Source organism: Luteimonas sp. Soil_C_5, assembly GCF_057656615.1.
The window spans coordinates 731,378-844,552 of the sequence record NZ_JBDGKA010000002.1 but is presented as its reverse complement, the minus strand read 5'-3'; the positions used below and the strand labels follow the sequence as shown (position 1 = coordinate 844,552).

105 protein-coding genes and 1 pseudogene (2 of these 106 only partly in view) are annotated in these 113,175 nt (G+C 68.8%); 64 read left to right on the top strand and 42 right to left on the bottom strand.

The window, feature by feature from the left end; all coding sequences use genetic code 11:
• Positions 1-1,233: the 3' portion of a DNA helicase II gene (uvrD, locus tag AC3A5K_RS08355; protein ID WP_487617024.1), read on the top strand. It extends 948 nt beyond the left edge of the window; only the last 1,233 of its 2,181 coding nucleotides appear in the window; its start codon lies off the left edge, out of view; the stop codon is at positions 1,231-1,233.
• 194 nt (positions 1,234-1,427) lie between these two features.
• Here the strand turns inward: uvrD and AC3A5K_RS08350 are convergent, their stop codons facing one another.
• On the bottom strand, positions 1,428-1,673 hold the full coding sequence (locus AC3A5K_RS08350; protein ID WP_487617023.1) for a hypothetical protein: 246 nt from the start codon (positions 1,671-1,673) through the stop codon (positions 1,428-1,430).
• Positions 1,674-1,860: 187 nt separating this feature from the next.
• Between AC3A5K_RS08350 and AC3A5K_RS08345 the strand changes: the two genes are divergently transcribed.
• On the top strand, positions 1,861-3,927 hold the full coding sequence (locus AC3A5K_RS08345) for a S46 family peptidase (protein ID WP_487617022.1): 2,067 nt from the start codon (positions 1,861-1,863) through the stop codon (positions 3,925-3,927).
• 66 nt (positions 3,928-3,993) lie between these two features.
• Here the strand turns inward: AC3A5K_RS08345 and AC3A5K_RS08340 are convergent, their stop codons facing one another.
• Together AC3A5K_RS08340 and AC3A5K_RS08335 are read right to left on the bottom strand one after the other, a co-directional pair.
• Positions 3,994-5,040, bottom strand: a complete 1,047-nt coding sequence (locus AC3A5K_RS08340) for an oxidoreductase (protein WP_487617021.1) — start codon at positions 5,038-5,040, stop codon at positions 3,994-3,996.
• Positions 5,041-5,044: 4 nt separating this feature from the next.
• Positions 5,045-5,341 carry a DUF2782 domain-containing protein gene (locus AC3A5K_RS08335; protein ID WP_487617020.1) on the bottom strand — a complete coding sequence of 99 codons (297 nt, stop codon included), beginning with the start codon at positions 5,339-5,341 and terminating at the stop codon, positions 5,045-5,047.
• Positions 5,342-5,447: 106 nt separating this feature from the next.
• Between AC3A5K_RS08335 and polA the strand changes: the two genes are divergently transcribed.
• Positions 5,448-8,189, top strand: coding sequence for a DNA polymerase I (polA, locus tag AC3A5K_RS08330; RefSeq protein ID WP_487617019.1), 2,742 nt, complete (start codon positions 5,448-5,450; stop codon positions 8,187-8,189).
• A gap of 554 nt (positions 8,190-8,743) precedes the next feature.
• On the opposite strand, the gene AC3A5K_RS08325 is transcribed toward polA, so the two are convergent.
• The 4 genes from AC3A5K_RS08325 to AC3A5K_RS08310 all read right to left on the bottom strand — a co-directional run bounded on the left by AC3A5K_RS08325 (position 8,744) and on the right by AC3A5K_RS08310 (position 13,391).
• Positions 8,744-9,403: an RluA family pseudouridine synthase gene (locus AC3A5K_RS08325; protein ID WP_487617018.1), complete on the bottom strand. Its 660-nt coding sequence runs from the start codon at positions 9,401-9,403 to the stop codon at positions 8,744-8,746.
• Between the two features lie 14 nt (positions 9,404-9,417).
• Complete coding sequence (gene hemF / locus AC3A5K_RS08320) at positions 9,418-10,329, bottom strand: oxygen-dependent coproporphyrinogen oxidase (protein WP_487617017.1); 912 nt, start codon at positions 10,327-10,329, stop codon at positions 9,418-9,420.
• A gap of 219 nt (positions 10,330-10,548) precedes the next feature.
• On the bottom strand, positions 10,549-11,025 hold the full coding sequence (locus AC3A5K_RS08315; protein ID WP_487617016.1) for a PH domain-containing protein: 477 nt from the start codon (positions 11,023-11,025) through the stop codon (positions 10,549-10,551).
• Entirely contained in the window at positions 11,022-13,391 is a 2,370-nt protein-coding gene (locus AC3A5K_RS08310; RefSeq protein WP_487617015.1) for a S9 family peptidase, read from the bottom strand. The genes AC3A5K_RS08315 and AC3A5K_RS08310 overlap by 4 nt, the downstream gene beginning before the upstream one ends.
• A gap of 352 nt (positions 13,392-13,743) precedes the next feature.
• Between AC3A5K_RS08310 and AC3A5K_RS08305 the strand changes: the two genes are divergently transcribed.
• The 3 genes from AC3A5K_RS08305 to AC3A5K_RS08295 all read left to right on the top strand — a co-directional run bounded on the left by AC3A5K_RS08305 (position 13,744) and on the right by AC3A5K_RS08295 (position 18,312).
• A complete protein-coding gene (locus AC3A5K_RS08305; protein ID WP_487617014.1) occupies positions 13,744-14,016 on the top strand; it encodes a YcgL domain-containing protein in 273 nt (90 codons plus the stop codon).
• Complete coding sequence (locus tag AC3A5K_RS08300) at positions 14,009-17,311, top strand: ankyrin repeat domain-containing protein (RefSeq protein WP_487617013.1); 3,303 nt, start codon at positions 14,009-14,011, stop codon at positions 17,309-17,311. Before AC3A5K_RS08305 ends, AC3A5K_RS08300 begins: the two co-directional genes overlap by 8 nt.
• A gap of 137 nt (positions 17,312-17,448) precedes the next feature.
• The gene (locus tag AC3A5K_RS08295) at positions 17,449-18,312 is read left to right on the top strand and encodes an energy transducer TonB (protein ID WP_487617012.1); all 864 of its coding nucleotides are present in this window, start codon (positions 17,449-17,451) and stop codon (positions 18,310-18,312) included.
• Between the two features lie 117 nt (positions 18,313-18,429).
• Here the strand turns inward: AC3A5K_RS08295 and rho are convergent, their stop codons facing one another.
• Positions 18,430-20,187: a transcription termination factor Rho gene (rho, locus tag AC3A5K_RS08290; RefSeq protein ID WP_487617011.1), complete on the bottom strand. Its 1,758-nt coding sequence runs from the start codon at positions 20,185-20,187 to the stop codon at positions 18,430-18,432.
• Between the two features lie 308 nt (positions 20,188-20,495).
• Positions 20,496-20,822 (bottom strand): thioredoxin, encoded by a 327-nt coding sequence (gene trxA / locus AC3A5K_RS08285; protein WP_487617010.1) that lies wholly within the window; start codon positions 20,820-20,822, stop codon positions 20,496-20,498.
• Between the two features lie 204 nt (positions 20,823-21,026).
• On the opposite strand from trxA, the gene rhlB reads away from it, so the two are divergent.
• From rhlB to AC3A5K_RS08250, 7 genes are all read left to right on the top strand, one after another.
• A complete protein-coding gene (rhlB, locus tag AC3A5K_RS08280; protein ID WP_487617009.1) occupies positions 21,027-22,805 on the top strand; it encodes an ATP-dependent RNA helicase RhlB in 1,779 nt (592 codons plus the stop codon).
• Between the two features lie 191 nt (positions 22,806-22,996).
• Positions 22,997-23,686: a cell division ATP-binding protein FtsE gene (gene ftsE / locus AC3A5K_RS08275; RefSeq protein WP_487617008.1), complete on the top strand. Its 690-nt coding sequence runs from the start codon at positions 22,997-22,999 to the stop codon at positions 23,684-23,686.
• Positions 23,679-24,629 carry a permease-like cell division protein FtsX gene (ftsX, locus tag AC3A5K_RS08270; protein ID WP_487617007.1) on the top strand — a complete coding sequence of 317 codons (951 nt, stop codon included), beginning with the start codon at positions 23,679-23,681 and terminating at the stop codon, positions 24,627-24,629. The genes ftsE and ftsX overlap by 8 nt, the downstream gene beginning before the upstream one ends.
• A gap of 13 nt (positions 24,630-24,642) precedes the next feature.
• A complete protein-coding gene (locus AC3A5K_RS08265) occupies positions 24,643-25,476 on the top strand; it encodes a response regulator (protein ID WP_487617006.1) in 834 nt (277 codons plus the stop codon).
• Between the two features lie 70 nt (positions 25,477-25,546).
• A complete protein-coding gene (ung, locus tag AC3A5K_RS08260) occupies positions 25,547-26,245 on the top strand; it encodes a uracil-DNA glycosylase (RefSeq protein ID WP_487617005.1) in 699 nt (232 codons plus the stop codon).
• On the top strand, positions 26,245-27,021 hold the full coding sequence (locus AC3A5K_RS08255) for a HipA family kinase (protein WP_487617085.1): 777 nt from the start codon (positions 26,245-26,247) through the stop codon (positions 27,019-27,021). Before ung ends, AC3A5K_RS08255 begins: the two co-directional genes overlap by 1 nt.
• Positions 26,999-27,406, top strand: a complete 408-nt coding sequence (locus AC3A5K_RS08250; RefSeq protein WP_487617004.1) for a DUF3037 domain-containing protein — start codon at positions 26,999-27,001, stop codon at positions 27,404-27,406. Before AC3A5K_RS08255 ends, AC3A5K_RS08250 begins: the two co-directional genes overlap by 23 nt.
• Before the next feature lie 94 nt (positions 27,407-27,500).
• Here the strand turns inward: AC3A5K_RS08250 and AC3A5K_RS08245 are convergent, their stop codons facing one another.
• Together AC3A5K_RS08245 and queD are read right to left on the bottom strand one after the other, a co-directional pair.
• The gene (locus AC3A5K_RS08245) at positions 27,501-27,902 is read right to left on the bottom strand and encodes a phasin family protein (RefSeq protein WP_487617003.1); all 402 of its coding nucleotides are present in this window, start codon (positions 27,900-27,902) and stop codon (positions 27,501-27,503) included.
• A gap of 140 nt (positions 27,903-28,042) precedes the next feature.
• A complete protein-coding gene (queD, locus tag AC3A5K_RS08240) occupies positions 28,043-28,411 on the bottom strand; it encodes a 6-carboxytetrahydropterin synthase QueD (protein WP_487617002.1) in 369 nt (122 codons plus the stop codon).
• Between the two features lie 105 nt (positions 28,412-28,516).
• On the opposite strand from queD, the pseudogene AC3A5K_RS08235 reads away from it, so the two are divergent.
• The 11 genes and pseudogenes from AC3A5K_RS08235 (at position 28,517) to AC3A5K_RS08185 (ending at position 38,652) form a co-directional block, all read left to right on the top strand.
• Positions 28,517-29,607: pseudogene (locus tag AC3A5K_RS08235) on the top strand (glycerophosphodiester phosphodiesterase family protein).
• Between the two features lie 347 nt (positions 29,608-29,954).
• Entirely contained in the window at positions 29,955-30,524 is a 570-nt protein-coding gene (locus tag AC3A5K_RS08230) for a sigma-70 family RNA polymerase sigma factor (protein ID WP_487617001.1), read from the top strand.
• The gene (locus AC3A5K_RS08225; protein ID WP_487617000.1) at positions 30,521-31,312 is read left to right on the top strand and encodes an anti-sigma factor; all 792 of its coding nucleotides are present in this window, start codon (positions 30,521-30,523) and stop codon (positions 31,310-31,312) included. The genes AC3A5K_RS08230 and AC3A5K_RS08225 overlap by 4 nt, the downstream gene beginning before the upstream one ends.
• 76 nt (positions 31,313-31,388) lie before the next feature.
• Complete coding sequence (locus tag AC3A5K_RS08220; RefSeq protein ID WP_487616999.1) at positions 31,389-32,342, top strand: acyl-CoA desaturase; 954 nt, start codon at positions 31,389-31,391, stop codon at positions 32,340-32,342.
• Positions 32,343-32,344: 2 nt separating this feature from the next.
• Complete coding sequence (locus tag AC3A5K_RS08215) at positions 32,345-33,664, top strand: NAD(P)/FAD-dependent oxidoreductase (protein WP_487617084.1); 1,320 nt, start codon at positions 32,345-32,347, stop codon at positions 33,662-33,664.
• Positions 33,649-34,458, top strand: coding sequence for a DUF1365 domain-containing protein (locus AC3A5K_RS08210; protein WP_487616998.1), 810 nt, complete (start codon positions 33,649-33,651; stop codon positions 34,456-34,458). The genes AC3A5K_RS08215 and AC3A5K_RS08210 overlap by 16 nt, the downstream gene beginning before the upstream one ends.
• Positions 34,455-35,708 carry a class I SAM-dependent methyltransferase gene (locus AC3A5K_RS08205; protein ID WP_487616997.1) on the top strand — a complete coding sequence of 418 codons (1,254 nt, stop codon included), beginning with the start codon at positions 34,455-34,457 and terminating at the stop codon, positions 35,706-35,708. The genes AC3A5K_RS08210 and AC3A5K_RS08205 overlap by 4 nt, the downstream gene beginning before the upstream one ends.
• A gap of 50 nt (positions 35,709-35,758) precedes the next feature.
• A complete protein-coding gene (locus AC3A5K_RS08200; protein ID WP_487617083.1) occupies positions 35,759-36,496 on the top strand; it encodes a DUF1295 domain-containing protein in 738 nt (245 codons plus the stop codon).
• Positions 36,493-37,572: an SAM-dependent methyltransferase gene (locus tag AC3A5K_RS08195; RefSeq protein WP_487616996.1), complete on the top strand. Its 1,080-nt coding sequence runs from the start codon at positions 36,493-36,495 to the stop codon at positions 37,570-37,572. The genes AC3A5K_RS08200 and AC3A5K_RS08195 overlap by 4 nt, the downstream gene beginning before the upstream one ends.
• Positions 37,573-37,610: 38 nt before the next feature.
• Positions 37,611-38,201, top strand: coding sequence for a lipocalin family protein (locus AC3A5K_RS08190; protein ID WP_487616995.1), 591 nt, complete (start codon positions 37,611-37,613; stop codon positions 38,199-38,201).
• Positions 38,202-38,256: 55 nt separating this feature from the next.
• Positions 38,257-38,652, top strand: coding sequence for a YbaN family protein (locus AC3A5K_RS08185; RefSeq protein ID WP_487616994.1), 396 nt, complete (start codon positions 38,257-38,259; stop codon positions 38,650-38,652).
• 76 nt (positions 38,653-38,728) lie between these two features.
• Here AC3A5K_RS08185 and AC3A5K_RS08180 read toward each other — a convergent pair whose 3' ends face one another.
• Together AC3A5K_RS08180 and AC3A5K_RS08175 are read right to left on the bottom strand one after the other, a co-directional pair.
• Positions 38,729-39,163, bottom strand: a complete 435-nt coding sequence (locus AC3A5K_RS08180; RefSeq protein ID WP_487616993.1) for a hypothetical protein — start codon at positions 39,161-39,163, stop codon at positions 38,729-38,731.
• A 12-nt stretch (positions 39,164-39,175) separates the two neighbouring features.
• Complete coding sequence (locus AC3A5K_RS08175) at positions 39,176-40,276, bottom strand: DNA/RNA non-specific endonuclease (protein WP_487616992.1); 1,101 nt, start codon at positions 40,274-40,276, stop codon at positions 39,176-39,178.
• A 141-nt stretch (positions 40,277-40,417) separates the two neighbouring features.
• Here AC3A5K_RS08175 and AC3A5K_RS08170 point away from each other — a divergent pair, with 141 nt between their 5' ends.
• The 11 genes from AC3A5K_RS08170 (at position 40,418) to AC3A5K_RS08120 (ending at position 48,612) form a co-directional block, all read left to right on the top strand.
• A complete protein-coding gene (locus AC3A5K_RS08170; protein ID WP_487616991.1) occupies positions 40,418-40,741 on the top strand; it encodes a hypothetical protein in 324 nt (107 codons plus the stop codon).
• Positions 40,742-40,784: 43 nt separating this feature from the next.
• Positions 40,785-41,630: a diaminopimelate epimerase gene (dapF, locus tag AC3A5K_RS08165; protein WP_487616990.1), complete on the top strand. Its 846-nt coding sequence runs from the start codon at positions 40,785-40,787 to the stop codon at positions 41,628-41,630.
• On the top strand, positions 41,627-42,301 hold the full coding sequence (locus AC3A5K_RS08160) for a DUF484 family protein (RefSeq protein WP_487616989.1): 675 nt from the start codon (positions 41,627-41,629) through the stop codon (positions 42,299-42,301). The genes dapF and AC3A5K_RS08160 overlap by 4 nt, the downstream gene beginning before the upstream one ends.
• A gap of 8 nt (positions 42,302-42,309) precedes the next feature.
• A complete protein-coding gene (gene xerC, locus AC3A5K_RS08155) occupies positions 42,310-43,191 on the top strand; it encodes a tyrosine recombinase XerC (protein WP_487616988.1) in 882 nt (293 codons plus the stop codon).
• Between the two features lie 19 nt (positions 43,192-43,210).
• Entirely contained in the window at positions 43,211-43,609 is a 399-nt protein-coding gene (locus AC3A5K_RS08150) for a hypothetical protein (RefSeq protein WP_487616987.1), read from the top strand.
• Between the two features lie 89 nt (positions 43,610-43,698).
• Positions 43,699-44,253, top strand: a complete 555-nt coding sequence (gene hslV / locus AC3A5K_RS08145) for an ATP-dependent protease subunit HslV (protein WP_159680638.1) — start codon at positions 43,699-43,701, stop codon at positions 44,251-44,253.
• Positions 44,254-44,364: 111 nt separating this feature from the next.
• The gene (gene hslU, locus AC3A5K_RS08140; protein ID WP_487616986.1) at positions 44,365-45,750 is read left to right on the top strand and encodes an ATP-dependent protease ATPase subunit HslU; all 1,386 of its coding nucleotides are present in this window, start codon (positions 44,365-44,367) and stop codon (positions 45,748-45,750) included.
• Between the two features lie 103 nt (positions 45,751-45,853).
• Complete coding sequence (locus AC3A5K_RS08135) at positions 45,854-47,038, top strand: DUF1176 domain-containing protein (protein ID WP_487616985.1); 1,185 nt, start codon at positions 45,854-45,856, stop codon at positions 47,036-47,038.
• 51 nt (positions 47,039-47,089) lie between these two features.
• Positions 47,090-47,533, top strand: coding sequence for a hypothetical protein (locus tag AC3A5K_RS08130; protein WP_487616984.1), 444 nt, complete (start codon positions 47,090-47,092; stop codon positions 47,531-47,533).
• Between the two features lie 87 nt (positions 47,534-47,620).
• Positions 47,621-47,977 (top strand): type II toxin-antitoxin system prevent-host-death family antitoxin, encoded by a 357-nt coding sequence (locus AC3A5K_RS08125; protein ID WP_487616983.1) that lies wholly within the window; start codon positions 47,621-47,623, stop codon positions 47,975-47,977.
• A 2-nt stretch (positions 47,978-47,979) separates the two neighbouring features.
• Positions 47,980-48,612: an ATPase gene (locus AC3A5K_RS08120; protein WP_487616982.1), complete on the top strand. Its 633-nt coding sequence runs from the start codon at positions 47,980-47,982 to the stop codon at positions 48,610-48,612.
• 230 nt (positions 48,613-48,842) lie between these two features.
• On the opposite strand, the gene AC3A5K_RS08115 is transcribed toward AC3A5K_RS08120, so the two are convergent.
• The 5 genes from AC3A5K_RS08115 to AC3A5K_RS08095 form a co-directional block, all read right to left on the bottom strand.
• Positions 48,843-49,970, bottom strand: coding sequence for an HlyD family secretion protein (locus AC3A5K_RS08115; RefSeq protein ID WP_487616981.1), 1,128 nt, complete (start codon positions 49,968-49,970; stop codon positions 48,843-48,845).
• Entirely contained in the window at positions 49,967-51,667 is a 1,701-nt protein-coding gene (locus tag AC3A5K_RS08110; RefSeq protein ID WP_487616980.1) for an MFS transporter, read from the bottom strand. Before AC3A5K_RS08110 ends, AC3A5K_RS08115 begins: the two co-directional genes overlap by 4 nt.
• A gap of 91 nt (positions 51,668-51,758) precedes the next feature.
• Positions 51,759-53,237, bottom strand: coding sequence for a SulP family inorganic anion transporter (locus AC3A5K_RS08105; RefSeq protein WP_487616979.1), 1,479 nt, complete (start codon positions 53,235-53,237; stop codon positions 51,759-51,761).
• A 219-nt stretch (positions 53,238-53,456) separates the two neighbouring features.
• Positions 53,457-54,080: a hypothetical protein gene (locus AC3A5K_RS08100; protein ID WP_487616978.1), complete on the bottom strand. Its 624-nt coding sequence runs from the start codon at positions 54,078-54,080 to the stop codon at positions 53,457-53,459.
• 104 nt (positions 54,081-54,184) lie between these two features.
• The gene (locus AC3A5K_RS08095; protein WP_487616977.1) at positions 54,185-54,640 is read right to left on the bottom strand and encodes a nucleoside deaminase; all 456 of its coding nucleotides are present in this window, start codon (positions 54,638-54,640) and stop codon (positions 54,185-54,187) included.
• A 137-nt stretch (positions 54,641-54,777) separates the two neighbouring features.
• Between AC3A5K_RS08095 and AC3A5K_RS08090 the strand changes: the two genes are divergently transcribed.
• The 4 genes from AC3A5K_RS08090 to AC3A5K_RS08075 all read left to right on the top strand — a co-directional run bounded on the left by AC3A5K_RS08090 (position 54,778) and on the right by AC3A5K_RS08075 (position 60,815).
• Positions 54,778-56,322 carry a TerC family protein gene (locus AC3A5K_RS08090; RefSeq protein WP_487616976.1) on the top strand — a complete coding sequence of 515 codons (1,545 nt, stop codon included), beginning with the start codon at positions 54,778-54,780 and terminating at the stop codon, positions 56,320-56,322.
• Positions 56,323-56,329: 7 nt separating this feature from the next.
• A complete protein-coding gene (gene ubiE / locus AC3A5K_RS08085) occupies positions 56,330-57,091 on the top strand; it encodes a bifunctional demethylmenaquinone methyltransferase/2-methoxy-6-polyprenyl-1,4-benzoquinol methylase UbiE (protein ID WP_487616975.1) in 762 nt (253 codons plus the stop codon).
• Positions 57,092-57,203: 112 nt separating this feature from the next.
• Positions 57,204-59,189, top strand: a complete 1,986-nt coding sequence (locus AC3A5K_RS08080) for a M1 family metallopeptidase (protein WP_487616974.1) — start codon at positions 57,204-57,206, stop codon at positions 59,187-59,189.
• Between the two features lie 894 nt (positions 59,190-60,083).
• Complete coding sequence (locus tag AC3A5K_RS08075; RefSeq protein WP_487616973.1) at positions 60,084-60,815, top strand: hypothetical protein; 732 nt, start codon at positions 60,084-60,086, stop codon at positions 60,813-60,815.
• 603 nt (positions 60,816-61,418) lie between these two features.
• Here the strand turns inward: AC3A5K_RS08075 and AC3A5K_RS08070 are convergent.
• On the bottom strand, positions 61,419-61,826 hold the full coding sequence (locus AC3A5K_RS08070) for a hypothetical protein (protein WP_487616972.1): 408 nt from the start codon (positions 61,824-61,826) through the stop codon (positions 61,419-61,421).
• A 135-nt stretch (positions 61,827-61,961) separates the two neighbouring features.
• Positions 61,962-63,479: an MATE family efflux transporter gene (locus AC3A5K_RS08065; protein ID WP_487616971.1), complete on the bottom strand. Its 1,518-nt coding sequence runs from the start codon at positions 63,477-63,479 to the stop codon at positions 61,962-61,964.
• Between the two features lie 501 nt (positions 63,480-63,980).
• On the opposite strand from AC3A5K_RS08065, the gene AC3A5K_RS08060 reads away from it, so the two are divergent.
• Together AC3A5K_RS08060 and AC3A5K_RS08055 are read left to right on the top strand one after the other, a co-directional pair.
• Positions 63,981-66,203: a TonB-dependent receptor domain-containing protein gene (locus AC3A5K_RS08060; protein WP_487616970.1), complete on the top strand. Its 2,223-nt coding sequence runs from the start codon at positions 63,981-63,983 to the stop codon at positions 66,201-66,203.
• Between the two features lie 323 nt (positions 66,204-66,526).
• On the top strand, positions 66,527-67,354 hold the full coding sequence (locus AC3A5K_RS08055; RefSeq protein WP_487616969.1) for a hypothetical protein: 828 nt from the start codon (positions 66,527-66,529) through the stop codon (positions 67,352-67,354).
• Here the strand turns inward: AC3A5K_RS08055 and AC3A5K_RS08050 are convergent.
• The 9 genes from AC3A5K_RS08050 to AC3A5K_RS08010 form a co-directional block, all read right to left on the bottom strand.
• Positions 67,351-67,608 carry a hypothetical protein gene (locus AC3A5K_RS08050; RefSeq protein WP_487616968.1) on the bottom strand — a complete coding sequence of 86 codons (258 nt, stop codon included), beginning with the start codon at positions 67,606-67,608 and terminating at the stop codon, positions 67,351-67,353. The two genes, AC3A5K_RS08055 and AC3A5K_RS08050, sit on opposite strands and share 4 nt — an antisense overlap.
• Positions 67,609-67,720: 112 nt before the next feature.
• Complete coding sequence (locus AC3A5K_RS08045) at positions 67,721-68,104, bottom strand: lysozyme inhibitor LprI family protein (RefSeq protein ID WP_487616967.1); 384 nt, start codon at positions 68,102-68,104, stop codon at positions 67,721-67,723.
• Between the two features lie 287 nt (positions 68,105-68,391).
• On the bottom strand, positions 68,392-68,811 hold the full coding sequence (locus AC3A5K_RS08040; RefSeq protein WP_487616966.1) for a hypothetical protein: 420 nt from the start codon (positions 68,809-68,811) through the stop codon (positions 68,392-68,394).
• Positions 68,812-69,387: 576 nt separating this feature from the next.
• On the bottom strand, positions 69,388-69,738 hold the full coding sequence (locus tag AC3A5K_RS08035) for a hypothetical protein (RefSeq protein ID WP_487616965.1): 351 nt from the start codon (positions 69,736-69,738) through the stop codon (positions 69,388-69,390).
• Positions 69,739-69,972: 234 nt separating this feature from the next.
• Positions 69,973-71,070: a peptidoglycan-binding protein gene (locus AC3A5K_RS08030; RefSeq protein ID WP_487616964.1), complete on the bottom strand. Its 1,098-nt coding sequence runs from the start codon at positions 71,068-71,070 to the stop codon at positions 69,973-69,975.
• 61 nt (positions 71,071-71,131) lie between these two features.
• Positions 71,132-71,632 (bottom strand): hypothetical protein, encoded by a 501-nt coding sequence (locus AC3A5K_RS08025; protein ID WP_487616963.1) that lies wholly within the window; start codon positions 71,630-71,632, stop codon positions 71,132-71,134.
• Between the two features lie 312 nt (positions 71,633-71,944).
• Positions 71,945-72,358, bottom strand: coding sequence for a DUF6228 family protein (locus tag AC3A5K_RS08020; RefSeq protein WP_487616962.1), 414 nt, complete (start codon positions 72,356-72,358; stop codon positions 71,945-71,947).
• A 112-nt stretch (positions 72,359-72,470) separates the two neighbouring features.
• Positions 72,471-72,857 (bottom strand): hypothetical protein, encoded by a 387-nt coding sequence (locus AC3A5K_RS08015; RefSeq protein ID WP_487616961.1) that lies wholly within the window; start codon positions 72,855-72,857, stop codon positions 72,471-72,473.
• 380 nt (positions 72,858-73,237) lie between these two features.
• Positions 73,238-74,185, bottom strand: coding sequence for a carbohydrate kinase family protein (locus tag AC3A5K_RS08010; protein ID WP_487616960.1), 948 nt, complete (start codon positions 74,183-74,185; stop codon positions 73,238-73,240).
• 206 nt (positions 74,186-74,391) lie between these two features.
• Between AC3A5K_RS08010 and AC3A5K_RS08005 the strand changes: the two genes are divergently transcribed.
• From AC3A5K_RS08005 to AC3A5K_RS07925, 17 genes are all read left to right on the top strand, one after another.
• On the top strand, positions 74,392-75,435 hold the full coding sequence (locus AC3A5K_RS08005) for a rod shape-determining protein (protein ID WP_487616959.1): 1,044 nt from the start codon (positions 74,392-74,394) through the stop codon (positions 75,433-75,435).
• 152 nt (positions 75,436-75,587) lie between these two features.
• Positions 75,588-76,637, top strand: a complete 1,050-nt coding sequence (mreC, locus tag AC3A5K_RS08000) for a rod shape-determining protein MreC (RefSeq protein WP_487616958.1) — start codon at positions 75,588-75,590, stop codon at positions 76,635-76,637.
• Entirely contained in the window at positions 76,634-77,113 is a 480-nt protein-coding gene (gene mreD / locus AC3A5K_RS07995) for a rod shape-determining protein MreD (RefSeq protein WP_487616957.1), read from the top strand. Before mreC ends, mreD begins: the two co-directional genes overlap by 4 nt.
• Positions 77,114-77,126: 13 nt before the next feature.
• A complete protein-coding gene (gene mrdA, locus AC3A5K_RS07990; protein ID WP_487616956.1) occupies positions 77,127-79,133 on the top strand; it encodes a penicillin-binding protein 2 in 2,007 nt (668 codons plus the stop codon).
• On the top strand, positions 79,130-80,239 hold the full coding sequence (rodA, locus tag AC3A5K_RS07985) for a rod shape-determining protein RodA (protein ID WP_487616955.1): 1,110 nt from the start codon (positions 79,130-79,132) through the stop codon (positions 80,237-80,239). The genes mrdA and rodA overlap by 4 nt, the downstream gene beginning before the upstream one ends.
• A gap of 67 nt (positions 80,240-80,306) precedes the next feature.
• Positions 80,307-81,437 carry a lytic murein transglycosylase B gene (gene mltB, locus AC3A5K_RS07980; RefSeq protein ID WP_487616954.1) on the top strand — a complete coding sequence of 377 codons (1,131 nt, stop codon included), beginning with the start codon at positions 80,307-80,309 and terminating at the stop codon, positions 81,435-81,437.
• Positions 81,434-82,753 carry a septal ring lytic transglycosylase RlpA family protein gene (locus AC3A5K_RS07975; protein WP_487616953.1) on the top strand — a complete coding sequence of 440 codons (1,320 nt, stop codon included), beginning with the start codon at positions 81,434-81,436 and terminating at the stop codon, positions 82,751-82,753. The genes mltB and AC3A5K_RS07975 overlap by 4 nt, the downstream gene beginning before the upstream one ends.
• 57 nt (positions 82,754-82,810) lie before the next feature.
• On the top strand, positions 82,811-84,055 hold the full coding sequence (locus tag AC3A5K_RS07970; protein WP_487616952.1) for a D-alanyl-D-alanine carboxypeptidase family protein: 1,245 nt from the start codon (positions 82,811-82,813) through the stop codon (positions 84,053-84,055).
• Between the two features lie 105 nt (positions 84,056-84,160).
• The gene (locus tag AC3A5K_RS07965) at positions 84,161-84,439 is read left to right on the top strand and encodes a DUF493 family protein (RefSeq protein ID WP_487616951.1); all 279 of its coding nucleotides are present in this window, start codon (positions 84,161-84,163) and stop codon (positions 84,437-84,439) included.
• 4 nt (positions 84,440-84,443) lie between these two features.
• A complete protein-coding gene (locus AC3A5K_RS07960; protein WP_487616950.1) occupies positions 84,444-84,908 on the top strand; it encodes a BLUF domain-containing protein in 465 nt (154 codons plus the stop codon).
• On the top strand, positions 84,905-85,576 hold the full coding sequence (gene lipB, locus AC3A5K_RS07955; RefSeq protein ID WP_487616949.1) for a lipoyl(octanoyl) transferase LipB: 672 nt from the start codon (positions 84,905-84,907) through the stop codon (positions 85,574-85,576). The genes AC3A5K_RS07960 and lipB overlap by 4 nt, the downstream gene beginning before the upstream one ends.
• Before the next feature lie 80 nt (positions 85,577-85,656).
• A complete protein-coding gene (gene lipA, locus AC3A5K_RS07950) occupies positions 85,657-86,661 on the top strand; it encodes a lipoyl synthase (RefSeq protein WP_487616948.1) in 1,005 nt (334 codons plus the stop codon).
• 178 nt (positions 86,662-86,839) lie between these two features.
• Positions 86,840-89,032 (top strand): carboxy terminal-processing peptidase, encoded by a 2,193-nt coding sequence (locus tag AC3A5K_RS07945; RefSeq protein WP_487616947.1) that lies wholly within the window; start codon positions 86,840-86,842, stop codon positions 89,030-89,032.
• A 315-nt stretch (positions 89,033-89,347) separates the two neighbouring features.
• The gene (yedA, locus tag AC3A5K_RS07940; protein ID WP_487616946.1) at positions 89,348-90,286 is read left to right on the top strand and encodes a drug/metabolite exporter YedA; all 939 of its coding nucleotides are present in this window, start codon (positions 89,348-89,350) and stop codon (positions 90,284-90,286) included.
• Entirely contained in the window at positions 90,283-91,194 is a 912-nt protein-coding gene (gene rarD, locus AC3A5K_RS07935; protein WP_487616945.1) for an EamA family transporter RarD, read from the top strand. The genes yedA and rarD overlap by 4 nt, the downstream gene beginning before the upstream one ends.
• A gap of 64 nt (positions 91,195-91,258) precedes the next feature.
• Positions 91,259-92,266 carry an XdhC family protein gene (locus AC3A5K_RS07930; RefSeq protein WP_487616944.1) on the top strand — a complete coding sequence of 336 codons (1,008 nt, stop codon included), beginning with the start codon at positions 91,259-91,261 and terminating at the stop codon, positions 92,264-92,266.
• The gene (locus tag AC3A5K_RS07925) at positions 92,263-92,880 is read left to right on the top strand and encodes a nucleotidyltransferase family protein (RefSeq protein WP_487616943.1); all 618 of its coding nucleotides are present in this window, start codon (positions 92,263-92,265) and stop codon (positions 92,878-92,880) included. The genes AC3A5K_RS07930 and AC3A5K_RS07925 overlap by 4 nt, the downstream gene beginning before the upstream one ends.
• A gap of 690 nt (positions 92,881-93,570) precedes the next feature.
• On the opposite strand, the gene AC3A5K_RS07920 is transcribed toward AC3A5K_RS07925, so the two are convergent.
• The 5 genes from AC3A5K_RS07920 to AC3A5K_RS07900 are packed head-to-tail and all read right to left on the bottom strand — an operon-like array spanning position 93,571 to position 98,408.
• On the bottom strand, positions 93,571-93,879 hold the full coding sequence (locus AC3A5K_RS07920; RefSeq protein ID WP_487616942.1) for a hypothetical protein: 309 nt from the start codon (positions 93,877-93,879) through the stop codon (positions 93,571-93,573).
• The gene (locus AC3A5K_RS07915) at positions 93,876-95,186 is read right to left on the bottom strand and encodes an ABC transporter permease (protein WP_487616941.1); all 1,311 of its coding nucleotides are present in this window, start codon (positions 95,184-95,186) and stop codon (positions 93,876-93,878) included. The genes AC3A5K_RS07920 and AC3A5K_RS07915 overlap by 4 nt, the downstream gene beginning before the upstream one ends.
• Positions 95,187-95,240: 54 nt before the next feature.
• Positions 95,241-96,398 carry an ABC transporter permease gene (locus tag AC3A5K_RS07910; protein WP_332079341.1) on the bottom strand — a complete coding sequence of 386 codons (1,158 nt, stop codon included), beginning with the start codon at positions 96,396-96,398 and terminating at the stop codon, positions 95,241-95,243.
• Positions 96,399-96,423: 25 nt separating this feature from the next.
• Entirely contained in the window at positions 96,424-97,116 is a 693-nt protein-coding gene (locus tag AC3A5K_RS07905; protein WP_487616940.1) for an ABC transporter ATP-binding protein, read from the bottom strand.
• 44 nt (positions 97,117-97,160) lie between these two features.
• Positions 97,161-98,408, bottom strand: coding sequence for an efflux RND transporter periplasmic adaptor subunit (locus AC3A5K_RS07900; protein ID WP_487616939.1), 1,248 nt, complete (start codon positions 98,406-98,408; stop codon positions 97,161-97,163).
• A 245-nt stretch (positions 98,409-98,653) separates the two neighbouring features.
• On the opposite strand from AC3A5K_RS07900, the gene AC3A5K_RS07895 reads away from it, so the two are divergent.
• The 4 genes from AC3A5K_RS07895 to AC3A5K_RS07880 all read left to right on the top strand — a co-directional run bounded on the left by AC3A5K_RS07895 (position 98,654) and on the right by AC3A5K_RS07880 (position 102,522).
• Entirely contained in the window at positions 98,654-99,601 is a 948-nt protein-coding gene (locus tag AC3A5K_RS07895) for an ABC transporter ATP-binding protein (RefSeq protein ID WP_487616938.1), read from the top strand.
• Complete coding sequence (locus tag AC3A5K_RS07890; protein WP_487616937.1) at positions 99,601-100,371, top strand: ABC transporter permease; 771 nt, start codon at positions 99,601-99,603, stop codon at positions 100,369-100,371. The genes AC3A5K_RS07895 and AC3A5K_RS07890 overlap by 1 nt, the downstream gene beginning before the upstream one ends.
• Before the next feature lie 284 nt (positions 100,372-100,655).
• Positions 100,656-101,855 carry a sensor histidine kinase gene (locus AC3A5K_RS07885; protein WP_487616936.1) on the top strand — a complete coding sequence of 400 codons (1,200 nt, stop codon included), beginning with the start codon at positions 100,656-100,658 and terminating at the stop codon, positions 101,853-101,855.
• Positions 101,856-101,901: 46 nt separating this feature from the next.
• The gene (locus tag AC3A5K_RS07880; protein ID WP_487617082.1) at positions 101,902-102,522 is read left to right on the top strand and encodes a response regulator transcription factor; all 621 of its coding nucleotides are present in this window, start codon (positions 101,902-101,904) and stop codon (positions 102,520-102,522) included.
• Between the two features lie 351 nt (positions 102,523-102,873).
• Here the strand turns inward: AC3A5K_RS07880 and hglS are convergent, their stop codons facing one another.
• Positions 102,874-104,241 (bottom strand): 2-oxoadipate dioxygenase/decarboxylase HglS, encoded by a 1,368-nt coding sequence (hglS, locus tag AC3A5K_RS07875; protein WP_487616935.1) that lies wholly within the window; start codon positions 104,239-104,241, stop codon positions 102,874-102,876.
• A gap of 208 nt (positions 104,242-104,449) precedes the next feature.
• Between hglS and AC3A5K_RS07870 the strand changes: the two genes are divergently transcribed.
• Complete coding sequence (locus AC3A5K_RS07870) at positions 104,450-104,869, top strand: hypothetical protein (RefSeq protein ID WP_487616934.1); 420 nt, start codon at positions 104,450-104,452, stop codon at positions 104,867-104,869.
• Between the two features lie 36 nt (positions 104,870-104,905).
• Here the strand turns inward: AC3A5K_RS07870 and AC3A5K_RS07865 are convergent, their stop codons facing one another.
• From AC3A5K_RS07865 to AC3A5K_RS07835, 7 genes are all read right to left on the bottom strand, one after another.
• Entirely contained in the window at positions 104,906-106,270 is a 1,365-nt protein-coding gene (locus tag AC3A5K_RS07865; RefSeq protein WP_487616933.1) for a leucyl aminopeptidase family protein, read from the bottom strand.
• A 14-nt stretch (positions 106,271-106,284) separates the two neighbouring features.
• Positions 106,285-106,995 carry an HAD family hydrolase gene (locus AC3A5K_RS07860; protein WP_487616932.1) on the bottom strand — a complete coding sequence of 237 codons (711 nt, stop codon included), beginning with the start codon at positions 106,993-106,995 and terminating at the stop codon, positions 106,285-106,287.
• Positions 106,996-107,086: 91 nt separating this feature from the next.
• Entirely contained in the window at positions 107,087-108,208 is a 1,122-nt protein-coding gene (locus AC3A5K_RS07855; RefSeq protein ID WP_487616931.1) for an AI-2E family transporter, read from the bottom strand.
• A 33-nt stretch (positions 108,209-108,241) separates the two neighbouring features.
• Entirely contained in the window at positions 108,242-108,781 is a 540-nt protein-coding gene (locus AC3A5K_RS07850) for a hypothetical protein (protein WP_487616930.1), read from the bottom strand.
• The gene (locus AC3A5K_RS07845) at positions 108,778-109,323 is read right to left on the bottom strand and encodes a phage holin family protein (protein WP_487616929.1); all 546 of its coding nucleotides are present in this window, start codon (positions 109,321-109,323) and stop codon (positions 108,778-108,780) included. The genes AC3A5K_RS07850 and AC3A5K_RS07845 overlap by 4 nt, the downstream gene beginning before the upstream one ends.
• Positions 109,324-109,332: 9 nt before the next feature.
• On the bottom strand, positions 109,333-109,689 hold the full coding sequence (locus AC3A5K_RS07840) for a hypothetical protein (RefSeq protein ID WP_487616928.1): 357 nt from the start codon (positions 109,687-109,689) through the stop codon (positions 109,333-109,335).
• A gap of 54 nt (positions 109,690-109,743) precedes the next feature.
• Positions 109,744-111,168: a Do family serine endopeptidase gene (locus tag AC3A5K_RS07835; protein ID WP_487616927.1), complete on the bottom strand. Its 1,425-nt coding sequence runs from the start codon at positions 111,166-111,168 to the stop codon at positions 109,744-109,746.
• Between the two features lie 583 nt (positions 111,169-111,751).
• Between AC3A5K_RS07835 and AC3A5K_RS07830 the strand changes: the two genes are divergently transcribed.
• A protein-coding gene (locus AC3A5K_RS07830; RefSeq protein ID WP_487616926.1) for an adenosylcobalamin-dependent ribonucleoside-diphosphate reductase crosses the window boundary here: on the top strand, positions 111,752-113,175 show its 5' portion. 727 nt of this gene lie beyond the right edge of the window; the window shows 1,424 of its 2,151 coding nt (coding positions 1-1,424); it begins with the start codon at positions 111,752-111,754; its stop codon lies off the right edge, out of view.

Sequence of the window (113,175 nt, the reverse complement as noted above, 5' to 3'; positions counted from 1 at the left end):
CCGATCGATCTCTACGCCGCGTACAACGAGATCGACGAAGCACGCTACGTCGTCGAGCGCATCGCGCAGTGGATCCGCGAGGGCGGCAACCATGGCGACGCGGCGATCCTCTATCGCAGCAACGCGCAGTCGCGGGCGATGGAAGAGCAGCTGGTGTCGGAGCAGGTGCCGTACCGCGTGTATGGCGGCGTGCGCTTCTTCGAACGCGCCGAAATCAAGGACACGCTGGCCTACCTGCGCCTGGTCAGCAACCGCGACGACGATGCCGCGTTCGAACGTGCGGTCAATACACCGACCCGCGGCATCGGCGACCGCACGCTCGACGAGGTGCGCCGCCATGCGCGCGAGCACGCGATGTCCCTGTGGCAGGCCTCGCAGCAGGTCGCACTGGGCAATGGCCTCGCGGCGCGCGCGCGCAATGCGATCGCCGGCTTCCACCAGCTGGTCGACGCCCTGGCGGACGAGGTTGCCGAGCTGCCGCTCAAGGACAAGATCGACCATGTGCTGGCCCGATCGGGTCTGCGCGTGCATTACACCAACGAGTCCAAGGGCACCGCGGATTCGCGCGTGGAGAATCTCGACGAACTCGTGTCCGTCGCCTCGCGTTTCGTGCGCGGCGACGACGAGGACACGGCCCAGCTCAGCGAACTGGTCGCCTTCCTCGCCTATGCCGCGCTCGAAGCCGGCGAGGGCCAGGCGCAGGCCGGCGAGGACGGCGTGCAGCTGATGACGCTGCACAGCGCCAAGGGTCTGGAATTTCCGCTGGTGTTCCTGGTCGGTCTGGAAGAAGGCCTGTTCCCCAATGCGCGCTCGGTCGACGAGAGCGGGCGGCTGGAAGAGGAGCGCCGGCTGGCCTACGTGGGCATCACCCGCGCACGGCAGAAGCTGGTGATCAGCTACGCCGAGGCGCGGCGCCTGCACGGTCAGGACATGCTCGGCATTCCGTCGCGGTTCCTGCGCGAGATTCCGCCGGTGCTGCTCAACGAGGTGCGCCCGAAACCGCAGGTCATGCGCGCGGCGTTTCCGCAGCGGCAACGTCCGAGCTACGGCCACGCCAGCCTTGCGCCTTCGGTCGGGGTGCGCCTGGGCCAGAACGTGACCCATGCGAAGTTCGGTGCCGGCACGGTGACCGACATCGAAGGCGACGGCCCGCATGCGCGTGTGCAGGTGAACTTCGACGATGCCGGCAGCAAGTGGCTGGTGATGGCCTACGCGAACCTGCAGCCGGCCTGATCGGGGTGCGTCGCGGCGTGCGCGCCGTGACGCTGCGGGGATGCTGCGCACCGTACCCTGTCGGCGCGGGCGCAATCGCCCCGCACGCTTTGCGGAGCGGCGAGCCGGAGGCCGGCTGCGTATACATGTCGTATCGGCAGTTCTCCGCTGCCCGTCTGGTCGGGCGTGCGCGTAGCCGCGCGCGCCAGGATCGCCTACTCGCGGATCGCGAAACCCGGGTTCTCGTCCAGCTGACCGTCGCCGTCCACGGCGATCCAGCGTTCGCCGCCCTTCTGGAACAGCACCGGCACCGGATCGCGGAACAGCGGACGGCGCACGAACTGCAGCGACCAGCCCAGCTGTTCCAGCGTGGCGATGGCCGCGGTCTGCTCGCGGGTCAGCCCGGCGCGGAGGCTGGCGGTATCCGGCGGCTCCGGGCGGCGGCGGTCTGGTGTGGTCATGCGGTCCTCGATTCCGGCAGTGCAGACGGGCGGGCGGCCGCACTGATCGGCCGCATGCTACGTGAATGCGCCTCGACGGGCCAACCGGCGCGCGATGCATGACCTTCCGCCCACGCGCGCTGCACACGACGAGACTAGGCTGCCGGATCCCGCGCCGACCCGGCCGGTCCCGATCCGAGGTGGTGGCATGGAGTTTCCGTTTCCGACGCGTCGTGCGCGCGCGTCCGTTCTGGTGGTCGCCCTAGGTGGCCTGGTCGGCGGCACTGCCGCGCAGGCGGCCGAAGGCATGTGGACGCTCGACAATCTGCCCAAGGCCCAACTGCAGTCGCAGTACCAGTTCGCGCCCGACCAGGCGTGGGTGGACCACGCGATGCAGTCCTCGGTGCGCCTCGCCGGTGGCTGCTCGGGCTCGTTCGTCTCGCCCGATGGACTGGTGCTGACCAATGCGCATTGCGTCGTCGGCTGCGTGCAGGGCCTGTCCTCGCCGCAGCGCGATCTGCAGAACGACGGTTTCGTCGCCGATGCGCGCGGTGAGGAACTGCAGTGTCCGGCCGAGGAACTCAACGTGCTGCGGGAGATCACCGACGTCAGCACGCGTCTGGCCAGCGCGGCCGACGGCAAGCAGGGCCAGGCTTACGTGGATGCGCGCAATGCCGAAAAGAGCCGCATCGAATCGGAATGCGTCGGCGACGACGAAGCGAAGACGCGCTGCGACGTCGTCGAGCTCTACAACGGCGGCCAGCAGCATCTCTACCGCTACCACCGCTATTCCGACGTGCGTCTGGTGTTCACGCCCGAGTATTCGGTCGGCTTCTTCGGCGGCGATCCCGACAATTTCAATTTCCCGCGCTACAACCTCGACGCCGCGCTGCTGCGCGCCTACGAGGACGGCAAGCCGGCGAACGTCGAACACCACTTCACGCTCAAGCCCGAAGGCGCCGAGCCGGGCGAACTGGTCATGGTCACCGGACATCCGGGTCGTACCCAGCGCCAGCTCACCGTCGCGCAGCTGGAAACCGTGCGTGACGTCAGCCTGATCAACAACCTGCTGTGGCTGGCCGAACGCCGCGCGATGCTGGGCCAGTACGGCCGCGTCAACGAGGAAGCCACGCGTCAGGCGCAGTCAGATCTCACGTTCACCGACAACAGCTACAAGGTGTTTCGCGGCCAGCTGCAGGCGCTGCTCGACCCGCAGGTGTTCGCCGGCAAGCGTGCCGAGGAAGCGCGTCTACGCGACGGTGTGGACGCCGCGCCATGGAACGAGGTCGAAGCGGCGCAGGTCGTCGCGCGTCAGCTCGCCGTGCCCTACATGCTGCTCGAGCAGGGTCGTGGTTTCGATTCGCGCCTGTTCGGCATCGCCCGCACGCTGGTGCGCGGCGGCGCCGAGCGCGCGAAGGCCAACGACGCCCGTCTGCCGGAGTTCCAGGAGGCCGGCCAGGCCCGTCTGCGCCAGACGCTGCTGAGCAAGGCGCCGGTGTATCCGGAGTTCGAGATCGCCAAGCTGACCTGGTCGCTGACGAAGTTCCGCGAACTGCTGGGCACCGACGATCCGCTGGTGAAGTCCGTGCTCGGCACGCAATCGCCCGCGCAGGTCGCCAAGGCACTCGTCGAAGGCTCGAAGCTCGCCGACGTCGCCGAGCGCGAGCGTCTGTGGAATGGCGGCGCCGCGGCGATCGAAGCCTCGGACGATCCCTTCATCCGCCTCGCCCGCGCCGTGGATGCGCCGGCGCGCGCGCTGCGTCAGCGCCAGGAGTCGGAGGTGGCGTCGATCGAATCGCGCGCGGCCACTCAGATCGCCAAGGTGCGCTTCGAGAAGCTCGGCACCACGGTGTATCCGGATGCGACCTTCACCCTGCGCCTGTCCTACGGCGACGTCGCCGGCTGGGAAGAAAACGGCAAGGCGATCGAACCGTTCACGACGATGGGCGGCGTGTTCGCGCGCAACACTGGCGCCGAGCCGTACGCATTGCCGAAGCGCTGGCTGGACGCGGAAGGCCGCATCGCCCAGGACACGCGTTTCAACTTCGTCAGCACCAACGACATCATCGGCGGCAACTCCGGCAGCCCGGTGATCAACCGCGACGCGCAGGTCATCGGCCTCGCGTTCGACGGCAACATCCACTCGCTGGGCGGAAGCTTCTGGTACGACCCCAAGCTCAACCGCACGGTGTCGGTGCACAGCGCGGCGATCATCGAATCGCTGAAGTCGGTCTACGGCGCCGATGCGCTGGTGGGTGAGCTGCTGCGGAACTGATCGCGTTCCGCGCGTGCGTCACACGGACGGCGTCCCGGATTCGGGGCGCCGTTCGCATATATGTGTCTACGTCAGTGCCACGACGTGCCCGTTCGCCGCGCTGTCGAGGCCCGCCTGCAATACGCGCATGACATCGAGTGCTTGGTCGAGCGTGACCGGCGGCGGCACGCCGTCGCGGATCGCATCGCGGATACCGGCATAGAACATGCGGTAATCGCCCGCAGGTGCCGGCGATGGTGCGTCGCGCAGCGCGCCGTCGGCGTCCACGCGCAGCAGTCGACCGGGTGCTGGATCGACGCCCCAGTTCTCCCCGCCCGGCACGCCGCCTGCGCGCAACGCGGCTTCCTGCGGATCGAGCCCGTGCTTGAACCAGCTGCCGCCCGTGCCGTGCACGGCGAAGCGCATGCCCGCGCCTGGCACCAGGGCGCCGGCATGCAGGATCACCCGCAGCCGCGGATAGCGCAGCACCACATGGACGTAGTCATCGACCTCCGCGCCAGTGCGCTGGATCGCGATATCGGCCTGCACCGCATCCGGCACGCCGAACAGTTGCAGGGCCTGATCGACCAGATGCGGACCGAGATCCAGCCACAGTCCGGCGCCCGGACCCGCGCGTTCGCGCCAGCGGTCGGGCACGGTGGGGCGGAAGCGGTCGAAATGCGAATGCACCTCGGCGATCTCGCCGAGCGTGCCGGCCTCGACAAGCGCGCGCAGCGCGAGGAAATCGGCATCCCAGCGACGGTTGTGGAACACGGCGAGCAGCCGGCCGCTCGCCCTGGCCGCTGCGGCGACCGTCCGCGCCTGCGCCAGATCGATCGCGAACGGCTTGTCGACGACCACAGGCTTGCCGGCCTGCAGCGCTGCGATCGCCAGGGGTGCATGTGTGGCGTTCGGTGAGGCGATGACGACCAGATCGATCGCTGGATCGTCCAGCGCGGCCTGCACATCATCGACAACGCGGACATCGGGCAGGTCCGCATGGACCTTGCCCGCATCGCTGGACACCACGGTGTGCAGCGCCAACCCCGGCGTGGCCTGGATCAGCGGCGCATGGAACACGCGTCCGGCCAGGCCGTAGCCGACCAGCGCGATCCGGATGACGTCACCGGCCACGGACTTACCAGCCGAACAGCCTGAAATAGGTCTGCGGCACGTCGTCGCGGTCACCGTCGATGCTGCCGTCGCCGTCGCGGTCGTAGAGGAAGTACGCCGGACCGCGCGAAGGCACGACCTGCACCGCGCGCAGCTGGCCGGCGATGCGGTACTCGGTGATCTGGTCGCCGTTGGACTCGGTGCGGGTCACCTGCTCGGCATCGGCGGGCACGCCTTCGGGCAGGCCGGAACCGCCACCGGTCGCGCAGGCGGACAGGCCCAGCAGGGCGGTGGCGAGCAGGGCGGTGCGGAACCTGTGCATGGCGAACTCCGGCGCGGACGAAGGGCGGCCAGTATGCGGGGCGGGGGATCGCCACGGGGTGATGCGTCTCACGGGCTGCGCGGGGCGCAGCGGTAGAATCGACGGCATGAAACGCCTCATCCTGATCGACGGGTCCTCGTACCTGTATCGCGCGTTCCACGCGCTGCCGCCGCTGACCAATGCCGACGGTGAACCCACCGGCGCGCTGTTCGGCATCGTCAACATGTTGCGCGCGACGTTGAAGGAAGCGCCCGACTTCGCGGCGTTCGTCGTCGATGCGCCCGGCAGGACCTTCCGCGACGATCTCTACGACCAGTACAAGGCCAACCGCCCGCCGATGCCCGACGAATTGCGGGCGCAGGTCGAACCGATGTGCACGATCGTCGAGGCGCTGGGCTTTCCGATCCTGCGCGTTGCGGGCGTCGAGGCGGACGACGTGATCGGCACGCTGGCGCTGCAGGCGGCCGACGCCGGCATCGAGGTGACGATCTCCACCGGCGACAAGGATTTCGCCCAGCTGGTGCGCCCGCGCGTGACCCTGGTCAACACGATGAGCGGCAGCCGCATGGACAGCGACGCGGCCGTGGTCGAGAAGTTCGGCGTCCGCGCCGACCAGATCGTCGACCTGCTCGCGCTGATGGGCGACAGCATCGACAACATTCCCGGCGTGCCGAAGTGCGGGCCCAAGACCGCGGCGAAGTGGCTGACCGAGTACGAATCGCTGGATGGCGTGATCGCGAACGCCGGCAACATCAAGGGCAAGATCGGCGAGAACCTGCGCGAGGCGCTGCACCAGCTGCCGCTGAGCCGCGAGCTGGCGACGATCAAGACCGATGTCGCGCTCGACGGCGGGCCCGAGACCCTGATCCTGCGCCCGCGCGCGGTGGATGCGCTGCGCGTGCTGTACGCGCGATACGGCTTCGGCCAGGCGCTGAAGGATCTCGACGCCGCCGCTGGCGGTGCGGACGCCGCACCGGCAGGCGCCGCCGCGATTGCGATGCCCGCGCCGCCGTCGACGCTCGACCCGGCGCTGTCGGTGCCGGGCGTCTACGAGACGGTGACGACGCGCGAGCAGCTCGATGCCTGGGTCACGCAGCTGCAGGCCGCCGACGAGTTCGCGTTCGACACCGAGACCGACGCGCTGGACGCGATGCGCTCGGGCCTGGTCGGTCTGAGCTTTGCGATCGAGCCCGGCCGCGCCGCCTACATACCCGTCGGCCACGACTATCCGGGCGCACCGGCGCAGCTGGATCGCGCGCTGGTGCTCGACGCATTGCGCGGCGTGCTCGACGACCCTGCCAAGCGCAAGCTCGGCCAGCACGGCAAGTACGACATCCACGTGCTGCGCCGGCACGGCGTCGAGGTGCGCGGCTACGCCGACGACACGCTGCTCGAAAGTTTCGTGCTCGACGCCGGCATCGCCCGGCACGATCTCGACTCGCTGGCCAAGCGTCACTTGGGCATGGAGACGATCAAGTTCGAGGATGTCGCCGGCAAGGGCGCCAAGCAGATCTCGTTCTCGCAGGTCGCCATCGACGATGCGTCGAAATACGCCGCCGAGGATGCCGACATCACCCTGCGGCTGCATCGGGTCATGAAGCCGCGGATCGACGCCGATGCGGGCCTGGCGCGCGTGTACGCCGACATCGAGATGCCGCTGGTGCCCGTGCTCGCGCGCATCGAAGCCAACGGCGTGCGCGTCGATGCCGACGAACTGCGCCGGCAGAGCGCGGACCTGTCCAAGCGCATGCTCGCCGCGCAGCAGAAGGCGACCGAACTCGCCGGCCGCACCTTCAATCTCGATTCGCCCAAGCAGCTGGGCGCGCTGCTGTTCGACGAGCTGAAGCTGCCGGCGGTCGTCAAGACGCCCAAGGGCCAGCCGAGCACCAACGAGGAAGCGCTGGAGGCGATCGCCGACCAGCACGAACTGCCGCGGGTGATCCTGGAATACCGCGGTCTCGCCAAGCTGCGCAGCACCTACACCGACAAGCTGCCGGAGATGATCAATCCCGACACCGGTCGCGTGCACACCAGCTATCACCAGGCGGGCGCGGCGACGGGGCGGTTGTCGTCGTCGGATCCGAACCTGCAGAACATTCCGATCCGCACCGACGACGGGCGCCGCATCCGCCGCGCCTTCGTCGCGCCGCCGGGCCGCAAGCTGATCGCCTGCGACTACTCGCAGATCGAACTGCGGATCATGGCCCACCTGTCCGAGGATCCGGGCCTGGTCCGCGCGTTCGAATCCGGTGTCGACATCCACCGCGCGACGGCTGCCGAAGTCTTCGCCCGTCCGCTGGACGAGGTCACCGGCAACGAGCGCCGCGCGGCCAAGGCGATCAACTTCGGCCTGATGTACGGCATGAGTGCCTTCGGCCTGGCGCGCAATCTCGGCATCGGCCGCGGCGAGGCGCAGGATTACATCGCGCTGTACTTCTCGCGGTATCCGGGCGTGCGCGACTTCATGGACCGCACCCGGCTGCAGGCGCGCGAGACCGGTTATGTCGAGACCGTGTTCGGCCGGCGGCTGACGCTGGACTTCATCCAGAAAGGCAATCCCTCGCAGCGCGCCGGTGCCGAGCGCGCCGCGATCAACGCGCCGATGCAGGGCACCGCGGCCGACATCATCAAGCGGGCGATGATCACGATCGACAGCTGGATCGCCGATCACGCGGACCGCGCGAAGATGATCCTGCAGGTGCACGATGAACTGGTGTTCGAAGCGGATCTGGATTTCGTCGACACGCTGCTGGCAGAGGTCGTGACCCGGATGACCCGCGCGGGCGAACTGCGGGTGCCACTGGTCGTCGACAGCGGCATCGGCGACAACTGGGACGAGGCGCACTGAGGCCTGTCCCGCGTGGCCCAGAGACCGGGCTGGGCAGGCGCGAAGGTGTGCCGCCGTGTGCTGGGCTGGGATCGGTCCGACGATCCGTGCGAACAGCAGAAAAATGGTGAGTCTTCCGGAGGCTGGGAAGGCCCCTTGTTTGCCGTTTCGGTCGGTTCGCCACGCCGGACACCGTGCTGGATCAGGCGGGGTAAATGCGGCCTGAATCCAACAGAAAATTAACCGTTATCTTCACGATTCGTCCATCCACCGGGTGCTTATATGTCCCTCGACAGATGCAAGGTCTGTCGCGGATCTCTCCCTTCCCCTGGAGTGATCTACCGGAACCATCAGGCGTCTCCCCGCGCCCGGTTCCCGAGCCCCGTAGGCCCCCCCTGCCTGCGGGGCTTTTTTACGTCCGCGATTCGGGAAAGGCATCTGGACCTTCAGGATCTGGCGGGCACTCCGCTGGCTGTCGGCAGATCGGCTTGATCGCGCCGGCTGAGCCGGGATCCAAGGTCGGGCGGGGTGCGCAGGTTCGCGTCATGCCAAGCCCGATTGCCTTGCCGGCGAGATCAGAACGGCGCGGGCGAATTCAGTGACAGCGGCGCCCCGGTGAGCGGGTGGACCAGCGTGAGCGTATGGGCGTGCAGCAGCAAACGTGGCGCCCGATTCTGCTGCGCCGGCGCGGCATACAAGGCGTCGGCCAGGATGGGATGTCCGATGGCCTGCAGGTGGACACGCAGCTGGTGGGTCCGGCCGGTGACCGGTGTCAGCGCCAGGCGGGTGGACGGCAGGCCGTCGCTGTCCGTATGGCGCGACAGTACCTGCCAGCGGGTCTGTGACGGCTTGCCGGCGATGGGGTCGATCCGCTGCCGTGGCCGGTTGGGCCAGTCGGCGGCCAGCGGCAGGTCGATTTCGCCGGCATCTTCCGCCAGCCAGCCGTCGACCACGGCCACATAACGCTTCTCGACCAGGCGGTCGGCGAAGGCCGTGCTCAGCGCCCGCTGCATCTCCAGCCCACGGGCCAGCACCATCACGCCGGATGTCGCCATGTCGAGGCGATGCACCACCCGGGCATCCGGCCAGTGCGCCAGCGCCCGGGTGGCCAGGCTGTCCTGCTTGTCGGCGCCACGCCCGGGCACGGCCAGCAGCCCCGCGGGTTTGTCGAACGCCAGCAGCTGCGCATCGGCATGCAGCAGGTGCAGGCAATCGGGGACGATATCCGGATGCACGGCAGAGGCCGGGATCAGGCGGGCGCGTCCAGCCAGTCGCGCGGTCGCAGGTAGTCCAGCAGTCGCGCCTCGTCGCTGCCCGCATCCGGCGCGTAGCCGTATTCCCAGCGCACGCGCGGCGGCAGGCTCATCAGGATCGATTCCGCGCGGCCGCCCGATTGCAGACCGAACAGCGTGCCGCGGTCGTAGACCAGGTTGAACTCGACGTAGCGACCGCGGCGGTAGAGCTGGAACTCGCGCTCGCGCTCGCCGTGCGTGGTGTCCTTGCGACGCTCGACGATCGGCAGGTAGGCGTCGAGGAATCCATCGCCGACCGCACGCATGTAGGCGAAGTCGGTGTCGAAATCGCCGTGCAGGTCGTCGAAGAACAGGCCGCCGACACCGCGCGTCTCATTGCGGTGGCGCAGGAAGAAATACTCGTCGCACCAGCGCTTGTGCGCGTCGTAGCGCGCGTCGCCGCCGAAGGGCGCACACAGATCGCGCGCAGTGCGGTGCCAGTGCTGCACGTCCTCGTCGAAGGGATAGAACGGCGTCAGGTCGAAGCCGCCGCCGAACCACCAGGCCACGGTTTCGCCATCGCGCACGGCGCGGAAATGGCGCACGTTGGCGTGGGTGGTCGGCAGGTAGGGATTGCGCGGGTGGAACACCAGCGACACGCCGCAGGCCCGCCAGGACGCGCCGGCGAGTTCGGGCCGGTTGGCGCTGGCCGAGGGCGGCAACGCGGTGCCGGAGACATCGGAGAAGCCGATGCCGGCCTGTTCGAACACCGCGCCGTCGCGCAGCACGCGGGTGCGGCCACCGCCGCCTTCGGCGCGCTGCCACAGGTCCTCGACGAACCGGGCCTGGCCATCGGCGTGTTCGATGCGGCTGCAGATGCGGTCCTGCAGGCCGGTCAGATAGTCACGGACGGTGTCGAAATCGTTCATGCGACGCATTGTAGGCGGCGCCCGTGCGGCGGCATTGATCCTGGTCAATGCCCGGCGCGGCGCGTTGCCGACGTTCGCTGTCTGAAAACCGCGGGCGGGCGGATGCGTGACACCTGCCTGGGGATGTCAGTCGCGCCGTCGGATGCGCGGCGGCTGCCACACGGCGTCAACAACGGTCGAATGGTGCCGACGAAGACGCCGGGGCGCCGCGTCGCGGCCTCAGCCGTAAGCCTGCCGCCAGGTCTCGAGCCGTGCGGCCAGCGCATCGGCGCGTCGACCGTAGGTGTCGGGCAGGGCGCCATCGAAGCCGGTCAGGCCGCGGTTGACGTGGCGCATGCGCGCCGCGGCCTCGACGTGGTCGGCGAAGTCGATGCCGACCATCGTGTGCAGGCCGACACGTGTGGTGCCGAAACGCACCACGTCGCGCCAGCCCCAGCGCTGGACCCGGAACAGCGAGCGCAACTCGATGCCGGTGGCATCGAGCCGCAGATGGTTCGCGCCGGGCAGCAGCGCCACCAGGGCGACCAGACCGCACAGCCCGAAGAAGCCGCCGCACAGCCATGCAATCGACGGATTGCGATCGCCGATGTCGACCGCAATCCACACGAACCCGGCCGAGATCGCCACCAGCGCGAGCATTTTCCACGGCGATGGCCGCAGCAGCTCTACCGCCGGCAGCGGGCCGGGCACGGTCACTTCAGCGTGCGCTCGAACAGCTCGTAGATGCGGCGGTACTGGTCGTACCACGAGGCCGGATGCTGGTAGGCGTGACGCTCGAGCGGGTAGCTCGCCAGTTCCCACTTGTCCTTGCGCAGCTCGATCAGGCGCTGCGCCATCATCACCGAGTCCTTGTAGAACACGTTGTCGTCGATCATGCCGTGCGCGATCAGCAGGTTGTCCTGCAGGCGGTCGGCATATTCCATCGGCGAGGACTTGGCGTAGGCCTCGGGATCGATGTCGGGCGTGTTGAGGATGTTGGCGGTGTAGGCGTGGTTGTACTGCGACCAGTCGGTGACCGGGCGCAGGGCGGCGCCGGCCTTGAATACGCCGGGCTCGCGGAACAGCGCCATGAAGGTCATGAAGCCGCCGTAGCTGCCGCCATAGATGCCGACGCGGTCGCGATCGGCCTGGTGGTTGTCGACCAGCCAGTCGATGCCGTCGAGGTAGTCCTCGAGTTCCGGGTGGCCCATCTGCCGGTAGATCGCCGTGCGCCAGTCGCGGCCGTAACCGCTGGACGCGCGGAAATCGAGGTCCAGCACGATGTAGCCCTGCTGCACCAGCAGGTTGTGGAACATCTGTTCGCGGAAGTAGTTGGGATACCGGTCGTGGACGTTCTGCAGGTAGCCGGCGCCGTGCACGAACAGCACGACGGGATACTTGCGGCCCGGCTCGTAATTCTCCGGTGCGTAGAACTTGCCCCAGACCGTGCCGGCGCCGTGCTTGGACGGAATCTGCACGTACTCGGGCTGCACCCACTCGTGCGCCTTGAAGGTCTCGCTGCGGGTGTCGGTGAGCACGCGCAGCGCGCCGCCGTTGACGTCGGCCACCGCCACCTGCGGCGGCGTGTAGCTCGACGAGTGGCGCACCAGCAGGCGGCTCTCGTCGGGCGACAGCACGAAGTCCTCGATGCCGCCGCTCGTGGTGATTTCGGCGACGTCGCCGCCGGACGCGCTGCAGACCTGGTAACGGCCCGGCCATTCGCGGTTGCACATGAAGAAGAAGCGGCTGCCGTCGCGCGACATCACCGGCGAAGACACTTCCCAGCGCCCCGAGGTCAGCGCGCGCGAGCGGCCGCCGTCGTTGAGGTAGAGATGCGAGTAGCCCGATTCCTCGGACAGGAACCACAGCGTGCGGTTGTCCGGCAGCCAGCCGAACTCGTTGAAATCCCAGTTGATCCAGGCCGGATCGGTCAAGCGGTGACGCGGCTGCAGGGCCGCGCCGGCCAGGTCGACGGTCGCCAGCCAGCGGTCCTTGTTGTCGACCGAGTGGATCGACACGGCCACCGAGCGGCCATCGTCGCTCCAGCGGATCGCGCCGCCGCCACCGCCGCGGCCGTCGATCTCCAGGCGCACCGGGCGGTTGCCGCTCAGCGCGTCCTTGCCGGCGGCGCGGCGCAGGCTGGCCAGCGGATCGGTGCCGATGCCGGGCAGGGCGTCGGTCTTCAGCTCGCGGACCTGGCCCGTGGCCAAGTCCACCAGCCACAGCGTGTGCGGCAGGGGATCGTTGCGGCCGACGCGCGTGCGCACGTCCTCGAATTCCTCGTAGCCGGATTCGGTGACGTAGCGCGGCATCTTGCCGGCCTGGCCTTCGTTGCCGCCCTTCGGCGCGGTGACGACGATCAGGCGGTCGCCGGCCGGCGACAGCGCGCTGCCGGCGATGGTGACGTTCTTGCCGAAATAGGCCGGCGCGGCGGCGCGAGTCGGGTCGACGCGGCGCCACTGCTCGGCCTGCACGCGCTGCGCGTCACGCCGGTCGCGCTCGGTGCGCAGCGTTTCGATCATGTGGAACTGGCGCTCGCGCAGGTCGTCGGCCGCCGGCGGCTTGGCCGGATCGTCCTCGGCCTTGAGGCTGGTCAGCTGCGCGGTGCCGCGCTGCGGATCCCAGCCGTACCAGTCGCTGCCGGTGCGCCACACCAGGCCGCCGGACGCGCTCCACTGCGGCTGCGCCTCGGGGGCTTCCGTGCGGGTGATCTGGGTCAGCTGGCCGGTGCGCAGGTCGCGCACGAACAGGTCGCCATTGCGCACGAAGGCCATCCGCGTGCGGGTGGGGTCGAAGATCGGGTTCTGCGCGTCGAGGTCGGCGCGCGCAGCGTCGTCGAGGCGCGTGGCGGCGCCGCCGGCGATCGGCTGCACCCAGGTGTCGCGGATCGTCGCGCCTTCGCGCTTGAGCGTGAAGTACGCCCGGCTGCCGTCCCAGCTCCACCATGTCGACTCGACCGGCGGACCGATCCAGTCGGGATCGTCCATGATCCGCTCCATCGTCAGCGGCTGCGCGGGTTGCGCAAGGGCAAGGGGCGAAACAAGGGCGCAGGCCAGCACCCAGGGCAGCGACAGTCGACGCATCGGCAGATCCGTGGAGCGAAAAGGAGGGCGCAGTGTACCGGCGCTGCCGACGGTCGTTGCCGCGTCCGGGTGTGCGGCACGTGGCGATCGCGGCCATCGCGGCGCCCGATCGGCGGGTCACATGCACTGTGCGATGCGCTTGCGTGGCGCAGATGACTTCGCTGCTGCATTGCGTATCGGCCGGTACGGATCGACCCCGGTCGGCGCCGCGTTCGCGTTGCCGTCTGGCGACCGCCCCGTGGGGCATCACTGAACCAGGCGTCGCCCTCGCGCCCGCGTGACGCGCGCCTGCGATACCCAAGGCGGGACTTTTGCCGCACAATCGCCGGTGTTTCCGCGGTGTTCCGGGCCAATGCACGCCTACGTCTACAAAAGCCAGCGCAAGGCGGACACCTATGTCTATCTCGCCGCGCGCGATGCCTTCGATGTGATGCCCGAACCGGTGCGTGCCCAGCTGGGTACGTTGACGTTCGTGCTCGACGTGGACCTGGTGCCCGGTCGCCGACTGGCGCGCGAGAATCCCGAGCAGGTGCGCGAACACCTGCGCAGCCGTGGCTTCCATCTGCAGATGCCGCCGACCCTCGCCGCCGACCCGCTGACCTCCGACTGGGGCACCGATGCCTGAGGCCCCGCGTCGAGAGGGTGCGCGTACCGCGCGCGTGCACCGGCCCGCCACTGTCGCGCTTGTCGCCGCCGCACTGCTGACCCTGGTCACGCTGGCAGGCGGCGTCGTGGCCGCGGTGGCCGGCGCGCTGGCGCAGCCCGCGTTCGCGCTCGCGATCCGTGCCCGGCGCGCGCGCGCCGGACTGGACGTGGCGACGCTGCGGACCGACGGCATCTCGCTGCTCGTCGCCTGGGGCGCCGCGATCGGCATCGCCGCGCTGGGCGTGGCCTGGCCGCTGCAGTCACTGCGCCAGGGTGGTGAACTCGGCGCGGCGCTGGCGACCAGCGTCGTCGTCGGCCTTGCGGTGATCGGGTTCTGGCGGACCTGGCCGATGTGGCATGCGATCGAACGCGACGGGGGCGACCTGCGCCAGCACTGGCATGCACTGGCCGATCACGACACCGGCAGCTGGCGCGGGGTTGCCGCGGCGGCCTGTGTGGCGGCGGTCGTTGCGACGGTGCTGCTGCTGGCCTGGCTGCCGCCCGTGGGCCTGGGCGTTCGGGCCGCGCTCGTCGTCGGCGCCGCGCTGGCCTGGGCCGCGCTGCATCACACGCTGCAGGGGCTTGCACCGCCAGCCCCGCTGGCGATGCAGGTCGTCGAAATGCAGGGCGATCCTGCAGCAGCGCTGTTCGACGAGCCTGCCGACGCCGCGCCCGAACTCGCGCTGTACGCCGCCGCGCGCGGTGGCCGCGTGGACCGCGCGCTCGCACTGATCGAAGCCGGCGCCGACGTGCGTGCGCTGCCAGCCGATGACGAGCGCGACCAGCGCAGCCTGTCGGTGCTCGCGGCGGTGCTGCCGGACCTGCGCCTGCTGCGCGACCTGATCGCACGCGGCGTCGACGTCAACGCCGCGCACGCCGGCATGACCCCGTTGCTCGCCGCCACGCGCGACAGCTGGCACGGCCGCCCCGATGCGGTGATGACCCTGCTGGCGAACGGCGCCGATCCGCGCATCACCGACCACGAAGGCAATACGCCGCTGCACCTGGCCGCGCGCAGTTCCGACCCCGGTGTCGCCGCGCTGCTGCGCGATGCGGCCGCGGAACTCGAAGCCCGCAACCACGACGGCCTGACCCCGCTCGGCGTCGCCTGCGCGGCGGGCAACTGGCGGCTGGCGAAGTTCCTGCTCGAGCGCGGCGCCAAGCCCGATGTCGAGGGCGGCACGCCGGCGCTGCTCGGTGCCGCCGGCGGCGACGAGGACGATGCGGCGGGTGTGCAGCTGTTGATCCGGCACAAGGCACGGGTGGACGCGCGCGATGCCGAGCGCCGCGGCGCGCTGCATGTCGCGGCCTTCAACGGCCATGTCGAAATCCTGGCCGCGCTGCTCGCGGCCGGCGCCGACGTACGCGCCCGCGACAACGACGGCCGGACGCCGCTGCTCGACGCGGCGCGCGGCGGTCGCCTCGCGGCCCTGGACGCGCTGGCCGCTGCCGGCGCCGACGTCCTGGCCGCCGACATCACCGGTCGCAATGCGGTGGTGCTGGCCTGCGCCGCGGACGTGCCCTCGGTCGCGCTGGTGCAGCGGCTGCTGGCACTGGGCGTGCCGGCCGACACGGTGGATCCGGACGGCAAGCGTCCTGCGGACCGCGCCGCCGAATCCGGACGCTGGGCCCTGGTGCGCGCGCTCGATCCTGCGTATGCATTGCCCGGGAATGTCGGCCACGACGACGCCATCGAATCCGATGCGCGCACGCCGTTCGTGCTGCTGCGCGATAGCCTGCGCGACGGGCGCCACGACGGACTCGCGCCGGTGCTGCGCCTGCTCACGCCCGGCGATCTCGGTCGCCTGCTGCTCGATGCCGAGGCGCCGCCCGCACTGGAGCGGGTGGAGTGGCTGCTCGCGCAGGGCGCCGACGTCGAGGTGCGTGACGCAGCCGGACAGACGCCCTTGTTCGCGCTGTTGCCCGCAGCGCCGGACGCGCTGCCGGTGCTGCAGGCACTGCTGCGCCACGGCGCTTCGCCCGGTGGCGCTGGCGGTCTGGCCGCATCGCTGGCCGCGTTCGCGGATGGCGATCACGCCGCGCGCGTGTTCGAGACGTTCGCGCTCGATCTGCTCGCACGCGGCGCCGATCCGTTCGCCGCGTCGCCGCACGGGGATCCGCCCCTGTCGCTGGCCGTCCGGCTGGGCTGGCCGCGCCTGCTCGAACGTCTGGTCGGCGCCGGCGTGGATCTCGACGCGCGCGATTCGCGTGGCATGACGGCGTTGCATCTCGCCGCTGCGCTGGGCCGTGAGGCGGCGTTGAAGACGCTGGTCCGGCACGGCGCATCCGCGTCCGCGCGTGCCGCCGACGGGCAGACGCCGCTGGGCGTCGCGTTGTCGGCGGGGCGACGCGATCTGGCCGACTGGCTGGACTGGCGCGGCTGGTCGCCGCCGCGCCGCGCGCTGGAATCGACCGACCTGCCGGCCGCGGCGATGGTCGGCGACGCCGACGCCGTGCGCCGTCTGCTCGATCTCGGGTTCGCCATCGACACGCCCGACGCCCAGGGCTGCACCGCACTGTTGCGAGCATCCGGTGGCGGCCATCTTCCGGTGGTCGACCTGTTGCTGACGCGCGGTGCGAATCCGGCCTGCGCCGCGCAATCGGGTGCCACGCCGCTATCGGCGGCGGTGAGCATGCGGCATGGCGCGGTGGTCGAGCGCCTGCTCGCAGCCGGCGCCGCGCTCGACCAGCGCCTGCCCGGCGAGGTCAGCGTGCTGATGCTCGCCGCGGCGCTTGGCCTGCCGGATCTGGCGGCGCGCCTGCTGACCGCCGGCGCCGACATCCACGCGACCGACGCGCAGGGGCTCACGCCGCTGCACTGCGCCGCGCTCTACGGCTTCACCTCGCGCGACCGTCCGCGTCTGCTCGCGCTGTTCGACACGCTGCTGCTCGCCGGCGCGGAGGTCGATGCGCCAGCGGCCGGTGGCGTGACGCCGCTGCTGTTGCTGCTCGGCGCGCGCGCCGAACCCGGCACGGCCTGCGACGAGGACGTGGTGCTTGCGGCGCTGGAACATCTGCTCGACGAAGGCGTCTCGCTCGACGCCCAGGAGCCGCGCGGATTCGGTCCGCTGCACCTGACCGGCCTGCACGGCCAGCTGCGTCTCGCCCGTCGTCTGTTGCGCGCCGGAGCAGACCCGGACCTGCGCGACACCCTCAACCGCACCCCGCGCGAGATCGCGGTGATGCGCGGCTTCATCGACGTCGCCGCCGAGTTCGCGCCGGCCAATGGCGATGGCGTGTCGATGGCGCGGTTCCTGCGGGATACACGGCACTGATCCGAGCGACGCAACGTCGGTCAGGTGTGCGGTCAGCGTCACGGGCACCGTGCGGCACGAGGCGTCGGGGGTTATCCGTTTGCCCGAGCACGGCAGACGCGGCAGAGTAGGCCCCCGGTCCATTGCAGGATGCATCCATGCACCGATTGCTTTACGCCGCCCTTTGCGTGGTTTTTCTCTTCGCCGCTGCGCCGGCTGCCGACGCCCAGAGCGTCCGGCAGATGCGCCAGGAAGTCGAGGCCAGCATGCTCGTCACTGGTCACGTCGACATCGACTACGGCGGCCGGGTGACTGCGTCGGAGCTCGATCATCGCGACAAGCTGCCGACCTATGTCGTCAACCTGATCGAAGCCTCGCTGCCTTCGCTGCGCTTCGAGCCGATCCTCGTAGACGGTGCGCCCGTCTTGGCGCGCGCGCAGATGAGTGCGCGGCTGGTCATGGTGTCCGGGACCGGTGATGAAATGCATCTTCGGATCGCCAGCGCGCATTTCGGGGAGTTGCAATCGGATAACGACACGGGTGCTCCCAGGGCTGCCCGAATGCCGCCGCCGCGTTTCCCATCCGAGGTCGCCGAGATGGCCGGACAAGGCGATGTCTATTTGCTCGTCAAGGTGGGGCGTGACGGGCGCACGGAAGATGTGCATGTAGAGCAGGTCAATCTGACGGCACTCGGCAGCGCGCTTCAGATGGCGAGAATTCGTCAGGGGCTCTCCAGGGCTGCGGTCAATCAGGCGCGCAGACAGTGGGCGTGGACGCCTCCGACAACGGGTCGCGATGTCGATCGCGATTACTGGGTCGTTCGGGTGCCCATTTCCTTCAGATTCTTCGGCCAGCTCGAAACGCCCTACGGACAATGGGCGGCCTATCATCCCGGCGAGATGAGTCATCCCCGGTGGGCCGCACCTGTACAGCCGGGCTTTCGTCCCGATGCGCTGGCAGCAGACCAGTCCGCGACACCTGAAACCTCCCGATTCAAGCTTCTGACGCCTTTCGGAGGCTGAGCGCTCGAGGAGAGCCGCGTCGCGCCTGATGGTCTTCCCACGAGTATGCGATTGCAGCGCAGAAAAAAGCCCCGCATTTGCGGGGCTTTTTTTTTTGGCGCATTGCGATCGCGGGGATCAGCGCTTCATCGACGAGAAGAACTCGTCGTTGGACTTCGTGGTCTTCATCTTGTCGAGCAGGAATTCCATCGCGGCGATCTCGTCCATCGGGTGGAGGAGCTTGCGCAGGATCCAGATGCGCTGCAGCAGGTCCGGCTCGATGAGGTAGTCCTCGCGGCGCGTGCCCGACTGGTTGACGTTGATCGCCGGGTAGACGCGCTTCTCGGTGATGCGACGGTCGAGGTGCACTTCCGAGTTGCCAGTGCCCTTGAACTCTTCGTAGATCACCTTGTCCATCGCGCTGCCGGTGTCGACGAGTGCGGTGGCAATGATGGTCAGCGAACCGCCTTCCTCGACGTTGCGCGCGGCGCCGAAGAAGCGCTTCGGGCGATGCATCGCATTGGCGTCGACACCACCGGTCAGGACCTTGCCCGAGCTCGGCACGACGTTGTTGTAGGCGCGGGCGAGGCGGGTGATCGAGTCGAGCAGGATGACGACATCTTTCTTGTGCTCGACCAGGCGCTTGGCGCGCTCGATCACCATTTCGGCGACTTGCACGTGGCGCGCGGCCGGCTCGTCGAACGTGGACGAAATGACTTCGCCGCGCACGGTGCGCTGCATTTCCGTCACTTCTTCCGGACGCTCGTCGATCAGCAGCACGATCATGTGCACGTCTGGGTGGTTGTAGGTGATGGCGCTGGCCACCTGCTGCATCATCATCGTCTTGCCCGCCTTCGGCGGCGAGACGATCAGGGCGCGCTGGCCCTTGCCCTGCGGGGCCATCAGGTCGAGGATGCGGCCGGCGATGTCCTCGCTGGACCCGTCGCCACGCTCGAGCTTGAAGCGCTTGCGCGGGAACAGCGGGGTCAGGTTCTCGAACAGCACCTTGCCCTTGCTGGCTTCCGGCGGCTCGCCGTTGATCGTGTCGACGACCGACAGCGCGAAGTAGCGTTCGCCATCCTTCGGCCAGCGGATGCGACCGAGCAGATGGTCGCCGGTGCGCAGGTTGAAGCGGCGGATCTGGCTGGGCGAGATGTAGACATCGTCCGGGCCGGCGAGATAGCTCGCCTCGGCCGCGCGCAGGAAGCCGTAGCCGTCGGGCAGGATCTCGAGCACGCCGTCGGCGACGACGCCCTCGGCGTGGCGGGTCAGCACCTTCAGCAGCCCGAAGATCACGTCCTGCTTGCGCGCGCGCGCCACGCCTTCGATCGACAGCTGGTCGGCGATGTCGAGCAGCTTGTGCGCCGGCATCCGCTTGAGGTCGCTCAGCGAATACTGCGGGAAGCCTTCCGGCACGTTCGGCGGCGGCAGGCGCTGCGCCTGGTCGTTGCCACCGTCCTGCGGCAGGCCGTCGTCGCGGCCACCGCGCGGGCGGTCACGCCGGTTCTTGAACCGGTCGCGGCGGTTGCCGCCCTGGTCCTGGCGGTTCTGCTCGTGACGGTTCTGGTTGTTCTGGTTGTTGTGGTGGTTCTGCTGCTGCGGCTGCTGCGACTGGCCGCCCTGCTGGGGGCCGCGCTGCTCGCCGCCATTGCGCTGGCCGCCATCCTGCGCAGGCGCATCGCCTGCAGGCTTGGCACCGGCATCGCGCGGGGCATCGGATGCCGTCGGCGCCGGCCTGGGCGCGGATGCGTCCTGGGCAGGCAGCGGAAGCTGGGACTGGGGCGCGGAATCGGAACCGGCCTCGGGGGCCTTCTTCGCCACGCGGGGCTTGCGGACGCGTTTCACGGCGGTGTCGCCGGTGGGCGCGCCGGAGTCGTCAGGGGTGTTGTCGGACAAGAGAAGAATCCTCGCTCGGTGCGAGCGCCCGTGACCGGGCGGAAGGTTGGAAGAGGCAGAGCCGGCAAACAGCGCCCGGCAGGTGCGATCAGATGGGTGCGGCATGCAGAGCGCAGGCCGGAGTCGGCAAACCTAGCATCGCCGGGTCGGCGGCGGCAAGCGCTGCGGCCGGCCACGATTCAGGCGCGGACGCGGCGCGGACGCGGCGCGGGGCCGACGCAGGGAAGCAGAACAGTGTCTGGAACGCCTGGAACCAGCTCAATCGGCGCGGACCGCGCGCGGGCACGCTGTCCGGCAGCGCGTCTGGATCAGAGCGACTTGTCGATCAGCTGGGCCAGCTGGGGCTTGCCCACCGCGCCGATCTGGGTGGCCTGGATCTGGCCGTCCTTGAACAGCAGCAGCATCGGAATCGAGCGCACGTGGTACTTCAGCGCCGTCGCCTGGTTCTGGTCGACATCGATCTTCACGATCTTGGCCCGGCCCGCATAGTCACCGGCCAGCTCGTCGAGGGCGGGGGCGATCATCTTGCAGGGCCCGCACCACGGCGCCCAGAAATCGACCAGAACCGGCACGTCGGACTGCAGGACGGTGGTCTCGAAGTCGGAATCGGTGGCATGGATGACAGCGTCGGTCACGGGGCTCTCCGGGTGGGGATGGCGCCGGCATCGGCCGCGGCGCCGGGATGGGTGGTAAAATGGGGGATCGTCCGCCGGAATCAAGGCGGCGCATCGCGGGATGACCCACGCGTCCCGCCCAAGGCAGTCTGCGTCGCGGATGCCGCCCACGCAAGCACGCGGCGCCCGCATCCGGCGACGCCCGGACACGGTTCAATATCCCGCATGAGCGAAAAGCCCTTAACCGACATCACCTTCTCGTCCTTCGATCTGCATCCGGCGTTGCTCGCCGGGCTGGAAGAGGCCGGGTTCACCCGCTGCACGCCGATCCAGGCGCTGACGCTGCCGCTGGCCCTCTACGGCCGCGACGTCGCCGGCCAGGCCCAGACCGGCACCGGCAAGACCCTGGCCTTCCTGGTTGCGGTGATCAACCGCCTGCTGTCGAAGCCGGCGCTGGCCGACCGCAAGCCGGAAGACCCGCGCGCGCTGATTCTCGCGCCGACCCGCGAACTCGCCATCCAGATCCACAAGGATGCGGTGAAGTTCGGCAGCCACCTCGGCCTGAAGTTCGCCCTGGTCTACGGCGGCGTCGACTACGACAAGCAGCGCCAGATCCTCACCGAAGGCGCCGACGTCATCATCGCGACCCCCGGTCGCCTGATCGACTACGTCAAGCAGCACAAGGTCGTCAGTCTGCACGCCTGCGAGATGTGCGTGCTCGACGAAGCCGACCGCATGTTCGACCTCGGCTTCATCAAGGACATCCGCTTCCTGCTGCGTCGCATGCCGATCCGCACCGAGCGCCAGACGCTGCTGTTCTCGGCGACGCTGAGCCATCGCGTGCTCGAGCTCGCCTACGAGCACATGAACGAGCCGGAGAAGCTGGTCGTCGAAAGCGAGTTCATCACCAACGCCAAGGTTCGGCAGGTGATGTATTTCCCCGCCGACGACGAGAAGCTGCAGCTGTTGCTGGGCCTGCTGTCGCGCAGTGAAGGCGCGCGCACGATGGTCTTCGTCAACACCAAGGCGTTCATCGAGCGGGTGGCGCGTGCGCTGGAGAAGGCCGGCTACCGCGTCGGCGTGCTCTCGGGCGACGTGCCGCAGAAGAAGCGCGAGAGCCTGCTGAAGAAGTTCCAGGCCGGCCAGCTCGAACTGCTGGTGGCGACCGACGTCGCCGCGCGCGGTCTGCACATCGACGGCGTCAGCCACGTCTTCAACTACGACCTGCCGTTCGATGCCGAGGACTACGTCCACCGCATCGGCCGCACCGCGCGTCTGGGCGCCGAGGGTGACGCGATCAGCTTCGCCTGCGAGCGCTACGCGCAGAGCCTGCCGGAGATCGAGGCTTACATCGAGCAGAAGATCCCGGTCGAGCCGGTCACGTCCGAGCTGCTGACCGCGCTGCCGCGTGCGCCCCGCGAAGGCGTGGAGCTGGATGCAGAAGAGGGCGAGAGCATCGGCGAGATCTTCAAGGAAGTGCGCGAAGCGCGTGCGGCCGAAGACGCCAAGCGCGGCGGTGGTCGTGGCGGTCCGGGTGGCGGTCGCGGCGCGCCCGGCGCACGTGCACCGCGTTCGGCCGGCGGTGGTGAAGGCCGCAGCGAGCGTGGTCCGCGCAAGCCGCGTCCGAAGCCCGAAGCGGCAACGGCCGAAGGTGCAGTGGCTGCGTCGACCGAACAGGCTGCAGCCGGTGCGGCACCGGTGATCGATGCAGCGGGCGCCGTCGCCGCGGCGATGCCGGACGAGTCGCGTCCGCCGCGCAAGCGTCGTCGCCGTCGCGGCGGCAAGAAGCTGGAAGGCGATGCCGCCGGCGCCCAGACGAGCGGCGCCGCGCAGGCCGATGCCGCTGCCAAGCCGGCACGTACGGGCGACAAGCCGGGGCCGCGCGAAGTGCGTCCGACCCCGAGGGCGGCACCGGGCAAGGCCGCGGCGGAGGCGAGTCCGTCGCTGCTCAGCCGGATCGGCCGCGGTCTGCGTCGACTGGTCTCCGGTGGCGACACGCGCTGAGCCCGGCGCGCGATGCGAGGCCCCGCTCCGGCGGGGCCTTTTCGTATCCGGAGAGGCCTGCGCACTCGCGGCCCGGCGCATGGCGTCCGAGGCGACGCGCAGTCTCCGGCCGGCGCGTCGCGTCCGGAATTCCGGTTTTCGGGGCGGCGCGTGACGCCGTGTCTGCACGATTCCCTGCGATACTGGCGCGCATGAGCGTTCTGCGATTCGACAATGTCAGCAAGCAGTATCCGGGCGGCCATGCCGCGCTGTCGGACGTCAGTTTCGACGTCGCGGCGGGCGAGATGCTGTTCGTCACCGGTCACTCCGGCGCGGGCAAGAGCACGCTGCTGAAGCTGATCCATCTGGCCGAACGGCCGAGCCGCGGCGCGGTGCTGTTCGGCGAGCGCAACCTGCTGAAGGTGCGCGGGCGGAAGATCGCGATGCACCGGCGCGAGGTCGGCGTGGTGTTCCAGGATCATCGCCTGCTGCCCGACCGCAGCGTGTTCGACAACATCGCCTTGCCGCTGATCCTGCGCGGCATGCGCCGGCCCGAGATCGGCAAGCGGGTGCGCGCGATTCTCGAACGTCTGGAACTGGGCGCACGCGAACGCGCGCTGCCCACCCAGCTATCGGCCGGCGAACAGCAGCGTGTCGGCATTGCCCGCGCCATCGTCGGCGAGCCGAGGCTGCTCGTCGCGGACGAACCCACCGGCAATCTGGATCCCACCCTGTCCGCCGAGATCCTGGCCCTGTTCGCGGAACTGCCCGAGCGCGGGACCAGCGTGCTGATCGCCAGTCATGACCTCGGCCTGGTCAAACGCATGAAGAAGCGCACCCTGGTGCTCGACCACGGCACGCTGGCCGACGACATCGCGCCGGAGGATCTCGCCGATGCCTGAGGCGCCCCGCAACACGCCGGCCCGCGCCGGCGCCTCGCCGGTCGGTACCTGGGTCGACCATCACGGCTACAGCATCGTCGCGAGTCTCGGCCGCCTGTTCCGCCGGCCCTGGTCCACCGCGCTGACCATCGGCGTGATGGCGGTGGCGCTGGCGTTGCCGCTGGGCCTGTGGCTGGTGCTGGACAACCTGGGCCGTCTCGGCGGCAGCATCGATGCCTCGCGCGAGATCAGCGTGTTCCTGGACCAGGACGTCGACGCCGCGCGCGCCGAAGCGCTGGCCGGCGAACTGCGCGGCCGCGCCGATGTCGGCAGCGTCGTCCACCGCACGCCCGACGAAGGCCTGGCCGAGCTGCGCGAACGCGGGCAGTTCGGCGATGCCATCGACACCCTCGACAGCAACCCGTTGCCGCACGTGCTGATCCTGACGCCGGGCGGCGACGAGATGCGCCTGGCCGAAGCGCTGCGCGGTCTGCCCGAAGCGGAACTGGTGCAGCACGACGCGCAGTGGCGCGAGCGTCTCGACGGCTGGTTGCGCTTCGGCGGCCGGGTGGTCTGGGTGCTGGCGGCGCTGCTCGGTGTGGGCGCCTTGCTGGTGGTCGGCAATACCGTGCGGCTGGACATCCAGTCGCGACGCGAGGAACTCGGCGTGCTGCAGTTGCTGGGCGCCACCGATGGATTCATCCGTCGGCCGTTCCTGTATCTCGGCGCCTGGTACGGATTGACGGCCGGCGCGGTTGCGCTCGGCCTGCTCGGCGTGGCGGGCATGGCGCTGGAAGCGCCGCTGGCCGAACTGGCGGCCAGTTACGGCGCGGGTTTCTCGCTGCGCGGCTTCGGCCCAGGCGGTCTGCTGGCCGTCCTGGGCGGTGCGACCGCGCTCGGTTGGGTGGGTGCGGGCGTCGTGACCGGCCACTTCCTGCGCCAGACGCGTCCCACCAACGCCTGAGCCCGACGTCCCCATGCCCGTCCATGATTTTCGCCACGTCGTCAGCGCGTCACCGCGGATCATGGTGGTCGATGGCTCCAGACTCGTCCGTCGCCTGATCGGCGACGTGCTGCGCCAGGCGTTGGCCGATGTGGAGATCGTGGAATGCGGCGGCCTCGATGAGGCGCGCGCCGCGCTCGCGCAGGCGCCGGTGGACCTGGTCAGCACCTCGCTGGTGCTGCCCGACGGCGAAGGCCTGCATCTGGCACGCGCAGTGCGCGAGGCGGCGGGCCAGCGCTACGTGCCGGTGATCGTGGTGTCGGGCGATGCCCAGGCGCATCTCGAGGCGCGGCGCTTCACCGAAGACATCACCGACCATTTCGACAAGGCGCTGGGTCATCGCGCGCTGGCCGAGTTCGTCCGCGGCTACGTGCACCCGGCGCCGATTCCCGACGCGCACGTGCTCTACGTCGAGGACAGCCGTACGGTCGCGCTGGCGACCCGGCGCATGCTCGAAACCCAGCAGATGCGGGTGACCCATGTGGTCAGCGCCGAGGACGCGCTGGCCTATCTCGACGCCTATCGCGATTCGCCCGGCGCACCCGGCGCCGACCTGCTGCTGACCGACGTGTATCTGAAGGGCGAACTCAGCGGCCATGATCTGCTGCGCGCCGTGCGCCGCGATTTCGGTTACGGCAAGCGCCGGCTGCCGGTGCTGGTGATGACCGGCGACGGCAACCGCGACAACCAGATCGACCTGCTGCATGCCGGCGCCAACGATCTGGTGGTCAAACCCGCGGACGAACGCGTGCTGGCGAGCAAGGCGCTTTTCCAGCTGCGGCTCTCGGCGATGCCCGACGGCGGCTGAGCGCGCCTCCGGCGCATTGGGCGTCGACCGTGCGGGCGGTACCCTGTGCCGCCCCGTCGCAGGAACCGGCATGTCCGAGATCAGGCTCGAACCCTCGTGGAAGGCGCGCGTCGGCGACTGGCTGCTGCGCGACGACATGCGTGCACTGTCGACGTTCCTGCGCGAACGCAAGGCGGCCGGCGCGCGGATCTTTCCGCCGGGTCCCGAGATCTTCGCCGCCTTCGACGCCACGCCCTTCGATGCGGTCAAGGTGGTGATCCTCGGCCAGGACCCGTATCACGGCGCCGGCCAGGCCCATGGCCTGTGCTTCTCCGTGCGCCCCGATGTGCGCGTGCCGCCCTCGCTGGACAACATGTACAAGGAACTGCAGCGCGATCCGGGCCTGCCCCGGCCTGATCACGGCTGGCTGATGCCCTGGGCGCGGCAGGGCGTGCTGCTGCTGAATTCCGTGCTGACGGTGGAAGAGGGCAAGGCCGGTTCGCACCAGGGCAAGGGCTGGGAAGGCTTCACCGACCACGTGGTCGACGTGCTCAACCGCGAACGCGAGGATCTGGTCTTTCTGCTCTGGGGCAGTTACGCGCAGACCAAGGGTAAGGTCATCGACACCGGCCGGCACTGCGTCCTGAAGACGACGCACCCTTCGCCGTTGTCGGCGCATCGCGGATTTCTCGGCAGCGGCCACTTCGCCAAGGCCAATGCATTCCTGCGCAAGCGCGGCATCGCGCAGGTCGACTGGTCCCTGCCGCGGCGCGCGGACCTGCCGTCGTGATCCGCAGCGTCGAAGCCACGCGCTACGTCACGCCGCTGCGCGAAGGCGGCTCGCTGCCGGCCGTGGTCGAGGCCGACGACGACGGCATGTACGTGATGAAGTTCCGCGGCGCCGGGCAGGGACCGCGCGCGCTGGTCGCCGAACTGGTGGCGGGCGAATTCGCGCGCCTGCTGGGCCTGCCGATCCCCGAGATCGTCTTCATCGGTCTCGATCCGGACCTGGCCGCCACCGAGCCCGATTCCGAGATCCAGCACCTCATCCGCGCCAGTGCCGGCTGCAACATCGCGCTGGACTACCTGCCCGGAGCGATCAATTTCGATCCCGCGGTCGATCCGCCCGACGCGTCGCTCGCATCGCGCATCGTCTGGTTCGATGCGTTCACCTGCAACGTCGACCGCACCGCGCGCAACACCAACCTGCTGGTCTGGCATCGCCGGCTGACGCTGATCGACCACGGCGCGGCGCTGTATTTCCATCACGACTGGGACAGCGCCACGCGCATCGCGGTGTCGCCGTTCGCGCGCATCGCCGACCACGTGCTGCTGCCGTTCGCCACCCAGCTCGACGCCGCCGATACCGCACTGGTGGCGCGCATCACCGAGGCCGACATCCGACGCATCGTTGCCCTGGTGCCGGACGCATGGCTGACGGACGAAGCGCAGTTCGCCGATGCCGATGCGCATCGCGCGGCCTATGTCGATTTCTTCTGCCAGCGGCTTGCGCAGCGCCGCGTGTTCGTCGAGGAGGCGCAACGTGCGCACGCCGGTCGTCTATGACTACGCGGTGATCCGGGTCGTGCCCCGGGTCGAACGCGAGGAATTCATCAATGCCGGCGTGCTGGTCTCGTGCCAGGCGGCGCGTTCGCTGGTCGCTGCGATGGCGCTGGATACGGCGCGTCTGCGCGCGCTCGATCCGCACGTCGACGTCGACACCGTCGAGCGCCATCTCGACGCCATCGTGCGCATCTGCCGCGGCGATGCCGACGGCGGGCCGATCGCCGCGCTGCCCGCGCGTGCGCGCTTCCACTGGCTGACCGCGCGGCGCAGTTCGATCCTGCAGGTCTCGCCCGTGCACACCGGTCGCACCGCCGACCCCGAAGGCCTGTGCGCGCGCCTGCTGGCGCGCATGGTGTTGCCGCCGCTGCCCGTGCGCGGCGCATAAAAAAACCCGGCAGCGTGCGGCTGCCGGGTCAGACCCGGGCGAGGGAGGGATCGCCCAGATGTGCAGTCGGCGGAGTGGCTCCGCCGTGGATGGCTCAGCGCTTGGTGGCCTTGGTCGCAGCCTTGGCGACCTTCTCGGCCTCGGCGCGGACGTTGGCGGTGGTCGACTCGACCTGCGAGCGGGCGAGATCGGCGAACGCTTCCTGGGTCTTCACCGTGTGGCCAATGGTTTCCTGGCCGGCACTGACGAGACGCTCGACGTTCTCGCGGGCGACCTGCGCGCCCTTCGGCCACAGGGCCTTGAAGCCGTCGAGGTCGCGCACTTCGATCGCCTGGCTGGCGAATGCGAAGGTGGCGTTGGCGTTCTCGCTGAAGGTCGACACGTGGAGGCCGAGGATCTTCTCGACGTTTTCCAGCGCGACATGGTTGATGTGGGAAGCGGCATCGGCGAACTGGCGCGACGCGGCGGCGAACTGCTCGTTGAACTGGTAGGACATGGCGGTTACCTGCGTGGGCCGGCGATCTGCCGGGTTTGTGCAGTGCAGCATAATGATCGGATGTTGCAATGCAACAAAAGTCCGACGAACGGTCGATCCCTGTTCAGGGATTCCGGATCAATGCGTTCCGGATCAACGGCTTAGGCGGCAGTGGCCGGTCCCGTGTAGCGACAGCCGGAGGTGCAGGTCTCGCGAATCACGATCGCGCTCAGGCCCGGCAGCGTGGGCAGCAGTCGATCCCAGATCCACATGGCGAGAACCTCGCTGGTCGGATTCTCCAGCCCCGGAATCTCGTTGAGATAGTGGTGGTCGAGCTGCGCGTACAGCGGCGCGAACGCGGCCTTGAGATCGCCGAAATCCATGATCCAGCCGGTCTCGGCCCCGGGCGTGCCCGAGACATGGACTTCCACCTGGAACGAATGTCCGTGCAGCCGGGCGCATTTGTGGCCGGGCGGCACATTGGGCAGCCGGTGCGCGGCCTCGAGGGTGAAAACCTTGAAGATGTCCATGCGTGCATTGTCGAACGTGGCCGGCGGCGCGGCAATCGGCATCGCGTCGCCGGCCTGACATCTGCCGCTGGCAGCATCGGCCGCCCCCCACCTGCCAGCGCCCCGATGCCCCGTCCGTCCGTCCTCATTCCGTTGCTGCTCGCCGCCACTGCCGCCATGTCCATCGATCCAGCCCGGGCCGCAACGCCCACCGATGCGGAGACACGCGTCGCGGTGATCGCGCATCGCGGCGCGAGCGCGCGCATGCCCGAACACACGCTGGCCGCCTACCGGCGCGCGGTCGAGGACGGCGCCGATTTCATCGAGCCCGATCTGGTGATGACCCGCGATGGCGTGCTGGTCGCGCGTCACGAGAACGAGATCGGCGGCACGACCGATGTCGCCCAGCATCCGCAGTTCGCCGGACGCAGCGCATCGACGGCGTCGAGGTCAGCGGCTGGTTCACCGAAGACTTCAGCCTGGCCGAACTGAAGACGCTGCGGGCGCGCGAGCCGCTGCCCGCACTGCGCGGCATCTGGTACGACCGCGCATTCGCCGTGCCCACGTTGCATGAGATCCTGGTGCTGCTCGACGACCTGGTGCGCATCCACGGGCGCGAGGTCGGGCTGATTCCCGAGCTCAAGCATTCCACCCATTTCCGCGCGCTCGGGATGCCGCTCGAGCCGGCGCTGCTGGATGTGCTGGGCAAGCACGACATCGCCGCGCGCGTACCGCTGGTGGTGCAATCGTTCGAACCCGGCAGCCTGCGCACCCTGCGTGCGATGCAGCCTGAGACGTGGCCGCGCCTGCGCCTGCTGCAGCTGGTGGGCGAGCCGCGCCAGCGTCCGGCCGATGTGGTCGCCGGCGGCGGCAAGCTGCGTTACGCCGATATGCTCACGCCGGACGGACTGCACGAGGTCGCGCAATACGCGCAGTTGCTCGGCCCGCACAAATCGCAGATCGGCGAGGTGCGGCGCGACGGCCGTCTCGAAGGCGGCACGCTGATCGCCGATGCGCACGCCGCGGGGCTGCAGGTGATGCCCTATACCTTCCGCCCCGAAAATCCCTATCTGCCGCGTGCGCTGCGCAGCGGCGCCGCGGATGCGCGCAACCCGCGCGGCGCCGTCGTCGAGATGCAGGCCTTCATCGACGCGGGCGTGGACGGACTGTTCGCCGACGATCCGGCGCTGGCGCGGCAGGCGGTGGACGCGCGCTGAGCGGCTGCATCCGACTGCGCCCCGGCGCGCGTATCCCTGCGTGAATCCAGTCCGCAGAGACCCGCATGCCGACCACTGTTCCGCTCGCTGTCCGCCCGCGCACGGGTGTGCACCGCCATCTGCCGCGTTACGCGATCCGGCACGCGTCGTCGCGCAATCGGCGCGGGTCCATCGCCGGTTCGGCACGCGCGCGCAGCGGCGCTGCAGGTGCCTGTCGCGGCGCGGGCAGGCAGGTGCGATCGAGGATGCAGGCTGCGCCACTGCCGGTGGCCCGGGCGCCGCGCTTGCGCAAAGCCGGGCCCGCGGTGAGGATGGCGGACGGTCCACTTCACGGGTGCGCAGCGCGGATGTCCCAACACGAGGCGACCCTGGCGTCGACCGGTCCCGGTCTCGACCACTGGCTGATGCGCGTCGCCGAAGGCGACCGTGACGCGTTCGAAGCGCTGTATCGCGCCAGTGCGTCGCGGCTGCTCGGCATCTGCGTCCGCGTGCTGCACGACCGCGACGAAGCCGAGGACGCCTTGCAGGAAGCCTTCGTGCGCGTGTGGCGCAAGGCCGGCCAGTTCGATGCCGCCCGCGCGGGCGCTGCGACGTGGCTGGCGACCGTCGCACGCAATACCGCGATCGACCGCATCCGCGCGCGGCCCAATGTGCAGCTGGCCCCGGTCGAGCTGGTCGAGGCGATGCCCGACGATGCCGACACGCCGGTGGAAGCCAGCGCCCGCGCCGACGACCGCGCGCGGCTCGACGCCTGCTTCGCGACGCTGGAGCCGCGCCGTCGCGGCCTGATCCGGGCAGCCTTTTACGACGGATCGACCTACGAGGAACTCGCGCAACGCGCCGGGTCTCCGCTGGGCTCGGTGAAGAGCTGGATCCGCCGCGGGCTGCTGCAGCTGCGGGTGTGCCTGGAGCAATGAACGTGCGCGATATCGATTTCGACATCGACGACGCGGGCGGCCCGGAGCCGCCGCGCGCCGACGTGTTCGCCGGCGAGTACGTGCTGGGTGTGCTGGATGCCGCGCAGCGCGCCGATGCCGAAACGCGCATCGCGCGCGATCCGGGCTTCGCGCGTCTGGTCGACGACTGGCAGCGGCGTCTGGCGCCGTGGTTCGAGGCCTATCCCGACGCCGAGGTGCCGGCCCATGTGTGGCCGCGGATCCGCAGCGAACTCGGCTGGGCGCCGGTGGCCCCGGTGCGCAGCGGTCTCTGGCACAGCACCGGCTTCTGGCGTGCGACCGCCGCGCTTGCCGCGGTGCTCGCGGTCGTGGCGATGCTGGCAGGCCGCACGCCGGTCGACGACACCCGCACGACGCCGGTCGCGGTGACCCCGCCGCCTGCGCCGCCGGTCGACACTGCGCCTGCGGTGCCGTTGCCGGTCACCACGCTCGCGCACGAGGACGGCACGCCGGGCTGGCTGGCCTCGGTCGATCCCGCGCATGGCCGCGTGCTGATGGTGCCGGTGCCGACGCCGGCCGATGCGCAGGGACGCGTGGCCGAGCTGTGGCTCATTCCCGAAGGCGGCGCGCCTGCGTCGCTGGGTCTGGTGTCCAACGACAGTTCGCATTCGGTCGACGTGCCCGAAGGCCTGCTCGCCGCGCTGGTGGCCGGCTCCACGCTCGCGATCACGCTGGAACCCGAAGGCGGCGCACCGCAGGGCGCGCCCACCGGTCCGGTCGTCGCCAGCGGCACGCTGCAGCGCATCTGACGCGCGCGCTGCGGGGCCTGCATCCGGATTTCACGCCTGACCGTATCTCCTGCACGCCGTATCCGCAGGAGCCCCCATGTCCAGACCGCACGCCCCCGGCGTGTCGCCGCCGTCGCGCTCGCCCATTGCGACCCTGCGTCGCTGGTTCGATACCGAGGCGGTCGCCACAGGCGACGATGACGGCGATCGCGTCGACTGGATGCGCGCAGTGCCGTTCGTCGCGATGCACATCGCATGCCTGGCGGTGTTCTGGGTCGGCGTGTCGCCTGTCGCGGTGATCGTGGCCGTCACCCTGTATGCCGTGCGCATGTTCGCGATCACCGGCTTCTACCATCGCTATTTCTCGCACCGCACGTTCCGCACCTCGCGCGTCGTCCAGTTCGCAGGCGCCCTGGTCGGCGCGTCCAGCGTGCAGCGCGGTCCGCTGTGGTGGGCGGCGCATCACCGCAACCACCACCGTCACACCGAGACCGCGCTCGATCCGCATTCGCCGCGCGTGCATGGCTTCTGGCGCAGCCACGTCGGCTGGTTTCTGACCCGCGAAGGATTCCGCACCGACTGGTCGCGGATTCCGGATCTGGCGAAGTATCCCGAACTGCGCTGGCTCGACCGCTACGACACCCTCGTGCCGGTGCTGCTGGCCGCGGCGCTGTACGGCCTCGGCGCCGTGCTCGAGCGCGTGGCGCCGGGACTCGGCACCAGTGGCGGGCAGATGCTGGTCTGGGGATTCTTCGTCTCGACTGTCGTGCTGTTCCACGCGACGGTGACGATCAACTCGCTGGCGCATCGCTTCGGCCGGCAGCGCTTCGAGACCGGCGACGACAGTCGCAACAATCTCTGGCTGGCGCTGCTGACGTTCGGCGAGGGCTGGCACAACAACCATCACTTCTTCCCCGGCAGCGTGCGGCAGGGCTTCCGCTGGTGGGAAATCGATCTGACTTTCTACGGCCTCAAGGCGATGTCGTGGCTGGGACTCGTGCGTGACCTCAAGCCCGTGCCGGCCTGGGTGCACGCGAAGGCGCGCGCATGAGCCTGCGCATCGCGGTCGTGGGGTCCGGCATCGCCGGGCTGGCCAGTGCGTGGTGGCTGTCGCAGCGCCATGCGGTGACGCTGTTCGAATCGCAGCCGCGGCTCGGCGGGCACACTCATACCCACGACGTGCACCTGCAGGGGCGCGACTACGCGGTGGATACCGGTTTCATCGTGTTCAACCGGCGCCACTACCCGCTGCTATCGGGACTGTTCGACACGCTGGACGTGGCGTCGAAGCCGACCACGATGAGTTTCTCCGTGCACAGCGAAGCGAGCGGCGTGGAGTACAACGCGACCTCGCTCGATGGCCTGTTCTGCCAGCGCCGCAACCTGCTGTCGCCGCGCTTCCTCGGCATGCTGCGCGACCTGGCGCGGTTCTACCGCGAGGCGCCGGCCCTGCTCGACGGCGACGACGCCGGGCCGACACTGGGCGCCTGGCTCGATGCGGGCGGTTACGGCGCAGCGTTCCGTGATGAGCATCTGGTGCCGATGGCGTCGGCGCTGTGGTCGTCGCCGTCGCAGCGCATCCTCGAGTTTCCGGCGCGCTATCTCGTCCAGTTCATGGCCAACCACCAGATGCTGCAGATCGACGGACGTCCGGAATGGCGGGTGGTGGAGGGCGGCTCGAGCCGCTACATCGACGCCCTGCGCGCGCGCTGGCGTGTGCACGAACGCATCGGCTGCGCGGTGCACGCGATCCGCCGCGACGCGGACGGGGTGACGATCGATTCCGGCGCCGGCAGCGAACGTTTCGACCGCGTGGTACTCGCCTGCCACAGCGATCAGGCCCTCGCGCTGCTGGCCGATGCCGATGCGCCGGAACGCGAGATCCTCGGCGCCATCCGCTACCAGGCCAACGACGTGGTGCTGCACACCGATGCACGCCTGCTGCCGCGCAGCCGCAAAGCCTGGGCGGCCTGGAACGCGCATGTGCCGGCCTCGCCGACGGACGCCTGCACGGTGAGCTACTGCATGAACCTGCTGCAGGGCATCGATGCGCCCGAGCCGCTGGTCGTCACCCTCAACCGCAGCGAGGCGATCGATCCGGACAGAATCCTGCGCCGCATGCAGTACATGCATCCCGTGCACGATGCCGCGGCGGTTGCCGCGCAGCAGCGTGTCGACGAGATCCAGGGCGTGCGCCACACCTGGTACGCCGGCGCCTACTGGGGCTGGGGCTTCCACGAGGACGGCATCCGCAGCGCCGCGCACGTGGCCCGCGCGTTCGACCTCGGGCCCTTGCGTGACGCCGCGCCCGAAACGCGCGCTGCGCACAGCGCGCCCGTCTCCGCCGGTGATGTGGCATGGGCATCGCCATGAACCGGCGCGCCGCGCCGGCCAGCGCAGTCTACGAAGGCGTGGTCCGGCATCGCCGGCACACGCCGCAGGCGCATGCGTTCCGGTACCGCATGGCCCAGCTGTGGCTGGATCTCGACGAAGTGGATCACGTCTTCGACCGGCGCTGGCTGTGGTCGAGCCGGCGCTTCAACGTCGCCCAGTTCCGGCGCGCGGATTACATGGGGCCGGCGAACCTGTCGCTTGCCGACGCCGTGCGTGGACGCGTCCAGACCGCGACCGGTCACACGCCCGACGGCCCGATCCGGCTGCTGACGCATCTGCGCTACTTCGGCCACGTGTTCAATCCGGTGAGCTTCTATTACTGCTACCGGGCCGACGGAGCGACGCTCGACACGATCGTCGCCGAGATCACCAACACGCCCTGGGGCGAGCGCCATGCCTACGTGTTGCCGGTCGGGACGGCCGAGCACCGCGGGCGTGCGCTGGAATGGTCGTTCGACAAGGCCTTCCACGTGTCGCCGTTCATGGCGATGGACCGCGGCTACCGCTGGCGCTTCACGCCGCCGCGCGAAGACCTGCTGGTGCACATGGACGTCATGCAGGGCGAGACGCGCGAGTTCGACGCGACGCTGGCGCTGCGCCGGCGTCCGCTCGACGGCGCGTCGCTGGCGCGCACGCTGTGGCGCTACCCCGCGATGACCGCGCAGGTGGTCGGCGCGATCCACTGGCAGGCGCTGCGGCTGTGGCTCAAGCGCACGCCGATCCACGACCACCCCGCACATGGACGCGCGCCGCGCGAGGACACACCTGCATGAACGATCTCGTCGCCGACGCGGCCCCGCGCACCTATGGCGCGCTCGACCGGATGCTGCGCACGCGTCTGCTGGGCACCTTCGCCCGGCTGCGTCATGGCGCGCTGCGCGTCGAGGACGGCCTAGGCACCGAAATCTATGGCGATGCCCGCAGCACGCGTCCGATCACCGTACGGGTGCATGCACCGGCGTTCTACCGGATGCTCGCCGCGTCCGGCAGCGTCGGCGCCGGCGAGGCCTACATGGACGGTCACTGGCAGTGCGACGATCTCGTGGGCCTGGTCCGGCTGCTGGTACGCAATCGCGATCTGCTCGACGGCATGGAGACCGGACTGGCGCGCGCGGGCGGCCTGGCACTGCGCGGCTGGAACGCGCTGCGCCGGAACACGCGGGACGGCAGTCGCCGCAACATCGCCGCTCACTACGACCTTGGCAACGATTTCTTCTCGCTGTTTCTGTCGCCCGACCTGATGTATTCGTCCGCGCTGTTCGAGCGCGACGGCGACACGCTGGAGACGGCGTCCACGCGCAAGCTCGACCGCATCTGCGAACGGCTGGCGCTGCAGCCCGGCGACCGCGTGATCGAAATCGGCACCGGCTGGGGCGGCTTCGCGCTGCACGCCGCGCAGCACTACGGCTGCCATGTCACCACGACGACGATCTCGCGCGAGCAGCACGCGCTGGCGAGCGCGCGGATCGCCGAAGCCGGTCTGCAGGAACGCGTGACCCTGCTGCTGCAGGACTATCGCGATCTCGAAGGCACCTACGACAAGCTGGTGTCGATCGAGATGATCGAAGCCATCGGCGCGCAGTACCTCGACACCTATTTCGGCAAGCTCGGCAGCCTGCTCGAGCCGGACGGCCTGGGGCTGGTGCAGGCGATCACCATCGAAGACCACCGCTACGTGCAGGCGCGCGATTCGGTGGACTTCATCAAGCGCTTCATTTTCCCCGGCAGCTTCATCCCGTCGGTGTCGGCGATGCTGCAGGCCAAGACCGCGGCCAGCGACCTGCAGCTGCTGCAGCTCGACGATTTCGGACCGTCCTACGCGCGGACGCTGCAGGCCTGGCGCGAACGGTTTCTCGCGCGGCTGCCCGACGTGCGCGCGCAGGGCTTCGACGCACGCTTCGTGCGCATGTGGGAGTTCTACCTGGCGTACTGCGAGGGCGGCTTCCGTGAGCGCTCGATCGGCGTCGCCCATCTGCTGCTCGGCAAACCGGGACACGTGCGCGTCCAGGGCGTGCGCGCATGAGCGCGCCCTGGCTGACGCTGCTGGTGATATGGGTGGCTGCAGCGGCTGCGATGACTGGCGCGTGGCAGTGGCAGCGTCGCCGCAGCAACGCCGGCATCGTCGATGTCGTCTGGGCGACGGGCGTGGGCGTTGCCGCGGTACTGGCGGCAACGCTGGGTACGGGCGCGGCCCTGCCGCGGATCCTGCTCGCGGTGCTCGGCCTGCTGTGGGGCGCGCGACTGGCGGCGCATCTGTGGAAGCGCGTGCGCCACGAAGACGAGGATGGCCGCTACGCCTATCTGCGCACGCACTGGCAGGGCGACCAGCGCAAGTTCTTCCTGTTCTTCCAGGCGCAGGCGGTGCTGATCGTGCTGTTCTCGCTGCCCTTCATCGCGGTGGCCGCCAATCCGTCGGGATCGCCGTGGTTGCTGGTGGCGATCGGCGTCTGGCTGTTCAGTGTCGGCGGCGAAGCGATGGCCGATCGGCAGCTGGCCGACTTCCGCGCCGATCCCGCGAACAAGGGCCGGACCTGCCGCGAAGGCCTGTGGCGCTACTCGCGCCATCCCAACTATTTCTTCGAATGGCTGCACTGGCTGACCTATGTCGTGCTGGCGGCCGGTTCGCCGCTGTGGTGGCTGGCCTGGGCGGGGCCGGTCGTCATGTATCTGTTCCTGCGCTACGTCAGCGGCATTCCGTACACCGAACAGCAGGCGCTGCGCACACGCGGCGACGACTACCGCGATTACCAGCGCACCACACCGATGCTGTTCCCGTGGTTTCCCAAGGACTCGAAAGGACCCTCTGCATGACGACGACGGCCCGCGCCGAACTGGCGCATGACGCGCCTGCACCCGGCCTGCTCGGCCTGGCCGAACGTGGCCTGGTGCCCGATGCGCTGCTGCGCCAGGGCATCCGCCGGCTGTGCGCGCAGCGCCTCGACGAAGAACGCGCCGGCGACATCGAAGCGCAGTCGCAGCGCTACGGCGCCCTGATCGATTCGCTGCGCACCAGCCCGGTCGCCATCCACACCGATGCCGCCAATGCGCAGCATTACGAGCTGCCGCCCGCGTTCTTCCGCCTGTGTCTGGGGCGGCGCTTCAAGTACAGCAGCTGCTACTACGCGACCGGCACCGAAACGCTGGATCAGGCCGAAGACGCGATGCTGGCGCTGTACGGCGAACGCGCGGCGCTGGCCGATGGTCAGGAGATCCTCGAGCTGGGCTGCGGCTGGGGTTCGTTGACGCTGTGGATGGCCGAGCGGTATCCGAATGCGCGCATCACCGCCGTGTCGAACTCCACGCCGCAACGCGAGCACATCGAGGCCCAGTGCCGCGAACGCGGGCTGCGCAACGTGTGGATCCTCACCCGCGACGTGAACCAGCTGGAACTCGAAGCTGGCCGTTTCGACCGCGTGGTGTCGATCGAGATGTTCGAGCACATGCGCAATTACCAGCTGCTGATGCAGCGCATCGGCAGCTGGCTCAAGCCGGGCGGCCAGCTGTTCGTGCACATCTTCGCCCACCGCACGCTGATGTATCCCTTCGAGACCGAAGGCGACGACAACTGGATGGGCCGGCACTTCTTCACCGGTGGCCTGATGCCGGCAGCCGATACCCTGCTGCATTTCCAGCAGGGCCTGTCGCTGCAGCAGCGCTGGCTGCTCGACGGCACGCATTACCAGCGCACGTCCGACCACTGGCTGGCCAACCAGGACCGCAACCGGGATGCGGTGATGCAGGTGCTGGAGCAGGCGTACGGGCACGACGGCGCGAAGCTGTGGTTCCAGCGCTGGCGGATGTTCTGGATGTCGTGCGCGGAACTGTTCGGATACGACCACGGGCGCGAGTGGCTGGTCGCGCATTACCGGTTCGCGCGCGACGCCTGAGGCGTCGGCGGCATCGCACTCACGACAGGAGCGTTCTCATGACCACCTCGATCCGGCGCCACGCCGCCGGCCTGATCCTCGCGGGTGTTGCCGTCGGCATGCTCGCGGCTTGCGGAGGCGCCAACGTGAAAGACCAGATTCCACCCGTCGCACATGTCGACGTGCCGAAGTTCATGGGCGACTGGTACGTGATCGCGCAGATCCCCACGCGCCTGGAGCGCGAGGCCTTCGACTCGGTCGAGACCTACACGCTGCGCGACGACGGCAAGGTCGACACGACCTTCCGCTATCGCGACGGCGGCTTCGACGAGAAGATCAAGACCCTGCATCCGACCGGCACCGTGCGCGAAGGCACCGGCAATGCGGTCTGGGGCATGCAGTTCGTCTGGCCGATCAAGGCCGAGTACGTGATCGTGTACCTCGACGACGACTACCAGCAGACCATCGTCGGCCGCAGCAAGCGGGACTACGTGTGGCTGATGGCGCGCACGCCGTCGATTCCGGAAGCCGACTACACCGCGCACATCGAGCGCATCCGCGCGCTGGGCTACGACATCAGCGAGATCCGACGCGTGCCGCAGTCCGCCGCCGATCCGGCGCGCGTACCGGACGCGACCCGCGTCGAATAGTCCGTTCCGGCCGCGGCGTCCGGTACGCACGGGCGCCGCGCATAGAATGCGCGTCATGCAACGACGCACGCGCTTCCGCTGGGCCTGGTGGCTGCTGGCCTACGCCAGCCTGGGCCTGGGCATCGTGGGTGTCTTCGTGCCAGGCCTGCCGACGACCGTGTTCGTACTGATCGCGGCCTGGGCCGCGTCGCGCGGCTCCGATCGACTGCATCGCTGGCTGCTGGCGCATCCGCGCTTCGGCCCGTCGATCCGCGACTGGCAGGCGCATGGTGCGGTCAGCCGACGCGCGAAGTGGCTCGCCAGCGGCACGATGACCGTCTGCGCCGCGATCCTGCTCGCGCTGATGCTGTGGATTCCCGCGCACCGCTGGTGGATGACCGCGCTGCCGATCCTGTGCATGGCGGCGGTGGCCGCCTGGCTATGGTGCCGGCCGGAGCCGCCGGCGGCCTGACTCCGTAAGGCACGCTCGCGCGCGATTGGCGCTACCGGCAACACCCCGTCGCGCGCGAGCGCGCTTCCACGAGGCGCTAGCGCGCGCCGGTCTCGGCCTTGTAGCGCTCGAGATAGTCGCGATACCGGGTGTCATTGAGCGTGCCCGACAGGCGATAGGGCGGGGTATAGGCGAACTGGAAGTCGTAGTGGCCGTCGCGTTCGACGACCAGCGTGCTGGTGGTCCAGTCCTGGCCCTTCTGCGCATGCATGATCCGGCCGATCTGCGCGAATCCGGCTTTCGCCTCGGGCGAGAGACGGAACGCGACCTTCTCCAGCGGGCCGTCGCCGTCGCGCGCGATCGCGAACGAGATGCTGCTGGTGCGCGGCGCACCGCCGTCCTCGGACAGCGACTCGAAATCGACCACGAGACGCAGCCAGTCGCGCGCGCCCCATTCGCCGTCGTTCACATCGCGCACGCTCGCCGCGACGGCACGCACGGTGTCGGCATAGGCGGCGTTGAGATCATCCATGGCGCGGTCGCATCACTTGTTGGGGAAGGTCTGGTCGATCCAGTCGCCGCCGTCCACGCGATATTCCGCAACGAAGACATCGGGCCTGGAACTGGTGTTCCCCGGATTGTATTGGGGCGATACCCGCATATCCACGTCGTGCCCGGCCTCGGCGAGGCGCGCGAGTTCGTTTTCGAAGCGTTTGTAGTCGCCGTTGTTGAGGTTGGGCAGGCCGTCGCCGATCGGCTTGCCGTTGCCCGGCACCACGTTCAGGCGGTTGGTCGGCCCGGCGAGACGGTCGGCGATGACGTGGAAGCCGACGTCGGTCGCGCGGCCTTCGTTGCCGATCTCGCGCTGCAGGCCGGCGTCGTTGCGACCCACGGGTTCCAGATCCACGCGGCCTTCGGCGCGGATGACGCGCGCCTGGTCGTCGGTGGTCCAGCGGTAGTTGCCGAATTCGTAGACGGTGTCGGGCCGCGCGGCATTGGCGGCGACGTTGAAGTCGTCCATCGAATCGAAGCTGAGCAGCGGACGTCCGCCGACGCTGCGGCCGGTCTCGGCGTCGGCCAGGATGTCGCCCAGATCCGCCTCGTCGGCATTGCGCGCAGCGGTGGTGCGGCCGGCATCGCCCGCGCTGTCGGCGCGATCGGCGACACGCGCGGCATCGGCCGCGGTATCGGCGGCATCGGCCACTTTCGCGCCCTTGGCCGCCTTGTCGACGCCCTTGGTGCCGACCACGGCCAGCACCAGTTCGGTCGCGCCGCGACCGATCGCTTCACCATAGTTGCCGGCCTGCCAGTCGCCCCGGATCGGATCGACAACCGCGTCGACCAGCAGGCCCGGATTGCGGGCGAGGGTGGAGGCGACCTCGGCAGCCGCCTCCATGCGTTCGCCCCCGCGGGCGGCCGAGGGCAGCCATTCGGGCGCATCGAGCGCGTCGCCCGTCGCCTGTTCGTACAGGCCGCTGACGCCGTCGACGGCCCAGCCTGCGGGGCCGAGGTCGTAGCCGGTCTTCAGGGCGTTGCCGCCGAGGCTCACGAGGCCTTCGCCGGTCTCCCAGAGTGTCTCGCCGGCGCCCTTGAAGACGCCACCGACCTGGGACGCGGCGTTGCCCAGCCCATCCAGAATGCCCATGCCTGGTCCTGTCGACGCGGAGGCCGCCAGTGTCGGCAGCCGCCGGAGTGCCCACAATCTGGGGCCGACCCTTGGTGCGGGGGCGCGGCTCGCCGCGGCCGGAGATGTCCCGCATCGCGGCGCCGGGCTACACTCCGCGCCATGCACATCCGTCTCCCGCTGACCCTCGCCGTCGCCGCGCTGCTGCTGTCCGCCTGCGGCAACAAGGCCGATCTCCTGCAGCCCTCCCAGGTGCCGCCCGAGGACCGGGGCCGCTTCATCTTCAAGGGCTCGATCCCGACCCAGGAACAGCTGGACGCGCAGGACGAGGCCGACTGGGACGACGAGACGGACGCGGTCGACGACGCTCCGCCGACGGAGTCCGACACCGACCGCGACGACGGCTCGACCCGCCCGGCCACGACGCCGGCGACGCCGGCCGTTCCGCTGATCCGCGACGTGCCTGCCGCCACCGGAACCCCGTGACCGGCCGGACGCACCGCGTCCCGCGCCCGCAACGACGTCCCTGATGTCCCGTACGCCACCGCCATTGCGCTTCACCAAGATGCACGGGGCCGGCAACGACTTCGTCGTGCTGGACCTGCGCGGCGATGCGCCGCCGCCCGATGCCGACCTGTGCCGCGCGCTGGCCGATCGCCATACCGGCGTCGGCTGCGACCAGATCCTGACCGTCGAGGCGCCGCAGGGCGCGGACGCGGTGGCGCGCTACCGGATCTGGAACGCCGACGGCTCCGCCTCGCAGCAGTGCGGCAACGGCGCGCGCTGCGTGGCCGCGTGGCTGGTCCGCGACGGCGTCGCCACCGATGCATTCGCGCTCGAAAGCCCGGCCGGCCTGCATGCTGTGACCCGCGCGGGCGACGGCTACCGCATCGCGATGGGCGTGCCCGACTTCGTGCCCGCGCGCATCCCGATGGCCGGTGTCGATTCCGCGCAGCCGCTGTATACGCTGCCGGTCGATGGCGTCGGCACGCTCGCGTTCGGCGCGGCGTCGATGGGCAATCCGCACGCGCTGATCGAGGTCGACGACGTCGATGGCGCGCAGGTCGAACGTATCGGCCGCGCGCTGCAGGCCTCGTCGTGGTTTCCAGAATCGGTCAACGTCGGCTTCGCCCAGGTCCTGGCCGACGACCGCATCCGCCTGCGCGTGTTCGAGCGCGGCGTCGGCGAGACGCTGGCCTGCGGCAGTGGCGCCTGCGCGGCGGTCGCGGTGCTGGTGCGTCGCGGCCGCACCGCGCGGTCGGTCGCCGTCTCGCTGCCGGGCGGCACGCTGCACATCGACTGGCCGGCCGACGACGTCACGCTGTCGATGGCCGGTCCGGCCGCATTCGTTTTCGAGGGGGAGTTGTCCAGATGAGCGAGACCACCGAAAAACTCGGCGCCCACGAGGTCGCGGCCTGGCTGCGCCGTCAGCCGAAGTTCCTGCAGCAGTTTCCGGATCTGGCGCTGACCCTGGTCGTGCCGCGCGAGGACGGTCCTGCCGCGTCGCTGGCGAGTTACCAGCTCGACGTGCTGCGCGACAAGAACCGTGAGCTGTCGAAGCGCCTGCGCGATCTCTATGCGATCTCGCAGGAGAACGAACGCCTCGCCGTGCGCACGCACCAGCTGACGCTGGCGCTGATGCGCCAGTCCGATCCCGCCGATACCGTGCGCGCGCTGGTCGCGACACTGGCCGAGGATTTCAACGGCGATCTGGTGCGGGTCGTGCTGTTTTCGCCGGTACCCGGGCTCGACGCCGACTGGCTGCAGGTCATCGCCCGCGACGACCGCCTGCTGCAGCCTTTCGTCGACTGCCTCAAGGACGAGGAGCCGCTGTGCGGCCGCCTCAATCCCGACAAGCAGTCGCTGCTCTACGGCCCGCGCGTGGACGAGGTGCATTCCAGCGCGCTGCTGCCGCTCGAAGGTGTCGGCCTGATCGCCGTGGGCAGCCGCGATGCCAACCGGTTCTACCCGGGCATGGGCACGCTGTTCCTGCGGATGATGGGCGAGGCCTTCGCGGTCGCGATGCGGCGGTTCGCCGCGGACTGAGACCGGCCATGCATGCCGACGTCGAAGCGTTTCTGGCCCACCTCGAGGTGGAGCGGCGCATGTCGGCGCATACGCTGGACGCCTACCGGCGCGATCTGACCGCGCTGACCGCGTGGACCGGCGATGCAGGGCGCGGTGAATTGCGCACGCTGCAGGGTGACGACATCCGCGCCTTCATCGCGGCCGGCCATCGCGGCGGGCTGTCGCCGAAAAGCCTGCAGCGCCGCCTGTCGGCCTGCCGCAGCTTCTACCAGTGGCTGCTCAAGCACGGGCACGTGGTGGCCAATCCGGCTGCCGGCGTGCGCGGACCGAAGGCGCCGCGTGCGCTGCCGCAGGTGCTCGACGTCGACGAGGCCACGCAGCTGGTCGAGGTGCCGGTCGACGCGCCGCTGGGCCTGCGCGACCGCGCGCTGCTGGAGCTGTTCTATTCCTCGGGCCTGCGCCTGTCCGAACTCGTCGGCCTGCGCTGGCGCGATCTCGATCTCGACGGCGGTCTGGTGACCGTGCTCGGCAAGGGCAGCCGGCAGCGCAGCGTGCCGGTGGGCACGCATGCGCGCACCGCGCTGTCGGCCTGGCGGGCCGACAGTGGCGGGACTTCGGACACACCGGTGTTTCCCGGTCGCAGCGGCGGCCCGATCACGGCACGCGCGGTGCAACTGCGCATGCGTGTGCTGGCCCAGCGGCAGGGCCTGTTCAAGCGCGTGCATCCGCATCTGCTGCGGCATTCCTTCGCCAGTCACGTGCTGGAATCGTCCGGCGACCTGCGCGGCGTGCAGGAACTGCTGGGCCACGCCGACATCGCGACCACGCAGATCTACACCCATCTCGATTTCCAGCACCTGGCCAAGGTCTACGACGCCGCGCATCCACGCGCGCGGCGCAAGTCCTGAGCCGTCTTCCGGAGCACGCATGAATCTTCGCATCGTCATCGGCCTGGCCGTGTCCGTCTGTCTGCAGATGCTGCTGGGCCTCGCGGCCGGGGCACTGTTTCCGCCGTCGGCATCGGGCGTGTCGCCGATGGGCGCCGCGCTGCAGGCAGGCGTGATCGCACTCGTCGCCTCGACGGCGGGCGCATTCGCCGCACGGCAACCGTTCATGCGCGCCGCGCTGGTGCTGTGGGCGGTGGGCTGGGTGTCGAGCGTGCTGGTGGTGCAGCGCGCCTCGGGCGGGCAGTTCACCACCGGCGAGATCGCAGCCGCGCATGCGATGGCGATCGCGCTGTCGGGCATCGCCACCGTGCTCGGCGTCCGCGCCGGGCGCCTGCTCGACCTGCGTGTGCGGGGCGGCGCGTCCGATACGGCGGTCTGATCGCGGCGTTCCCGATACCGCGGACATCGCCCGCGACTTGATCCTCCGGGCAGCGGCCCCATCCAGTGGATTCGATCCTTGGAGGCCGCATGGACCCCAGCCAGAATCCCAACGTATTCCACGCCACGACGATCGTGTCGATCCGAAAAGGCGGCAAGGTTGTCGTCGCCGGCGACGGCCAGGTCACGCTCGGCCACACCATCATGAAAGGCAACGCGCGCAAGGTGCGGCGCCTGGGCGAAGGCGGCAAGGTGCTCGCCGGATTCGCCGGCGCTGCCGCCGATGCGTTCACCCTGTTCGAACTGTTCGAAGGCAAGTTGCAGCAGCACGGCGGCCAGCTGGTGCGTGCCGCGGTGGAGCTGGTCAAGGACTGGCGCACTGATCGCCGCTACGGAAAGCTCGAGGCGCTGCTCGCCGTGGCCGATGCCGAGACCTCGCTGATCATCAGTGGCAACGGCGACATCATCGAGCCCGACGACGGCATCATCGCGATCGGTTCCGGCGGCTCCTACGCATTGTCGGCCGCGCGCGCACTGCTCGCGCATACCGAACTCGACGCGCGCACTGTCGCCGTCGAGTCGCTCAACATCGCCGGCGACATCTGTATCTATACCAACCGCAACGTGGTGGTTGAAGAGCTGTGATTCGTGACTCGTGATTGGTGATTCGCAATAGCGGACATCTCTCACAGATCGCGGCACGGCAGCGCTCTTTCGAATCACGAATCACCAACTACGAATTACGGCGTTCATTCAATGACCAATCACGACTCTTCCACCATGACCCCGCGCGAGATCGTGCAGGAACTCGACCGCCACATCGTCGGCCAGAACGCGGCCAAGCGTGCGGTCGCGATCGCACTGCGCAACCGCTGGCGCCGCGCGCAGCTCGACGACGATCTGCGCAACGAGGTCATGCCCAAGAACATCCTGATGATCGGCCCGACCGGCGTCGGTAAGACCGAGATCGCGCGCCGTCTGGCGACGCTCGCCAATGCGCCGTTCGTCAAGGTCGAGGCGACGCGCTTCACCGAGGTCGGCTACGTCGGCAAGGATGTTGAGCAGATCATCCGCGACCTCGCCGACACGGCGGTCAAGCTGTATCGCGAGCAGGCGAAGGTGCGCGTGCGCACGCAGGCCGAGGAGCGCGCCGAAGACCGCATCCTCGATGCACTGCTGCCCAAGCGCGAAGCCGCGCAGCCGGCCTTCGGCTTCGGTGCGCAGACCGCAACCGTCGACATCGGCGCCGAGCCGTCGTCGAAGGAATCCGAGACGCGCCAGAAGCTGCGTCGCCAGCTGCGCGCCGGTGATCTGGACGATCGCGAGATCGAACTCGAGCTCAGCGCCGGGCAGGGCATGGACATCATGACCCCGCCGGGTATGGAGGAAATGGGCCAGCAGCTGCGGCAGATGTTCGCCAATCTCGGCGGCGGCAAGACCCACAAGCGCAAGCTCACGATCCGCGCCGCGCGTCCGCAGCTGGTCGAGGAAGAGGCCGGCAAGCTGGTCAACGAGGACGACGTGCGCGAGGCGGCGATCGAAGCCTGCGAGCAGCACGGCATCGTCTTCATCGACGAGATCGACAAGGTCGCCAAGCGCAGCGAAGGCGGTTCGAGCGGTGCCGACGTGAGTCGCGAAGGCGTGCAGCGCGACCTGCTGCCGCTGGTCGAAGGCAGCACGGTCAGCACCAAGTACGGCTCGGTGAAGACCGACCACATCCTCTTCATCGCATCGGGCGCGTTCCACCTCGCCAAGCCCAGCGATCTGATTCCCGAGATGCAGGGCCGCTTCCCGATCCGCGTCGAGCTGACCGCGCTGACCAAGGACGATTTCGTCCGCATCCTCACCGAGCCGAAGGCGGCGCTGACCACGCAGTACGTGCAACTGCTCAAGACCGAAGGTGTCGGCCTGACGTTCGCACCGGATGCGGTGGAGCGGCTCGCCGAGATCGCCGCGCACGTCAACGAGCGCCAGGAAAACATCGGTGCGCGTCGTCTGCATACGGTGCTCGAACGCCTGCTCGATTCGCTGAGCTTCGAGGCGCCCGACAAGGGCGGCACGGTGCTCATCGATCGTGCGTACGTCGACCAGCAGCTGGGTGATCTGGTGCAGGACCAGGATCTGAGCCGCTACATTCTCTGATCACATCCGGATTCCCCCAACCAGCGTCGGGGCCTGCATCATTGCAGGCCCTTTTCGTTCCGGACCGACGGTGATGCCGACAACGCGTTGCACGACTCTGGCCATGCTCGGCCTGCTGACGCTGGTGACCGCCTGCACGCAGCAGGAGACGGCGTCGGCCGACACGGAGACCACCGCTGTCAATCCGGTTGCGTCCGCCGATGCACGGCACGACGCGACGGCATCGACCGAGTCCGCCACGGCGCCTGTCGTCATCCCCGGCACCGCGGCCGCGCCGGTCTACCGCGAATTCCGCGAGTTCGTGGTGGCCTGCGACAACATCCGCCACTGCGACGTGATCGGCGTCACCGACGCCGCGTCCGGTCTCGTGCTGTCGCTGCACCGGGATGCCGGCGTGGCGGGCGCACACTCCCTCGTTCTGCGCGCGCCATGGCGCACACTCGATGCGCAGGCGCTGCGGCTGGATGGTGCGCGTGCAGGGGACATCACCGCGTTGCCGTGGCGTCACGCGTCCGGAGAGACCGAGGCGCTGCACCTCGACGATCCAGTTGCGATCGCGCGGTTCATCGATCTCGTGCGCGATGGTGCGCGTCTCGACGCGGGCGCCGATCGTGTGCTGTCCCTGTCCGGACTGTCGGCGGCGTTGCTGTTCGTCGATGCGCAGCAACAGCGGCTCGACAGCGCCGGTGCGTGGCTGCGCCGCGGCACGCGCGCCGACAGCGACGTGCCGGCTGCGCCCCCGCTGCCGGATTTGCCCGCACCGCCCGCTGCGCCGCCCGCACTCGATCCGGCCCGCGCCGAGGCGTTGATCCGGCACGTGCGGGCCACCCAGGCCGCGGTGCTCGACACGCAGGACTGCGAACCGGCGGGTGCTGCCTACGACATCGCGCGTTACGACACGGCCGTGGCACTCGACGCCAGCCAAGCCCTCGTGCTGCTGGGGTGCTACTCCGGGGCCTACCAGCACTCGAGCGTGCCGTTCCGCGCGGCGCTCGAAGGCGGCACTGTCGAGGCGCTGACGCTGCCGGGTCCTCCGATGACGCAGGACAGCGTGCAACTCGGCGAGTTCGATCTGCTCACCTCGCCCGTCTACAACGCCAGCAGCGGCCTGTTGACGACGCATGCCAAGGGCCGCGGCATCGGTGATTGCGGCTTCTACGCGGACTGGCGTTTCGATGGGCAGGCATTCGCACTGGCGCGTTTCGGGCAGATGAACCAGTGCGGCGGACTGGCGCCGGAGGACTGGCCGGTGCTGTGGCGCGTGGCCGGCAGCTTCGATCCGCCTTGAGGCGAAGCGGCGACGTTGCCACAATCGCCCACCCTGTCCGGTGCGCCGCCCATGTCCGTGTTGCTTCGACTCGTCGCGATCCTGCAGATCGCCGGTGGCTTCTACGGCCTCGCCAGCACGCTGGTGCGACTGGCCTCCGGTGCGGCGGGCGGCGGCACCGTGCTGGCGCTGGTGATCGGCCTGCTGCTGTCGACGTTCGCGATGATCGCCGGCGTGCTGCTGCTGGAAGGCGACGCGCTCGGCGAACGCCTGTCGCGGATCGCGCTCGCCCTGCAGATTCCCATCATCGCCACCCCCTGGCTCAGCTACGCGTGGCATGCGGGTGCGACGGTGCCGTTGCAGTTCCGCTTCGGGCGCAGCGTCGCGGTGGATCTCGACTGGTCGGTGCCGTCGGAAGCCTTCCGGCTGGCCGTCGGCGGCCCGTCGACCGCCGTGCTGGGCGTGAACCTGCTCGCACTGGTGCTGTGGGTGGTGCTGAAGCTCGCGCGGCGCTGACCCGGGCCCGAATGCCGGACCACGCGTGAGGGTCCAGATGGGCCAATTGGGGTATATTTCCCCAAGCCCGCCGCAGGAGCGACCGCGATGACGATGTCCCTCAAGCTCGACGCCCTCGATGCGCTGCCGCGCACGCCGGCCTCCGACGTCAAGAAACTCGGCTGGCGCGGCGTGATGAAGACCATCGCCCGCGGCGGCAAGGTCGTGGTGACCAACCACAACACGCCCGAGGCGGTGATCCTGTCGGCCGAGGAATACGGCGCCATCCTGCAGGCGCTCGACGCCGCCGGCGCGGCCCAGCGTTCGGCGCTCGACACCCTGCGTACGCGTTTCGACGCGCGCCTGGCCGCGCTGCAGGCCGACGACGCCGGCACGCGCCTGCGTGACGCGATGCGTGGCCCCGCGCGGCTGCGCGGCAAGGTCAAGGCCGGGGCGACCTGCTGAGCGTGGCGCGTCCGGTCCTCTACGTGCTGGCGGGCGTCAACGGCGCCGGCAAGAGTTCGGTCGGCGGTCATCTGCTCGAACGCGCCGGCATGACGTGGTTCAACCCCGACACCTTCGCGCGCGAACTGGCCGCCGCGACCGGCTGCACGACGCCCGAGGCGAATGCGGAGGCCTGGCAGGAAGGCATGCGCCGGCTCGATGTCGCACTGGCGAACGGCCACAGCCACGCATTCGAAACCACGCTGGGCGGCAACACCGTGCCGGCGCGCATCGCCGAGGCCGCGCGCACGCACGACGTGTTGATGTGGTTCTGCGGTCTGTCCTCGGCCGAGCAGCACATCGCGCGCGTGCAGGCGCGCGTCGCGGTCGGCGGTCACGACATTCCCGAAGCCAGCATCCGCGCGCGCTGGACGCGTGCGCGCGAAAACCTGATCGCGTTGATGCCGGTGCTCGCGCAGCTGCAGGTCTACGACAACAGCGTCGAGGTCGCGCGCGGAAAAGCGGTGCCCGATCCGGTGCTGCTGCTGGAAATGATCGACGGCGCGTTGGTGGTGCCGGATGCGGATGATCTGGCGGCGCTGGCGAAGACGCCGGAGTGGGCGAAGCCGGTGCTGGAGGCGGCGTTCGGTTTCTAGGGCGGCTTGGATGCCGCGTCCTCTGGCTACCCGTCACCCTTGGACCCCGTCATTCCGGTGAAAGCCGGGCCTCCAACGGACGAATGTCCGGTCATCCAGTGTCTTACTGGAGCCGAAGCCAATATCGATGGCATGACGCGAGTCGCGCTGAAGTCATTGGATGACCGGCGCATCGCGTTGTTCAGAAGCGCCTCCGGCCCCCGCCGGAATGACGGGCAAGCGCGATAGCCTCAACGCGCGGGAGATATCGGCGCATCGCCAGCGTCCTCCCGCACCGCCGCGCCCGTATCGACACTCACCTCCACCGACATTCCGGGCCGCAGCCGCTCCGCCAACGGCTGGTCGCGATCCACTGCAATCCGCACCGGAATCCGCTGCGCGATTTTGACGAAGTTGCCGGTCGCGTTGTCCGCGGGCAGCACGCTGAACTCCGAACCGGTCGCAGGTGAAATGCGTTCGACGCGGCCGGTCAGTCGCGCGCCGCCGAGGGCGTCGACGGTGAAGCTCGCCGGCTGGCCGACGCGCATGTCGACCATCTGCGTTTCTTTCATGTTCGCCAGCACCCAGACATCGGCCGGCACCACCGCCATCAGCTGCGTGCCGGCGTTGACCAGCGCGCCCTGGCGCACGGTGACCTGGCCGAGCAGGCCGTCGTCGGGCGCGGTGATGCGCGTGTTGTCGAGATCGATCTTCGCCAGCCGTACCGCGGCTTCGGCGCTGGCGACGGCGGCTTCCAGACTGTCGCGGTTGACGTCGACGCTGCGCGCGTCCTGTTCGGAGATGTCGAGCGATGCGCGGGCCTGCGCGGCCGATGCACGCGCCTGCGCATTGCTGGCGCGGGCGAGATCGCGGTCGTGTTCGGAGATCAGTTTCTGCGCGGCGAGCTGTTCGATGCGGCGCAGGTCGATCGCGGCGACATTCGACTGCGCGCGCGTCGCGGCGATGTCGGCGGCGCTGCGGGCGATGCCGGCCTCGGCGCTGCGGCGCGACTGCGTGGCGTTCGCAAGCGCGGCCTGCTGCACGCGCAGGTTGGCCTCGGCCTGTTCGAAGCGCTGGCGGTAGATGCGGTCGTCGATCGTCACCAGCAGCTGGCCGCGCGTCACCGGTTCGAAATCCTGCACCGCGACCTCGGTGACGTAGCCCGAGACCTGCGGCGCGATCAGCGTCACGCGGCCGCGCACGGTGGCGTTCTCGGTGCTCTGCACGCTGCTGCCGAACGGCGGCAGGCGCCAGGCGTAGAGCACCAGCAACACGCCGGCCAGTGCGACCGCGGCGAACGCGGCGATCTGCAGCACGCGTCGACGACGCGACGGTGCGGCCGGCTGTTCGGGGGGCGGTGTCGGGGCGGGTGCGCTCATGCGGAATCCGGGGCGGCGGAAGAGGGTGGCGATGCGGGCGTTGCCGGCGCGGCGCGCAGACGCGCCCAGACCCGCGACGCGATGATCCACACCAGCGTGCAGAACGCGATGAAGGCGATCAGCAGGAAGACATCGTTGTAGGCCAGCACATTGGCCTCGCGTGTGGCCGCGCTGCCGAGTGCGCGCACCGCCAGCGCGTTGCGCTGCGCGGGATCGGCAATGGTCGCGGCGTAGCCGTTCGCGGTGGCCTGCACGCGCGCGGCGACCAGCGGATCGAGCAGGGTCAGGTGCTCGGTCAGCACGCTGGAATGGAACTTCTCGCGCATCGTCTGGAACGTGCTTAGTAACGCCGAACCGAGCAGCCCGCCGAGGTTCTGGGTCATGCCGAACAGCACGACGAAACTGATCAGGTTGCGCGGCTGGCTGATCACCGGGCCGATGCCGGCGATCAGCATCGGCCCGAGGAAGAACGTGCTGCCGAACGCGAGCAGGAACTGGCTCACGTACATCTGCTCGGATCGGGTGACGTTGCTGGCCTGCGCGTCCATCAGCGCGCCGGTCATCATCAGCGCCAGCGAGATCAGCACCGGTTGCCAGGTCCGGGTCGGATCGATCGTCAATGCGCTCGTCGCGAGCCCGGCCACGCTGCCGATCAGCACGATCACGAACAGCGTGCGCATCTGCTCGTTGCCCAGGCCAAGCGCCTGCAGGAAGCCGACCGCGCCGGTCGCCTGTTCCGACAGCACGATGCGGATCAGCACGATCGCCAGCGCCAGCCGCAGCATCGAGCCGGTCGCGAGCCAGCGGGTATTGAGCAGCGGCCGCGCGCGGAAATGTTCGATCGCGATCGCCGCCGTCACCAGCACGAAGGAGCCCGCCAACGCCCAGCCCAGCCACGCGGTCTCCGTCCACCACGCGAGACGGCCCTGCGCGAGCACCGCGGTCAGCAGTGCGATGCCGGGCGCGAACAGACCGAAAGTCACGAAGTCCAGCGGCTCGAAGGCCTTGTGCCGGTCACCGGGCGGCAGCTTCAGCAGCAGCACGCCGCCGAGCGCGACCAGCGCGAGGCCGAGTTCGAACATGTACAGCCCGCGCCATTCGCCGAACTCGAGCAGATCGGTCGAGAACACGCGTGCCAGCGGCAGCGCGAGCTGCGCGATGCCCAGACCGATCACCAGTCCACGCAGGCGATGCTTCTGCGGAAACGCCTGCAGCATGTAGTACAGGCCCAGCGTATTGAGCGCCGCGCCAGCGATACCGTGGCCGGCGCGCACCGCGATCGCCGAGCCCAGATCGTTGACGAACAGATGCGCCAGCGTGATCAGCGCATAGAGGATCAGGAAGGCCTCGGTGAACAGCCGCAGGCCGAACTGTTGGCGGAACTTCACCAGCAGGATGTTCATCGACACGTTGGTCATCACGTAGGCCGCCGGCAGCCACGCGATCTCCGATGCATACGCGCCCAGCGCGCCCTGCAGGTTGACCAGGTTCGCGGTGACCAGCGCGTTGCCGAGACCGCCGGTCATCGCGACGATGAAACCGACGATGCCGAACGCGATGCGACGCCGCGTGGAGTGCAGCGGCGTCGACGGCGAGCCCGGCATCATCGGCCGCTCGTGCGGCGCCCATTCACGGGGCGCGTAGCGATGCGCGCGCACGGTCGCGGACGGCGGGGAGACGGGCGGGACGCGCGACATGACGCCAGTCTGGACCCGGGTCCAGCCAGCGACAAGACGACCGGTGGACCGGTCCGTTACATCGCGCCGCGCGCCATGGATCAGGCCGGATTCAGTGGCCGGCGACGCGCGTCGCCCCCGGCTTGTCGTGCACGCCGAGCCGTTCGACCAGCGTCGCGCTCGCGGCATTGAGGCCGAGTACCTCGACGTCGACGCCGCGCGCGCGCAGTTTCATCACCACGGTATCGAGTGCGCCGATCGCGCTGAGATCCCAGAAGTGCGCGTGTGTCAGGTCGAGCACGACGCGCGGCACCGGCTCCAGCAGATCGAAGGCGTCGCCGAATGCGTTGGCAGAAGCGAAGAACACCTGGCCGCGTACGACGTAACGGCGCGTGCCGTCGGCGTCGATCGAATCCTCGACATCCAGCAGCCGGCCGACGCGCCGGGCGAAGAACAGCGCCGACAGCAGCACGCCGGTCAGCACGCCCTTGGCGAGATCGTGCGTGGCCACGGTGACGACGACCGTCGCTACCATCACCACGCTCGATTCAGGCGGATGTCGACGCAGATCCAGCAGCGATCGCCAGCTGAAGGTGCCGATCGAGACCATGATCATCACCGCGACCAGTGCAGCCATCGGAATCATGCCGACCCACGGGCCGGCGAACACCACCAGCGCCAGCAGCACGGTGCCGGCGACCATCGACGACAACCGCCCGCGACCACCGGATTTCACGTTGATCACCGACTGGCCGATCATCGCGCACCCGGCCATGCCGCCGAGGAAACCGGTGGCGATATTGGCCGCGCCCTGGCCCACGCATTCGCGGTGCTTGTCGCTGGGCGTGTCGGTCATGTCGTCGACGATGCGCGCGGTCAGCAGCGATTCGAGCAGACCAACGATGGCGAGCGTCGCCGATACCGGCAGCACGATGCGCAGCGTTTCCAGCGTCCACGGCACGTCGGGCAGCAGGAACACCGGCAGGCTGTCGGGCAGCGCGCCCATGTCGGACACGGTGCGCACGTCGATCCCCATCGCGGCGACGAGCACGGTCATCGCGACGATCGCCACCAGCGGCGACGGCACCGCGCGGGTGATCCGCGGCAGGCCGTAGATGATCGCCAGCGCCGCCGCGCACAGTGCATACACCGTCCACGGCATGCCGATCAGTTCCGGCAGTTGCGCGGCGAAGATCAGGATCGCCAGCGCGTTGACGAAGCCGGTGATCACCGAGCGCGAGACGAAGCGCATCAGCGATGCGAGTTTCAGCACACCGGCGAGGATCTGGAGCGCGCCTGCGAGCAACGTCGCGATCAGCAGGTATTGCAGGCCGTGGTCGCGCACCAGCGTGACCATCACCAGCGCCATCGCGCCGGTGGCGGCGGAGATCATCGCCGGTCGGCCACCGGCGATCGCGGTGACCACCGCCATCGAGAACGAGGCGTAGAGACCGACGCGCGGCTCGACGCCGGCGATGATCGAGAACGCGATCGCTTCGGGAATCAGCGCGAGCGCGACGACGAGTCCGGCGAGCACGTCGCCGCGGACATTGCCGAACCACTGCTGGCGCAGCGGAATCCTGGGATGCATGGGAAAGCCCTGACGAGGCCGGACACGCAGTGGTGTCCGGCGGAATGACGGTGCATGGCATAGCGGCGTCGCCCCGTGGGCGGCGCTGAAGCGGCGGCTATGGTGGCGTGGTCGTCATCGGATTCAGCAGGGCGGGTGACGCGAGAGCGCGCAGTCTAGCGTAGCGGGCGCGTCGGAACCCGCAGGGTGACGCGGCAGATCTCGCCGCCGCATCGGTCGTCACTGGTCGCTCACCACACCCTCTGCATACCGATACGTGGACTGGCCCGCATGGCCGGGCATCGTCACCACGATGGTCTGGCCATCCATCGAGATGACGGGAAGGTCCGAACAGGTGCCGAAGTCGTCTGACTGTCGAAGCGACCCTGCTGAATCGGCCTCGACGAAGAAGTACGTCGCCGGGCACGCCGTGCCGCCGCTGTACTCGGCGACCAGCACGATCTGTCGATCACCCAGGTTGAACCCCTGGACCAGGTCGTACAGGAATCCCTGTGGCCGGATGGCGCGCGATGCGAAGTGCAGTTCCTGCTCGCGCATCTCGCCCACCACCTCGAGGACGCCAGCATCGAGCGCGGCACGATGCTCGCTGATCTCGAGCGGAGACACCATGGGCGATGCAGGCGGCCCCGATATGCTGTTGTCGATCGTCGTGGCGTCCTGCGTGCGCGGAATGGCAGATTCGACAGGCGCCTGGCATACACCCTGATCGCAGATACGGTCGCCCTTGCAGTCGATGTCCTTCATGCATTGGCCGGCCGATATGGGCGGTGCGGCGTCGCTGCTCCCGGATCCGCAGCCGGTCAGACAGGCGATGACGGCGGACACAAGCAGCGCGTTACGCATGGAAGTTCCTTTTCGATGATGTGGGGATGAATCGCAGCGAAAATGCGCGCGCCGTTATCGCGGGGATGCCGGGCAATGCGCGTGGGCGCATCGTCTGTAACGGCTCAGTCCTCGCCGACGTCCTCGTTCCAGACGTCCGGATGCGCGGCGATGAAGCCGCCGAGCAGGTCGACGCACTCCTGGTTCTGCATGTCGATGACGTCGACGCCGGCCTCGCGCAGCCAGTCGATGCCGCCCTGGAAGGTCTGCGACTCGCCGACGACGACGGTGCCGATGCCGAACTGGCGCACGAGGCCACTGCAGTACCAGCACGGCGCGAGGGTCGTCACCATGATCGTGTCGCGATAGGAGCGCTGGCGCCCGGCCTTGCGGAACGCATCGGTCTCGCCGTGGATCGACGGGTCGCTTTCCTGCACGCGGCGGTTGTGGCCGCAGCCGAGCAGGCGCCCGTCCTGGTGATACAGCGCCGCGCCGATCGGAATGCCGCCCTCGGCAAGGCCCTGACGGGCTTCGGAAATCGCGGTGTCGAGCAGGGCGCGGTAGTCGGGCGTGGCGATCATGCAGGCGGTCTTCGATACATCGGGCCCGCGAGTCTGCCTGCCGCATCCGTCGCGGTCGAGCGTGAGACGCCGCGGCAACTTCTTAACGATCGCGTGGCAGAATCCGTGGCCCCCAAGAGCGCGATGCAAGAACACCTATGGAATGGCTGTCCGACCCCACGATCTGGATGGGGCTGGCGACCCTGGTAGTCCTCGAGATCATTCTCGGCATCGACAACCTGGTGTTCATCGCGATTCTCGCCGACAAGCTGCCACCGGAGCAGCGCGACAAGGCCCGTGTGATCGGCCTGTCGCTGGCACTGCTGATGCGGCTGGTCCTGCTGGCGCTGGTGGCGTGGATCGCGGGCCTGATCACGCCCTTGTTCACGGCCTGGGGCAACGACTTCTCAGGGCGTGATCTGATCCTGCTGGTCGGCGGCGTGTTTCTGCTGTTCAAGGCGACGATGGAGTTGCACGAGCGGCTCGAAGGCCAGCAGAGCCAGACGAGTACCAAGCGCGTCTACGCCTCGTTCGGCGTCGTGCTGACCCAGATCGTCGTGCTCGATGCGGTGTTCTCGCTCGACTCGGTGATCACCGCGGTCGGCATGGTCGACCATCTCGGCGTGATGTACGCGGCGGTCACCATCGCGATGGCGGTGATGCTGCTCGCCAGCAAGCCGCTGACGAACTTCGTCAACAAGCATCCGACGGTCGTGGTGCTGTGTCTGGGCTTCCTGCTGATGATCGGTTTCAGCCTGGTCGCCGAAGGCCTGGGCTTCAAGATTCCGAAGGGCTATCTGTACGCGGCGATCGCGTTCTCGATCCTGGTCGAGGCCTTCAACCAGTGGTCGCGCTTCAACCGCGAGCGCCACGCGCAGCAGCTGCCGTTCCGCCAGCGCACCGCCGATGCGGTGCTGCGTCTGCTCGGCACGCGCCCGACCGCGCACGTCGAGGACGGTGCGATCGACGTGCCGCAGGGCGAGGGCGAGGAACGTCTCGAAGCCGCCGAACACGACATGATCCGCAGCGTACTGACGCTGGCCGAGCGCCCGGTGTCGAGCGTGATGACGGTGCGCAGCGACATCGAGTGGATCGACGCGACACGCGGCATCGAGCACGCGACCGCGCGCCTGATCGAATCGCCGCATACGCGCCTGCTGGTCTGCGACGGCGAACTCGACCAGATGCTGGGCATCGTGCAGAGCGGCGATCTGCTGTCGAGCGTGCTGCAGGGCCGCGCGCTGAATGTCACCGATTTCGTGCGCGAGCCACTGGTCGTCCCCGAGGGCACCTCGACGCTGCGCGTGCTCGAGCAGATCCGCGCGCATCCGATTCCGCTGGCGGTGGTCGTCGACGAGTACGGCAGCCTCGAGGGCATGGTGACCGCGAACGACCTGCTGGCGACGATCGCCGGCGATCTGGTCGACACCCAGGACGCCGACTACGCGGCCAGCCGCGGCGACGACGGCATCTGGCTGGTCGACGGCTCGATGTCGCTGCAGGATCTGGAGCAGACCACCGGCATCGTGCTGCCGCGCGAGGCCACCTACGTCACCCTGTCGGGCCTCGTGCTGCACCTGCTCGACCGCATGCCGGTCGAGGGCGACACGGTGACCGTCGGCGCCTGGCTGCTGCAGGTCGAATCGCTGGAACGGCGCCGCGTCGGCAAGCTGCGGATCGCGCCGGTCCCGGATGAGGGATAATCAGGCCATGAGCGACGAATCCAACAAGCCCGGCACCACCCATTTCGGTTTCCGCGATGTCCCCACCGGGGACAAGCAGAAGCTGGTCGGCGAGGTGTTCTCCTCGGTCGCAGGCAACTACGACCTGATGAACGACCTGATGAGCCTCGGCATCCACCGGGTGTGGAAGCGCTACTTCGCCGCGACCGCGCAGGTGCGCACCGGTGACCGCGTGCTCGATCTGGCCGGCGGCACCGGCGACATCGCCGCGCTGCTGAAATCCCGCGTCGGCGAATCCGGCGAGCTCGTGCTCGGCGACATCAACGCCTCGATGCTGCGCGTCGGCCGCGACCGCATGACCGACCGCGGCAACGTACGCGGCTTCGAGTACGTGCAATGCAATGCCGAAACGCTGCCGTTCCCGGATGCCAGTTTCGATCTGGTGACGATCGCCTTCGGTCTGCGCAACGTCACCGACAAGGACGCCGCGCTGCGCGAGATGCTGCGCGTTCTGAAAGTTGGCGGCCAGGCGCGCGTGCTGGAGTTCTCGGAAGTGAAGGCGGACTGGTTCAAGCCGATCTACGACTTCCATTCCTTCCAGATCATGCCGCGGCTGGGCAAGCTGTTCGCCCGCGACAGCGACAGCTACCAGTACCTGTCGGAGTCGATCCGCAAGCACCCGCCGCAGGATGCGCTCAAGGGGATGATGGAAGCGGCCGGTTTCGCGCGCTGCAAGTACCGCAATCTCAGCGGCGGCATCGTCGCGATCCACGACGGCTTCAAGGCCTGAATCCACGGCCGCGGCCGGCGTCGCCCCCTGCAGGGTGACGGCTGGCCGCTTCAGGTGCCGGACCGGGGGCGCGGTAGAATCGACGCCTTGTTCCCCCGTGTGGATTCCCCCGATGCGCCCACTCCGTACCGCCGGCCTGCTGGCGATGGCCGTCCTCGCGCTTGCCGCCTGCAATCGTGAACAGGCACCCGCCGCTGCGACGGCCAACACGCCGACCGCCAGTGCCGCCGCCAGCGGTGACCGCGACGAACACTCCTATGCCGAGCCGGCCAAGGTGGTCACCGACGACCTGGCGCTGGACATCGCGCTGGACTTCGATGCGAAGACCATTGCCGGCACCGCCACCTACACCCTGGACTGGAAGGACGACAGCGCGACCGAGCTGGTGCTCGACACGCGCGACCTGACCATCCAGAAGGTCGAGGGCGAAGCCGCCGGCGGCCAGTGGCAGCCGCTGCAGTACGCACTCGCCGCGGCCGACCCGACGCTGGGCAGCAAGCTCACCGTCGAAACGCCGGAGCGCAACGCCAAGGTCCGCGTGACCTACGTGACCTCGCCGGATGCCTCGGGACTGCAGTGGCTCACGCCGGAGATGACCGAAGGCAAGCAGCTGCCTTTCATGTTCAGCCAGTCGCAGCAGATCCACGCGCGTTCCTGGGTGCCGCTGCAGGACACGCCGGCGATCCGCTACACCTACACCGCCCGTGTCACCGCGCGCCCGGACGTCATGGTGCTGATGAGCGCCGACAATGACCCGGCGGCCCAGCGCGACGGCGAATACAGCTTCTCGATGCCGCAGAAGATTCCGTCGTATCTGATGGCGATCGCCGCAGGCGACCTGGTGTTCAAGCCGATCTCCGGCCGCGCCGGCGTGTGGGCCGAGCCGGCGATGGTCGATCGTGCGGTCGAGGAATTCGCCGACACCGAGAAGATGATCGAGGTCACCGAGCAGCTCTACGGTCCCTACCGCTGGGAGCGTTACGACCTGCTGATCCTGCCGCCGTCGTTCCCGTATGGCGGCATGGAGAATCCGCGTCTGTCGTTCATCACGCCGACCGTGATCGTCGGCGACAAGTCGCTGGTCTCGCTGATCGCGCACGAGCTCGCGCACAGCTGGTCCGGCAACCTGGTGACGTTCTCCAGTGCCAAGCACGGCTGGCTCAACGAGGGCTTCACCAGCTACGTCGAGAACCGCATCGTCGAGTCGGTGTACGGCAAGGAAGTCAGCGACATGGAGTACGTGATCGCGCGCAACAGCCTGGCCGACAGCATCGCTTCGATGCCGGAAGCCACGCAGGCGCTGGCGGTCAAGCCGGACGTCGAACTCGACGCCGACGACGCGCTGAGCGCGGTGTCCTACGACAAGGGCGCGTGGTTCCTGCAGTTCCTCGAGCAGCGTTTCGGTCGCGAGAATTTCGACGCCTTCCTGCGCGGCTACTTCGACCACTTCGCGTTCCAGAGCATCACCACCGAGCAGTTCCTCGCGTACGCCAAGGAGAACCTCTTCGACAAGTTCCCGGGCACGGTCACCGACGCCGAAATCCAGGAATGGGTCTACGCGCCGGGCATTCCGAACTATGCGCCGCAGGTGATGTCGCGCAACTTCGGCATCGTCGATTCCGCGCGCCTGGCCTGGCTGGGCAGCCCGGAACTGCCGCCGCGCCAGATCACCGATGCGTGGTCCACGCAGGAGTGGCTGCACTTCCTGGAAAGCCTGCCGCAGACGCTGACCGTCGAGCAGCTGGCGCAGCTGGATGCGGCGTATGCGTTCACCGGCACCGAGAACGGCGAGATCGCGATGCGCTGGTATCCGCTGGCGGTGCGCAGCGGTTACACGCAGGCGAACGAGGCGCTGGCCGAGTTCACCGCGCGCGTCGGCCGTCGCAAGCTGATCATGCCGATCTACACCGCGCTGGTGCAGACCGAGCCGGGTCTGGCGCTGGCCAAGGACATCTTCGCCAAGGCGCGTCCGGGCTATCACCCGATCACGACCGCGTCGGTCGAGGCGCTGATCAACGGCGCCAAGCCGGCTCCGGCTCCGGCCGCACCGGCTGACGCCGCACCGGCGCAGGAAGCGGCCCCCGCGCCCGCCAACTGATCGCACGTCGACGCTGTAAGCGAACGGCCGCCGCAGGGCGGCCGTTTGCGTTCGGGGCGGTCGACAGACCGCGTACGCGTGGCGACGTGTGCTCGGCGACCTGCCGGCCTCGCGCGTCACGATTGCGTCCGCGTCCGCCTGCACGTGCGGGCGTGCCGACCGTGTCTGCCATGGCTGCACGCAGCCGGGTGCCGCAAACGTTTGGGCCAACTCGCTGCAGATCCGAGCCGATGCGTGCGCCGCCTCGCGCGATCCCGATACGCGCGGTAGGCACGAGGCGTCAATCACGCCTGGCGGCGATCGAGGTTCCAACGCCGATTGCCGACGTCGATGCCGTGGTGTTCACAACGCGTTTGACCGGATCGGCTCGCAAACGCGCTGCGCTTGATGTGTTGCCGATCCTGCGCAGGCAGGGCAACGCGCTTCGCGACACCCGCTACGATCGTGCGGCGCCACGCGCGACGCCGGCACCTTTCCATTGCCGCGCGGGCTCCACATCCACATCTGAGCCGGTCGCACCGCGTTCGCCAGGACGCTTCGGACGCGCGAGTCGCTACGATCGTGCGGCGCCACGCGCGACGCCGGCACCCTTCCATTGTCGCGCGGGCTCCACATCCACGTCTGAGCCGGTCGCACCGCGTCCGCCAGGACGCTTCGGACGCGCGCGCCGCTTCGATCCTGCGACGCCACGCTGGCATGCCCTCCATTGCCGCGCGGCATGCCCCATCTCCGCGTCCAGCCACTCGCAGCACCGCGTCCGCCAGGACGCGCCGGACGCACGCCGCTTCGATCGCGCGGCGCCACGCGCTACGCTGGCACGCCTTCCATCGCCGCGCGCCAGGCACGCCACCGCGTCCAGACCGCCGGCAGCCCGCTTCCACGAGGACGCTCCGCATGACATCCCGAACCCTGCTCGCCGCTGCGCTGCTCACCGCGCTGCTGCCGCTGACCGCCTGCCAGGACCGCGAAGCCCGGGCCGCCGCGCAGGCCCAGGCCCAGGCCGCGGCCACCGAGGAGCAGGCCGAAGCCAGTGAGCGTGATTTCCAGGCCGCCGTGGAGGCGGAAAACTGGCCGCTGGCCAAGGCCCAGGCCGACGTGCTGCTGGCGCGCTTCCCGGGCACCGAGGCCGCCGATCGCGTGCGGACACAGTTCGATGCGGTCCGCGAGAAGGGCGATGCCGAGCGCGAGAGCGCACGCACCGCGGCGCTGTGGAGCTACGACACGCGTCCGGCCGACGGCGGCCAGCAGGTCTCGGCCACGCTGTACGCGCGCGACGCCGTCGATGTCGACGGTACCGGCGCCAAACGCGTGCGCCTGATCTTCCGCGACCACCCGTCCTGGGGCCGCAGCAGCTACCTCGTACTGGAGGCCGGCGATTTCGACTGCTACCCGAGCTGCCGCGTCCCGGTGCAGGTGGACGACGGCGCACCGCAGCGCATGGCCGCCAACCGTCCGCAGACCGACGAGGCGATCGCGATGTTCATCGACGACGAACGCGCACTGTGGCGCCTGCTCGACGGCGCGAAAACGGTCACGATCGAGTTCCCCGCCAAGGCCGGCGGCACCCGCCGCGCCGTCTTCGAAGTCTCGGGCCTCGACCGCGAGCGGATGCCTGGCTGGAACTGAGCCCCGGCGCGTCGCGTCCGAAGCGACATCGCGATGGCAGGCCTCGAACGCCCGTCATTCCGGCGGCTCGTGACTTCCGAATGACAGGTCATGCCGGACGTGCCCACAACAGCCGAATGGCGGGTCACGCCGGACTTGACCCACGACAGCCGAATGGCGGTCCATGCCGGAAGCGCCTTATGACAGCCGAAGGGCGGGTCATCCAGTGCCTGGGATGACGTCCCCCAAACATCAGGCTCGAACCATCAGGGCACATGACGTCATTCCCGCGAAGGCGGGAATCCAGGGACTTGGCTGTACCGCGAATCATGGACATGCGCTCGGCACGACAAGACACGATCTAATTGTTAGCAATGGTCCGGAGCAGCCGACTCGCAGTCAGCGCTTTGCGTGGCGAGGGACTCGGAGCCCCGGTCTACCAATCCCGTCATTCGAGCGGGTTTTTAACAGCCGGATGGCTGGTCAGGCCATACGTGCATCACAACGGCAGAATGGCCGGTCATCCAGCGCCTTTGGCAACGCTGCCGAACCCCATGCACCCGCGATGAGGCAGCAACGAAAAAGGCGTCAGCGCGCCACCTTCGGACACCCGGCCACCCCCACTCAGCGACAGTTGGCCTGCGCAACCGCCAACCGCTGCGACGCCGCATTGCGCTCCCGCGAGATCGCACGCTGCTGGGCATCCCGCTCCGCGCGCAGGCCCGAACGGTCGGTCAGATCAGTCGCATCCGCCGCAGTCGCCGCGCGGCGGGTTTCGGTCGAGGCCAGACGCCGCTGCGCTGCGGCGATGCGCTGATCCGATGCCGGCTGCACCATGCGCTCCGCGGTCTGCAGGCAGCGCTGCTGCGGCGACAGCGCCGGCATGGGGCCGACGGGGCGGGTGACGTCGTTGGACAGCTGACGCGGCGGCTCGGCCGGACGCAGCGTCGTGCGTGACGGCGGCTCGGCCGGATTGCGCAGTGTCTGCGCCGACGCCGTGGACGCGGCGGACAACGCAAGGATCGCGATCATGAGCAGATGGCAGCGCATCGGACCTCCAACGAACGGTGTGCGGACGTCGGTCCGCCAACTACAGAGATGACCGTTCGAGCGCCTCGCTTCAAGGCATGCGGCCGAGCGAAGCAGTATCGGTTCATCGTCTGCCCTTCAGGCACCGGACACCGGTACCGCAGCCGGCGCGCGGCGTGAACCGGAGACCTCGTCCACCGGGCACAGCCCGGCAATGGGCGAAGGCGGTTGTCCCGGCACCTCAGCGGGAATCGCCACCGGCTCATCGTCCGGCAGCATGCGCGCGCTGCGCCAGCCGCCCCAGCGGTAATAAGCAATCGCCAGCACCATCGCGCAGATCGCGCTTGCCGGAAAACTCCACCAGATCGCATCGGTGCCCAGCACCGGCTGCAGCCAGGTCGCGAACGGCACGCGCACGCCCCACAGCGTGACCGCCAGGATCAGCAGCGGCGGTAGCACGGCGCCGGTCGAGCGCACCACGCCAAACAGCACGAAGGTCACGCCGAAGAACAGGAACGACCAGATCGCGATCCGGTTCAGATGGCGCGCGGTCTCCAGGATCTCGCCGCCGGCCGGCAGGAACAGCGCCAGCGCGTGACGGTCGAACAGCAGCAGCGCCGCGATCAGCACGCCGGTCATCAGCAGATTGAACGCCACACCCGTGCCCGCCACGCGCGACACCCGCGCCCACTGGCCGGCGCCCACGTTTTGCGCCGCCATCGTCGAACACGCTGCGCCGATCGCCATCGCCGGCATCTGCACGTAGGTCCACAGCTGCAGCGCTGCGCCGTAGCCCGCCGCGGTCACGATGCCGTGGCGGTTGACCATGGCGATCATCGCGATCATCGCCGCCGACAGCATCACCATCTGCAGGCCCATCGGCAGGCCCTTGGCCAGCAGCGTGCGCACGATGGTCCAGTCCGGCAGATAGAGCGCGCGTTCGCTGCGATGGATCCACAACCGGTGCTTGCGATGCCGCAGCCACGCCAGCATCGCGACTACGCCCAGCGCATTGGCGACCAGATTCGCCGCCGCTGCGCCGGCCATGCCCATTGCCGGCAACGGCCCGACGCCGAGCAGCAGCAGCGGCACCAGCACGATGTCCAGCGCGACCACCAGCAGCAGGAACAGGAACGGCGTGCGCGAATCGCCGGCGCCGCGCAGGATCGCCGACAGGAACGCCAGCGCGTACAGGAACGGCACCGCCAGGAAGATGATCTGCAGATAGGCCTCGGCGTGCGGCAACGCCTCGGCCGGCGTGTCCATCCACGTCAGGATCCGCCCCGACAGTGGCAGCCCGGCCAATGCCACCAGCACCGATGCGCCGAGGAAGGTCGTCGCGCTCGTGCCGATCACCCGTCGCGCCGCGGGCAGATCGGCGCGACCCACGGCCTGCGCGACCAGGATCGTCGCCGCCATACCCACGCCGAACACCGCGCCCAGCAGCAGGAACAGGATGTTGTTGGCATTCGCGATCGCGGCCAGCGCATCGGGCCCCAGCAGATGTCCGATCCAGATCGCGTTGATCGATCCGTTCAAGGACTGCAGCACATTGCCGCCGAGGATCGGCAGCGCGAACACCAGCAGCGTGGCGGCGATCGGCCCGCGTGTGAGGTCGCGGGACGGGGTGGCGGGGTGCGAGGCGAGCCGGGGCATCGGCCTATTGAATCCCGTGGCGGATCGCGAGGGGGTGAGCGCGGCGCACCGGTGACGCTGCCGATAGGACCGGTTGCACAGCCGATCGCAAGGACGCCCCTCGCCATGCCGTCGCCGACCTGCGTGCGGAGGGGGCACGCCAGCGCGTCAGTGGCGCATCGAATGGCGCAATTGTTATGTTATTTTGTATCAAATTACGCATTCAGTTTGGGTGGCATCTGAAGGCCGTCCGTGGGGGGATGGAGCGGAAGCAACGTGGCGCGCCGGGGACATTGGGCGCTGTCGCGGCTGGCAAACCCGTATCGACGCATTTCGCGGCACGCGCGCGCCGTCTCGTGGCAGAGGCGCGCGGGCTGCCTGGCGTGTCTTGCGGGCATGGGCGCGTGCCCAGCGACCGCATTTCGAGAGGGCAGTCGCACCCACGGGTGGAATGCCGCGCCACGGTGACATTGGACACACCCACTGGTTGCACACGTTTTCGAACCGTTGGAGAGATCTGGAATGCCCAAGCGCACTGTGTTGTCCGCCCTCATCGCCGGCGTCATCGCGATCCCCGTCGTCGCCGCCGCCCGGGATCACCGTCCGAGTGCCGTCGAGCTCGACACGGTCATGGTCGAGGGTGTCCGTCGGGAAAGCACGCTGGGTATCCCGTCGCAGATCCTGGCAGGCGACGACCTGGCGCGCAGGCGGCAGGCCGGCATCGGTGAAACCCTGTCGGGCCTGCCGGGCGTGCATCTGGACAACTTCGGCGGCGGTGCCTCGCGGCCCGTAATTCGCGGTCAGACCGTGCCGCGCATCGAGGTGTTGAGCAACGGCTCCCAGTTGTTCGATGCCTCGTCGGTGTCACCAGACCATGCCATCACCACCGACCCGCTGCTGCTCGACGCCATCGAAGTCGTGCGCGGCCCCGCGGCCGTCCGCTATGGCGGCAATGCCAGCCATGGCGCCATCGATCTCATCGACGGCAAAGTGCCCACCGCCATTCCGGCAGACGCCGTCAGCGGCGCGTTCGAAATGCGGTACGGAACGGGTGATGGCGAGACTGCAGGCGTCGGGCGCGCGACCGCAGGTGCCGGTGCATTCGCTTTCCATGCAGAGGCCGCGCATCGCGACAGCAACGACTACAAAGTGCCCGCGGGGTTCGGCCGCGACACGCTGGAGGATTCGTTCGCCAGCAGCAAAACCCATGCAGTAGGCGGCGCCTGGATCACGTCAGGCGGGTACGTGGGCGCCGCCTATACGCGACACGGCAGCGACTACAGCCTGCCCGGCCACTCGCACGGAAATGGCGTCTGCCATACGCATGGTCTGGATCTGCATTGCGAGTCGCACGGCATCTGGGATGACGCGTTTCTGGGATCGGACGATTCCCACACCGCGCGCATCCGGCTCGACAGTGAGCGCTTCGATGTCCGCGCCGATCACGCTGCGCCAGTCGCGGGCGTGGAACACGTCCGCGTGCGTCTGTCCTATACCGACTACGCACACGACGAAATCGATGGCGATCTCACCTTCGCCCATTACACGCAACGCGTACATGACGGGCGGATCGAGCTGTCGCATGCGCCGCTGTTCGGCGTGACAGGCACCGTGGGGGTCCAGGTCACCGACGGCACCTTCAGCGGTCTGGACTACGCCGCGTACGCGGACCCGGTCGAGTTCGGTTTCGTCGAGCCCGTGGATTACAGGACCCGGCAGTCCGGCCTGTTCCTTCACCAGCAACGCGCATTCGGTCCGGTCACTGTGGAGTGGGGACTGCGCAAGGACTGGTACGAGATCCGCATCCCGCTGCCGCGCTTCATCATCCGGCCGGAGGACATGGCAGAGATCGCGGAGATCGAGAGGTTGATGGGACTTGCGCCCGGCGGCTACATGGAGATCGTCAACGACGGCTTCAGAAGACAGCACCCCGGTGCACGGCACCAACCATTGGCCGTATCCGCCAGCGCGACGTGGCAGTTGGCTGACGACCTGTCTGTCGCGGCGTCATTGGGCCGTACCGAGCGCGTACCCGGCGTACGCGAGCTGTACGCACTGGGCAACAATCTGGCGACCAACAGCTACGAGGTCGGGCTTGCGCAGACCTGGCGGGCGTCGTCTCGGCTTCCGGACGCGCGAACGGACGTTCTGGAAACCACCCGTTCGCTGGATGTCACGCTCCGCAAGGGAGGCGATCCATGGTTCTTCGAGATCGGCGCATTTCATCGCGACGTCGACGACTACGTCTTCGCGCGGCTGATCGAAACCGAAACCGAAGGCGGCGCACCCCATCACTACCTGGTCTACACGGCTGCTGGCGCGCGCTTCACCGGCCTCGATGGCCATGTCGGCTACCGCTTCACGCCCCGGCACCAGGCAACGCTCTTCGGTGATTACGTTCGCGCAGACCTCGTCCGGGAAGACGACCGGATGCCCCGCATCCCGCCGATGCGCCTGGGCGCGCGCTACGAGGGGGCGTGGGGTCCATTGACCACCGAGTTCGAGTACGCGAGGACCTTCCGCCAGGACCGCTTCGCTTCCTACGAGACAGCGACCGGTGGCTACGACCTGGTCAATGCCACGCTGGCGTATCGCATCGACACCGGACGGTCACAGCCGCTCGAGTTGTATCTGCGCGGCACCAACCTGACCAACCAGCTGGCGTACGTCCATACGTCGTTCGTCAAAGCGCAGTCGCCTTTGCGTGGACGAAACCTCGCGCTGGGACTGCGCTACCAGTTCTGATCCAGAGCGTTGTCGATGCACCCGGGGGCCTGCGCTTTCGCATCCGTCGCATCCGGGGCGTCTGCAGGGGACACCTGCAGTCCGAGGATCGACGGACGGGTGAAGTCCATCGCGCGTTTCGAGCGCCCGCGATGCGGGTGCCGCGATTGCCCGAGAAGCAGATGCGAACAAGGCATGCAGTCGAATCCTCGAAATGCGCATCCCGATCTCCGGCGTGCGCGCCGAACACCGCCTCTCGTGCGGCGTCGGCGCGCTGCCCGCTTCCTGTAAGCTGCGCGCCGCTGCGCGGCCATTGGCGTCGCGCGATCACGCAGGAAAGCGGCATGTCGGCAATTCGATCTCAGGCGGTGCGTTCACAGGTCAGCCCTTGGCGCACTGCAGGCGCGAGCGTCCTGGTGATGATGCTGTCGAGCTGCAGTTCGATCCTCGATTTTCCGCAGAACGTGCCACTGCTCAACGATGGCTTCGGCAGTCCACAGCTCGGTCAGCAGGACCGCACGGTCGAGCACGACACCTACATGGCGATGCCGGCGTTCGGCGAGATCATGTTGACGCTGCCGGCTGGCACGACGATGGGGCAGCAGCCTCACGGCAGTCCCCCGGTGTCGCTGTCGTACGACAAGAATCGCGCCGGGGGCCTGCGCAGGCGCAGCCTCGGCGTGCGCGGCCTGGCGCCGGATGCGGACGGCTTGCTGCGCCTGCCGGTCCCGCATATCGCCGGTTACCACCCGACCTCGCTGCTGGTCTGGGTGCGGACGACCGAAGCCGATGGTCCGCGCGACATGCGTGTCGACTTTCCACTTACCGAGACCGCGGTCATCGACCCCGGGGATGCCGATCGCCACACCGCGTTTTGGCGAGATCAGGACGGGCAGTGCATGCAACGCGGCCGCGTCCAGCCGATCGAATACGCGGACGACACTGAGGCGACGATCAATGGCGAGCGACATCCGTTCCTGTTCGACACCGCATTGGATGGCCTGTGCGTCTTCCGGTTCCCGCAGATGCGGTCGATCGTCGAGGCGGTCACGCCCGGTGAGGTGCTGCGCTCGCCGGTGCGCATCCGCATTCCGCAGGTCTACCAGCAGCCGCAGTTCCGCAGCGTCTGGCAGCCGGCTGCCGGCGCAGCGACTGCGGGCGCCGAACGCTAGTTTGGATCCAAGGAATTAATTGGACCTGACACCGTTATCCCCTCGACGTCGTCGAAGTGCGCCCGAACGACAGCATCCACTGGAGCCCCGGCCTGGATGCCATCGGCCGCGTCGGCATCGATATGGGGCTGGAGTGGGGCGGCAACTGGACGACCGTCGTCGAGCTTGCGCACGGCCAGCTCGACACCGGCCTGAGCACCGCGGACATGCGTAGCCGGATCGCGAACGGCAATGTCGACGGACGGGTTCGTCAATCTGCGTTGATACCTGGACCGGTCAGCTGCAAGACGCCCTGTCTGCTGATGGGCCGAGTGCGGGCGCCCGGCACCTCGAAACCGCTCGCTGCCCGGGCAGAGGCGGCGACGTTCAACTCAGACGTTCGAGCTCGGACGCGCGCTCGGCCGTCATCTCCAGGATGCACGACGCCTTATGGATCGCAGCCGGCGTGCCGCCATCCGGATACGCGTAGACGCTGCAATTCGCATCCCGGTATTGCATCCACAGCCGCTGCGCTGCCACGAGCGCCGTGAGCCGAGCGCTGTAGAACTGCCCACGCAGCGCGCGGTACGTCTCGTTGAGCCGTGCGTCCTGACGAGAGGTTTCGGCGGCGATGCACTGCAGGACATCCGCCGTGACTCCGCCCGCGCGCGCCATGCAGTCGCTGTAGTCGGTGCTGTAGACGTGATCACCCGCTGCAACGGGCAGGCTGGCACAGCAGGACAGAAGTGCGACAAGCGGCCATCGGGTCATGCGGTACTCCGTGCGTGTGGTGTGCAGCCGAGCGCTGCAGGGAACAATTGACTCGATTCCGGGTGCCGGCACGCGCCGCCTCGCGCATGCACCGCAGGCCGGCGACGCTGCGAACGTTACGCCACGTCTGCACGCATTACAGCAGCCAGCGCGACACGCGCGCCGGGCGCATACGAGACCTTCGGCCCCGTGTGCAGACTGTCTCCGCACAGCGGGGAAACACATGCAGGCGGGCAGCTGGAACCGGCAGTCTGTGGATCCCGCTACTGCGCGGTGGGTCTGTCAATTCACAAATTTACGGAACAGCTCCGATCGTCAGCCGGGTCGGCTCGGGTCAGTTCGACAGTGCCGAGATCGTGGATGCGAGCCACCGCGAAATCGGCGTTCCAGCCCGCACGCTGCGACACAAGCCGCGGCTGGTAGCCCGCGCTGCAGATCCACAGGAACTGGCGGACCTGGGCCTCCCCCATCACGGCTGTGATCCTGCGCCGGGAATCCGGCGCAAGTTGGACACCGCCGCCGGCGTCGCTCCGCGCCAGAATGCGTGGCTGCCCTGCATCGAGGCGATCGTAGACGAAGGCCCCGGAAATCGCTGCTTTCGTCTTCGCATCCACAATGGACGCGCGAACGCCGTCGTGGATGACGACCTGGCGCGGCAGGCAGCCAGTGAGCATCAGCAGAGCAATCAGGATGGCAACGGCGCGCATGCGCGAGATCTCCGGACACTTGTGTTGTATCGCGCCGGATCAAACGCGACCGACATGACGGTGAGGGGGCGACAACGTGCCCTGCAGTCCTGGTATGCGGAGAGCGCTGGCACGCAGGGGTCGCAAGTCTGACATCCGTCCCGCGCGCGAAGCCAGGTCGCATGCGCCGGGCGCGTCGAAACCTCCATCTCCACCGCCAGCGTGCGCGTCGATCACCGGCTGCAGCGCGGCGCCGGCGCCTGCGGGTGCCGAGCGCCAGTTGGGAGCTAGTGCATGAGGTGAATCTGGCGCCGTTATCCCCTAAGTAAACTTGACCCCGTTAGTTGCGTACTAATTATCGGATTCTCCAATCACACGCGCCCGGCTGAAGCCGATAAATCCGAAACCCATGTAAGTCACGTCTTCCGCCACTTAAGCGGAGTTAGCGTGATGACCGGTTCTCAGGCGACGGCTACCAGCTGCACCGTCGTGGATAGTTGGGAATGCAGGAGCTCCCCGCCAAGAGTGTGGGCCGTGAGGTCGCGGACAGCACTGCGGTATGGCTGAACGTTGCAATTCCGCCCATCTCGTACTCGATCACCCAGTGGGCGCCCAGCAACTCCGTCCGGGTAAGGCGTCGCCGAGGCAGCCGTCTTCTTCAAAGATGACATCGGTCGCATTCCAGTCGCCGTTCGAATCGGCAAAGGAGCATTCGTCACACAAGGTCACAAGCGCGCGCTGCACCTCGGCCGGCAGGTAACGCAGTGAAGCGATCGGTGGATCTTTCGGTTCAAGCGGCTTCGTAGGGACGACATGCAAGGCTGCATTAGCGCGATCCAGATGGACGCAGAGCAATACGGACGCGAAGAAGAGCGTCACCGTCATCGCAGTGATTCGCCACCAGTTCACCGCAGCAGCGCTGTCGACCAGGCTTGGTATCTTATCCATGTCCGTGAGGGGGCAGGCGCAGAAAAGCGATTCCAGTTCAACTTCAAAACGCTTCTGGCGATCCCTGCCGCTTCAAGTCACATGTAAGTAAACCTGACCCCGTTAATCCTTGAAACCTCCATCTCCAACGCCAGCATGCGCGTCGATCACCGGCTGCAGCGCTAGTTGGGAGCTAGTGCATGAGGTGAATCTGGCGCCGTTATCCCCTAAGTGAACCTGACCCCGTTAGTTGGCTTATGGCCCCCGCGCGTCACCCTCCGGGGCCTGTGTCGGGGCGCACCGCACCTGCTCCGCTTGGGATCGGGTTGCCTCCTCTACCTGCTCCCGCCATTGCTGGCCGGCCGGCGACTGCATCAGGTGCTCCGTCGCTTCGCGAATCGCATCGCCGCCGCGGTGCAGTGAATTCAGCAGATCGTCCACCGGCGAGCGCGGAACGTCCGTCGTGCGGGCCCCGAGTTGCAGGGCGACGGATCCCACTGTTTCCGGTCCCGCGATCCCGTCGACGTCAAGGCCTTGGTCTCGTTGGAACATGCGCACTGCATAGGCAGTTTCGGGCCCGAAGCGACCGTCGATCGAGAGCGGCCGCCCGTCCCGACCTGCGTAGTCGAGGCGTACGAGATCCGCCTGCAACGCACGCACGGCCTCGCCCTGCGAGGATTCTTTCAGCAACTCATTCGAGGGCTGGACATTGCCGCCCGAGCGCGCCGGTGCGAGAGGACTCTGCGTCCTCGCATCAGTCTCGATCGCGGTTGCCGCGTGCCATGCGGCATCGCGTGACAGCCCCTGAACGTCCGCACGCGCATACGCGTCGCGCATCCGGTCGAGCGCATCTGCGCTCTGTTCCAGGGTGATGTGCGCGCGGTTGGCGCCGCCGTAATAGCTGCGTCCCTCTTTGAAGGGATCGCCGAAACTGGCCCATTCGCGCGCCAGGCCGAGTTGAGCCTGCTCACGCGTGACCCCTGGCACGCCCATGATGTAGTCGCGCACAGCCGGCTGTTTTTCGCGCAGCAGATAGTCGGTGAAAATGCGGTCCTGCAGCTCGGGCGTGAACGGTGTATCGCGCGTGATGCCCAGCCGGGCTACGGCGGCGTCCATCGTTGAAGGAATGATCTGGTACTTGCCGACCGCGAAAACGCGATCGGGATCGGTTCGCGGCAGATGTTGCAGGTCCTGCAATGCGCCGACGCTGAGCCGGGAGAAATCGGTTGGCGGCTCGCCGGGGCGGATGCGCTCCCGACCGCTTGCATCGACGTAGGTACCGCGATTGAAGGCGTTATAGCCGGCAGCGCCGGATTCGCCGCGGTACATCAGGTCGTGAAGTGGATTTCCCATCGTTGTACCCCCGTCCTTGGAGACCCTCGGCTGTCACAGCCTCGGAGCGTTGCGTTTGACTTCACTGCGTTGCGTTCGGAACGAATTCCCATTCCGAAATCTGCAAACCGGCGTCATCGCCCGTATCACGCCAGGCATCGATCTCGCCGTAGGCGCGCGCTTCGAGATCCTGCGCGCTGTCCGAATGGCCGAAACGCATCAGGCAGCGCGCATCGCTGCTGCAGGACTGCAGTTCCGGAAGGTCTTCGCATAGATGGCAGGCTGCCAGTTGCGGGCTGCGCGCACACACGGCGTTCGCGTCGTCGCCGATCAGATCGGTCGTGCAACTGGGGCTGGCTCGCGGCGTCCAGCCGTGTGCCAGCACCCGCTCACGGAACGTGGCATAGGCCATGCCCGCATGCAGATCCGAGATAATCGCCATGCCATCCGTCGGCACGTTCTCAGAGGGCTGCGCTGAGGTTGCCGTCTGCGGAGCCGAGGGTGCGTCCGCGCCACCACATGCCACCAGCAGTGCGGCGCCCGAAAGGGCAATGACGCGAAAGAATCCGATGAGTCGATGCATCTTGGTGTCTCCGGGGAAGTCTGGAAAGTCGCCCCTGCCAAGTGCCCGATTCTCTACTTCACACACGTCCGGCTCAAGCCGATAAATCCGAGTTCCGTGTCAGTGGCGTATGACTGCCTTTGCTCACGTGTAACTCTGCGTGGCGGGCAGCGGCAGAAAAATCCAAGCGGATGACCGCGGCGCAGGTGTGGACGGCGTGCCGAGAAGACTTCAAGTGATTTGATTGCTTCGAATTGGCGCGAATTGTCTCTTTCGTTCAAATTCCGACGCATGAATGGAGTCGCGTCGTGAACTGCCTTGGTTGATTCAGGCTCAATCCAGGCGCCCAAAGAACGCGCTGATTTGCCGATGGATCCGGTCAAGCTGCCCGGCCTCCAAGCCCAACGTGATGGTGCTGTGCCAGCTTTCATGAGATCCAAGGAAGTTCAAGGTTGCCGTAAGCGACACGTGGCCTGACAGATCTGTCGCGGCGAGTAGCGAAAACTCACCCTCAAGGGATTCCGATCGTTTTTCGCCCCTCCATCCCTTCCAGTTATCGGCCAGATCGTTGAAAAAGTCGCTCGGATCCGCGCCATATGGGGGGTTGTCAACTTGCACCTCGGCCACAAGCCCAGGTGCCTCCAGTCGAATACTGTAGGTATCAAGCCAACTGTCCGCGTTGCGTAAGCCCGCACAGAACTTGATTGCGTGCCCGCTAACGCTCAGCAGGACGTTCGGTTCTTGCATGTTTGGCCCGATTCCAGAGATTGAACCGAATTGAATAACCGCTCCGGGTTCATTTCAAGCGATTCCGGGCATGGCTGCCTGAAGTCGTAGAGGGTGACTCGATCGCGCGCGATTACTGCTGCCACCAGTCCTCGACTCGATGGAGCGTGTGGATCGCCATTGGAATCCATGATGCAATCAGAAGAGAGCCGTATATCGCCGTCATCATCGTGGCGTCCCCATTATGGTCTATGTAGACGTTTCGAAATTCGAATATTGCCAGCACAGCGCCGATTGCCGTGGCAATGGTCGCGATCTTCGAATGCTTGATCGCGTAGTCCCGTGATCGGTAGCGGCTTTTTACTGTAGAAATAACCATTACGACAAGGTAAGCCAGCGCCAGCGGCGTCACTACGAAAATCAAGTACAGCATAGAAAGGACGCCGGTATAGTCCGATGCCCACGCGACGCCGGGAAGCGTCATCAGGATCGTGAGGGCTGCGATACGGAGTGTGCGCATACTGGTTTGGTGAGTGAGCCTCGCGAGCGCGGGCATTGCGTTGAGTATCGGCCACAGCAGTCGACTCCGGGAAGTGGAAAATCTGAAACTCGGGCGGATGCTGCGTGCGACGCAGGCGCTCGTGGCAGGCGGACGTGCCGGTGCAATGCGACCGCCGGCAGATGCCGGAGTTGCGACTAGTGTCCAGGAGGAAAGCCTCTCCGAATGGGGTGAAGCGCTAGTGCGGCTCGGGTTTGCGTAGCAGGCAGCGTTGGCGAGAATTCCAGACGTTGCCAGTGTCCGGGCGCCGGGTGAGATGCGGCGGAATGTAATCTGCCCACAACGCAACAGGGCGCCCCAAAGGACGCCCTGCTTTTTAGATCTTCGCAATGTCGCCTAGATCAGGCGTTCTTGCTCTCCAGTGAATACCCGAACTGCTGCCGAAACTGCAGCGAGAACTCGGCGTAATCGAAACGCTGGTTCTGCGTGCCGGGGTGCTCGACTTTCAGCGCGCCCATCAGGTTGCCGATGCGGCCGATGGTCAGCCAGTCGTAGCCCTTCTCGATGCCGAAGATCAGGCCCGCGCGGAAGGCGTCGCCGCAGCCGGTCGGGTCGGTGACGCGGCGCTCGTGGGCGGGCGGGACGTCGTGGGTCTGGCCTTCGGCGTGGATGACGACGCCCTTCGGGCCGCGCGTGCAGATGTAGGCGCGCACCTTGCCGGCGATGACGGTCTCGTCCCAACCGGTGCGTTCCTGCAGCAGGTTGGACTCGTAGTCGTTGACGACGACGTAGTCGGCCAGCTCGATGAAGTTGCGCAGTTCCTCGCCGTTGAACAGCGGCATGGCCTGGCCGGGATCGAAGATGAAGGGAATCTTGCCGTCCGAGAATTCCTGCGCGTTCTGCAGCATGCCTTCGCGGCCGTCGGGACCGACGAGGCCGATGGTCACGTTCGGGACGTCCTTCACGTGGTTTTCGTGGCTGCGCATCATCGCGCCCGGGTGGAAGGCGGTGATCTGGTTGTTGTCCAGATCGGTGGTGATGAAGGCCTGCGGGGTGAACAGGTCGGGGATCTCGCGGACCTGCGACAGGTCGATGCCGTGTTCCTCGAACCATTCGCGGTAGGGGCCGAAATCCTGGCCCACGGTGCCCATCGGGATCGGGTGGCCGCCCAGCAGCTTCAGGTTGTACGCGATGTTGCCGGCGCAGCCGCCGAACTCGCGGCGCATGCGCGGCACCAGGAACGAGACGTTCAGGATGTGCACCTTGTCCGGGAGGATGTGGTTCTTGAACTGGTCGGGGAACACCATGATGGTGTCGTAGGCCAGGGAACCGCAGATCAGTGCAGACATCGCGCGAGGCTCGTACTTGAAGAAGGCCGGGTAGTTTACGGCACCCCGTCCACCCGCCCGGACCGGGCCGTCCGACATGCCCGCAGACCGCCCGTGGAGGCCGCGTCCGGCGGGCGCAATCAGGGGTAGCCCCAAGCCGCGGAGCAGCGGCTTTTTTGCTAGGCTAGCGAGCTTGTTTCGCCTCCCCTGACGGACGCCCATTTCCGATGTTCAAGAAGTTCCGCGGCCTGTTTTCCAACGACCTGTCCATCGACCTGGGCACCGCCAACACCCTCATCTTCGTCCGCGGCCAGGGCATCGTGCTCAATGAGCCGTCGGTCGTCGCTGTCCGCCAGGACCGCTCCGCCGGCCAGAAGGTCGTCGCTGCCGTCGGCTCGGAGGCCAAGCAGATGCTCGGCCGCACGCCCGGCAACATCACCACGCATCGCCCGATGAAGGACGGCGTCATCGCCGATTTCACCTACACCGAGGAGATGCTGAAGTACTTCATCAAGAAGGTGCACAAGTCGCGCTTCCTGCGTCCCAGCCCCCGCGTGCTGATCTGCGTGCCGGCCGGTTCGACCCAGGTGGAGAAGCGCGCGATCAAGGATTCGGCGCTCGAAGCCGGCGCCCGTGAGGTGTCGCTGATCGAGGAGCCCATGGCGGCCGCGATCGGCGCCGGCCTGCCGGTGACGGAGGCGCGCGGCTCGATGGTCGTCGACATCGGCGGCGGTACGACCGAAGTCGCGGTGATCGCGCTCAACGGCATCGTCTATTCGCAGTCCGCCCGCATCGGCGGCGACCGCTTCGACGAATCCATCATCAATTACGTGCGCCGCAACCACGGCATGCTGATCGGCGATGCGACCGCGGAGCGGATCAAGCTCGAGATCGGCTGCGCGTATCCGCAGGACCCGGTGATGGAGATGGAGGTCTCGGGCCGCCATCTGGCCGAGGGCGTGCCGAAGATCGTCTCGATCAGCTCGGCCGAAGTGCTGGACGCGCTGCGCGAGCCGCTGTCGGGCATCGTCGAGGCGGTGAAGCAGGCTCTGGAGCAGACCCCGCCGGAACTGTGCGCCGACGTCGCCGAGCGCGGCATCGTGCTGACCGGTGGTGGCGCGCTGCTGCGCGATCTCGACCGCCTGATCAGCGAGGCCACCGGCCTGCACGTGCAGGTGGCCGAGGATCCGCTGACCTGCGTGGCCCGCGGTGGCGGCCGGGCGCTGGAGCTGCTCGACCTGCACGGCAACGAGTTCTTCGCCGCGGAATGACGGCGGGACGGGGGCTCGGGTGACTGGCGATGCGTGAACACCCCGGCGCATCTGCTTCGGCGTGTGCCCTACGTGCCGGGGCGCCGGACCAGAAGTTCCGTTGCGCGCGTCGTGCCATCCCGCAGTCCCCATTCCAGACTCACGGCCCCTAAGTGTCTTCTTCCGCCAGTTCCCCGGCCCCACGCCCCGGCGACGTCGCCGGCACGCTGCGGTTGCTGGCGTATCTCGCGATGTCCTGTGCGCTGCTGGTCATGGACCATCGCGGCAGCTGGCTGACCGAGGTCCGCCACCAGGCCAGCGTCGCGGTGCAGCCGCTGTGGTGGCTGGCCGGCCTGCCCTCGCGGGTGGGGTCGAGCATGCGCAACGATGCCGCCACGCGCTCGCAGCTGGCGGAAGACAACCGCCGCCTGCGCAACGAACTGCTGGTGCTGACCGCCGGCCAGGCCCGGCTGCGGATCGAGGCGACCGAGAACGCCCGCCTGCGCCGGCTGCTCGGCGCGGTCGAGCAGGGCAGCCTGGACGTGCAATTGGCGCCGGTGCTGGACGTCGATCAGGATCCCTCACGCCAGCGCCTGCTGCTGGACGCGGGCCGGCGCAACGGCGTGCGCGAAGGGCAGGGGGTGATCGATGCCGGCGGCCTGCTGGGCCAAGTGATCGCGGTCACCCCGACCACCGCCACCGTGCTGCTGCTGACCGATCTCGACCATGCCGTGCCGGTGATCGTGGCCCGCAACGGCATCCGCCTCGTCGTCTACGGCAGCGGCCATGCCGACCGGCTGACGCTGCGCAGCGTGCCGCTGTCGGCGGACGTGCAGGTGGGCGACACCCTGGTGACGTCGGGCCTGGGCGGGCGCTTTCCGGCCGGTTTCCCGGTCGGCACCATCGCCTCGCTGGAACCCGACGACAGCCGCGCCTTCCTGACCGGCGCGCTGACGCCCGCCGCCCAGGTCGACCGCGGCCGCGATGTGCTGCTGCTGCGTGATCTGGTGGTGCCGGTGACCACGGCCGATCTGGACGCCGCGGCGGCCGAGCGCGAAGCGGCTGCACGCGCCGAGGCCGAAGCCGCCGAAGCTGCCGCGCAGGCAGGCGAGGGCGGTGCACCCGTGGACGCCGCCGGCACGCCCGACGCGCCTGCCGCCACGCCGGGCACGCCGCCGCCCGCGGATCCCGCGCCACCGCCTGCGGAGGCCCCGACCCGATGAGGCAGCGTCGCAACCGCTGGCTGCTGCCGGCCAGCATCTTCGTCGCCCTGCTGCTCGGCCTGCTGCCGCTGCCGCCGGGACTTCAGCCGTTCCGGCCGTACTGGCTGGCGCTGGTGGTCGCCTACTGGGTGATCGAAGATCCCGACCGCGCGGGCCTGGGCTTCGCGTTCCTGGTCGGCCTGGTCGCCGATCTCGCCTTCGGCGGACTGCTGGGCGAACAGGCACTGCGGCTGGTGGTGCTGAGTTTCATCCTGCAGCGCTTCCGCACCCAGCTGCGGTTCTTCCCGATGCCGCAGCAGGCGCTGGCGATCGGCGGCCTGCTGCTCAACGACCGCGTCGTCAGTGCGGCGATCCATCTCGCGCTCGGCGTGCCGCAGCTGCCGTGGACCTTCTGGCTGGCCCCGCTGCTGGGCATGCTGCTGTGGGTGCCGCTGTACCTGGTGATGGACGCGCTGCGTTTCGGACGCCGGTCGTAAGGGCCGGGCTCGCATGGCCAGGCGCCGCCGACGCAGTGACATCCGCGACACCGCCGGTGAGGCGAACGCGTTCCGCCTGCGCGCGCTGATCGGTTTCGTCGGCGTGGTGGTCGCGCTGGGCGTGCTGGCCGGCTGGTACTTCAAGCTGCAGATCGTCGACCACGACGTCTACGCGATGCGCTCGGAAGCCAACCGCATCAAGCCGCGGCCGGTGGTGCCCGGGCGCGGGCTGATCCTCGACCGCCAGGGCCGGATCCTGGCCGAGAACCAGCAGGCCTACCGCCTCGACGTGACCCCCGAGGAAGCCGGCGACGTGCGCCAGCTGGTCAGCGAGCTGTCGCGGATCATCGCGCTGTCGCCCGACGAGGTGGCCCGCTTCGACAGCGAGCGCAAGGCGCAGCGCAGCTTCCGCGCGGTGACGCTCAAGCTGCGGCTGAGCGAGGACGAGATGGCGCGCTTCGCGCTGGACCGCTGGCGCTTCCCGGGCGTGGAAGTGGTGCCGTATCTCAACCGCCACTATCCGTACGGCGACCTGTTCGCGCACGTGGTCGGCTACGTCGGCCGCACCGACCAGGCCGACGTCGAACGTTACGGTCAGGCCCATCTGCTGTTCCCGCAGACCGGACGCACGGGCCTGGAGCGCTATTACGACGAGGCCCTGCGCGGGAAGATCGGCTACGAGCAGGTCGAGACCAATGTGGAAGGCCGCGCGCTGCGCCGGCTGGGTCTGCAGCCGGCGACCGCGGGTACCGACCTGCGGCTCAGCGTGGACGCCGACCTGCAGCAGGCGATGGTGCTGGCCTTCGGCGGCCTGCATGGCTCGGCGGTGGCCGTGGAGCCGTCCACCGGCAACATCCTCGGCATGGTCAGCCTGCCCAGCTTCGACCCCAACCTCTTCGTCAACGGCATCTCGCATACCGACTACCGCCGGCTGATGGACGATCCGGCGCGGCCGCTGTTCAACCGCAACGTGCTGGGCGGTGGCCCGCCGGGGTCGACGATCAAGCCGCTGGTCGCGCTGGCGGGCGTGGACAGCGGGCTGCGCACGCCGGAATGGCGGGTGTTCTCGACCGGCGAGTTCTTCATTCCCGGCCAGCGCCGCGGCTATCGCGATGCGGCGCGCGGGGCCGGCTGGACCGACCTGCGCGATTCGATCGCGCGGTCGGTGAACTACTACTACTACCAGCTCGCCTACGAGATGGGCATCGAGCGTTTCGACCAGTACATGACGCGCTACGGCTTCGGCCAGCCGACCGGCATCGACCTGCTGGGCGAGACCGCCGGCATCGTGCCGTCGCCGCGCTTCAAGGCCACGCGCTCGCGCGAGCCCTGGTACGCGGGTGAGACCGTGATCGCGGGCATCGGCCAGGGCTACTGGATCGCGACTGCGTTGCAGCTCGCGCGCGGCACCGCGGCGATCGCCAGCGGCGGCGACCTGCACACGCTGCATCTGGCGGCCGAGCGCCGCGACGGATTCGACACGCCGTGGCGCATGGTCGACCGTCCGGCGCCGACCCGCATCACCGACAACCCGGCGCATCTGCGCGCGGTGCAGGAAGGCATGGTCACCACGATCCACGGTCGCGGTACCGGCACGCGTATGGCGATCGGCGCCGAATACCGCATGGCCGGCAAGACCGGCACCGCGCAGCGCGTGAGCCGCCGCGGCAACGTGAGCACGGATCCGCGCAACCTGCCGTATCACCTGCGCCACCAGGCGCTGTTCGTCGGCTACGCGCCGGCCGAGAACCCGACCATCGCCATCGCCGTGACCGTCGAACACGGCGGTTACGGCGGCACCACCGCCGGCCCCATCGCGCGCAAGATCTTCGACGCCTGGCTGCTCGGCAAGATGCCCGAAGTCGACATCGACCCGCTGACCGGTGCGCCGCTGGCCGTGGCCGCCGCGGGCCCGGGCGCCGCACTGGCGCCCGAGGTCTCGTTCGACGCCGTGGTCGACAGCGTGCGCGTGGTACCGCCGGCGCGCCTCGGTCCCGGCAACGGAGCACTGCAGCGATGAAGGTGATCCTGCGCTGGCTGCTCGACATGTGGCTGCGGTTCGCCCGCACCATCGACTGGCCGCTGCTCGGCGGCCTGCTCGCGCTGATGGCGATCGGCCTAGCGGTGCTGCACAGCGCCAGCGGCAAGAACATGGCGATGGTCGCCTCGCAGGCCAGCCGCTTCGCGATCGGCCTGGGCGCGATGTGGGTGCTGTCGCGCATTCCGGCCGTGCAGCTGCGCCGGTTCACGCCGCTCGCCTACGCGGCGTCGCTGCTGCCGCTGATCGCGGTGCTGTTCATGGGCACGGGGCGCAGCGGCCAGCACTGGCTCAACCTCGGCGTGTTCTACGTCCAGCCGGCGGAGCTGATGAAGCTGTCGCTGCCGATGATGGCGGCCTGGTGGCTGGGCCAGCGGCCGACGCCGCCGCGGCTGGACACGATCGCGGTCGCCGCGCTGATCATCGGCGTGCCGACCGGTCTGATCCTGCTGCAGCCCGATCTGGGCACCGCGGTGCTGGTCGCCTCGGGCGGCGTGTTCGCGCTGTATCTCGCCGGGCTGTCGTGGTGGTGGTTCGTCGGCGGCGCGGCCTCGTTCGCGATGATCGCGCCGGCCGCGTGGCTCTGGTACCTGCAGCCCTATCAGAAGGCGCGGATCATGATGTTCCTCGATCCGGAATCCGATCCGCTGGGCGAGGGCTGGAACATCATCCAGTCGAAGATCGCGATCGGCGCCGGTGGCCTGGGCGGGCAGGGCTGGGGCGACGGGTCGCAGTCGCATCTGAACTACGTGCCCGAGCACACGACCGACTTCATCTTCGCCGTGTTGAGCGAGGAGTTCGGCTGGATCGGCGTCGTGGTCACGCTGGGTCTGTATCTGCTGATCATCGGCCGCTGCCTATGGATCGCCAGCGAGGCGCGCGACGGTTTCTCGCGCGTGCTGGTGGGCAGCCTCGGGCTGGCGCTGTTCGTCTACGTCGTGGTCAACGGCGGCATGATTTCGGGCCTGCTGCCGGTGGTCGGCGTGCCGATGCCGCTGCTGAGTTTCGGCGGCACCGCGGCGGTTTCGCTGCTCGCGGGTTTCGGTGTGGTGATGGCCGTGCAGGCCAGCGCACGCCGTCGACGCTGACCGGCCCGACAACCGTCGCCGACATGCCGGTGTGGGCACGGCGACGTGCGTGCTACCCTCGCCGCCGATGAGCCGACGCCCGTTTTTCCGACTGTCTTTGGCCGCGCTGCCGCTCGCTTTGGCGGCTTGCGCGACGCCTGTCAATCCATCCGATGCCGTGGCCGAGGACTACCGCACGGTCAGTCCGTTGCCGGAGGCTGCACGCCCGGAAGGCGCGTTGCTGCCCCCGGTACCGCAACCGCCCGAGCGGCCCGTGGCCCCCGAGTCGGTGACCGACCCGGCGATTCCGCGTGCGACGCGGGTCGAGAACTTCGTCACCTACACCGCGCAGACCTACGGCGCCGACCCCGCGCACATCCGCCGCACCCTGGCCCAGGCCAAGGTGCAGCAGGCGATCCTGACCGCGATCAGCCGCCCGGCCGAAGCCGTGCGCCCGTGGCGCGATTACCGCCCGATCTTCATCAACGACGCGCGCATCAATGGCGGTGTGGCGTTCTACCGCGAAAACCGCGCGGCGCTGGACAAGGTGGCCGCCGAGACCGGCGTGCCGGCCGAGTACATCGTCGCGATCATCGGCGTGGAAACCAGCTACGGCCGCGTGACCGGCAACTGGCAGGTGCTCGATGCGCTGTACACGCTGGCGTTCGACTACGCGCCGCGTGCGCCGTTCTTCGCCGGCGAGCTGGCGCAGCTGTTCGCGCTGGAGAAGGCCGAGCCGCAGCTCGACATCCGTGAACTCAAGGGCAGCTACGCCGGCGCGATGGGCATGGGCCAGTTCATGCCGTCGAGCTACCGGCTGTGGGCGAAGGATGGCGACGGCGATGGCCAGCGCGATCTGCTGACCCACAAGCCCGACGTGTTCGCGTCGATCGCCAACTATTTCGTCGTGCACGGCTGGCAGCGCGATGGCGCGGTCGTCGCACGCGCGCAGCGCGCCGACGGCGCGGCCGATTTCAAGCCCGAGAACTGGGAGCCGGTGTATCCGCTGTCGGCGCTCGCCGCGCGCGGCTACACCCCGCAGCCGGGCCAGCCCACCGCCGAGGGCGGCACGCTGCTGACGCTGGAAGGTGCCGGCGGCACGGAGTACTGGCTGGCCTACCGCAACTTCTACGTGATCACCCGCTACAACCGCTCGCCGATGTATTCGCTGGCCGTGCACCAGCTGGCCGAATCGATCCGCGCCGGGGTCGGCCGTTGACCCGTTGGCTGCTGCCGCTGTGTGCGGTGGCGCTGCTCGCCGGATGTGCCGGTGCGCCGAAGAAGAACGCGGGTGCGACCGGCAGCGGTGAACGCGTCACCGCGCCTGCGCCGGCCGGCACGCCGCCCGCCACGGCAGGCCAGCGCGTGTCGCCGTACGCGCCCGCGCAGGAAGACCCCAACACCCGCGGTCATTACACCGCCGGCGGCCTGTACCGCCCGGGCGTGCCCGACTCGCTGCCCGACTATCTGCCGAACGTGGATGCGATTCCCGAGCCCGAGGTCGTCGACCTGCCGCGTTCGCCGGTCGGCAACCGCAGCCCCTACCAGGTGCTGGGCAAGAGCTACCGGGTGCTCGACGACCACAGCGATTTCGCCGAGACCGGCACCGCGTCCTATTACGGCGCCAAGTTCCACGGCCGCCTGACCTCGAACCGCGAGGTCTACGACATGTACGCGTTCACCGCGGCGCACAAGTCGCTGCCGCTGCCGAGCTTCGCGCGGGTGACCAACCTCGATACCGGGCAGTCGGTGGTCGTGCGCGTCAATGACCGTGGCCCGTTCCACGAAGGCCGCGTCGTCGACCTGAGCTACGCCGCAGCCGTGAAGATCGGCATCCATCCCGCCGGCACCGGCCGCGTCGAAGTGCGCGCGCTGAGCCCGGGCGAAAATGCCCGCCAGTCCCGCGATGCCGTGGCTGCAGCGCCTGCACGCTCGCGCCGCGCGGCGGCGTCTGCACCGACTGCGACTGCGCCTGCGCCGACACCGGCGCCTGCAGTGGGCGCGGCCGCGACTGCGATGGATGCCATCGTCGAGGCGCTGCCGATGGCCAGTGCCCATGCCGGCGAGCGTCCGGCACCGGCGCCGACCCAGCCGCATGCAGGCGATGGCCGCTTCAACATGTACCAGAACGGCCGCGTCATGACCGCCGACGATTTCGATGCCTGGCTCGCCGCGCGCGGCCTCAAGCTCGAGAACGGCCGTCAGGTGCCGATCAATCCTGTCGCGACGGCTGCACCGGCGCCGCAGGCGGCCGCCCCCGTGGTCGCAGCGGCGACGCCGGCGCCTGCGCCGGTCGTCTCGACCGGCGGCGTGACCCTGCAGGTCGCTGCATTCGGTGCGCGTGCCAACGCCGAGCGCGCATTGGCCACCCTGCGTGGCGCCGGCATCACCGCGGCCCAGCTGCACGACGGCTCCGCGGCCGGCAAGCCGGTCTGGCGCCTGCGCGTGGGTCCGGTCGATGCCGCGCGCGTCGCTGAACTCTCGTCCCGCGTGGCCGGTCTGGGCTTTGGCGCCCCGACCGTCGTGCGCGACTGATCCCGTTTCCTGTCATCCGCCGGCGCGCGTCGTCGGCACTCCGGAGTGCTGTACCCGATGAAAGTGTCTGTAGTCGTTTCGCGCATGCTGCTGGCCGCGCTGGCCACCGCCACGGTGGGCATCGCCGTTGCCCAGGATCCCGCGCCCACGCCGCGTCCGGCGCTGCCGACTCCGGCGACGCCTGGCGGCGCTGCGCCCGCGCTCAGTGACGACCTGCCGACACCGCCGCCGCCAACGATCACCGGCACCGCCTGGCTGGTGATGGATTACGCCACCGGCCAGATCCTGGAAGGCGAGAACGTCGATGAGCGCGTCGAGCCGGCCAGCATCACCAAGGTGATGACCAGCTACGTGATCGCCGCGGAACTCGCTGCCGGCAAGATCACCGTCGACGACCAGGTGATGATGAGCGAGAACGCCTGGCGCAAGGGCGGCGCCGGCACCGACGGCAGCTACAGCGGCTTCCCGGTCAACCAGACCGCGCGCCTGCTGGATATGGAAATCGGCATGGTGGTGCAGTCCGGCAACGATGCCGCAATCGCATTGGCCGAGCACGTCGCCGGCAGCGAGGAATCCTTCGCCCAGCTGATGAACGCCTACGCGGCGCGTATCGGCATGAAGAACAGCCACTTCACCAATGCCACCGGCCTGTCGGGCCCCGAGCATTACTCGACCGCGCGCGACCTGGCGATCCTGGGCCGCGCGATGGTGCGCGATTACCCCGAGGAATACGCGCACAACAAGATCAAGGAATTCACCGTCGGTCCGATCACCCAGCACAACCGCAACCGGTTGCTGTGGCGCGACGACAGCGTGGACGGCATCAAGACCGGCCATCACTCCGGCGCGGGCTACTGCCTGATGGCGTCGGCCGTGCGCGGCGACCAGCGTCTGATCTCGGTCGTCATGGGCTCCAGCAGCGAGGCGCAGCGCGCCACCGATTCGCTGGGGCTGCTCAACTGGGGCTTCCGCTTCTTCGAGACCCATGCCGTCTACGACGCCGACAAGGCCGTCGCCACGCAGCAGGTGTGGAAGGGCAAGACCAACGAAGTGCAGCTGGGCGTGGCCGAGCCGATGCTGGTGTCGATGCCGCGCGGCAAGTACGCGCAGCTCAAGCCGTCGATGGACATCCCGCAGACGCTGGTCGCGCCGATCGAGAAGGGCCAGCAGATCGGCACCGTGCGCGTGGTGCTGGACGGCAATGTCATCGCCGAGCGGCCGCTGGTCGCGCTGGCGGCCGTCGAGGAAGCGGGCTTCTTCAAGCGCCTGTGGCACGAGTTCATGATGTGGTGGAAGTCCTGACCGGACCCGCCGTATCCGCAGTCTCCGAAGGCCGGCATTTCGCCGGCCTTCGCCGTTCCGGACCACGCGCTTGGGTTCCCGCGCGATCGCCCCGATAATCCGCCGATGGACATCACTTCCGACAACCCCGAACACGGCTTCCAGTTCCCCGGTGTCTTCGAGATCACCGCGATGGGCGCTGCCGATGCCGGCCTCGAAACCGAAATCCCGCGTCTGCTCGTCGCGTCCGGCGTCGTCGTGCTGCACGAGACCGTGACTGCGCGCGCCTCCAGCGGCGGCAAGTACGTGTCGATCCGGCTCAGCGTGCGGGCCGACACGCGCGCGCAGTACGACGCCGCGCACGAGGCCTTGCGCGAGCATCCAGAGGTCAGGTGGACGCTCTGAACGCATGATCCGACAGCTGCTGTACCGCAGCGGCCAGCTCCACGAGTTCACTGCCCAGGACATGATCCGACTGCTTCTGCAATCGCGGGCACACAACGCACAGCGCGGTATCGGCGGCATGCTGCTGCTGCGCGACGGGCTGTTCATGCAGTTGCTGGAGGGACCGGTGGCGGCCGTCGACGCGCTGTTCGCGCGCATCGCCTTCGATCCCCGTCACTGCGAAGTGCGGCTGCTGGTGCGCGACCTGTGCCAGGCACCATTGCTGCCGGGCTGGCGCATGGCCTGGGCCGAGGCGCCCATGGACGATCTGGAGCCGGCCTTCGCCGGGCTGGACACCGACGACCGCGCGCTGGCGCTGCTGGAGCGCGCAGGCGGCCATCCGGTGGCCGAGACCCTGCGTGCCTTCCTGCGCAATGAACCGGTCGCCGACGGCGGCCTGGTGCCGGCCTGCGCGCGGAGTGCGCGATGAGCGTCGCCCCCGACCGGCGTCCGGCGCTGGTGCGTCACCTCGGCCGGCAGCCCTACGAGCCCGTCTGGCGCGCGATGCAGCGCTTCACCGATGCGCGTGATGCCGCCAGCACGGACGAACTGTGGGTGGTCGAACACGATCCCGTGTTCACCCTCGGCCAGGCCGGCAAGCCCGAACACGTCCTCGCGGCCGGCGACATCCCGGTGGTGCAGGTCGATCGTGGCGGGCAGGTGACCTATCACGGCCCCGGCCAGCTGGTGGTGTATCCGCTGCTCGACCTGCCGCGGCTCAAGATCGGCGTGCGCGACTACGTGTGCCGGATCGAACAGGCGATCATCGACACGCTGGGCGACTGGAACATCGAGGCCGTGCGCCGTGACGGCGCGCCGGGCGTCTACGTCGGCGACGCCAAGATCGCCGCGCTCGGCATCCGCGTGCGCCGCGGCCGCACCTTCCATGGCCTCGCCTTCAACGTGGCGATGGATCTCGAGCCCTTCCACCGGATCAATCCCTGCGGCTACGCGGGCCTGCAGGTCATCTCGCTGGGCGATCTGGGCGGGCCGTCGTCGGTCGACCGCGTCGCCCCGGAAGTGCTGGCGCATCTGTCCGCGCAGTTCGGCCTGGACCTCGCGGATGCGCCCGCGACGGTGCTCGAATCCGCTGAATGACACGCAGCGTCCCCGGTCACCGGCAAGACAGTGCCGGACCGGGCGCCTACAATGACCCTCCGCCCGACAGCTGGTGCGCCATGTCCCGTCCCGCCGACAAATCGATTCCGCTGCAGGTGGTGGCCGCGCCGCCGCCGTCGCTGCAGACGGGCGTCAAGCAGGTGGCCGGCGACAAGATCGCGCGTTCGCCGGTGCAGTTCGCCGACGCCCCCGTGCTGCGCAAGCCGTCGTGGATCCGCGTGCGGATCCCGTCCAACGGCGCCGTCGCCGCGCTGAAATCCAAGCTGCGCGAGAACCGTCTGGTCACGGTCTGCGAGGAAGCCAGCTGCCCGAACATCCACGAATGCTTCGGCCACGGCACCGCGACTTTCATGATCCTCGGCGAGGTCTGCACGCGCCGCTGCTCGTTCTGCGACGTCGCCCACGGCCGGCCCAAGCCGCCGGATGCGAGCGAGCCGCTGAACCTCGCAAACACGATCGCCGACATGGGACTGAAGTACGTCGTGATCACGTCGGTCGACCGCGACGACCTGCGCGATGGCGGTGCCCAGCATTTCGTCGACTGCATCACCGAGGTCCGCAAGCAGTCCCCGCGGATCAAGATCGAGGTGCTGACGCCCGATTTCCGCGGCAAGGGCCGCATGGAACGCGCGCTGGAGATCCTGGCGACCAATCCGCCGGACGTCTTCAACCACAACGTCGAAACCGTGCCGGAGCTGTACCGCAACGTGCGCCCGGGCGCTGACTACCAGTGGTCGCTGACCCTGCTGCAGAAGTTCAAGGCCCAGCATCCCGAGGTCTCGACCAAGTCCGGCATCATGCTGGGCCTGGGCGAGACGATGGAACAGGTGCAGGGCACGCTGCGCGACCTGCGCGCGCACGACGTCGACATGGTCACGATCGGCCAGTACCTGCAGCCGAGCGCGCATCACCATCCCGTGCTGCGCTATTGGACGCCCGAGGAATTCAAGGCGCTCGAGGACTACGGCATGGCGCTGGGATTCGGCCACGTCGCGTCCGGCCCGCTGGTGCGTTCCTCGTACCATGCCGACCGCCAGGCCATGGAGGCCGGCGTCGCCGCCTGAGCGCGCGACGCATCCGGACATGCCGGCCGCGTGCGGCCGGTTCATGCCCCGGCCATGCCCGGACCGTAGAGTCGGATGGCATGCGCACTGAAACTTTCGGCACTGTCGACGCGTCTATTCACGCGACAGGCTCGACTGCATGTCGCATGATCAACATCGCCGCTTCCCAGGATCCCGCATGAAAGTTTCCCGCGCCGTCTCCGCATCCGTGATCGCCCTCGCGCTGGCCGTTCCGCTCGCGCTGATGGCGCGACCCGACGCCATTGCCGATGTGCCGGCGGCGCCGAGCGTGGACCAGGTGGCGGCTTCGAAGCTCGTCTACGGCCTGCTGTCGGACAGCCGTTACGCCTATCGGCCGCGGCCGATGGACGCGACGATGTCGAGCGAGGTCTTCGACCGGTACTTCGAGAATCTCGACGCCGGCAAGCTGTTCTTCACCCAGGAAGACATCACCCGTTTCGAGCCCCTGCGGGCCGGCATGGGCGCGGCGGTGCGCGACGGCAACGTGGCGCCGGCACTGGAGATCTTCGGGCTCTACAAGACCCGCGTCGCGGCGCGCACGCAGTACGCACGCGACCTGCTGAACCAGGACATCTTCGATTTCTCCGGCCAGGACCGCTGGGAGTACGACCGCAAGGACGCCGCATGGGCGGGCGATGCGGGCGAACTCGACACGCTGTGGCGCCAGTCGGTGCGCAACGATTGGTTGCGCCTGCAGCTGGCCGGCAAAGCGCCCGACGAGATCCGCAAGACGCTCGACCGCCGCTACGTCAACATGGGCAACACGGTCGCGTCGCTCAACGACGAGGATGCCTTCAGCAGCTTCCTCAACGCCTATACCGGCGCGATCGATCCGCACACCGACTACTTCAACCCGCGTGCCGCGCGCCTGTTCAACCAGAACATGTCGCTGTCGCTCGAGGGGATCGGCGCGCAGCTGCAGAAGCAGGACGACGTGGTCGTGATCCGCGAGGTCATTGCCGGTGGTCCGGCCGCCATCAGCAACCGCTTCAAGCCGGGTGACCGTATCGTCGGCGTCGGCCAGGGCACCAACGGCCCGATGGAAGACGTCGTGGGCTGGCGCATCGACGATGTGGTCGAGAAGATCAAGGGCCCGAAGGACACCCAGGTGCGCCTGGACGTCGTGCCGGCCGAAGCCACGCTCGACAGCGAGCCGGTGCGCATCACGCTGACCCGTGCACGCGTGCGCCTCGAAGAGCAGGCCGCAAAGGCGCAGACGCTCACGCTTCCGGCCGACGAAGCCGGTGGCCGCGAGAAGCAGATCGGCGTGATCAAGCTGCCGGCGTTCTACCAGGACTTCGAAGGCCGCCGGAACCGCAACGGCGAGTACGCCTCGGCGACCCGCGACGTCGCGCGTCTGCTGGAGGAATTCAAGGCCAAGCAGGTCGACGGCGTCGTGCTGGACCTGCGCAACAACGGCGGCGGTTCGCTCAACGAGGCGGTCGAGCTGACCGGCCTCTTCATCGACCAGGGCCCGGTGGTGCAGGTGCGCGAGTCCGGCGGCCGTGTCGGCGTGCAGGGCGATCGCGATCCGGGCGTCGCATGGGACGGCCCGCTGGCCGTGCTGATCAACCGCGGTTCGGCGTCGGCGTCGGAGATCGTGGCTGGCGCGATCCAGGATTACGGTCGCGGCCTGATCATCGGCGAGACCACTTTCGGCAAGGGCACCGTGCAGAACCTGGTCGACCTCGATCGCTGGCCGGCCAACGAAACGCAGCGCTACGGCCAGGTCAAGCTGACGATCGCGCAGTTCTTCCTGCCGGGTGGCAGCAGCACCCAGAACAAGGGCGTCGAGCCGGACATCCATTTCCCGGTGACGGTCGATGCGACCGAATTCGGCGAAAGCACCTATGACAACGCGCTGCCGTGGACCCGCATCGCCGCGGTGCCGCACACGCAGTACGGCGATTTCGCGTCGCTGCTGCCGACGCTCGAGACCTCGCACCAGGCGCGTGTCGCCACCGACAAGGAGTTCGTCTGGTGGGCCGAGGACATCGCCGAGTTCCGCGCCGAACGCGAGAAGAAGTACGTGTCGCTCAACGAGGCCGAGCGCCGCGCCGAGCGTGACCGCCAGACCGAGCGTCGCCAGGCGCGCCAGGAAGAGCGTCGCGCGCTGGGTCTCGATCTCGATCCGCTGGCCGAGGATTCGGACGACGACGGCCTGCAGGCCAGCGAGCGTGCGATCGCCCAGCAGAACCGCCTGGAAAAGGCCGCCGAGGACCGTCCCGACCCGCTGCTGCGCGAGTCGGCCGCGATCCTCGCGGACGCGGTGCGTCTGCTCAATGCCGACCGTGACCTGTCGGCGACGGTGCTGCCGGTTTCGACCGCACCGGGCCGTTGGGCGCGCTGAGCCGCACGCAGTAATGACCCCGAAGCCGCCGCGAGGAATCGCGGCGGCTTTTTCGTGCGCGAACGAAAATTGCCCAAGGGTTTTCGATGCGTCGTTGCCATAGCCCTAGACCTCCACCCGGGTAGTTCCTGTGGGAGCGCGCTTGCGCGCGAATGGGAATTACCCGGAAGGCCCTTCGCGCGCAAGCGCGCTCCCACAGGGGGCCGCCTCCGCGATCGACATCGCGCTGCAACACCACCGTTCCAGTCGTGCAACGGGGCGCGGGCGTAGAATTCCGCTCCCGCATCCGCGGTTCTCCCTCTCTCCGGAACCCCCATGAGCGTCGCGCCGGTGTCGCGTCCTGCCTCGGTCCTGTCCATCGCGCTCGCGCTGGCCGCGGTCTATCTCGTCTGGGGATCCACGTATCTCGCGATCCGCTTCGCGCTGGAAGGCGGCTATCCGCCGCTGCTGATGGCCGGCTCGCGCTTCGTCGTCGCCGGCGGGCTGATGTATACGGCGTTGCGGCTGCGCGGCGTGCCCGCGCCCACGCGCGCCCAGTGGCCGACGCTGGTGGCGATGGGCGTGCTGTTGCTGGGCCTCGGCAACGGCATGGTCTGCATCGCCGAACAGAGCGTGTCCTCGGGACTGGCGGCGGTCGCCGTGGCCTCGGCGCCGATCTGGATCGCGCTGTTCTCGGCGATGCGCGGCGACCGGCCCTCGCGCATCGAATGGACGGGGCTGGCGATCGGATTCGTCGGCGTGCTGTGGCTCAACGCCGGCAGCTCGCTGACCGGCACGCCGGTCGGCCTGGTCGCCCTGCTGATCGCGCCGCTGGCCTGGGCCTTCGGTTCGGTGTGGAGCCGGGGCCGTGACCTGCCGTCGCCGTTCATGGCGGCCGCAGCGCAGATGCTGGCCGGCGGCGTGATCATCCTCGCGGTCGGCCTGCTGATCGGCGAGCACTTCGCCGCGATGCCGACACTCAAGGGCACGCTGTCGCTGGCCTACCTGACCTCGTTCGGTTCGATCATCGGCTTCACCGCCTACGTCTGGCTGCTGCACAACGTGCGCCCGACGCTGGCCGGCAGCTACGCCTACGTCAATCCGGCGATAGCGGTGTTGCTGGGCGCGTGGTTCGCGTCGGAACGGTTCCGCGTCAACGATCTCGGTGCGATGGCGGTGATCCTGCTGGCGGTGGTCGCGATCACGCTGGGACGCGCCCGCGCGAAAAAGCCGGCGCCCACACCGGCCGCGGTCGTCGCCGGAGAGGAACCATGATCGATGCCGCGCAGAGCCGCCGCGGACTGTGGATCGCAGTCGCCGCATTCGTGATCTGGGGCCTGATGCCGCTGTACTGGTATCTGTTGCGCCACGTGCCGTCGCTGCAGATCGTGCTGCACCGCTCGATCTGGTGCGCGATCCTGGTCGCCGCGTTCCTGACCATCCGCCAAGGCCGCGGCTGGTTGCGCGAGATCCTGGCGCAGCCGCGGCTGGCCGGCATGCTGGCGATGTCGGGCGTGCTGATCGCCGCCAACTGGAGCCTCTACGTCTGGGCCGTCAACAGCGGCCACGTGGTCGAGGCCAGCCTGGGTTATTTCATCAATCCGCTGCTCAATGTCGTGATCGGCGTGGTCTTCCTGCGCGAGCGCCTGTCGGTGCCGCAGTGGATCGCGGTGGTGCTGGCCGGCTGCGGTGTGCTGTGGCTGACCTTCAACTACGGCAGCTTTCCGTGGATCGCGCTGTGCCTGGCGTGCTCGTTCGCGCTGTACGGGCTGATCCGCAAGTTCGCCGCGGTGGAAGCGGTGCAGGGCCTCGGCGTGGAGAACCTGTTCGTGTTCGGACCGGCGGTGCTGGCGCTGGTCTGGTTCGAAAGCCAGGGCGGCGGCGGGTTCTTCTCGCTGCGCTGGGGCGGCTGGACCGACGTGCTGCTGGTGATGGGCGGCGCGCTGACCGCGATTCCGCTGATCTGCTTCGCCTACGCGGTGCGCCGTGTGCCGCTGACCACGATCGGCCTGCTGCAGTACATCGGGCCGACGCTGCAGCTGCTGCTCGGCGTGTTCTTCTTCGGTGAGGCCTTCGGCGTGGACCGCGCGGCCGGCTTCGGTTTCATCTGGGCCGGACTGGCGGTATTCGCGATCGACGGCTACCTGCAGTCGCGCCGGCGGATCGTCGCGCAGCAGGCCTGATGCGAGACGTGCACCGCCGTGCGCGTGCGCCGGTCGACGACATCCGGTCTGGCACAGTGATGCGATGACTTCCGACGCCTGTTACACCACATCCGATTCGCCGACCGCCGTGGACGCACCGCCGCCGGCGGTGATCGACGCCGCGATCGAGGCCGCGCAGGACGGCGCATCCGCAACCCTCGTCCTGGTGCTCGAGACCGACGGCTCCACCTACGCGCAGGCCGGCGGCATGGCACTGTTCGGCCCCGGCGAGGCGCAGACCGGCTGGCTCAGCGGTGGCTGTCTGGAGCCCGAGATCGCACGCCGCGCCGCGCAGGCGGCTGTCGACGGACGGCTGGGCTGGATGGAGATCGACACCCGCGACGACGATGCCTTGCTGTCGGGTTCCGCGCTGGGCTGCCGCGGACGCCTGCGCCTCGCCCTGCTGCCCTTGACCGCACTGGCGGACATGCAGCTGCCGCTGCAGGCCTGGCGCGGCGGCGGTGTCGTGCTGCAGATCGCAATCGCGCGCGACGGGGCAGTGGCGATCTCAGCCGGCTCGGTCCAGCGCGACTGGCAGCTGCCGACGACCGCACCGGACTGGGACGCCGCGCCGGCGTGGTCGCTGTCGATCGCCGCGCCGCCGGAACTGCTGCTGTGCGGTGGCGGTCCGGAAACCCCGATGCTGCTGCCGCTGCTGCGGCGCCTCGGCTGGCAGACCACACTGGTCGAGCGGCGGGCGCGCTGGACGCCGATGGCCTCGTTCGCCGACCGGCACCGCAGCGATGGGCTCGACGCGGTGCTCGCCGGCGATACGCGCTTCGACGCTGCGCTGCTGATGCATCACAACTTCGAACTGGATCTCGAAGCACTGCTCGCACTGGCCCCGGTCCCCGTACCCTTCGTGGGCCTGCTGGGACCGGTGCGCCGGCGCGAGGACCTGTTCCGCGTGCTGCCCGACGCGCTGCACGCTTCGCTGCGCCCGCGCCTGCAATCGCCGGTGGGCCTCGACCTGGGTGGTCGCGGTGCCGACGCCATCGCGCTGAGCATCGCCGCGCAGCTGCAGGCGTGGTGGCACGGACGCACGCCGTGACCACGCCGCACGCCGCGATCGTGCTCGCTGCGGGCGGCAGTACGCGCCTGGGCCGGCCGAAGCAGCTGCTGCGCCGCGATGGCGAAGCCCTGGTAGCGCGCGTCGTGCGCCTGGTCGCGGACACCGCGCCCTGCCGGATCGTGGTCATGCTCGGCGCAGCCCATGACACCGTAGCGGCCGAACTCGCCGCGTTTCCGAACGCCCTGGTCGAACTGCACGTCGTGCCCGACTGGCGCGACGGCCTGTCCGCCAGCCTGGTCGCCGCCGCCCGCGCGCTGCAGGGCCATCACGGTCCGGTGCTGGTGACAGGCATCGACCAGCCCGCGCTCAACGCGCTGCACCTGCGCGCGCTGCTCGATGGCGCACGCAGCGTACGTGCGGGGTGCGCGGCAGTGATGCACGGTGAACGCCCGGGCGCACCTGCAGTGCTGTCGCACACGGTGTTCGCGCAGGTGGATACGCTGGAAGGCGATCGGGGATTCGGCGCGTTGTTGACTGCGTTGCCGGAAGAAGACCTCTTCCGGCTGCAGGCACCGTCGCTGGCGCAGGACATCGATACGCCGGACGACCTCACGCAGGCGCAGGCAGAGGGCGTGCTGGATCGCGAGGGGTGATGGCGTTTTGAGTTGCGAGGTCTGATGGCGTTCTGGCTTGGATTGGAACTGCGGACGCGTGGCCATTCTTCCGCGTCATTCCCGCGCAGGCGGGAATGACGCGCCTGGAGCGACCCGCAAGATTCAGCGCATTCGCGTGTGGAAGCCCAGACGCGCAGCCATCCTTCTAACGTCATTCCCGCGAAGGCGGGAATCCAGCGTCTTGAGCCTTGGAGGTATCGCCAGGATATCTTGGCGTTGGCGTTGGCGTTGGCGTTGGCGTGGTGAGTCGCTGGACTCCGGCCTACGCCGGAGTGACAAGCTGGAAACGTTGACGCGCTGATGGCGTCCAGCACCTCAAGCATGCGGCCATCTTTCCAGCGTCATTCCCGCGCAGGCGGGAATCCAGCGCCTTTGGCGTTGGCGCTGTCGGCGGCAGCCACCGGGCATTGGCGGCGTCGCAAGAACGTCACTCGATGACCCGCCGTGCGGCGGCTGAAAACCCGGCCTATGCCGGAATGACGAGCTGGAAGCGGTGAAGCCGCATTTGACCGCCTAGCGTGCGTTCGACCGTCTGCCGTCATGCCGGCGCGCGCCAGGTTCTCAAGCGCCGCATTGCGCGTCATCAGCATTCTGGCACTCGGCGCTGGGAGCAACACGTACAAACACAGCCCATCGCGCGCGCGTCCCCGCGCGTGCAGTGCAGACCGCTCAAGCCGTGCGCGACATCATCCAGACCACGCAGAGCGCACCGACGACACCGATCACCAGGGCCGCATTGCGCCAGCGTTTCGCGCGTCGGCGGTAGCGCGCGACGCGCTCGTCATTGAGTGCGGTCGCACGCGCGATCCACGGGGCGGTGTCGCGCTCGGCCTGGGCGTAGATGATTTCCGCGCGTGCGGGATCGGCTTCGGCGCGCAGCGCGGCATCCTCATAGCGTTCGAAGGCACGCGCCTGCAGCGACTGGATCTCGCGTGCGATGTCGGCGTTCGACAAGGTATCGGGCGATGCGGCACTCATGTCGCGCGCAGCGCCGCGGTGACCGGCAGGCGGGCGGCGCGCAGGGCCGGGAACAGGCCGCCGACGAGGCCGATACCCAGCGCCCACTTCAAACCATTCCACAACAGCTCTGGCGACACCTTGAATTGGAACACCACCTGGCTGAAGTTGCTGCCCAGCGTGCTGACGCTGTAGCCGTTGAAGATGCTCCACGCGAGCAGGCCGCCGAGCAGGCCGCCGAGCAACGCCAGCAACATCGTCTCCAGCATCACCGCGACGACGACCGGCAACCCGCGGAACCCGATCGCGCGCATCGTTGCGATCTCGCGTGCGCGGCCCGCGACCGCGGCGTACATCGTATTGAGCGCGCCGAACACCGCGCCGACCGCCATGATCGCGCCGATCACCGTGCCGAGTACATTGATCAGCGTCGCCAGCTGGCCGGACTGTTTGCCGTAGTAGGCGCGCGTCGTCGACACATCGAGTTTCAGGCGCTGGTCGGCGTCCATCGCGGTCTTGAACGCAGTGAAGCCGGCGGTGCCATCGGTGCGCACGGTGATCGACTGGTAGGCGCTGCGGTTGTAGGTCGATGCCAGGGTTTCGCCATCGGTCCACAGTTCCGAATCGTGCGCGTCGCCGGAGGCGAACACGCCGACGACGGTCCACTGCTGGTTGCCGAGGTTGAGCGTCTTGCCGACTTCGAGCCCGCGGAACTGGCTGCGCGCGCCTTGGCCGACGACGATCTCGCGCAGGCCCGGCGCGAACTTGCGGCCTTCGATCACCTGCACCTTGTCGTGCACCGCCCAGGCGAGTTCGCCAACGCCGCGGAACTGCGCGTTGACGTCGGTGCCGTCGGACTTCGACGGCAGGTTGACCACCTGCGACAGCTCCGGCGACAGCAGCGGGCGGCCCTGCGCATCGCGCGCGATGCCGGCGAGCGTGCCGATCAGCGGCACCTGATCGCGGGTGATCACCGAATTGGTTTCCGCCTGCGAACCCCCGCGCAGCACGATCGCCGACGTCTCGTCACCGGTGCTGTTGAGCGTCGCCTTGAAGCCTTCGCCCATCGCCAGCATCGCCACCAGCACGCCGACCACGCCGGCGATGCCGACCACGATCACCGACGACGCGCCCCAGCGCTGCGGCAGGCTGCTGATGCCGATGCGCGCCGCCGCCAGTGCCAGCCGGCCACCGCGCGTGAGCACCAGCCACAACGCGATGGCGACCGCGATCGCCAGCACGCCGTACCAGGGCAGCAGTACCCACACCGCGAGGCCGACGACGAGTGCGACGATCGACAGCAGGTTCCAGAGCCAGGGTCTTTTCATGTCGGTCCGATCCGGTTCGTCGTGCAGCGGAAAGCAAGGCGATGGGCCATGACGTCAGCGCCCCGCCAGCGCGTCGACGATTTTCAGCCGCTGCGCGCGCAGCGCAGGCAGCACACCGACGATGATGCCGATGCCGATCATCAGGCCCAGCCCGATCAGCCACGTCTGCGCCGGCACCGTGGGCAGCGCGATCACGCCGCCGCTCGCCGCGCTCACGCCCGGCATGATCGCCGAGGCGAGACCCAGGCCGACGAGTCCGCCGATCACCACCAGCAGCACCGATTCCACCATCACCAGCACCAGCACGGTGCCGTCGGTGAAGCCGAGCGTCTTCAGGGTCGCGAGTTCGGGAATGCGCTCGCGCACGGCCTGCGCCATCGTGTTGCCGGTCAGCAGCAGCAGGGTGAAGAACACCGCGCCCATGATCGCGGTGACGATCAGGCCGATGTCGGCGAACTGCTTGGCGAACGCCTGCTGGAATGCCGATTCGGTCTGCGATTTGGTCTCGTGGTCGGAGTTCGCCGAGATCGCATCGATCGCCTGCGCCACGCGCGAGGCCTGGTCGGCGTTGGACAGCTGCACGGTGAACCAGCTGACCTGGTTCTTGATGTAGTCGTTGGATTCGTCGAAGTATTTCCAGTTCATCATCAACTGGTTTTCGGCGCCGACGTTGCTGCGGTCCTTGGCGCGGAAGATCGCCTTGAGCTCCAGCGGCCAGTCGTTGCTGCCGCCGCGCGGAAAGATCGTCGCCTGCATCGGAATCGTGTCGCCGATCTTCCAGCCGAACTTGTTGGCCAGCGCTTCGCCCACGGCCGCACCGGTGCGCGTGTCGCGGAACGCCTGCAGCTGGTCGGGCGGCACGTCGTACTCGCCGTAGACGTCGAAGAAGTTCGGCGCGACGGAGAAGTTCGGAAAGAAATTGCGCTGGTCCTGGTAGATGCCGCCGAACCACATCGCGTACGTCACCTTGCGCACGCCGGGAATCGACTCGATCTGCGACTGCAGGCGCACCGGCAGCGACTGCGTGATCGACAGCCGTGAGGCGACGATCAGCCGGTTCGCGCCGTCGACACTGCCGCCGGCATTGAAAGCCACGCGCACCGAATCGAGCATGCCGAACAGCAGGAACGCCGCGACCACCGACAGCAGCGTCAGCAGTGTCCGCGTCTTGCTGCGGAACAGCTGGGCCCACACCAGCGACAGGTATTTCATCGTGCCGTCTCCGAAGCAGCGTGGGTCAGTGCGCGCCGAGGGGCGTGTCGACCAGCTCGCCCTTGTCGAGGTGGATCGTGTGGGTCGCGTACTCGGCGGCCTTCGGATCGTGGGTCACCATGACGATGGTCTTGCCGTGCTCGCGGTTGAGTTCCTGCAGCAGGCCGAGGATTTCCTCCGCGCTCTGCCGGTCGAGATCGCCGGTGGGTTCGTCGCAGATCAGGAACGTGGGATCGGACACGATCGCGCGGGCGATCGCCACGCGCTGCTGCTGGCCGCCGGACAGTTCGTTGGGCTTGTGGGTGCGGCGCTCCGCCAGGCCGACCAGGGTCAGCGCGATCTCCGCATTGCGCTTGCGTTGCGCGGCGCCGAGCGCGGTCAGCAGCAACGGCAGTTCGACGTTCTTCTGCGCGTTGAGCATCGGCATCAGGTTGTAGAACTGGAACACGAAGCCGACGTGGCGGCTGCGCCAGTTCGACAGCTGGCCGGCGCTCATGCGGTCGATGCGCTCGCCCTCGATCTCGATCTCGCCCGAGGTCGGCGTGTCCAGCCCACCGATCAGGTTCAGCAGCGTGGTCTTGCCCGAACCCGAGGGGCCCATCAGCGCGACGAAATCGCCCTGCGGGATGTCGAGATCGATGCCGTGCAGCACGTCGACCTTTTCCGGGCCGCGCTGGTAGGTCTTGTGCAGGTTGCGGATGCTGACGAGGGACGACATGGCGCACTCCGGGTTGGATGCAGCTCGGTGGATGTGGGGCGCGATCAGCGCGTGTCGGCGTCGCTGGCGGCCATGCGTACCTTCGCGCCGTCGGCCAGCGTTTCGGGCGGATCGAGCACGACGGTGTCGCCGGCATTGACGCCCGACAGCACCTGGCGGTCGTCGCCGAGGGCGATGCCGGTCTTCAGCGCCTGCTGCGTCACCGTGTTGTCCTCGCCGAGCACGAAGGCGACATCGGCGCCATCGCGCTGCACGATCGCCGCGCCGGGCACGCGTACGCCGCTGGGCTGTTGCGCATCGGCGGCCTTCGGCGCTTCGAGGAAGCTCACGCGCACGCCCATGTCCGGCACGATGCGCGCGTCCTTCTGCTTGATCGCGATGCGCACCTTGACCGTCGCCTTGCCGCGGTCGGCGGCCGGAATGATCGCGATGACCTCGGCCGGAATCTTCCAGTCCGGATACGCATTGAGCGTCGCCTCGACCGGCATCTTCGGCTGCACGCGGCCGATGAAGGCCTCGCCGACGTCGACTTCGACTTCGAGCGAATCCATGTCGACGATCGTGCCAATGCCGGTGCGGGTGAAGCCGCCACCGGCCGACAGCGGCGAGACGATCTCGCCCGGCTGCGCGGCCTTGGCGGTGACCACGCCGGCGAACGGCGCGCGCACGACGGTGTTGTCGACGCCGAGATCGGCGATCGCCAGCGAATCGGAGGCGACCTGGGTGTTGCGCTGCGCGGTGACCAGCTGCGCGCGCAGCGCGTCGCGCTGGGCGACGGCCTGGTCGAACTGCGAGCGCGAGACCAGCTGCTGCGCGACCAGAGACTGCAGGCGCGTGGCCTCGGCCTCGGCCTGCGCCAGCTGCGCCTGCACGCTGCCGGTCTGGCTGCGCGCGGCGGCGAGCTGCGATGCCGAGAGGCTGCGTTGCGCATCGGCGTCGATCGGATCGAGCGTCGCCATGATGTCGCCGGCCTCGACACGCTGGCCTTCCTCGATCAGCACCTCGCGCACGCGGCCGGTGATCTTCGAGGACACGGTCGCGGTGCGACGCGCGACGACGTAGCCGGTGGCGTCGAGCACCGATGTGTTCGCGCCGCCGGCGGTGATCGCGACCACCGGCGCGGTCCGCACCTCGACGCCGCCATCGCGTCCGAACAGTGTCCAGCCGGCGACCAGCAGGAGCAGCAGCACGACGACCGCGACGGCGATCCACAGGCCGCGACGACGTGGCGGCTCGGGCGGCGCCTTGCGGTCGATGCGGAGTTCGTTGAGCAGGTCGGCCTTGGTATTCATGGGTTCCATGGCAAGCAGGACGTGACGACAGGCGCGAGTGTGACCGTGGGGGTCGGGCGATCCAACCTGCCGGAAGTCAGTTTCGGCAGGGCGCCGGGCGGGGCGCCCGCGGTGGCGGGTCGGGCCGAGTCTGCGCGCATCCGGTGCGCCGGTCACCTGACGAGTGTCATCCGCAGTGGATGACGCCTGCGACTGAACGCGCGGCGCGTGCCGGCCGAGACTGGCCGCAACCCGGAGGAACCGACATGCGTCCAGCCCCGTCCAATACAGACCCCTTCAACGCGGCGCCGCTGGCCCGCCTGCGCGGCGTGCGTCGCCGACGCGGCACGGTGCAGGCGCTCGACGGCGTGGACCTCGCGCTGCCTGCCGGCCAAGTGACCGCGCTGCTCGGCGTCAATGGCGCCGGCAAGACCACCGCGATCGAGATCCTGCTCGGCCTGCAGCCGGCTGATACCGGCGAGGTCACGCTGTTCGACCGGCACCCGTCCGATCTCGACGCGCGCCGGCACATCGGCGTGATGCTGCAGCAGGCGCAGTTGCCCGAACGCCTGCAGGTCGATGAGCTGCTCGCGCTGACGCGCAGCTGGTATCCGCAGCCGCGCAGCGTCGCCGACTGCGTCGCATTGGGCGGGCTCGATGGGCTGCTCGACCGCCGCTACGGCCGGCTGTCGGGCGGGCAGCAGCGCCGCGTGCAGTTCGCGCTCGCGCTGTGCGGGCGGCCGAAGCTGCTGTTCCTCGACGAACCGACCACCGGGCTCGACATCGGCGCACGCCAGCAGGTGTGGCGCGCGATCCGCAGCCTGGTCGCTGATGGCGTCGGCATTCTGCTGACGACGCATCACCTGGAGGAGGCCGAGGCACTGGCCGATCGCGTGGTCGTGCTCGATGCCGGACGCGTGCGTGCCGAGGGCAGCGTCGGCGACGTGCGCGCGCAGGTCGCGCAGCGACGGATCCGCTGCACGAGCGTCGTGCCTGCCGATGTCGTCGCGACCTGGCCCGGCGTGCGCTCGGCCGCTGTCATTGACGGGCAGCTGGTGGTGATGGCCGAACAGGCGGAATCCGTGCTGCGTCGCTTGCTGGATGCGGATCCGCAGCTCGCCGATCTCGAAGTGCAGCGTGCGGGCCTCGCCGAGGCGTTCGTGGCGATGACGGCGGCGAACGAGATGGCTGGCTCGAAGCAGGAGGCCGCATGATGGACACGACGCTCGACACCCGCACACGCGTCAACCTCTGGCGCTGCTATCTGCTCGACACGCGTTGCGAACTGCTGCGGCTGCTGCGCGAGCCGATGTACATCATTCCGACGCTGCTGTTTCCGGCGCTGTTCTACGCGATGTTCGGATTGCTGCTGGGCGGGCGCACCAGCGGCGAGGCAGCGCGGTATCTGCTGGCGACCTACGGCGTATTCGGCGCGATGGGCGCGGGCCTGTTCGGGTTCTCGGTGACGCTGGCCATCGACCGCGAACGTGGCTTCTTCGCATTGCGTCGCGCATTGCCGGCGCCGCCCAGCGCGTGGCTGATCGCGCGGATGCTGATCGCGATGCTGTTCGCCCTGGTCATCGTGCTGGAACTGGCGGCGCTGGCGACCCTGTTCGGCGGCGTGTCGCTCACGCCCGGGCAGTGGGCGCTGCTGTGGACGGTGACCGTGCTCGGCGCGCTCCCGTTCTGTGCGATCGGTCTGCTGCTCGGCAGCATCGCCAGCGCGAATGCGGCGCCGGCGTGGGTCAACCTGCTGTTCCTGCCGATGGCCTTCCTGTCGGGCCTGTGGCTGCCGCTGTCGATGCTGCCGGAGGTGTTCACACGCCTGGCGCCGCTGTGGCCTGCGCACCATCTGGCGCAGCTCGCCCTGCCTGTGGTGGGGCAGGGCGCCGGGCAGCCGGTTGCGCTGCACGTCGGGGTGCTGGTTGTGGTCACGGTCGTCTGCACCGCGCTCGCACTGCGCCGGCTGGCGCGGACGGGCTGAGCCATGGGCGGCATGTCGGATACGGCAGCGCGGGGCGCAGGGACCGAAATGGACGCGAGGCCGGACACAGTGCGCGCTGTGCTCGGTCCAGGGATCAGGTGCAGATGCCTCGGCACGGACGCCGTGAGGACCCTTGATGCCCGGGCATCGAGCCTGCGGCGCGCGCCGGGTCGATCCGGGTATCGGCGCGATCATCGCTGTGCAGACGATGCCCCGCGCATCGACATGCGGCGTACGCATTCTGCCGCTTCTGACCGTGGCCCGAGTTGGCTACGCTGCGCGACATGAGCACCGACGCGACCCCGACGACGACGCGCACGTTTGCAGGCCTGCGGGCCGCGCCCGATTCCGTGGTCGGCGCCGCGCTGCGGCAGGGCCGTCCGGCATGGAGCGAAGCCATCCATGTGCTCTGGTCGGTGTGGGTGTTCGTCGTGCCGATGTTCTCGCCGGGCGGCTACAACCTGCGGTGGGCCCTGCTGACGCTGCTGTCGTATCCGGTCTTCCTCGCGCTGTTCGCAGGCGCACTGCTGCTGCCGGCGCGCCGCTCGCCGTGGTGCGCGCTCGGCATGATCGCGCTGTGTTTCGCCCTGCTGCCCTGGTACGTCTCCAGCCTCAGCTACTTCGTGTTCGGCTGCGTGTTCCTCGGTGCGCTGTCGCGCACGTCGGTGTGGCGGTACGTGCTCGCGCTGGTCGTCTTCAACGCCATTCTGCTGACCTGGGCGCGCGTGCTCGGCTATCCATGGGCGGCGCTGGCCTGGATGCCGGTGACGACGGTGATGATCGGTCTGCTGGTGCACGTGGAGCGCCTGAAGAACCGTCAGGACGCTGCGCTCCGGCTGTCGCACGACGAGGTGCGGAGGCTGGCTGCGGTGGGCGAGCGCGAACGCATCGGTCGCGATCTGCACGATCTGCTCGGCCACACGCTGTCGATGGTCGCGCTGAAGGCCGATCTCGCCGCACGCCTCGTCGCGCGCGATCCCGCCGGTGCACAGCGCGAGATCGGCGAAGTCGGCGGCATCGCCCGCGACGCGCTGACGCAGGTGCGGCAGGCGGTCAGCGGCATCCGCGCCGCGGGTCTGGCGGCGGAACTTGCATCGGCGCGTCTGCTGCTGGAAACCGATGGCGTGGCGTTCGACTACCGGCTCGATGACGCGGTTGCGGGCGCCGGCCTGTCACCCGAAGTGGAAACCGCCCTGGCGATGACCCTGCGCGAGGCGGTGACCAACCTGCAGCGCCATGCCCGCGCGCACGCGGCGCAGGCGATCTTCTCGCACGAAGGCGATGCGATCCGTCTGCAGGTCCGCGACGACGGCCGTGGCGGCGCGCTGGTGCCCGGCAACGGCCTGTCCGGCATGCGCGAACGCATCGAGGCCCTGGGCGGTCAGTTGCGGGTCGACGGCAACGGCGCTGGCACCTGCATCGATGCACGCATTCCGTTCGGCCCGGCGCGCGATGCGCCGCGTGCCGTCGCGCCCGGCGTCTGACACCGCCTGTCCGCGCGTGCCTGCTACCGTCAACGCCATGTCACGCATGCCCACCGCCGACACGCCGCTGCGCATCCTCATCGCCGAGGACCAGGCGATGCTGCGCGGCGCGCTGACCGCGCTGCTGAATCTGGAAGACGATCTGTCGGTGGTCGGCAGCGTCGGCGATGGCGAATCGGCATGGCGCGAACTGCAGCGCCTGTCGCCCGACGTCCTGGTCACCGACATCGAGATGCCCGGCCTCACCGGTCTGGAACTCGCGCAGCGCATCCAGCGGCACGAACTGCCGGTGCGCGTGGTCATCGTCACCACCTTCGCGCGTGCCGGTTTTCTGCGCCGCGCGCTGGATGCCGGCGTCGGCGGCTATCTGCTCAAGGACGCACCCGCGGAACAACTCGCCGATGCCCTGCGCCGCGTCCACGACGGCGGCCGCGCGATCGACCCGCAGCTCGCACTGGAAGCCTGGAGCGAGCCCGACCCGTTGAGCGAACGCGAGCGGCAGGCACTGCGACTCGCAGGGCAGGGCATGAGCGCCAGCGAGATCGCCGCGCAGTTGAAGCTTTCGCACGGGACCGTGCGGAATTACCTGTCCGACGCGATCGGCAAGCTGGGCGTCGGCAACCGGATCGAGGCGTATCGCCTGGCCCGGCAGAAGGGATGGTTGTAGGCGGCGTCACCGCGAACCTTCCAACCCGTCATTCCGGCGCAGGCCGGAATCCAGGGACGTTCGCGAAGCACTGGTAGGCCAAAGGCGCTGGATGACCCGCCATGCGGCGGTTGAAACCCCCGCCTACGCGGGAATGACGATAGAAAAATTCCAGAAGTCTCATGGCTCAAAGCCTGCATCAGCGCGCTGCCCCGTTGATCCCGTCATTCCGGCGAACGCCGGAAGTGCTACTCAACAGCCGGACGGCTAGTCATCCAGAGACTCTCCCGCGATACCGCCAATGTCCAAGCAATGGATGACCCACCATGCAGCGGTTAGAGGCTTGGCGTACGCCAGAACAACAGTCGCGCCTTACCTCGCCAACCCCAACGCCACCAACGAATCCCGCTCGATCCGCGCATAGATTTCGAACTCGTCGTGCACCTGCGCACCGAGCGCCGCTTCGAACGCGTCGCGGTTCGATTGCGCCGCGAAGGCGCGCTGTTCGCCGCCGCCGAGGTTGGACTGGAAGATGCCGGCCGCGCTGACCGGCAGGAAATCCTCGTAGACCACCGGATCAGCCGTCACCAGACCCGCCGCGATCGCATCGTCGACGCTGCCACGCGCGACGGCGGAGGGATCCGCGCGGCCCGTATCCGTCAGCGCATAGCGGTAATAACCGAGCCCCTCGCGGCGCAGCGTGTCGTCGTCATCCGGGAAATCCTCGAACGCGGCGGCCAGGCGCGCGCCGTAATCGCCGGTGCTGCCGGCGCCGTCCGCGTCACGCGCCCGCGCGAGCAGGCTGTCGTAGAGCGCACGGCCCTTGGGTGTCAGGGCGAGGCCGCGCTGTTCGATCTCGCCGAAGCGCGCGGTGTGCGTGCCGGCATCGGCGCTGTCGCCGGCCGGAAACAGCACCGGCTCCTGCAGCGCCTTGAAGCTGGTCTGGCGCAGCAGGATCGGGCAACGCCGACGTGGCGGGCCTTCGATGACCGCCTTGGCGTCGATACCGCGCGCCTGCATCGCGTCCTGCGCGGCGTCGATGTCGAGCGTGCGCGGGGTCAGATGGTTGATGTGCGGGCCGCGGAAGCAGACGACGTCGGCGATCAGGCGATGCGCGGACAGCAGCGCCTGGTAAGTCGCGTGCGACACGGTGGCTTCGCTGTGCCAGCGGAAGGTTTCCAGCGCTTCGGCAACGAACTCGGCGGCTTCGTCGGCGCTCAGTCCGCCGGCCTGCTCGAAGCGTTCGATCAATGCGAGCGCGCGCGGAGTGAAGATCTCGCGGGCTTCGAGAATCGCAGCCGCTTCGTCGCGCAGCGCGGCGTCCTCGATCAGTTCGAGCCGCAGCAGGGACGTGAACACCCGGAACGGATTGCGCGCGAGCGCCGCGGCGTCGACCGGGCGGAACGCGGTCGCGTGCACCGGCACGCCGGCAACGGCGAGATCGTAATAGCCGACCGGATGCATGCCCATCACCGCGAACAGCCGACGCAGCGTCGCGAGTTCGCGCGGTGTGCCGACGCGGATCGCGCCATGACGTTCGGCGTCGAGGCGGTCGAGCGCATCGCTGCGCTGCAGACGCGCGGCCAGCGAAGGATCGCGCGCCAGCGTCGCGGCGTTCACCTCCGACACCAGCTCCATCAGCGTGCCGTACAGCGGCACCTCGTCGCGATACATGCGCGACATCGACTGCGCGAACAGGTGACGGATCTCGTCGTGGGGCAGCTGCGTGGAGGCGTGCATCGGAAGCCGGTTTGGCACCGGGCGCGGCCCGGCGGACAGCGCATTTTCGCCCGTGCCGCCGCTGCGGGGAAACCACAACCGGTGCCGCCTTCAGCCGCCGGTCCGGCCGCGCAGCGGCGGTACGCGCAAACCGCCCACGCGATCCGGCTGTTTGCGCCGGCTGCTACCCTCGTCAGGTGCCGATGGGCGCACGTCCGGAACCGTCTTCATGTCATCCACCATGCCCCTGGGTGCGCGCGTCGTCGCACTGACCGCCCTGCTGTGGAACCTCTTCGGCCTGCTGATTCTCGTGCTGCGCGTGCTCGCGCCCGAGCAGGCGAGTGCGGCGCCCGAGCAGGCAGCGCTGGAAGCCGCATTACCGGCGTGGCTGGATGCGGTGTTCGGTGTGGCGGTGATCGCAGGCATGGCGGGCTCGGTCGGCCTGCTGCTGGCGCGGCGCTGGGCGCCGACGCTGTTACTGGTGTCGTTCGTCGCGGTGGCCGTGCAGATCGCGGCCGGCTATCTGTTCGCGCCGCTGTGGGCGTCGACCGGCGCCGCGGGCGCGGCGACGTCGGGCCTGTTGCTGCTGATGGTCGGCGCGATCTGGTCGTTCGCGCGCGCCGCCGGCCGGCGCGGCTGGTTACGCTGAGGCACGCCGGGCCTGCGGTTGCAGGCTGGCGGTTGATCAGCCCGCGCGAGCCTTGAGCATCGCGTAGGCCGCGCGCAGGCCCAGCGCCTCGCCGCCCTGCGGATGGCCGGCGCGGCTGCTGTCGTTCCAGGCATAGGTGTCGAGGTGCGCCCACGGCGTGGTGCCGGGCACGAAGCGCTCGAGATACAGCGCCGCGGTCACCGCGCCGGCCATGCGCGAACCCGCATTGGCGAGATCGGCGATGCCGCTGGTCAGATAGCGCAGGTAGGGCCGCCACAGCGGCATGCGCCACACCGGGTCGCGCGTCGCCTCGCCGGCGGAGATCCACGCATTCGCCAGCGCGTCGTCGTTGGAGAACAGCGCCGGCAGGTCGGGGCCGAGCGCGATGCGCGCAGCGCCGGTGAGCGTTGCGAAATCGAGGATCGTGTCCGGCGACTGCTCGCCGGCGAAGGTCAGTGCGTCGCACAGCACCAGACGGCCTTCGGCGTCGGTGTTGTCGATCTCCACGCTGATGCCCTGGCGGGTGTCGATGACCTCGCCCGGACGGAACGCATCCGGACCGATCGCGTTCTCGACCGCCGGCACCAGCAGCGTGATGCGCAGCGGCAACGCGCGCGCCATCACCAGTTCGGCCAGTGCGATCGCATGCGCCGCGCCGCCCATGTCCTTCTTCATGTTGCGCATGCCGTCGGCCGGCTTGATGTCCAGGCCGCCGGTATCGAAGCACACGCCCTTGCCGACGATCGCCACGTGCGGATGCGTGGCATTACCCCAGCTCAGGTGCAGCAGGCGCGGCGCGCGATGCGAGGCGCGGCCGACGGCGTGGATCGCCGGGAAATTCCGCTCGAGCAATGCATCACCGACGATGCTCTCGAACGTGGCGCCATGCGCGGCCGCGATGTCGCGGACCACGTCTTCCATCTGTTCGGGGCCCATGTGCTCGGTCGGGGTGTTGACCAGGTCACGCACGCGCGTCGTCGCCGCCACCAGCGCCACGATCTCGGCATCGGCCGCGTCCACCGCCAGGCGTGCGGCACGGCGCGCGGTGCGCTTGTAGCGGGTGAACCGGTACGCGCCCAGACCCCAGCCGAGCTGCAGCGCGGCACGTTCGTGCGCGCCCGTCACGTGCCAGACGCCTTCGGGCAGGCCGTAGGCCGCATGTGCGTAGCTGTCGGGATCGCGCGGATCGCCAATGCCGATCGCCGCGCCTGCCAGACCGGCGTCGCCGGGCAGCAGCACCAGCGAACCCGGCGCGCCATCGAAGGCCTGCGCATCGAGCCAGGCGCGCACGGCGGCGGGCTGTGCATCGCGCCACGCGGCGTAGCCCTCGCGGCTGACGATGTGCAGGGGATGCGCGTCCTGCGCATCGGTGACGAAGATGTCGGTCGTGGTGTCGGTCATGTGCGGAAACCCGGTCAGGTGTCGGCGGCCACGGGCACGGTATCGAGCCAGTCGGCTAGCGCGGTGAGGGTGTCGAACTCGAGGTCGGGCGCCAGCTCGGGATGCTCCCAGCGCCGGTCCTCGCGGTTGATCCAGCAGCTGCGCAGGCCCGCGCGCGCGGCGCCTGCGACATCCGCTTCGATGTGGTCGCCGACGTGCAGCACGTCGCCGTAGGCGCAGCCCAGACGATCGCAGGCCGCGCGGAAGATGCTGGCGTGCGGCTTGGCGACGCCGTGTTCGCGCGAGCCGAGGGTGAAGGCGAACAGGTGCGCGATGCCGACGCGTTCGAGATCCGCATTGCCATTGGTCACCGCGGCGATCGGTACGCGCGCGGCGATGCGCTCCAGCGCCGCCAGGCTGTCGGGATAGTGCTCGACGCGGTTGCGCTCGGCATAGAAAAGTTCGTATGCCGGATCGAGCAGCGCGACATCGCCGCCGCTGTCGCGCAGCGCGTGTTCGATCGTCAGCTGGCGCAACGCGGACAGGTCGTGCATCAGATGCGCGTTCTCGGCGAACACGCGTTCGCGCAGCGTGCGCATCTTCTCCACCGGAAACATCTCGGCGGTCTGCGGGCTGTGTTCGCGCAGAAAGGCATCGAGCGTGTGTTCGATCCGCGCGCCGATCGGCGCGAACGGCCACACGGTGTCGTCGAGGTCGAGGGTGATGGCACGGACGGGGAAAGTCATGCCGGCCATTGTAGCGAGTGGGGTCCGGCGCCTCTGCAACGGACTGTCCGGTGCGCCGCGTGGGCGCGTGCCGCGGACCGCGGGCGTCGCGTCAGGACAGCAGGCGCGCCCAGCCCTCGAAGCCTTCGATCCGCTGCAGCACCAGCTTCACGCAGACCAGCAGCGGCACCGCCAGCAGCAGGCCGATGATGCCCCACATCCAGCCGAACACCAGCAGCGCCAGCACCAGCATCAGCGGCGACAGCGCCATGCGCCGGCCGAGCACGATCGGGGTGATGAACTGGCCTTCGATCGTGTGCAGCACCAGATAGATCGCCGCCGGCACCACCGGCGCCCAGGCCGCGGTCGGCCACGTGCCCTCGTAGCTGATGAAGCCCATCAGCAGCATCAGCAGCACGCCGATCAGCGGGCCGACGTAGGGCGCGAAGTTCAGCAGCGCGACGATCGTGCCCCACAGCAGCGCGTCCTGCAGGGTCAGGCCCATCCACACCAGGATGCCGGCAAATGCCGCGCCGACCAGCGTGTTGATGATCGAAATCGTCAGCACGTAGCGCGAAATCTCGCGTTCGATCGACTGCATGATGTCGACGGTGAGCTTGCGTCTTTGGCGGTCGGGCAGCATCGCGATCGCGTTGCGCTGCAGGTTTTCGCCGTAGACCATGAAGAAGAACGTCAGCAGCACCACCGCCAGCACCGAGGCCAGCATCTTGGGCGTGGCGACGAGGGTCCGCCATGAACTGTTGTCCTGGATCTGGACCATCTGCACGCGCCGCTGCGGCCGCGATTCGGTCGCGCGGGCAAAGGATTCCGCGGCCTGGTTGGCCTGGTGCATCGGTTGCGTCATCGACTTCAGCCGCGGGGCCAGGCTGCGCAACTGCTTGGGCGCCTGCTGCACCCACTCGCTGGCCGGACCGTAAAGCTGCACACCCAGCGTGCCCGCTGCGGCGAGACCTGCGCACAGCACCAGCAACGCGCCGAGGAAGCGGGGAATCCACAGGCGGCGCAGACCGCGCAGCACGGGATTGCCGACCAGTGCGAAGAACATCGCCAGCAGCACCGGCAGGATCACGCCCTGCGCGGCCCACAACGTGACCAGCACCGCAAGGGTGGTGAGCACGATGGTCGCCGTCGACGCGCGTGGACGTGGCGCGACCGGTGTCGGCGCAGGCAGGGGCGTGTCGTCCGCCGGCGGGGGCGAGGTCGGTGTACTCATTGGAAGTTGTTCATCCGTGGCCGCCGTGACGGCTCAGCGCCCGGATTCCGAAACTTCGGTGGCGGCTTCGGCGGGTCGCGGCTGTTCGGCGTAGGCCGGCTCCGGTCGACGACGGTCTGCCTGCGGGGGCGGCGTGCCCGTTGCATTTGAGGCCTGGGTCGGATCCACGCCGGCCGGTGCGGCGGTCTGCTGTTGCGCCTGCGCCGAGGCCACGCCTGCCGCGTTGGCGGCATCGTCCGCCGTCTCTGCAGCGTCGTCGGCGGTCTCGGCCGCTTTCTCGGCAGTGGCCGCGGCCACGGTCGCCTGGATCGAGGTCAACAGTCCGGACACCGCACTGATCATCTGCAAAGACTTCGGGCCACCCAACTTGCCGAGGCGACGCAAGGCGCGCTGCGGCTGCGTGCTGCCGACCACGAGGCCGGCGATCACGCCGGCAATGACGATGCGCGGCGGCGTCCACGCCTCGTGCCAGCTGGTCTTGAGCGCGCTGAAACGGGTGTCGGTCTGTTCGAACCGGCCATCCACCAGGGCTTCTGCGCGCTCGACGCGTCCTTTCAGGGCTTCGAAATTCATCGGGGTGCAGATCCGGTCGTCGCGGGCGGTGTCGCTGCAGTCGGCGGCGGCAACGGCGGGTCGAGGGTTTCCTCTTCCTCGTCCTCGCTGCCTTCCGAGAACAGGCCCAGGCGGGTCAACTGACGCCGCGTGGCATGCATGCCCGCGTAGTCGAAGAACACCGAGACGCGCCATGCCGCCAGTCCGGTGACCACCAGACTGATCAGCATCGTGATCGAGATCGACACCAGCCACGACAGGCCCCACGACTGCAGCAATGCAATCGCCGCGCCCATCGCCAGCAACCAGGCCGACGCGCCGAAGACGACCGCGACCGCCGCCCACGCAAGCCCACGCCCCAACGCACTGCGCGCAAGCGCGAAGTCCGCCGACATGAGTTTGCGCAGCGCACGGCCGCTGTCGACGCCCGACGTCGCGGTTTCCTTGGCCGCCGCACGGATGCGGCGGATGCTCTCGTCGAGATGGGGCGCTTCACCCGGCGCGCGTTCCGCACTGCCCGCCGGTGCCTCGCGCGGGTCATCCCCGGTCACGCGCTCGGTCATCTTCCGCGCTTACTTGCTGCGCGCGAGCTTGGCGATGATCCAGCCCGCCGCGAAGGCGGTGCCGAATGCCGCGATCGGACGCTCGCGGATCAGGTCCGCCGCGCTTTCGACCAGGTCACGGCCCTTGTCCAGCAGCACGTCGTACTGTTCCTTGGCAGCCGCCTGGCCTTCTTCGACCGCGGCCAGACCGGCAATCGCCGAATCGGCGAGATCCGACTTGACCGTCGCGCGGCCGAGCTTCAGCTCGTCGCTCGCCACATTGGCGGCATTCTTCACCGCGCTGCCCGCGTCGCGTGCAGCCTGCGCAAGATGCGAACCGGCTTCACCAAGGTTGTTCTTCACCGCATCGGTCGACGTAGGGGTCATGGGTTTGCTCCAGTTGGAATGGCGCCACGCCGGGAGGCGGGGGCGGAAAAAGCGTCAGCGCATGATCACGTTATAGCTGCGTCCACCGCGTGAAATGCGCAGCATCAGTTCGCCCTGGCGCGTGCCGAATGTGTCGCGGAACCCGGCGAGATCGCGGAACTCGCCACTGCTCGACGCTAGGATCAGGTCACCGTCGCGCAGGCCTGCCTGGTGTGCGCGGCTGCCCGCTTCGACGCGTTCGACCAGCACACCGCCGGCGCGCGCGTTCTGGCGCCGGATCGCTTCGGGAATGTCGGCCAGCGTGGCGCCGGTCAGGCGCGGATCGACGCTGGCGCCGTCGCGGGGCAGGGCGCGCAGGCGCGTTTCCACCTTGATCGTGCGGCCGTCGCGCAGCACCTCCAGCGCCACCGGCGCGTCCAGCGTCTGCAGGCCCTGGAAGTTGCGCAGCGCCTCGCTGTTGTCGATGCGCTGCCCGTTGGCCGACACCACCACGTCACCCGGACGCAGACCCGCCGACGCCGCGGGCGAGCCGCTGTAGACGCGCGTCACCACCGCGCCGCGCGCGGCGTCGAGGCCGAGGCCCTGCGCGATGCGCGCATCCACCGTCTGCGTATCCACGCCCAGCGTGCCGCGCTGCACGCTGCCGGTCGTCGCCAGCTGCGTCATCACGTTGCGGGCCAGGCCGATCGGAATCGCGAAGCCCAGGCCGATGTTGCCGGCCATGCTGCCCTGCGTATTGAAGCTGGCGGTGTTGATGCCGACCAGCTGGCCGCGCAGATTAACCAGCGCGCCGCCGGAGTTGCCCGGATTGATCGACGCATCGGTCTGGATGAAATTCTGGAAGCCGACGCCCGGCACGTTGCTGCGGCCGACCGCGGAAATGATGCCGGAGGTCACCGTCTGTCCGAAGCCGAACGGGTTGCCCACCGCGACCACGAAATCGCCGACCTGCAGGTTCGCGTCCTGCGCCAGCGGAATCGCGGTGAGGTTGTCGGCCTGGATGCGCATCAGTGCGATGTCGGTATCGACGTCCGAGCCGATGAATTCGGCTTCCACCGTGCGGCCGTCGGCCAGCGTCACCGACACATCGTCCGCGCCTTCGATCACGTGGTGGTTGGTCAGCACATACCCCTGCTGCGCATCGACGATCACGCCCGAGCCCAGCGATTCGTTGATCCGCTCCTGCGACAGTTCCGGAAACATGCGGCGGAAGAACGGGTCGTTGCCGAACGGACTCACCCGCACGCGCTGCTTGGTCTGCACCGACACCACCGACGGCGTGACCGTCTTGAGCATCGGTGCCAGCGACGGCAGCGCCTGGCCATCGACCGCCATCGGCAATGCGGCCGCCAGGGGCACGGTCGCCGCCGGCGGGGTGGCGCCTGCGGGCTGCTGCACCACGTCGCGCATCGCAGTGGCGGCGAATCCGCCGAACGCAGCGGCGGCGGTCAGGGCGAGAAGCGTGGTCTTGGCGCGCATCTGGAACATCCCCTTGTCGGAATGGGCCGTTGCAGCAACGGCGGAATGAAGGTCGAGCGGCCGGGTCATGATCGATCCCGCAGGCTGAAGCCAGGGCCGTTCGCGCCGGGCAGTGTCGCGCGATCCGCTTGAATCGGTGTTGAAGTCCGCATTCATGTAAAAGGCCGCCGCGGCTGCGGTCAAGGCCGCGGGTGTTGTGCAGCGGTCGGCGTCCCACGCGCGCTGCAAAGAACGCGGCGGACGCGTTGACACCGTCCCGGCGGCGGGCGTAGCGTGGACCCCCGCGTTCGACACAACATCTTGGGCACGTGGAATCGTCCGGCCCAACTGATGGGGCTTTCAGGTTCGCACTGGCCGCGCGGCAAAGGGGATGCGCACGATGGGAATGCAAGGCCGGGTGCGTCAGTACGGATCCGTTCGCCACGCCGCCGGACGGTGCGAGTTCGCGCCCGCCGCCGACATATCGTTTCTCGACCACCGGCCGCATGCCGCCATCACGCGCATGGCCCGTCGCCGTGTCTGACCGCCACATCCCCGTTGCCGGGCGCTGCCCGCCGACGACCAGCAAGGAGATTCCAGCAGCATGAGCACGGTGCGCCTCGAGGCGGTGAAGCGTGAGACCGGTCCGGTGATTCCGATGCAGCCCGCATCGACCGACATCTGGGACAAGAAGTACCGGCTGAAGACCAAGCAGGGCGTCGCCGTGGATGCCGACATCGACGGCACCTACCAGCGCGTCGCCCGCGCGCTGGCCGATGCCGAGGCCACGCCGGATGCGCGCCGCCACTGGAACGAGCGCTTTCTCTGGGCGCTGCGCCGCGGGGCGATTCCCGCCGGCCGCATCACCTCGAATGCAGGCGCGCTGGAACACAAGCCCGCCACCAGCACGATCAACTGCACCGTGTCCGGCACCATCGTCGATTCGATGGACGGCATCCTGGAAAAGGTCCACGAGGCCGGCCTCACGCTGAAGGCCGGTTGCGGCATCGGCTACGAGTTCTCGACGCTGCGGCCCAAGGGCGCGTTCGTCGCCGGCGCCGGCGCCTACACCTCCGGCCCGATGTCCTTCATGGATATCTACGACAAGATGTGTTTCACCGTCTCGTCCGCCGGTGGTCGCCGCGGCGCGCAGATGGGCACCTTCGATGTCAGCCATCCCGACGTGCGCGATTTCATCCGCGCCAAGCGCGAAGACGGCCGCCTGCGCCAGTTCAATCTCTCGCTGCTGATCACCGACGGTTTCATGGAAGCGGTCGACACCGATGCCGACTGGCCGCTGGTGTTTCCGATCAACGAGAAGGAAACCGGCGATTTCGATCTCGCCGATATCGAACAGGTGATCTGGCGCGACTGGCCGCAGACCCGGGGCTACGTCACCCGCGACGACGGCCTCGTCGCCTGCAAGGTCTACGGCAAGGTCCGCGCGCGGCATCTGTGGGACATGATCATGGTCTCGACGTACGACTATTCCGAGCCGGGCTTCATCCTCATCGACCGCGTCAACGAGATGAACAACAACTGGTGGTGCGAGACCATCCGCGCGACCAACCCCTGCGGCGAGCAACCACTCCCGCCCTACGGCGCCTGCCTGCTCGGCTCGATCAACCTCACCACCTTCGTGCGCGAGCCCTTCACCGAGCGCGCGTGGTTCGACTGGGAGGAATACAAGGAAGTCGTGCGCGTGTTCACGCGCATGCTCGACAACGTGGTCGAGGTCAACGGGCTTCCCTTGCAAAAGCAACGGGACGAGATCCTGCGCAAGCGTCGCCACGGCATGGGCTTCCTCGGTCTCGGCAGCACGGTGACGATGCTGCGCATGCAGTACGGCCAGCCCAATTCCTGCGAATTCACCGAGCGCGTCGCACGCGAAATGGCCGTCGCCGGCTGGGAAACCGGCCTCGCGCTGGCCAAGGAAAAGGGCGCCGCACCGATCATGGACGAGCAGTTTCCGGTCACCGCCGAGATGCTGCGCAAGCGCCCCGAGATGGCCGCCGACGGCTGGGCGCT

Bases quoted from the DNA above. Each gene is read 5' to 3' on its own strand.
- polA (WP_487617019.1), top strand. From the start codon at position 5,448: ATGAAACGCCTCATCCTGATCGACGGGTCCTCGTACCTGTATCGCGCG.
- AC3A5K_RS08150 (WP_487616987.1), top strand. From the start codon at position 43,211: ATGAATCTTCGCATCGTCATCGGCCTGGCCGTGTCCGTCTGTCTGCAG.
- AC3A5K_RS08225 (WP_487617000.1), top strand. From the start codon at position 30,521: ATGAACGTGCGCGATATCGATTTCGACATCGACGACGCGGGCGGCCCG.
- AC3A5K_RS07870 (WP_487616934.1), top strand. From the start codon at position 104,450: ATGTCATCCACCATGCCCCTGGGTGCGCGCGTCGTCGCACTGACCGCC.
- AC3A5K_RS08015 (WP_487616961.1), bottom strand. From the start codon at position 72,857: ATGCGCACACTCCGTATCGCAGCCCTCACGATCCTGATGACGCTTCCC.
- AC3A5K_RS08230 (WP_487617001.1), top strand. From the start codon at position 29,955: ATGTCCCAACACGAGGCGACCCTGGCGTCGACCGGTCCCGGTCTCGAC.
- AC3A5K_RS07880 (WP_487617082.1), top strand. From the start codon at position 101,902: ATGCCCACCGCCGACACGCCGCTGCGCATCCTCATCGCCGAGGACCAG.
- AC3A5K_RS07860 (WP_487616932.1), bottom strand. From the start codon at position 106,995: ATGACTTTCCCCGTCCGTGCCATCACCCTCGACCTCGACGACACCGTG.
- AC3A5K_RS07965 (WP_487616951.1), top strand. From the start codon at position 84,161: ATGGACATCACTTCCGACAACCCCGAACACGGCTTCCAGTTCCCCGGT.
- AC3A5K_RS07855 (WP_487616931.1), bottom strand. From the start codon at position 108,208: ATGAGTACACCGACCTCGCCCCCGCCGGCGGACGACACGCCCCTGCCT.
- AC3A5K_RS07835 (WP_487616927.1), bottom strand. From the start codon at position 111,168: ATGCGCGCCAAGACCACGCTTCTCGCCCTGACCGCCGCCGCTGCGTTC.
- lipB (WP_487616949.1), top strand. From the start codon at position 84,905: ATGAGCGTCGCCCCCGACCGGCGTCCGGCGCTGGTGCGTCACCTCGGC.
- AC3A5K_RS07970 (WP_487616952.1), top strand. From the start codon at position 82,811: ATGAAAGTGTCTGTAGTCGTTTCGCGCATGCTGCTGGCCGCGCTGGCC.
- AC3A5K_RS07960 (WP_487616950.1), top strand. From the start codon at position 84,444: ATGATCCGACAGCTGCTGTACCGCAGCGGCCAGCTCCACGAGTTCACT.
- rodA (WP_487616955.1), top strand. From the start codon at position 79,130: ATGAAGGTGATCCTGCGCTGGCTGCTCGACATGTGGCTGCGGTTCGCC.
- hslU (WP_487616986.1), top strand. From the start codon at position 44,365: ATGACCAATCACGACTCTTCCACCATGACCCCGCGCGAGATCGTGCAG.
- AC3A5K_RS08185 (WP_487616994.1), top strand. From the start codon at position 38,257: ATGCAACGACGCACGCGCTTCCGCTGGGCCTGGTGGCTGCTGGCCTAC.
- AC3A5K_RS08335 (WP_487617020.1), bottom strand. From the start codon at position 5,341: ATGCACAGGTTCCGCACCGCCCTGCTCGCCACCGCCCTGCTGGGCCTG.
- queD (WP_487617002.1), bottom strand. From the start codon at position 28,411: ATGGACATCTTCAAGGTTTTCACCCTCGAGGCCGCGCACCGGCTGCCC.
- AC3A5K_RS08105 (WP_487616979.1), bottom strand. From the start codon at position 53,237: ATGCATCCCAGGATTCCGCTGCGCCAGCAGTGGTTCGGCAATGTCCGC.
- AC3A5K_RS08080 (WP_487616974.1), top strand. From the start codon at position 57,204: ATGCGCCCACTCCGTACCGCCGGCCTGCTGGCGATGGCCGTCCTCGCG.
- AC3A5K_RS08005 (WP_487616959.1), top strand. From the start codon at position 74,392: ATGTTCAAGAAGTTCCGCGGCCTGTTTTCCAACGACCTGTCCATCGAC.
- AC3A5K_RS08170 (WP_487616991.1), top strand. From the start codon at position 40,418: ATGCACATCCGTCTCCCGCTGACCCTCGCCGTCGCCGCGCTGCTGCTG.
- AC3A5K_RS08205 (WP_487616997.1), top strand. From the start codon at position 34,455: ATGAACGATCTCGTCGCCGACGCGGCCCCGCGCACCTATGGCGCGCTC.
- AC3A5K_RS08190 (WP_487616995.1), top strand. From the start codon at position 37,611: ATGACCACCTCGATCCGGCGCCACGCCGCCGGCCTGATCCTCGCGGGT.
- AC3A5K_RS08075 (WP_487616973.1), top strand. From the start codon at position 60,084: ATGACATCCCGAACCCTGCTCGCCGCTGCGCTGCTCACCGCGCTGCTG.
- mltB (WP_487616954.1), top strand. From the start codon at position 80,307: ATGAGCCGACGCCCGTTTTTCCGACTGTCTTTGGCCGCGCTGCCGCTC.
- AC3A5K_RS08200 (WP_487617083.1), top strand. From the start codon at position 35,759: ATGACTGGCGCGTGGCAGTGGCAGCGTCGCCGCAGCAACGCCGGCATC.
- AC3A5K_RS07920 (WP_487616942.1), bottom strand. From the start codon at position 93,879: ATGAGTGCCGCATCGCCCGATACCTTGTCGAACGCCGACATCGCACGC.
- xerC (WP_487616988.1), top strand. From the start codon at position 42,310: ATGCATGCCGACGTCGAAGCGTTTCTGGCCCACCTCGAGGTGGAGCGG.
- AC3A5K_RS08130 (WP_487616984.1), top strand. From the start codon at position 47,090: ATGTCCGTGTTGCTTCGACTCGTCGCGATCCTGCAGATCGCCGGTGGC.
- rarD (WP_487616945.1), top strand. From the start codon at position 90,283: ATGATCGATGCCGCGCAGAGCCGCCGCGGACTGTGGATCGCAGTCGCC.
- AC3A5K_RS08125 (WP_487616983.1), top strand. From the start codon at position 47,621: ATGACGATGTCCCTCAAGCTCGACGCCCTCGATGCGCTGCCGCGCACG.
- AC3A5K_RS07915 (WP_487616941.1), bottom strand. From the start codon at position 95,186: ATGAAAAGACCCTGGCTCTGGAACCTGCTGTCGATCGTCGCACTCGTC.
- AC3A5K_RS08095 (WP_487616977.1), bottom strand. From the start codon at position 54,640: ATGATCGCCACGCCCGACTACCGCGCCCTGCTCGACACCGCGATTTCC.
- AC3A5K_RS08210 (WP_487616998.1), top strand. From the start codon at position 33,649: ATGGGCATCGCCATGAACCGGCGCGCCGCGCCGGCCAGCGCAGTCTAC.
- AC3A5K_RS08180 (WP_487616993.1), bottom strand. From the start codon at position 39,163: ATGGATGATCTCAACGCCGCCTATGCCGACACCGTGCGTGCCGTCGCG.
- AC3A5K_RS08135 (WP_487616985.1), top strand. From the start codon at position 45,854: ATGCTCGGCCTGCTGACGCTGGTGACCGCCTGCACGCAGCAGGAGACG.
- AC3A5K_RS08265 (WP_487617006.1), top strand. From the start codon at position 24,643: ATGCCCGTCCATGATTTTCGCCACGTCGTCAGCGCGTCACCGCGGATC.
- hemF (WP_487617017.1), bottom strand. From the start codon at position 10,329: ATGAACGATTTCGACACCGTCCGTGACTATCTGACCGGCCTGCAGGAC.
- AC3A5K_RS08195 (WP_487616996.1), top strand. From the start codon at position 36,493: ATGACGACGACGGCCCGCGCCGAACTGGCGCATGACGCGCCTGCACCC.
- AC3A5K_RS07900 (WP_487616939.1), bottom strand. From the start codon at position 98,408: ATGAATACCAAGGCCGACCTGCTCAACGAACTCCGCATCGACCGCAAG.
- ftsE (WP_487617008.1), top strand. From the start codon at position 22,997: ATGAGCGTTCTGCGATTCGACAATGTCAGCAAGCAGTATCCGGGCGGC.
- ftsX (WP_487617007.1), top strand. From the start codon at position 23,679: ATGCCTGAGGCGCCCCGCAACACGCCGGCCCGCGCCGGCGCCTCGCCG.
- AC3A5K_RS07945 (WP_487616947.1), top strand. From the start codon at position 86,840: ATGAAAGTTTCCCGCGCCGTCTCCGCATCCGTGATCGCCCTCGCGCTG.
- AC3A5K_RS07930 (WP_487616944.1), top strand. From the start codon at position 91,259: ATGACTTCCGACGCCTGTTACACCACATCCGATTCGCCGACCGCCGTG.
- AC3A5K_RS08070 (WP_487616972.1), bottom strand. From the start codon at position 61,826: ATGATCGCGATCCTTGCGTTGTCCGCCGCGTCCACGGCGTCGGCGCAG.
- AC3A5K_RS08300 (WP_487617013.1), top strand. From the start codon at position 14,009: ATGCCTGAGGCCCCGCGTCGAGAGGGTGCGCGTACCGCGCGCGTGCAC.
- AC3A5K_RS08160 (WP_487616989.1), top strand. From the start codon at position 41,627: ATGAGCGAGACCACCGAAAAACTCGGCGCCCACGAGGTCGCGGCCTGG.
- AC3A5K_RS08060 (WP_487616970.1), top strand. From the start codon at position 63,981: ATGCCCAAGCGCACTGTGTTGTCCGCCCTCATCGCCGGCGTCATCGCG.
- AC3A5K_RS08030 (WP_487616964.1), bottom strand. From the start codon at position 71,070: ATGGGAAATCCACTTCACGACCTGATGTACCGCGGCGAATCCGGCGCT.
- rhlB (WP_487617009.1), top strand. From the start codon at position 21,027: ATGAGCGAAAAGCCCTTAACCGACATCACCTTCTCGTCCTTCGATCTG.
- AC3A5K_RS07865 (WP_487616933.1), bottom strand. From the start codon at position 106,270: ATGACCGACACCACGACCGACATCTTCGTCACCGATGCGCAGGACGCG.
- AC3A5K_RS08025 (WP_487616963.1), bottom strand. From the start codon at position 71,632: ATGCATCGACTCATCGGATTCTTTCGCGTCATTGCCCTTTCGGGCGCC.
- AC3A5K_RS08175 (WP_487616992.1), bottom strand. From the start codon at position 40,276: ATGGGCATTCTGGATGGGCTGGGCAACGCCGCGTCCCAGGTCGGTGGC.
- hslV (WP_159680638.1), top strand. From the start codon at position 43,699: ATGGACCCCAGCCAGAATCCCAACGTATTCCACGCCACGACGATCGTG.
- AC3A5K_RS08295 (WP_487617012.1), top strand. From the start codon at position 17,449: ATGCACCGATTGCTTTACGCCGCCCTTTGCGTGGTTTTTCTCTTCGCC.
- ubiE (WP_487616975.1), top strand. From the start codon at position 56,330: ATGAGCGACGAATCCAACAAGCCCGGCACCACCCATTTCGGTTTCCGC.
- AC3A5K_RS08345 (WP_487617022.1), top strand. From the start codon at position 1,861: ATGGAGTTTCCGTTTCCGACGCGTCGTGCGCGCGCGTCCGTTCTGGTG.
- AC3A5K_RS08090 (WP_487616976.1), top strand. From the start codon at position 54,778: ATGGAATGGCTGTCCGACCCCACGATCTGGATGGGGCTGGCGACCCTG.
- AC3A5K_RS08115 (WP_487616981.1), bottom strand. From the start codon at position 49,970: ATGAGCGCACCCGCCCCGACACCGCCCCCCGAACAGCCGGCCGCACCG.
- ung (WP_487617005.1), top strand. From the start codon at position 25,547: ATGTCCGAGATCAGGCTCGAACCCTCGTGGAAGGCGCGCGTCGGCGAC.
- AC3A5K_RS07840 (WP_487616928.1), bottom strand. From the start codon at position 109,689: ATGACCCCTACGTCGACCGATGCGGTGAAGAACAACCTTGGTGAAGCC.
- AC3A5K_RS08010 (WP_487616960.1), bottom strand. From the start codon at position 74,185: ATGTCTGCACTGATCTGCGGTTCCCTGGCCTACGACACCATCATGGTG.
- AC3A5K_RS08040 (WP_487616966.1), bottom strand. From the start codon at position 68,811: ATGCGCGCCGTTGCCATCCTGATTGCTCTGCTGATGCTCACTGGCTGC.
- AC3A5K_RS08065 (WP_487616971.1), bottom strand. From the start codon at position 63,479: ATGCCCCGGCTCGCCTCGCACCCCGCCACCCCGTCCCGCGACCTCACA.
- AC3A5K_RS08245 (WP_487617003.1), bottom strand. From the start codon at position 27,902: ATGTCCTACCAGTTCAACGAGCAGTTCGCCGCCGCGTCGCGCCAGTTC.
- lipA (WP_487616948.1), top strand. From the start codon at position 85,657: ATGTCCCGTCCCGCCGACAAATCGATTCCGCTGCAGGTGGTGGCCGCG.
- AC3A5K_RS08035 (WP_487616965.1), bottom strand. From the start codon at position 69,738: ATGGATAAGATACCAAGCCTGGTCGACAGCGCTGCTGCGGTGAACTGG.
- AC3A5K_RS07885 (WP_487616936.1), top strand. From the start codon at position 100,656: ATGAGCACCGACGCGACCCCGACGACGACGCGCACGTTTGCAGGCCTG.
- AC3A5K_RS08020 (WP_487616962.1), bottom strand. From the start codon at position 72,358: ATGCAAGAACCGAACGTCCTGCTGAGCGTTAGCGGGCACGCAATCAAG.
- AC3A5K_RS08305 (WP_487617014.1), top strand. From the start codon at position 13,744: ATGCACGCCTACGTCTACAAAAGCCAGCGCAAGGCGGACACCTATGTC.
- AC3A5K_RS07845 (WP_487616929.1), bottom strand. From the start codon at position 109,323: ATGACCGAGCGCGTGACCGGGGATGACCCGCGCGAGGCACCGGCGGGC.
- AC3A5K_RS08100 (WP_487616978.1), bottom strand. From the start codon at position 54,080: ATGCGTAACGCGCTGCTTGTGTCCGCCGTCATCGCCTGTCTGACCGGC.
- AC3A5K_RS08110 (WP_487616980.1), bottom strand. From the start codon at position 51,667: ATGTCGCGCGTCCCGCCCGTCTCCCCGCCGTCCGCGACCGTGCGCGCG.
- AC3A5K_RS08350 (WP_487617023.1), bottom strand. From the start codon at position 1,673: ATGACCACACCAGACCGCCGCCGCCCGGAGCCGCCGGATACCGCCAGC.
- hglS (WP_487616935.1), bottom strand. From the start codon at position 104,241: ATGCACGCCTCCACGCAGCTGCCCCACGACGAGATCCGTCACCTGTTC.
- mreD (WP_487616957.1), top strand. From the start codon at position 76,634: ATGAGGCAGCGTCGCAACCGCTGGCTGCTGCCGGCCAGCATCTTCGTC.
- yedA (WP_487616946.1), top strand. From the start codon at position 89,348: ATGAGCGTCGCGCCGGTGTCGCGTCCTGCCTCGGTCCTGTCCATCGCG.
- dapF (WP_487616990.1), top strand. From the start codon at position 40,785: ATGTCCCGTACGCCACCGCCATTGCGCTTCACCAAGATGCACGGGGCC.
- AC3A5K_RS08220 (WP_487616999.1), top strand. From the start codon at position 31,389: ATGTCCAGACCGCACGCCCCCGGCGTGTCGCCGCCGTCGCGCTCGCCC.
- AC3A5K_RS07890 (WP_487616937.1), top strand. From the start codon at position 99,601: ATGGACACGACGCTCGACACCCGCACACGCGTCAACCTCTGGCGCTGC.
- AC3A5K_RS08055 (WP_487616969.1), top strand. From the start codon at position 66,527: ATGTCGGCAATTCGATCTCAGGCGGTGCGTTCACAGGTCAGCCCTTGG.
- AC3A5K_RS07895 (WP_487616938.1), top strand. From the start codon at position 98,654: ATGCGTCCAGCCCCGTCCAATACAGACCCCTTCAACGCGGCGCCGCTG.
- AC3A5K_RS08310 (WP_487617015.1), bottom strand. From the start codon at position 13,391: ATGCGTCGACTGTCGCTGCCCTGGGTGCTGGCCTGCGCCCTTGTTTCG.
- AC3A5K_RS08045 (WP_487616967.1), bottom strand. From the start codon at position 68,104: ATGACCCGATGGCCGCTTGTCGCACTTCTGTCCTGCTGTGCCAGCCTG.
- AC3A5K_RS07850 (WP_487616930.1), bottom strand. From the start codon at position 108,781: ATGAATTTCGAAGCCCTGAAAGGACGCGTCGAGCGCGCAGAAGCCCTG.
- AC3A5K_RS07910 (WP_332079341.1), bottom strand. From the start codon at position 96,398: ATGAAATACCTGTCGCTGGTGTGGGCCCAGCTGTTCCGCAGCAAGACG.
- mrdA (WP_487616956.1), top strand. From the start codon at position 77,127: ATGGCCAGGCGCCGCCGACGCAGTGACATCCGCGACACCGCCGGTGAG.
- AC3A5K_RS07905 (WP_487616940.1), bottom strand. From the start codon at position 97,116: ATGTCGTCCCTCGTCAGCATCCGCAACCTGCACAAGACCTACCAGCGC.